The 113,375-nt window shown below is 72.7% G+C and carries 103 protein-coding genes, 2 pseudogenes and 1 riboswitch (1 of these 106 cut by a window edge); of the genes and pseudogenes, 57 read left to right on the top strand and 48 right to left on the bottom strand.

Going from position 1 to position 113,375, the window contains the following annotated elements:
* From AB0B58_RS01335 to AB0B58_RS01320, 4 genes are all read left to right on the top strand, one after another.
* Positions 1-322, top strand: the end of a protein-coding gene (locus AB0B58_RS01335) for a methyl-accepting chemotaxis protein (RefSeq protein ID WP_360215520.1). The gene continues 1,283 nt to the left of window position 1, outside the view; only the last 322 of its 1,605 coding nucleotides appear in the window; its start codon lies beyond the left edge, outside the window; the stop codon is at positions 320-322.
* An 8-nt stretch (positions 323-330) separates the two neighbouring features.
* A complete protein-coding gene (locus AB0B58_RS01330) occupies positions 331-1,371 on the top strand; it encodes a BMP family ABC transporter substrate-binding protein (RefSeq protein ID WP_360215517.1) in 1,041 nt (346 codons plus the stop codon).
* Between the two features lie 130 nt (positions 1,372-1,501).
* A complete protein-coding gene (locus AB0B58_RS01325) occupies positions 1,502-2,434 on the top strand; it encodes a metallophosphoesterase (protein WP_360215514.1) in 933 nt (310 codons plus the stop codon).
* 232 nt (positions 2,435-2,666) lie between these two features.
* Positions 2,667-4,127 carry an aldehyde dehydrogenase family protein gene (locus tag AB0B58_RS01320; protein ID WP_360215511.1) on the top strand — a complete coding sequence of 487 codons (1,461 nt, stop codon included), beginning with the start codon at positions 2,667-2,669 and terminating at the stop codon, positions 4,125-4,127.
* Here the strand turns inward: AB0B58_RS01320 and AB0B58_RS01315 are convergent.
* The 4 genes from AB0B58_RS01315 to AB0B58_RS01300 are packed head-to-tail and all read right to left on the bottom strand — an operon-like array spanning position 4,072 to position 7,479.
* Positions 4,072-4,950: an ABC transporter ATP-binding protein gene (locus tag AB0B58_RS01315; protein ID WP_360215508.1), complete on the bottom strand. Its 879-nt coding sequence runs from the start codon at positions 4,948-4,950 to the stop codon at positions 4,072-4,074. The genes AB0B58_RS01320 and AB0B58_RS01315 overlap by 56 nt on opposite strands.
* On the bottom strand, positions 4,947-5,714 hold the full coding sequence (locus tag AB0B58_RS01310; protein ID WP_360215505.1) for an ABC transporter permease: 768 nt from the start codon (positions 5,712-5,714) through the stop codon (positions 4,947-4,949). Before AB0B58_RS01310 ends, AB0B58_RS01315 begins: the two co-directional genes overlap by 4 nt.
* A complete protein-coding gene (locus AB0B58_RS01305) occupies positions 5,711-6,517 on the bottom strand; it encodes an ABC transporter permease subunit (RefSeq protein ID WP_360215502.1) in 807 nt (268 codons plus the stop codon). The genes AB0B58_RS01310 and AB0B58_RS01305 overlap by 4 nt, the downstream gene beginning before the upstream one ends.
* On the bottom strand, positions 6,514-7,479 hold the full coding sequence (locus AB0B58_RS01300; protein WP_360215499.1) for an ABC transporter substrate-binding protein: 966 nt from the start codon (positions 7,477-7,479) through the stop codon (positions 6,514-6,516). The genes AB0B58_RS01305 and AB0B58_RS01300 overlap by 4 nt, the downstream gene beginning before the upstream one ends.
* A gap of 139 nt (positions 7,480-7,618) precedes the next feature.
* Here AB0B58_RS01300 and AB0B58_RS01295 point away from each other — a divergent pair, with 139 nt between their 5' ends.
* The 9 genes from AB0B58_RS01295 (at position 7,619) to AB0B58_RS01255 (ending at position 14,907) form a co-directional block, all read left to right on the top strand.
* Positions 7,619-8,758 (top strand): 4-hydroxybenzoate 3-monooxygenase, encoded by a 1,140-nt coding sequence (locus AB0B58_RS01295; protein ID WP_360215496.1) that lies wholly within the window; start codon positions 7,619-7,621, stop codon positions 8,756-8,758.
* On the top strand, positions 8,755-9,558 hold the full coding sequence (locus AB0B58_RS01290; RefSeq protein WP_360215493.1) for a CoA-transferase: 804 nt from the start codon (positions 8,755-8,757) through the stop codon (positions 9,556-9,558). The genes AB0B58_RS01295 and AB0B58_RS01290 overlap by 4 nt, the downstream gene beginning before the upstream one ends.
* The gene (locus AB0B58_RS01285) at positions 9,555-10,313 is read left to right on the top strand and encodes a CoA-transferase (protein WP_360215490.1); all 759 of its coding nucleotides are present in this window, start codon (positions 9,555-9,557) and stop codon (positions 10,311-10,313) included. Before AB0B58_RS01290 ends, AB0B58_RS01285 begins: the two co-directional genes overlap by 4 nt.
* Positions 10,310-10,981, top strand: coding sequence for a protocatechuate 3,4-dioxygenase subunit beta (gene pcaH / locus AB0B58_RS01280; protein WP_360215487.1), 672 nt, complete (start codon positions 10,310-10,312; stop codon positions 10,979-10,981). The genes AB0B58_RS01285 and pcaH overlap by 4 nt, the downstream gene beginning before the upstream one ends.
* A gap of 150 nt (positions 10,982-11,131) precedes the next feature.
* Positions 11,132-11,647, top strand: coding sequence for a protocatechuate 3,4-dioxygenase subunit alpha (gene pcaG, locus AB0B58_RS01275; RefSeq protein WP_360215484.1), 516 nt, complete (start codon positions 11,132-11,134; stop codon positions 11,645-11,647).
* The gene (gene pcaB, locus AB0B58_RS01270) at positions 11,622-12,965 is read left to right on the top strand and encodes a 3-carboxy-cis,cis-muconate cycloisomerase (protein ID WP_360215481.1); all 1,344 of its coding nucleotides are present in this window, start codon (positions 11,622-11,624) and stop codon (positions 12,963-12,965) included. Before pcaG ends, pcaB begins: the two co-directional genes overlap by 26 nt.
* Positions 12,962-13,732: a 3-oxoadipate enol-lactonase gene (pcaD, locus tag AB0B58_RS01265; protein WP_360215478.1), complete on the top strand. Its 771-nt coding sequence runs from the start codon at positions 12,962-12,964 to the stop codon at positions 13,730-13,732. Before pcaB ends, pcaD begins: the two co-directional genes overlap by 4 nt.
* Positions 13,725-14,105: a 4-carboxymuconolactone decarboxylase gene (gene pcaC, locus AB0B58_RS01260; RefSeq protein ID WP_360215475.1), complete on the top strand. Its 381-nt coding sequence runs from the start codon at positions 13,725-13,727 to the stop codon at positions 14,103-14,105. Before pcaD ends, pcaC begins: the two co-directional genes overlap by 8 nt.
* A gap of 16 nt (positions 14,106-14,121) precedes the next feature.
* The gene (locus tag AB0B58_RS01255; protein WP_360215472.1) at positions 14,122-14,907 is read left to right on the top strand and encodes an IclR family transcriptional regulator C-terminal domain-containing protein; all 786 of its coding nucleotides are present in this window, start codon (positions 14,122-14,124) and stop codon (positions 14,905-14,907) included.
* Here AB0B58_RS01255 and AB0B58_RS01250 read toward each other — a convergent pair.
* Both AB0B58_RS01250 and AB0B58_RS01245 read right to left on the bottom strand, forming a co-directional pair.
* Entirely contained in the window at positions 14,888-15,943 is a 1,056-nt protein-coding gene (locus AB0B58_RS01250) for a diguanylate cyclase domain-containing protein (protein WP_360215468.1), read from the bottom strand. The genes AB0B58_RS01255 and AB0B58_RS01250 overlap by 20 nt on opposite strands.
* 215 nt (positions 15,944-16,158) lie before the next feature.
* Positions 16,159-17,592 carry a PLP-dependent aminotransferase family protein gene (locus tag AB0B58_RS01245; RefSeq protein ID WP_360215465.1) on the bottom strand — a complete coding sequence of 478 codons (1,434 nt, stop codon included), beginning with the start codon at positions 17,590-17,592 and terminating at the stop codon, positions 16,159-16,161.
* Positions 17,593-17,642: 50 nt separating this feature from the next.
* Between AB0B58_RS01245 and AB0B58_RS01240 the strand changes: the two are divergent.
* Positions 17,643-18,479, top strand: a pseudogene (locus tag AB0B58_RS01240) (DMT family transporter); the annotation flags it as partial.
* A gap of 46 nt (positions 18,480-18,525) precedes the next feature.
* Here the strand turns inward: AB0B58_RS01240 and AB0B58_RS01235 are convergent.
* Together AB0B58_RS01235 and AB0B58_RS01230 are read right to left on the bottom strand one after the other, a co-directional pair.
* Positions 18,526-18,738 carry a flagellar biosynthetic protein FliQ gene (locus AB0B58_RS01235; protein ID WP_360216215.1) on the bottom strand — a complete coding sequence of 71 codons (213 nt, stop codon included), beginning with the start codon at positions 18,736-18,738 and terminating at the stop codon, positions 18,526-18,528.
* Positions 18,739-18,885: 147 nt separating this feature from the next.
* Complete coding sequence (locus AB0B58_RS01230) at positions 18,886-19,029, bottom strand: hypothetical protein (RefSeq protein ID WP_360215462.1); 144 nt, start codon at positions 19,027-19,029, stop codon at positions 18,886-18,888.
* 295 nt (positions 19,030-19,324) lie between these two features.
* On the opposite strand from AB0B58_RS01230, the gene AB0B58_RS01225 reads away from it, so the two are divergent.
* Together AB0B58_RS01225 and AB0B58_RS01220 are read left to right on the top strand one after the other, a co-directional pair.
* On the top strand, positions 19,325-20,140 hold the full coding sequence (locus tag AB0B58_RS01225) for a SemiSWEET transporter (protein ID WP_360215459.1): 816 nt from the start codon (positions 19,325-19,327) through the stop codon (positions 20,138-20,140).
* A gap of 128 nt (positions 20,141-20,268) precedes the next feature.
* Positions 20,269-22,503, top strand: coding sequence for an EAL domain-containing protein (locus AB0B58_RS01220; protein ID WP_360215456.1), 2,235 nt, complete (start codon positions 20,269-20,271; stop codon positions 22,501-22,503).
* Here the strand turns inward: AB0B58_RS01220 and AB0B58_RS01215 are convergent.
* Genes AB0B58_RS01215 through AB0B58_RS01205 form a run of 3 tightly spaced genes read right to left on the bottom strand, consistent with a single transcriptional unit; the run spans position 22,484 to position 25,129 of the window.
* Positions 22,484-23,086, bottom strand: coding sequence for a DUF305 domain-containing protein (locus AB0B58_RS01215; RefSeq protein WP_360215453.1), 603 nt, complete (start codon positions 23,084-23,086; stop codon positions 22,484-22,486). The genes AB0B58_RS01220 and AB0B58_RS01215 overlap by 20 nt on opposite strands.
* Before the next feature lie 18 nt (positions 23,087-23,104).
* Positions 23,105-24,370: a primary-amine oxidase gene (locus tag AB0B58_RS01210; RefSeq protein WP_360215450.1), complete on the bottom strand. Its 1,266-nt coding sequence runs from the start codon at positions 24,368-24,370 to the stop codon at positions 23,105-23,107.
* A gap of 12 nt (positions 24,371-24,382) precedes the next feature.
* A complete protein-coding gene (locus AB0B58_RS01205; protein ID WP_360215447.1) occupies positions 24,383-25,129 on the bottom strand; it encodes a hypothetical protein in 747 nt (248 codons plus the stop codon).
* A 143-nt stretch (positions 25,130-25,272) separates the two neighbouring features.
* Here AB0B58_RS01205 and AB0B58_RS01200 point away from each other — a divergent pair, with 143 nt between their 5' ends.
* Positions 25,273-26,325, top strand: coding sequence for an LLM class flavin-dependent oxidoreductase (locus tag AB0B58_RS01200; protein WP_360215444.1), 1,053 nt, complete (start codon positions 25,273-25,275; stop codon positions 26,323-26,325).
* A 1-nt stretch (position 26,326) separates the two neighbouring features.
* Here the strand turns inward: AB0B58_RS01200 and AB0B58_RS01195 are convergent, their stop codons facing one another.
* From AB0B58_RS01195 to AB0B58_RS01180, 4 genes are all read right to left on the bottom strand, one after another.
* Positions 26,327-27,118, bottom strand: coding sequence for an SAM-dependent methyltransferase (locus tag AB0B58_RS01195; protein WP_360215441.1), 792 nt, complete (start codon positions 27,116-27,118; stop codon positions 26,327-26,329).
* Positions 27,119-27,147: 29 nt separating this feature from the next.
* Positions 27,148-29,247 carry a GGDEF domain-containing protein gene (locus AB0B58_RS01190; protein ID WP_360215438.1) on the bottom strand — a complete coding sequence of 700 codons (2,100 nt, stop codon included), beginning with the start codon at positions 29,245-29,247 and terminating at the stop codon, positions 27,148-27,150.
* Positions 29,247-29,864 carry a sigma-70 family RNA polymerase sigma factor gene (locus AB0B58_RS01185; protein ID WP_360215435.1) on the bottom strand — a complete coding sequence of 206 codons (618 nt, stop codon included), beginning with the start codon at positions 29,862-29,864 and terminating at the stop codon, positions 29,247-29,249. The genes AB0B58_RS01190 and AB0B58_RS01185 overlap by 1 nt, the downstream gene beginning before the upstream one ends.
* 137 nt (positions 29,865-30,001) lie before the next feature.
* Entirely contained in the window at positions 30,002-30,310 is a 309-nt protein-coding gene (locus tag AB0B58_RS01180) for a hypothetical protein (RefSeq protein WP_360215432.1), read from the bottom strand.
* A 105-nt stretch (positions 30,311-30,415) separates the two neighbouring features.
* Here AB0B58_RS01180 and AB0B58_RS01175 point away from each other — a divergent pair, with 105 nt between their 5' ends.
* Positions 30,416-31,237 carry a metallophosphoesterase gene (locus tag AB0B58_RS01175; protein ID WP_360215429.1) on the top strand — a complete coding sequence of 274 codons (822 nt, stop codon included), beginning with the start codon at positions 30,416-30,418 and terminating at the stop codon, positions 31,235-31,237.
* Position 31,238: 1 nt separating this feature from the next.
* Here the strand turns inward: AB0B58_RS01175 and AB0B58_RS01170 are convergent, their stop codons facing one another.
* The gene (locus tag AB0B58_RS01170; RefSeq protein WP_360215426.1) at positions 31,239-32,195 is read right to left on the bottom strand and encodes a helix-turn-helix domain-containing protein; all 957 of its coding nucleotides are present in this window, start codon (positions 32,193-32,195) and stop codon (positions 31,239-31,241) included.
* Between the two features lie 146 nt (positions 32,196-32,341).
* Here AB0B58_RS01170 and AB0B58_RS01165 point away from each other — a divergent pair, with 146 nt between their 5' ends.
* Positions 32,342-32,473 (top strand): hypothetical protein, encoded by a 132-nt coding sequence (locus AB0B58_RS01165; RefSeq protein WP_360215423.1) that lies wholly within the window; start codon positions 32,342-32,344, stop codon positions 32,471-32,473.
* A 55-nt stretch (positions 32,474-32,528) separates the two neighbouring features.
* Here the strand turns inward: AB0B58_RS01165 and AB0B58_RS01160 are convergent, their stop codons facing one another.
* Complete coding sequence (locus tag AB0B58_RS01160) at positions 32,529-33,350, bottom strand: hypothetical protein (RefSeq protein WP_360215420.1); 822 nt, start codon at positions 33,348-33,350, stop codon at positions 32,529-32,531.
* 460 nt (positions 33,351-33,810) lie between these two features.
* On the opposite strand from AB0B58_RS01160, the gene AB0B58_RS01155 reads away from it, so the two are divergent.
* Complete coding sequence (locus tag AB0B58_RS01155) at positions 33,811-35,148, top strand: UDP-glucose/GDP-mannose dehydrogenase family protein (RefSeq protein WP_360215417.1); 1,338 nt, start codon at positions 33,811-33,813, stop codon at positions 35,146-35,148.
* 23 nt (positions 35,149-35,171) lie between these two features.
* Here AB0B58_RS01155 and AB0B58_RS01150 read toward each other — a convergent pair whose 3' ends face one another.
* Positions 35,172-35,663: a hypothetical protein gene (locus AB0B58_RS01150; protein WP_360215414.1), complete on the bottom strand. Its 492-nt coding sequence runs from the start codon at positions 35,661-35,663 to the stop codon at positions 35,172-35,174.
* Positions 35,664-35,875: 212 nt separating this feature from the next.
* Between AB0B58_RS01150 and AB0B58_RS01145 the strand changes: the two genes are divergently transcribed.
* The 5 genes from AB0B58_RS01145 to AB0B58_RS01125 all read left to right on the top strand — a co-directional run bounded on the left by AB0B58_RS01145 (position 35,876) and on the right by AB0B58_RS01125 (position 40,305).
* Positions 35,876-37,027, top strand: a complete 1,152-nt coding sequence (locus AB0B58_RS01145; RefSeq protein ID WP_360215411.1) for a molybdopterin molybdotransferase MoeA — start codon at positions 35,876-35,878, stop codon at positions 37,025-37,027.
* Between the two features lie 69 nt (positions 37,028-37,096).
* Positions 37,097-38,092: a cation diffusion facilitator family transporter gene (locus AB0B58_RS01140; RefSeq protein WP_360215408.1), complete on the top strand. Its 996-nt coding sequence runs from the start codon at positions 37,097-37,099 to the stop codon at positions 38,090-38,092.
* Positions 38,092-38,334 (top strand): alpha/beta fold hydrolase, encoded by a 243-nt coding sequence (locus tag AB0B58_RS01135; protein WP_360215405.1) that lies wholly within the window; start codon positions 38,092-38,094, stop codon positions 38,332-38,334. The genes AB0B58_RS01140 and AB0B58_RS01135 overlap by 1 nt, the downstream gene beginning before the upstream one ends.
* The gene (locus tag AB0B58_RS01130) at positions 38,331-39,542 is read left to right on the top strand and encodes an APC family permease (protein WP_360215402.1); all 1,212 of its coding nucleotides are present in this window, start codon (positions 38,331-38,333) and stop codon (positions 39,540-39,542) included. The genes AB0B58_RS01135 and AB0B58_RS01130 overlap by 4 nt, the downstream gene beginning before the upstream one ends.
* A 97-nt stretch (positions 39,543-39,639) precedes the next feature.
* Positions 39,640-40,305 carry a response regulator transcription factor gene (locus AB0B58_RS01125; protein WP_360215399.1) on the top strand — a complete coding sequence of 222 codons (666 nt, stop codon included), beginning with the start codon at positions 39,640-39,642 and terminating at the stop codon, positions 40,303-40,305.
* 16 nt (positions 40,306-40,321) lie between these two features.
* Here the strand turns inward: AB0B58_RS01125 and AB0B58_RS01120 are convergent, their stop codons facing one another.
* The gene (locus AB0B58_RS01120; RefSeq protein WP_360215396.1) at positions 40,322-42,148 is read right to left on the bottom strand and encodes a sensor domain-containing diguanylate cyclase; all 1,827 of its coding nucleotides are present in this window, start codon (positions 42,146-42,148) and stop codon (positions 40,322-40,324) included.
* A 296-nt stretch (positions 42,149-42,444) separates the two neighbouring features.
* On the opposite strand from AB0B58_RS01120, the gene AB0B58_RS01115 reads away from it, so the two are divergent.
* From AB0B58_RS01115 to AB0B58_RS01105, 3 genes are all read left to right on the top strand, one after another.
* A complete protein-coding gene (locus tag AB0B58_RS01115; RefSeq protein ID WP_360215393.1) occupies positions 42,445-43,806 on the top strand; it encodes an ABC transporter substrate-binding protein in 1,362 nt (453 codons plus the stop codon).
* A gap of 117 nt (positions 43,807-43,923) precedes the next feature.
* On the top strand, positions 43,924-44,865 hold the full coding sequence (locus AB0B58_RS01110) for a sugar ABC transporter permease (protein WP_360216212.1): 942 nt from the start codon (positions 43,924-43,926) through the stop codon (positions 44,863-44,865).
* Complete coding sequence (locus AB0B58_RS01105; protein ID WP_360215390.1) at positions 44,862-45,776, top strand: carbohydrate ABC transporter permease; 915 nt, start codon at positions 44,862-44,864, stop codon at positions 45,774-45,776. The genes AB0B58_RS01110 and AB0B58_RS01105 overlap by 4 nt, the downstream gene beginning before the upstream one ends.
* Before the next feature lie 54 nt (positions 45,777-45,830).
* Here the strand turns inward: AB0B58_RS01105 and AB0B58_RS01100 are convergent, their stop codons facing one another.
* The 4 genes from AB0B58_RS01100 to AB0B58_RS01085 form a co-directional block, all read right to left on the bottom strand.
* Positions 45,831-48,257, bottom strand: coding sequence for a glycogen/starch/alpha-glucan phosphorylase (locus AB0B58_RS01100; RefSeq protein WP_360215387.1), 2,427 nt, complete (start codon positions 48,255-48,257; stop codon positions 45,831-45,833).
* 232 nt (positions 48,258-48,489) lie between these two features.
* Positions 48,490-49,743 (bottom strand): HAMP domain-containing sensor histidine kinase, encoded by a 1,254-nt coding sequence (locus AB0B58_RS01095; RefSeq protein ID WP_360215384.1) that lies wholly within the window; start codon positions 49,741-49,743, stop codon positions 48,490-48,492.
* A gap of 1 nt (position 49,744) precedes the next feature.
* Positions 49,745-51,358: an ATP-binding protein gene (locus tag AB0B58_RS01090; protein WP_360215381.1), complete on the bottom strand. Its 1,614-nt coding sequence runs from the start codon at positions 51,356-51,358 to the stop codon at positions 49,745-49,747.
* Positions 51,359-51,550: 192 nt separating this feature from the next.
* Positions 51,551-52,186: a hypothetical protein gene (locus tag AB0B58_RS01085; RefSeq protein WP_360215378.1), complete on the bottom strand. Its 636-nt coding sequence runs from the start codon at positions 52,184-52,186 to the stop codon at positions 51,551-51,553.
* Positions 52,187-52,666: 480 nt separating this feature from the next.
* Here AB0B58_RS01085 and AB0B58_RS01080 point away from each other — a divergent pair, with 480 nt between their 5' ends.
* The 3 genes from AB0B58_RS01080 (at position 52,667) to AB0B58_RS01070 (ending at position 56,426) form a co-directional block, all read left to right on the top strand.
* Positions 52,667-53,296, top strand: coding sequence for a DUF6230 family protein (locus tag AB0B58_RS01080; protein ID WP_360215375.1), 630 nt, complete (start codon positions 52,667-52,669; stop codon positions 53,294-53,296).
* 84 nt (positions 53,297-53,380) lie between these two features.
* On the top strand, positions 53,381-54,973 hold the full coding sequence (locus tag AB0B58_RS01075; protein WP_360215372.1) for a DUF6114 domain-containing protein: 1,593 nt from the start codon (positions 53,381-53,383) through the stop codon (positions 54,971-54,973).
* 16 nt (positions 54,974-54,989) lie between these two features.
* Complete coding sequence (locus AB0B58_RS01070; protein WP_360215369.1) at positions 54,990-56,426, top strand: SagB/ThcOx family dehydrogenase; 1,437 nt, start codon at positions 54,990-54,992, stop codon at positions 56,424-56,426.
* Between the two features lie 47 nt (positions 56,427-56,473).
* Here the strand turns inward: AB0B58_RS01070 and AB0B58_RS01065 are convergent, their stop codons facing one another.
* Positions 56,474-57,586 (bottom strand): DUF3068 domain-containing protein, encoded by a 1,113-nt coding sequence (locus AB0B58_RS01065; protein WP_360215366.1) that lies wholly within the window; start codon positions 57,584-57,586, stop codon positions 56,474-56,476.
* Positions 57,587-57,696: 110 nt separating this feature from the next.
* Here AB0B58_RS01065 and AB0B58_RS01060 point away from each other — a divergent pair, with 110 nt between their 5' ends.
* The gene (locus AB0B58_RS01060) at positions 57,697-58,896 is read left to right on the top strand and encodes an acyltransferase (RefSeq protein ID WP_360215363.1); all 1,200 of its coding nucleotides are present in this window, start codon (positions 57,697-57,699) and stop codon (positions 58,894-58,896) included.
* Here AB0B58_RS01060 and AB0B58_RS01055 read toward each other — a convergent pair.
* Entirely contained in the window at positions 58,785-63,047 is a 4,263-nt protein-coding gene (locus AB0B58_RS01055) for an alpha-(1->3)-arabinofuranosyltransferase (RefSeq protein WP_360215360.1), read from the bottom strand. The two genes, AB0B58_RS01060 and AB0B58_RS01055, sit on opposite strands and share 112 nt — an antisense overlap.
* A gap of 86 nt (positions 63,048-63,133) precedes the next feature.
* On the opposite strand from AB0B58_RS01055, the gene AB0B58_RS01050 reads away from it, so the two are divergent.
* The gene (locus tag AB0B58_RS01050; RefSeq protein ID WP_360215357.1) at positions 63,134-64,339 is read left to right on the top strand and encodes a glycosyltransferase family 4 protein; all 1,206 of its coding nucleotides are present in this window, start codon (positions 63,134-63,136) and stop codon (positions 64,337-64,339) included.
* On the opposite strand, the gene AB0B58_RS01045 is transcribed toward AB0B58_RS01050, so the two are convergent.
* Together AB0B58_RS01045 and AB0B58_RS01040 are read right to left on the bottom strand one after the other, a co-directional pair.
* Positions 64,324-64,485 (bottom strand): hypothetical protein, encoded by a 162-nt coding sequence (locus tag AB0B58_RS01045; protein WP_360215354.1) that lies wholly within the window; start codon positions 64,483-64,485, stop codon positions 64,324-64,326. The two genes, AB0B58_RS01050 and AB0B58_RS01045, sit on opposite strands and share 16 nt — an antisense overlap.
* A 62-nt stretch (positions 64,486-64,547) precedes the next feature.
* A pseudogene (locus AB0B58_RS01040) lies at positions 64,548-66,098 on the bottom strand (hypothetical protein); the annotation flags it as partial.
* Positions 66,099-66,277: 179 nt separating this feature from the next.
* Here AB0B58_RS01040 and AB0B58_RS01035 point away from each other — a divergent pair.
* Positions 66,278-67,492: a polysaccharide biosynthesis protein gene (locus AB0B58_RS01035; protein WP_360215351.1), complete on the top strand. Its 1,215-nt coding sequence runs from the start codon at positions 66,278-66,280 to the stop codon at positions 67,490-67,492.
* A 21-nt stretch (positions 67,493-67,513) separates the two neighbouring features.
* A complete protein-coding gene (locus AB0B58_RS01030) occupies positions 67,514-69,988 on the top strand; it encodes a DUF5005 domain-containing protein (RefSeq protein ID WP_360215348.1) in 2,475 nt (824 codons plus the stop codon).
* 34 nt (positions 69,989-70,022) lie between these two features.
* Here the strand turns inward: AB0B58_RS01030 and AB0B58_RS01025 are convergent, their stop codons facing one another.
* The gene (locus AB0B58_RS01025) at positions 70,023-70,412 is read right to left on the bottom strand and encodes a DUF1992 domain-containing protein (protein ID WP_360215345.1); all 390 of its coding nucleotides are present in this window, start codon (positions 70,410-70,412) and stop codon (positions 70,023-70,025) included.
* Positions 70,413-70,417: 5 nt separating this feature from the next.
* Complete coding sequence (locus tag AB0B58_RS01020; RefSeq protein WP_360215342.1) at positions 70,418-71,194, bottom strand: isocitrate lyase/phosphoenolpyruvate mutase family protein; 777 nt, start codon at positions 71,192-71,194, stop codon at positions 70,418-70,420.
* A 118-nt stretch (positions 71,195-71,312) separates the two neighbouring features.
* Here AB0B58_RS01020 and AB0B58_RS01015 point away from each other — a divergent pair, with 118 nt between their 5' ends.
* From AB0B58_RS01015 to AB0B58_RS01000, 4 genes are all read left to right on the top strand, one after another.
* On the top strand, positions 71,313-73,529 hold the full coding sequence (locus tag AB0B58_RS01015) for a carbohydrate-binding protein (RefSeq protein ID WP_360215339.1): 2,217 nt from the start codon (positions 71,313-71,315) through the stop codon (positions 73,527-73,529).
* Positions 73,530-73,609: 80 nt separating this feature from the next.
* Positions 73,610-74,119, top strand: coding sequence for a SigE family RNA polymerase sigma factor (locus AB0B58_RS01010; RefSeq protein WP_360215336.1), 510 nt, complete (start codon positions 73,610-73,612; stop codon positions 74,117-74,119).
* Between the two features lie 14 nt (positions 74,120-74,133).
* Positions 74,134-75,243 carry a hypothetical protein gene (locus AB0B58_RS01005; RefSeq protein ID WP_360215333.1) on the top strand — a complete coding sequence of 370 codons (1,110 nt, stop codon included), beginning with the start codon at positions 74,134-74,136 and terminating at the stop codon, positions 75,241-75,243.
* A 222-nt stretch (positions 75,244-75,465) separates the two neighbouring features.
* Positions 75,466-78,564 (top strand): amidohydrolase family protein, encoded by a 3,099-nt coding sequence (locus AB0B58_RS01000; RefSeq protein ID WP_360215330.1) that lies wholly within the window; start codon positions 75,466-75,468, stop codon positions 78,562-78,564.
* Positions 78,565-78,584: 20 nt separating this feature from the next.
* Here AB0B58_RS01000 and AB0B58_RS00995 read toward each other — a convergent pair whose 3' ends face one another.
* The 3 genes from AB0B58_RS00995 to AB0B58_RS00985 form a co-directional block, all read right to left on the bottom strand.
* On the bottom strand, positions 78,585-79,463 hold the full coding sequence (locus tag AB0B58_RS00995) for a helix-turn-helix transcriptional regulator (RefSeq protein ID WP_360215327.1): 879 nt from the start codon (positions 79,461-79,463) through the stop codon (positions 78,585-78,587).
* A 17-nt stretch (positions 79,464-79,480) separates the two neighbouring features.
* Positions 79,481-80,257 (bottom strand): SAM-dependent methyltransferase, encoded by a 777-nt coding sequence (locus AB0B58_RS00990; RefSeq protein ID WP_360216209.1) that lies wholly within the window; start codon positions 80,255-80,257, stop codon positions 79,481-79,483.
* A gap of 122 nt (positions 80,258-80,379) precedes the next feature.
* Entirely contained in the window at positions 80,380-81,135 is a 756-nt protein-coding gene (locus AB0B58_RS00985) for a DeoR/GlpR family DNA-binding transcription regulator (RefSeq protein ID WP_360215324.1), read from the bottom strand.
* Positions 81,136-81,192: 57 nt separating this feature from the next.
* On the opposite strand from AB0B58_RS00985, the gene AB0B58_RS00980 reads away from it, so the two are divergent.
* Positions 81,193-81,561 carry a DUF4406 domain-containing protein gene (locus AB0B58_RS00980; RefSeq protein ID WP_360215321.1) on the top strand — a complete coding sequence of 123 codons (369 nt, stop codon included), beginning with the start codon at positions 81,193-81,195 and terminating at the stop codon, positions 81,559-81,561.
* A 22-nt stretch (positions 81,562-81,583) separates the two neighbouring features.
* On the opposite strand, the gene AB0B58_RS00975 is transcribed toward AB0B58_RS00980, so the two are convergent.
* Both AB0B58_RS00975 and AB0B58_RS00970 read right to left on the bottom strand, forming a co-directional pair.
* On the bottom strand, positions 81,584-82,006 hold the full coding sequence (locus AB0B58_RS00975) for an L-lactate permease (protein WP_360215318.1): 423 nt from the start codon (positions 82,004-82,006) through the stop codon (positions 81,584-81,586).
* A complete protein-coding gene (locus tag AB0B58_RS00970; protein WP_360215315.1) occupies positions 82,006-82,890 on the bottom strand; it encodes an L-lactate permease in 885 nt (294 codons plus the stop codon). Before AB0B58_RS00970 ends, AB0B58_RS00975 begins: the two co-directional genes overlap by 1 nt.
* On the opposite strand from AB0B58_RS00970, the gene AB0B58_RS00965 reads away from it, so the two are divergent.
* Both AB0B58_RS00965 and AB0B58_RS00960 read left to right on the top strand, forming a co-directional pair.
* Entirely contained in the window at positions 82,880-83,185 is a 306-nt protein-coding gene (locus AB0B58_RS00965) for a hypothetical protein (RefSeq protein WP_360215312.1), read from the top strand. The two genes, AB0B58_RS00970 and AB0B58_RS00965, sit on opposite strands and share 11 nt — an antisense overlap.
* A 245-nt stretch (positions 83,186-83,430) precedes the next feature.
* On the top strand, positions 83,431-83,988 hold the full coding sequence (locus tag AB0B58_RS00960) for a hypothetical protein (protein WP_360215309.1): 558 nt from the start codon (positions 83,431-83,433) through the stop codon (positions 83,986-83,988).
* Between the two features lie 14 nt (positions 83,989-84,002).
* Here AB0B58_RS00960 and AB0B58_RS00955 read toward each other — a convergent pair whose 3' ends face one another.
* The 3 genes from AB0B58_RS00955 to AB0B58_RS00945 all read right to left on the bottom strand — a co-directional run bounded on the left by AB0B58_RS00955 (position 84,003) and on the right by AB0B58_RS00945 (position 86,718).
* Positions 84,003-84,452 carry a hypothetical protein gene (locus AB0B58_RS00955; RefSeq protein WP_360215306.1) on the bottom strand — a complete coding sequence of 150 codons (450 nt, stop codon included), beginning with the start codon at positions 84,450-84,452 and terminating at the stop codon, positions 84,003-84,005.
* 32 nt (positions 84,453-84,484) lie between these two features.
* Complete coding sequence (locus tag AB0B58_RS00950; RefSeq protein WP_360215303.1) at positions 84,485-86,017, bottom strand: APC family permease; 1,533 nt, start codon at positions 86,015-86,017, stop codon at positions 84,485-84,487.
* Between the two features lie 62 nt (positions 86,018-86,079).
* On the bottom strand, positions 86,080-86,718 hold the full coding sequence (locus AB0B58_RS00945) for a GPP34 family phosphoprotein (RefSeq protein ID WP_360215300.1): 639 nt from the start codon (positions 86,716-86,718) through the stop codon (positions 86,080-86,082).
* A 168-nt stretch (positions 86,719-86,886) separates the two neighbouring features.
* On the opposite strand from AB0B58_RS00945, the gene AB0B58_RS00940 reads away from it, so the two are divergent.
* The 3 genes from AB0B58_RS00940 (at position 86,887) to AB0B58_RS00930 (ending at position 89,476) form a co-directional block, all read left to right on the top strand.
* Positions 86,887-87,777 carry a helix-turn-helix transcriptional regulator gene (locus tag AB0B58_RS00940; protein WP_360215297.1) on the top strand — a complete coding sequence of 297 codons (891 nt, stop codon included), beginning with the start codon at positions 86,887-86,889 and terminating at the stop codon, positions 87,775-87,777.
* Positions 87,778-87,836: 59 nt separating this feature from the next.
* Complete coding sequence (locus AB0B58_RS00935) at positions 87,837-88,052, top strand: DUF397 domain-containing protein (protein WP_360215294.1); 216 nt, start codon at positions 87,837-87,839, stop codon at positions 88,050-88,052.
* A 371-nt stretch (positions 88,053-88,423) separates the two neighbouring features.
* The gene (locus AB0B58_RS00930) at positions 88,424-89,476 is read left to right on the top strand and encodes a type III PLP-dependent enzyme (RefSeq protein WP_360215291.1); all 1,053 of its coding nucleotides are present in this window, start codon (positions 88,424-88,426) and stop codon (positions 89,474-89,476) included.
* A 136-nt stretch (positions 89,477-89,612) separates the two neighbouring features.
* Here the strand turns inward: AB0B58_RS00930 and AB0B58_RS00925 are convergent, their stop codons facing one another.
* Complete coding sequence (locus tag AB0B58_RS00925) at positions 89,613-90,335, bottom strand: hypothetical protein (RefSeq protein ID WP_360215288.1); 723 nt, start codon at positions 90,333-90,335, stop codon at positions 89,613-89,615.
* Positions 90,336-90,390: 55 nt separating this feature from the next.
* Here AB0B58_RS00925 and AB0B58_RS00920 point away from each other — a divergent pair, with 55 nt between their 5' ends.
* Positions 90,391-91,005: a maleylpyruvate isomerase N-terminal domain-containing protein gene (locus AB0B58_RS00920; RefSeq protein WP_360215285.1), complete on the top strand. Its 615-nt coding sequence runs from the start codon at positions 90,391-90,393 to the stop codon at positions 91,003-91,005.
* Between the two features lie 23 nt (positions 91,006-91,028).
* On the opposite strand, the gene AB0B58_RS00915 is transcribed toward AB0B58_RS00920, so the two are convergent.
* A complete protein-coding gene (locus tag AB0B58_RS00915; protein WP_360215282.1) occupies positions 91,029-92,123 on the bottom strand; it encodes a substrate-binding domain-containing protein in 1,095 nt (364 codons plus the stop codon).
* Between the two features lie 89 nt (positions 92,124-92,212).
* Positions 92,213-93,019, bottom strand: coding sequence for an SAM-dependent methyltransferase (locus tag AB0B58_RS00910; protein ID WP_360215279.1), 807 nt, complete (start codon positions 93,017-93,019; stop codon positions 92,213-92,215).
* Positions 93,020-93,138: 119 nt separating this feature from the next.
* On the opposite strand from AB0B58_RS00910, the gene AB0B58_RS00905 reads away from it, so the two are divergent.
* From AB0B58_RS00905 to AB0B58_RS00895, 3 genes are all read left to right on the top strand, one after another.
* Positions 93,139-95,433, top strand: coding sequence for a PAS domain S-box protein (locus AB0B58_RS00905; protein ID WP_360215276.1), 2,295 nt, complete (start codon positions 93,139-93,141; stop codon positions 95,431-95,433).
* A 213-nt stretch (positions 95,434-95,646) separates the two neighbouring features.
* Entirely contained in the window at positions 95,647-96,726 is a 1,080-nt protein-coding gene (locus AB0B58_RS00900) for a glutamate-cysteine ligase family protein (protein ID WP_360215273.1), read from the top strand.
* Between the two features lie 55 nt (positions 96,727-96,781).
* Positions 96,782-98,284: an IMP dehydrogenase gene (locus tag AB0B58_RS00895; RefSeq protein ID WP_360215270.1), complete on the top strand. Its 1,503-nt coding sequence runs from the start codon at positions 96,782-96,784 to the stop codon at positions 98,282-98,284.
* 51 nt (positions 98,285-98,335) lie between these two features.
* Here AB0B58_RS00895 and AB0B58_RS00890 read toward each other — a convergent pair whose 3' ends face one another.
* Positions 98,336-99,178, bottom strand: a complete 843-nt coding sequence (locus tag AB0B58_RS00890) for an inositol monophosphatase family protein (RefSeq protein ID WP_360215267.1) — start codon at positions 99,176-99,178, stop codon at positions 98,336-98,338.
* The gene (locus tag AB0B58_RS00885) at positions 99,175-100,044 is read right to left on the bottom strand and encodes a DUF5919 domain-containing protein (RefSeq protein WP_360215264.1); all 870 of its coding nucleotides are present in this window, start codon (positions 100,042-100,044) and stop codon (positions 99,175-99,177) included. The genes AB0B58_RS00890 and AB0B58_RS00885 overlap by 4 nt, the downstream gene beginning before the upstream one ends.
* 92 nt (positions 100,045-100,136) lie before the next feature.
* Here AB0B58_RS00885 and AB0B58_RS00880 point away from each other — a divergent pair, with 92 nt between their 5' ends.
* Positions 100,137-100,493 carry a hypothetical protein gene (locus tag AB0B58_RS00880; RefSeq protein WP_360215261.1) on the top strand — a complete coding sequence of 119 codons (357 nt, stop codon included), beginning with the start codon at positions 100,137-100,139 and terminating at the stop codon, positions 100,491-100,493.
* Positions 100,494-100,511: 18 nt separating this feature from the next.
* On the opposite strand, the gene AB0B58_RS00875 is transcribed toward AB0B58_RS00880, so the two are convergent.
* The 3 genes from AB0B58_RS00875 to AB0B58_RS00865 are packed head-to-tail and all read right to left on the bottom strand — an operon-like array spanning position 100,512 to position 102,905.
* Positions 100,512-101,771 carry an MFS transporter gene (locus AB0B58_RS00875; protein WP_360215258.1) on the bottom strand — a complete coding sequence of 420 codons (1,260 nt, stop codon included), beginning with the start codon at positions 101,769-101,771 and terminating at the stop codon, positions 100,512-100,514.
* Positions 101,768-102,253 carry a MarR family transcriptional regulator gene (locus tag AB0B58_RS00870; RefSeq protein WP_360215255.1) on the bottom strand — a complete coding sequence of 162 codons (486 nt, stop codon included), beginning with the start codon at positions 102,251-102,253 and terminating at the stop codon, positions 101,768-101,770. The genes AB0B58_RS00875 and AB0B58_RS00870 overlap by 4 nt, the downstream gene beginning before the upstream one ends.
* A 19-nt stretch (positions 102,254-102,272) precedes the next feature.
* Entirely contained in the window at positions 102,273-102,905 is a 633-nt protein-coding gene (locus AB0B58_RS00865) for a redoxin domain-containing protein (RefSeq protein WP_360215252.1), read from the bottom strand.
* Between the two features lie 141 nt (positions 102,906-103,046).
* Here AB0B58_RS00865 and AB0B58_RS00860 point away from each other — a divergent pair, with 141 nt between their 5' ends.
* The 3 genes from AB0B58_RS00860 to AB0B58_RS00850 all read left to right on the top strand — a co-directional run bounded on the left by AB0B58_RS00860 (position 103,047) and on the right by AB0B58_RS00850 (position 105,650).
* Positions 103,047-103,538 (top strand): carbonic anhydrase, encoded by a 492-nt coding sequence (locus AB0B58_RS00860; RefSeq protein WP_360215249.1) that lies wholly within the window; start codon positions 103,047-103,049, stop codon positions 103,536-103,538.
* 45 nt (positions 103,539-103,583) lie between these two features.
* A riboswitch (SAM riboswitch) is annotated at positions 103,584-103,700 on the top strand.
* A 33-nt stretch (positions 103,701-103,733) separates the two neighbouring features.
* On the top strand, positions 103,734-105,014 hold the full coding sequence (locus AB0B58_RS00855; protein WP_360215246.1) for an aminotransferase class V-fold PLP-dependent enzyme: 1,281 nt from the start codon (positions 103,734-103,736) through the stop codon (positions 105,012-105,014).
* A gap of 45 nt (positions 105,015-105,059) precedes the next feature.
* Positions 105,060-105,650, top strand: a complete 591-nt coding sequence (locus tag AB0B58_RS00850) for a DinB family protein (protein WP_360215243.1) — start codon at positions 105,060-105,062, stop codon at positions 105,648-105,650.
* Here AB0B58_RS00850 and AB0B58_RS00845 read toward each other — a convergent pair whose 3' ends face one another.
* Positions 105,651-107,606 carry an EAL domain-containing protein gene (locus AB0B58_RS00845; RefSeq protein ID WP_360215240.1) on the bottom strand — a complete coding sequence of 652 codons (1,956 nt, stop codon included), beginning with the start codon at positions 107,604-107,606 and terminating at the stop codon, positions 105,651-105,653.
* Positions 107,607-107,770: 164 nt separating this feature from the next.
* On the opposite strand from AB0B58_RS00845, the gene AB0B58_RS00840 reads away from it, so the two are divergent.
* Entirely contained in the window at positions 107,771-108,895 is a 1,125-nt protein-coding gene (locus AB0B58_RS00840; RefSeq protein ID WP_360215237.1) for a branched-chain amino acid ABC transporter substrate-binding protein, read from the top strand.
* A gap of 13 nt (positions 108,896-108,908) precedes the next feature.
* Here AB0B58_RS00840 and AB0B58_RS00835 read toward each other — a convergent pair whose 3' ends face one another.
* A complete protein-coding gene (locus tag AB0B58_RS00835; protein WP_360215234.1) occupies positions 108,909-110,006 on the bottom strand; it encodes a sugar phosphate isomerase/epimerase in 1,098 nt (365 codons plus the stop codon).
* 94 nt (positions 110,007-110,100) lie between these two features.
* Positions 110,101-111,720 (bottom strand): phospholipid carrier-dependent glycosyltransferase, encoded by a 1,620-nt coding sequence (locus AB0B58_RS00830; protein ID WP_360215231.1) that lies wholly within the window; start codon positions 111,718-111,720, stop codon positions 110,101-110,103.
* 82 nt (positions 111,721-111,802) lie between these two features.
* Between AB0B58_RS00830 and AB0B58_RS00825 the strand changes: the two genes are divergently transcribed.
* The 3 genes from AB0B58_RS00825 to AB0B58_RS00815 are packed head-to-tail and all read left to right on the top strand — an operon-like array spanning position 111,803 to position 113,103.
* Positions 111,803-112,072, top strand: a complete 270-nt coding sequence (locus AB0B58_RS00825; protein WP_360215228.1) for a DUF2277 domain-containing protein — start codon at positions 111,803-111,805, stop codon at positions 112,070-112,072.
* Positions 112,073-112,115: 43 nt separating this feature from the next.
* Positions 112,116-112,478, top strand: a complete 363-nt coding sequence (locus AB0B58_RS00820) for a metalloregulator ArsR/SmtB family transcription factor (protein ID WP_360215225.1) — start codon at positions 112,116-112,118, stop codon at positions 112,476-112,478.
* Complete coding sequence (locus AB0B58_RS00815) at positions 112,471-113,103, top strand: SRPBCC family protein (protein ID WP_360215222.1); 633 nt, start codon at positions 112,471-112,473, stop codon at positions 113,101-113,103. Before AB0B58_RS00820 ends, AB0B58_RS00815 begins: the two co-directional genes overlap by 8 nt.
* Positions 113,104-113,375: the final 272 nt, after the last annotated feature.

Below are 113,375 nucleotides of genomic sequence, written 5' to 3'. Positions count from 1 at the left end.
CGCCCTGGTCCGGGCGATCCAGGGCGACACCGACGCAGCGGTCACCGCCATCGGGCACATCGGCGGGGTCATCGCCCGGATCAGCGACTACCAGACGAGCATCGCCGGCGCCGTGGAGGAGCAGACCGCCACCACCGGCGAGATGAACCGGGGCGCGTTCGCGGCGTCCAGCGGCACCGCCACCATCGCCGAGAACATCCGCTCCGTGGCGGCCGCCACGTCGGCCACCTCCGACGAGATCGCCCGTTCCCGCGAGGCCGCCGCCGAGCTGACCCGCATGTCCACCAAGCTGCGCGACGCCGTCGGCCAGTTCAGGTATTGAGGATGCAGATGCGCAAGAAGATCACCGCCGGCCTGGCCGTCCTCGCGGTCGCCGCCCTGTCGGCGTGCACCGCCGCGCCGGCCGCCGTCTCGACGCAGACGCTGACCGGCCTCGGCAGCGAGAGCATCCGGGTCGGTATCGCCTACGACAGCGCGGGACGCGGCGACAAGAGCTTCAACGACGCCGCCGGGACAGGCCTGGACCGGGCCCGCAAGGAACTGCTGGTCGAGGCGACGGAGGTGACCGCCAAGGCCGAGACCGACGAGGGCCGGGCGGAGAGCCTGCGCGAGCTGGCGCAGGGCGGCAACAACCCGGTGATCGCCGTCGGCTTCCTGTACGCGGGCGCGGTCGGCACCGTCGCCAAGGAGTTCCCCGACACCCTGTTCGCGATCATCGACGACTCGTCGGTGGAGGCGAAGAACGTGGTCTCCCTGCTCTTCTCCGAGGAGCAGGGCTCGTACCTGGTCGGCGTCGCCGCGGCCCTGGCGTCGAAGAACGGCCGCGTCGGCTTCGTCGGCGGCGTCGACGTCCCCCTGATCAACAAGTTCGAGGCGGGCTACGCCGCGGGGGCGCGCAGCGTCGACCCCGGCATCCGCGTCGAGGCGCGCTACCTGAGCTCGCCCCCCGACTTCAGCGGCTTCGGCTCCCCCGACAAGGGCAGGGCGGCCGCCGAGCGCCTGCTGGCCGACGGCGCGGACGTGGTCTACGCCGCGGCGGGCGGCTCCGGCTCGGGCGTGTTCGAGGCGGTTGCGGCCGAACCCGGCGCCTGGGCGATCGGCGTGGACTCGGACCAGTACGCCGGCGCCTCCGGCGCGGTGAAGCCGCGGATCCTGACGTCGATGCTCAAGCGCGTGGACAACGGCGTGTTCCAGGAGATCCAGGCGTTCGTCAAGGGCGACCGGTCCGGCGGCGTGAAGCGCTACGACCTCGAGGTCGACGGCGTCGGGTACGCCACCTCGAACGCGGCGCTCCGGCCGTACCGGGCCCGGCTGGAGGCGGCGCGCTACCGCATCCTCGGCGGCTCGGTCAAGGTGCCGACGACCCCATAGCGCCTGATCAGCGCCGCGGTGCGTCGGCCCAGGAGCGCAGGCGCACCGAATTGTGGGTGAACCGCGAGCGGTACACCGAGCGGTGCGAATCGTCCGGTGGCGCGGGTTGATTGCTACTAGCGTGGGGCACATGGGAGGTCCATCCGGGCTGCCGGCGATCCTGCTGTGCACGGCCCTCGCCGCCTGTTCGGCCGAGCCGCGCCCCGCGACCGCCCCGGCGGACAGTGCGGCGGCCCGCGGTGCGGGTGCCGCCGCCGGCGCGCCCGCGGCGATTCTCATCGGCGCCGGGGACATCGCCGACTGCGCCACCACGGGCGACAGCCGGACCCTCGCCATTCTCCGGCGCAACGCCGGCACCGTGTTCACCCTGGGCGACCACGCGTACCCGAACGGCAGCCGCGCCGACTTCGCCCGGTGCTACGCGCCCACCTGGAGCAAGGTCAAGGCCCGGACCCGCCCGGTCATCGGCAACCACGACTACGGCGGCGGGAATGCGGCACCCTACTTCGACTATTTCGGCGCGGCGGCCGGTCCGCGGGGCAGGGCCTACTACTCGTACGACGTCGGCGCCTGGCATGTGGTCGTGCTCAACACCAACTGCGGGTCCGTGCCGGGCGGCTGCGGCGTGGGCTCCGCCCAGCAGCGATGGCTGCGCGCCGACCTCGCCGCCGCCGGGGACTGCACGGTCGCGATGGTGCATCACCCGCTGTTCTCCTCGGCGACGATCCACCCGCCGACGACGCAGACCCGTCCGCTGGTGCAGACGCTCTACGACGCCGGGACGGAACTGCTGCTGGCCGGGCACGATCACGCCTACGAACGCTTCGCGCCGCAGACGCCGACCGGGCGCCCGGATCCCGATCGCGGCATCCGGCAGATCATCGTCGGCACGGGCGGCGCCCCGCTGCACCCGGTCGGCCCAGCCGCCGCGAACAGCGAACGGCGTAACAACCACACCCTCGGGGTGCTCCGGCTGATCCTGCGGCCGGGCACCTTCCGCTGGGACTTCCTGCCGGTGCCCGGTGGCACCTTCACCGACTCCGGCACCGGCACCTGCCGCTGAGCGGTCTCACCCGGCCTCGATCTCCCGCCCGGGCGCCGCCGCCATCGTCTACACGACTTCGTCGACCCGCTGTACTTCCTGCCCGGCGAGCAGAACGCCACCGTGCAGCTGACGCTCTACAACCCGAACCTCGCACCCGGCTTGCGCGGGTCACTGCGCGGCGTTAGCGTTTCCAGCACATTCGGGTGCGTACATGTGTTCGCACACCGAACACCCCCCGGGAGGTTGCCCCGTGACCGAGACCAGAAGCCTGCTCATCGGTGGCGCGGAGGTAGCCGCGACGGACGGGCGGACCACCGAGGACCTCAGCCCGCACACCGGTGGCGTCGTCGCGCGGGTCGCCGCCGCCTCCCCCGTCGACGTGACGCTCGCCGTGGACGCGGCCGCCGCCGCCCTCGCGGGCTGGGCCGCCGCCGCGCCCACCGAGCGCCGGCGCGTCCTGACCCGCGCCGGCGACCTACTCGAGGAGCGCGGCGCCGACGCCGCGACGCTGATGGCGAACGAGACCGGCGGCACGCTGGGCTGGTCGCTGTTCAACGTGCGCCTCGCCGCCGCCATGTTCCGAGAGGCGGGCGCCCTGGCCACGCTGCCGGTCGGCGAGGTCCTGGCCGGCGCCGACGCGGGCGCGTTGTCGCTGGCCATCCGGCAGCCGGCGGGGGTGGTCGCCGCCTTCGCGCCGTGGAACGCGCCGCTGATCCTCGGCGCCCGCGCGGTCGCCGCGCCGCTCGCCGCCGGAAACACGGTCGTCGTCAAGGCCAGCGAGGAGGCGCCGCTGGCGTGCGCGCTGTTCATCGCCGACGTGCTGCGCGACGCCGGGCTGCCGCCCGGGGTGCTCAACGTGCTGACCAACGACCGTGCGGACGCGGCGGCCGTGGCCGAGGCCCTGATCGGCGACCGGCGGGTGCGCCGGGTCAACTTCACCGGCTCGACCGGCGTCGGCCGGCGCATCGGCGAGATCGCCGGCCGGCACCTGACGCCGGCCGTCCTCGAACTCGGCGGCAAGAACTCGGTGCTGGTCCTCGACGACGCCGACCTGGAGTACGCGGTCAACGCCGTCGCCTTCGGTGCGTACCTGAACTCGGGGCAGATCTGCATGTCCGCCGACCGGGTCCTGGTGCACCGCTCGATCGCCGACGAGTTCGCCGCGCGGCTCGCCGAGAAGGCCAAGTCCCTGCCCGCCGGCGACCCCGCGGATCCGCACACCGTGATCGGGCCGCTGATCAACGCCGAGGCGGCGAGCCGGGTGGCCGGCCTGGTCGACCAGGCCGTGGCCGGCGGCGCCCGGGTGCTCAGCGGCGGCGGCACCCCGGACGGCGCGCACTACCCTGCGACCGTGCTGGCCGGCGTCACACCGGACATGCTCGTGCACACCGAAGAGATTTTCGGCCCGGTGGCCACAGTGCTGACCGTGGAGGACGAGGAAGAGGCGATAGCGATCGCCAACGACAGCCCGTACGGGCTGACCGCCGGGGTGCTGACCCGGGACCTCAACCGCGGCTTCGGCGTCGCCCGGCGGCTACGGACCGGCATCGCGCACGTCAACGACCAGTCCGTCGACGACGACCCGACCGCGCCGTTCGGCGGGGTCGGCGACTCCGGCTACGGCCGGTTCGGCGGCCGCGCCGGAGTCGAGGCCTTCACCGATCTGCGCTGGATAACCCTCCAGCAACGCCCGAAGCAGTTCCCGTTCTAGTCTGTCCCGCCTTCGCCGCCTGGATCTGCGCGTAGACGTGTGCGCGCTGCGCGGTGAAGCGCGGGTCGGCGCGGGTGTGCAGCTGGTCGCGCTCGGCCGGCAGGTCCACGGTCAGCTCGTCCTGCACGACCGTCGGCGAGGCCGACAGCATCAGGACGCGCTGGCCGAGGTAGACAGCCTCGTCGATGTCGTGCGTGACGAACAGGATGGTCACCCCGAGCCGGCGCCACAGCGACCGGACCAGGTCCTCCAGGTCCGCCCGGGTCTGCGCGTCGACCGCCGCGAACGGCTCGTCCATGAGCAGGATCGTGGGCTCGTACGCCACGGCCCGGGCGATCGCGACCCGCTGCTGCATGCCCCCGGACAACTGCCACGGGTACGCGGACTCCGTGCCGTCCAGGCCGACCGCGTCCAGCGCCCCGGCGACCAGTTCGCGCCGGCGGGAGCGAGGTAGCCGCTTGCGCCGCAGCGGCAACTCCACGTTGTCCCGCACGCTCATCCACGGGAACAGGCTGCGGCCGTACTCCTGGAAGACGACCGCCATGCCCGGCGGCGGACCGGCGACCGGGCTGCCGTCCACCCGCACCTCGCCGCCGGTGGGGTCCAGCAGGCCCGCGATGCAGCGCAGCAGCGTGGTCTTGCCGCAGCCGGACGGGCCGACCAGGCAGACCAGCTCGGCGGCCCCGACGGTGAACGTCAGGTCGCGCAGCGCCTCCACCTCGCGGCTGCCGGAACGCTCGCGGCCGCCGGAACGCTCCCGGCCGCCGGAGCGGTAGACCTTACGCAGGCCCTTGACCTCGAGCATGGTGTCGTCCTCCCTCACGACCGGCGCTGTGCGTCGCGCAGGCCGTGATACCAGGCCAGTGTGGAACGCTCGGCGAGCCGGAACAACTCGGACAGTCCGAAGCCCAGGAGCCCGAGCAGGATGATGCCGCTCCACATCTCCGGGATCGCGAAGCTGCGCTGGAACTGCACGATGGTGAAGCCGAGGCCGTTGCTCGCCGCGAACATCTCGCTGATCACCATCAGGATGATCGCGATGGACAGCGCCTGGCGCAGCCCCGCGAAGATCTGCGGCGACGCCGAGGGCAGCACCAGGTACCGCAGCCGCGCCGCGCCGGTGACGCCGTACGCGCGCGTGGTGTCCGACAGCACGCCGTCGACGGCCCGGACGCCCTCGACGGTGTTGAGCAGCACCGGCCAGACGCAGCCGGAGACGATCACGATGACCTTCATGCCGTTGCCGATGCCGGCGAAGAGCATGATCACCGGGACCAGCACCGGCGGCGGGATGGCCCGGAAGAACTCCAGCACGGGCTCGGCGGCGGCGCGCAGCCTCGGGTTCACGCCGATCGCGACGCCCAGCGCGACGCCGAGCACGGCCGCCAGCAGGTAGCCGGCGCCGAGGCGGGCCAGGCTCGGCAGCAAGTCGGCGCGCAGCCGCTCGGGCGTCCAGGTGTCCGCGAACGCGACCAGGATCGCTCGCAGCGGCGGGGCGTAGAAGTTCTCGCTGTTCGCGCTGGCCGCGTACCAGGTGACGAAGAGGACGACCGGCAGGCCGAGGATCAGGAGGAGCCGCTTGATCATGCCGGGGTCTCCCCGCGCACGGACTGGTGCCAGGACAGGAGGTGCCGCTCGGCGGAGCGGGCGCCGAGGTTGATGGCGACGCCGAGCAGGCCGGTGACCACGATCAGGGCGTACATGGTGGGTATCGCGTTGGAGGTCTGCGCGACCGCGATCACCGAGCCGAGGCCGGGCGCGCCGATGACCATCTCGGTGGTGACCGCGAGCACGAGGGCGACCGCGGCGGCGAGGCGCACGCCGGTGAAGACGTACGGCAGCGCGGTCGGCCAGAGCACGTGGCGGACCCGGGCGAACGCGGTGAGGCGGAAGCTGCGTGCGGTCTCGTCGGCGACCGGGTCGACGTCGGCGACGCCGTACAGGACCTGGACCAGGACCTGCCAGAACGCCGCGTAGACGACGAGCAGCAGGGTCGAGCCCAGGTCCGAGCCGTACAGCAGGACGGCGAGCGGGATCAGCGCGACCGACGGGATCGGCCGCAGGAACTCGACCGTCGAGGCGGTGACGGCGCGCAGCACGGGCACCGCGCCGATCAGGATGCCGGCGGCGACCCCGGCGGCGACCGCGATGGCCAGGCCGATCGCCCACGCCGTCAGGGTGTCGCCGACGGCCACCCAGAACGGGCCGGTTGCCGCCTCGCCGGCCAGCGCGGCGAGGATGCGGCTGGTCGGCGGCAGGTACTCGTCGGACACCAGGCCGGTCCGGGGCAGGACCTCGACCAGCACGAGCAGCCCGGCAAGGCCGGAGAGGCCGAGCAGCGCCCGGCCTCCCCTGTTCGTCCGCGGCGCTGCCGCGCCGGGTGCGGTCACGGCAGGATCTTGGAGAGGTCGGGGGTGGCGCTGCCGAAGATGCCGTCCTTGGCGCCGAGCTCGGCGAGGGTCTCGACCGACGGCTTATTGATCTCGGTGGGCCACTTCGGCAGGGTCAGCGACTCGCGGACCTTCGGGTCGATCTTCGTGTACGACCCCAGCACCGCGCGGACCTCGTCGGGGTGCGCGTCGGCGTACGCGAGGGACTCGTTCGTCGCCTCGGTGAAGCGCTTGACCAGGTCGGGGTCGTCGGCGATGAGCTTGGCCGAGGCGAAGTACGCCGCGACGGTCAGGTTCGGCGCGGCGTCGACGTAGTTCCACGCCACGACGCGGCCGCCCGCGGCGGTCACGGCCGACAGCGACGGCTCGACCACCCAGGCGGCGTCGACCTGGTTGTTCTCGACGGCGGCCGGCATGTTGGCGAACGGCATCTCGACGAAGTCGATGCCGCCCGGATCGCCGCCGGCCTTGCGCACCGACTCGCGCACGGTGGTGTCGCCGATGTTCTTCAGGGTGTTGACGGAGATCTTCTTGCCGGCCAGGTCCGCGGCCTTGGTGATCGGACTGTCCTTGCGCACCACCACGCCGCCGAAGTCCTTACCGGCCTCGCCGGTCGACGCGACGCCGTTGGCGACCACCTTGACCGGCACGTTCTTGGTCTGCGCGATGAGCAGCGAGGTCATGTTGCTGAAGCCGAACTGGAACTGCCCGCTGACGACGCCGGGCACGATGGCCGCACCGCCCTGGCCGCTCTCCATGGTCAACTCGATGTTGCGGGTCTTGAAGAAACCCTTCTGCTGCCCGAGGTAGATCGGCGCGACGTCGACGATCGGGATGATCCCGACCTTGACCTGCGCGACCCCGCCCTCGCTGGTGGGGGTGTCGCCCGAGTCGGACGACCCGCAGCCCGCCCCGGCTCCGACGAGCGCGAGCACGGCCATCCCGGCGATGAACCGGCGCATATCAGGACCTCCTAGGGAAGCTGAAAATCGCGGGGGTGTTGTTGTGCGCTCTCCGCACGTAAGTTCTCATGGAGAACGTAGGCGTGTGTCCTGGCTCACGTCAACGATCGAGATCGATCCGCTACCCGGGAGGTCGCAAGTGCGCACCCAAGTCGGCATCGTCGGGGCCGGCCCGGCGGGTCTGGTGTTGGCCCGGCTGCTGGAACGCTCGGGTATCGACTCGGTCGTCCTGGAGCGGCGCTCCCGATCCTATGTGGAGGGCCGGGTCCGCGCGGGCGTGCTCGAGCACGACACCGCCGACCTGCTCGAAGAGCTCGGCGTCGGTGCCCGGATGCGCCGCGAGGGCATGGTGCACCGCGGCATCGAGCTGCGCTTCGACGGCGCCGGCCACCGCATCGACCTGGAGGGGCTGACCGGAAAGACCATCACCGTGTACGGCCAGCAGGAGGTCGTGAAGGACCTGATCGCCGCCCGCACCGGCACCGGGCCGCTGCACTTCGAGGCCGAGGTCACCGGCGTCGAGGGCACCGTGATCAGGTACCGGCACGACGGCGGGCAACGGCTGCTCGAGTGCGACTTCGTGGCCGGCTGCGACGGCTCGCACGGCGTCGCCCGTGCCGCCGCGCCGCCGGGGGCGCTGACCACGGCGGAGCGCGCGCACCCGTACGCCTGGCTGGGCATCCTGGCCCGGGCCCCCGCCGCCGCCGCCGAGCTGGTCTACGCGTACCACGAACGGGGTTTCGCGCTGCACAGCATGCGGACGCCCGGCATAGTGCGGCTGTATCTGCAGGTGGAGCCGGGCACCGACCTGGCCGACTGGCCCGACGCCCGGATCTGGGACGAGCTGCGAACCCGGCTCGGGCTGCCACTGGAGGAGGGCGAGGTGCTGGAACGGGGGGTGACGCCGATGCGCAGCATCGTGGTCGAGCCGATGCGCCACGACCGGCTCTTCCTGGCTGGCGACGCGGCGCACATCGTCCCGCCCACCGGCGCCAAGGGGCTCAACCTGGCCGTCGCCGACGTCCGGGTGCTGGCCGAGGCGCTGACGGCGCACTACCGCGAGGGCGCAGGCGGGCTGCTCGACGCGTACTCGGACACCTGCCTGAGGCGGGTGTGGCAGGTGCAGCGCTTCTCCAACTGGATGACCACGATGCTGCACCGGCACGCCGGCGACGACCGGTTCGGCCACCGGGTGCAGCTCGCCGAGCTGGCGTACGTGACGGGCTCGACGGCCGCGGCGACGACCCTGGCCGAGAACTACGTCGGGCTGCCGCGTTGACCGCCCGCATCGTCGAGCTGGCCGAGGCGGTGGCCGACCTCGTCCACGACGGCGACACCGTCGCCCTCGAGGGCTTCACCCACCTCATCCCGGTCGCCGCCGGGCGAGAGATCATCCGGCAGGGGCGGCGCCGCCTGACCCTGGTGCGGATGACCCCGGACATCGTCTACGACCAGCTCATCGGCGCCGGCTGCGCGGCCAAGCTGGTCTTCTCCTGGGCCGGCAACCCCGGCGTCGGCTCGCTGCACCGCTTCCGCGACGCCGTGCAGCACTCCTGGCCCGCGCCGCTGGAGATCGAGGAGCACAGCCACGCCGGGATGGCCAACCGGTACGTGGCCGGCGCCTCCGGGCTACCCTTCGCCGTGCTGCGCGGCTACCTCGGCACCGACCTGAGCGAACACACCGCCACCATCGCGCCGATCCGGTGCCCGTTCACCGGCGAGACGCTCACCGCCGTGCCGGCGCTCAACCCGGACGTCGGCATCGTGCACGCGCAGCGCGCCGACCGGCACGGCAACGTGCAGTTCTGGGGCATCACCGGGGTGCACAAGGAGGTCGTGCTCGCCTCCGCCCGTTCCCTGGTCACGGTCGAGGAGGTGGTGGACGAGCTGCCCCCGACGCCGGGTGCGGTCGTGCTGCCCGGCTGGGCGGTCACCCGGGTCTCGGTGGTGCCCGGCGGCGCGCACCCGTCGTACGCGATGGGCTTCAGCGACCGCGACAACGACTACTACCAGGCCTGGGACGCCATCAGCCGGGACCGGGAGGCCTTCCAGGGGTGGCTGGCGGAGGTGATGGCGTGACGTGGAGCGCGGACGAGATGATGACGGTCGCCGCCGCGCGGGCCCTGCGCGGGGACAGCCGCTGCTTCGTCGGGATCGGACTGCCCAGCACCGCGGCGAACCTGGCCCGCCGCACCCACGCGCCGGAGCTAATCCTCGTCTACGAGTCCGGCACCATCGGCGCCAAGCCGGACCGGCTGCCGCTCTCCATCGGCGACGGGGTGCTCGCGGAGACCGCCGACGCCGTCGTCAGCGTGCCGGAGATGTTCAACTACTGGCTGCAGCCGGGGCGGATCGGCGTCGGCTTCCTCGGCGCCGCGCAGATCGACCGGTACGCGAACATCAACACCACGGTCATCGGCGCCGACTACGCCGATCCCCGGGTGCGGCTGCCCGGGGCGGGCGGCGCGCCCGAGATCGCCGCGTCCTGCGGCGAGGTCATCGTGGTGGTGCGGCAGAGCCCGCGCACGTTCGTCGACCGGGTCGACTTCGTCACCTCCGTCGGCCACGGCACCGGCCCGGGCGACCGGGAACGGCTCGGCCTGCGCGGCCGCGGACCGGTCCTGGTCATCACCGACCTGGGTGTGCTCGAGCCGGACCCGGACGACCGGGAGCTGACCCTCACCCGGGTGCATCCGGGCGTCACCGCCGAGCAGGCCGTGGCGGCGACGGGCTGGCCGCTGCGGGTCGCCGCCGCGCTGGGCACCACCGAGCCGCCGAGCGAGGAAGAACTGACCGCGCTGCGCGCGCTGACCGGATCGAAGGTGACGACATGAATCCACACCCCCCGCTGCTCTCCCCCGGCTACCGGTCGACGATCCTGCGGGCGCCGCGGCAGGCGCCGATCCTGCTGCCGCGCTCGCCTGCCGACCTGACCGGCCCGGTACTGGGCGAGGGCCCGGTCGCCGCGGCCGACGCGGACCTGACCGCCGCCCCGGACGGCGAGGCGCAGGGCCAGCGGATCGTGGTGCACGGGCGGGTCCGCGACGCGGACGGCAGGCCGGTGCGCGACACGCTGCTCGAGGTGTGGCAGGCCAACGCGGCCGGGCGCTACCGGCACCGGTGGGACCGGCACGACGCGCCGCTGGACCCGCACTTCACGGGGTTCGGCCGGACCATGACCGACGCCGAGGGCCGGTACCGCTTCGTCACGGTCAAGCCGGGCGCGTACCCGTGGGGGAACCACCCCAACGCGTGGCGGCCCGCGCACATCCACTTCTCGGTCTTCGGGCGGGCGTTCACCCAGCGGCTGGTCACCCAGATGTATTTCCCCGACGACCCGCTCTTCGCCCACGACCCGATCTACAACTCGGTGCCCGGGTTCGCCCGGGACCGGCTCGTCGCGGGCTTCGACCTGTCGGCGACGGTCGAGTCGTGGGCGCTGGGCTTCCGCTTCGACATCGTCCTGTCCGGAGCCGCCGCGACCCCGATGGAGACGCCATGAGCGAGCTTGCGAGCGAATCATCAACTCAGTCGGAAACTCATGTCATCGCCGGAGCGCCAGCGGAGGTGAGGACATGAGCGAGCTTGCGAGCGAATCATCAACTCAGTCGGAAACTCATGTCATCGCCGGAGCGCCAGCGGAGGTGAGGACATGAGCGAGCTCGTCACGCCAGCGCAGACCGTCGGGCCGTACCTGTCGATCGGGCTGTCCTGGGACGAGGGTCCGCTGGTGGTGGCGGACGGCGCGCCCGGCGCCGTGTGGTTGCGCGGCGAGGTCCGCGACGGCGGCGGCGACGTGGTACCGGATGCGCTGGTGGAGACGTGGCAGGCCGGCCCGGACGGCGAGTTCCACGCGGCGGGGTTCCGCGGCTTCGGCCGCTGCCCCACCGACGACGACGGCCGGTACGCGATCCGCACGCTCAAGCCGGGCGCCGTCGGCGGCCGCGCGCCGCACATCGACGTGACCGTCTTCGCCCGCGGGCTGCTGCACCGGCTGGTGACCCGCGTCTACTTCGCCGACGAGCCGGCGGCGAACGAGGCCGACCCGGTCCTCGCGGCCGTACCCGCCGGGCGGCGCGCCACCCTCCTCGCGGAGAGGTCCGGGGACGGCTACCGCTTCGACATCACCCTGCAGGGTCCCGATGAGACCGTCTTCTTCGCCGCCTGACCGCGCCGCCGGGCTCTTCGACGGCGTGCTCGCGGCCGGGGACGTGCGCGCCGCGACCGGCGACGCCGCCTGGGTGCGCGCCCTGCTCGACGCCGAGGCGGCCCTGGCCCGGGCGGCCGCGCGGACCGGGCTCGCCGCCGGTGCCGACGCCGACGCCGTGGTCGCGGCCTGCGCGGGGCTCGTCGTGGACCCGGGCGAGCTGGGCGCCGAGGCCGCAGCCACCGGCAACCCCGTCGTCCCGCTGATCCGGCGGCTGCGGGCGGCCGTGCCGGGCGACGCCGCGCGCCTCGTGCACCGCGGCGCGACCAGCCAGGACATCGTGGACACCGCCGCGATGCTGGTCGCCCGGCGCGCGCTGGAGCCGCTGCTGGCCGACCTGGGTGCCGCGGCCGGGTGCGCGGCCGCGCTGGCCCGGGAGCACCGCGGCACCCTCGTCGCGGGCCGCACGCTGCTGCAGCAGGCGGTGCCGACCACGTTCGGCCTGATCGCCGCGGGCTGGCTCACCGGCCTGGACACCGCCCGCCGCCGGCTCGCCGAGGTCCGCGACCACCGGCTGGCCGCCCAGCTCGGCGGCGCGGCCGGGACCCTCGCCGCCTACGCCCCGGATGACGGGACCGGCGACGCCGGTGTCGCGATGCTGGCCGCCTACAGCGCCGAGCTCGGCCTGGCCGAACCCGAGCTGCCCTGGCACACCGAGCGGACCCGCATCGCCGACCTCGCCACGGCCCTGGGCACCGCCGCGGGCGCGGTCGCCAAGGTCGCCCGCGATCTCGTCCTCTTCGCGCAGACCGAGGTCGGCGAGGTGGCCGAGGCCGGCGACGCGGGCGGCTCCTCGACGCTGCCGCACAAGCACAACCCGATCCGCGCGATAAGCGCGGCCGCCGCGGCGGCACAGGCGCCCGGGCTGGTCGCGACCCTGCTCGCCGCCATGGCACACGAACACCAGCGCGCCGCCGGCGGCTGGCACGCCGAGTGGCTGCCGCTGCGCGCGCTGCTCCGCTCGACCGGCTCCGCCGCCTTCCAGCTGCGTGCGGCGCTGGAGTGTCTGCGGGTCGACGCCGCCCGGATGCGCGGCAACCTCGACCTCACCCACGGGGCGCTGCTGGCCGAGCGGGTCGCCGCCGCGCTGGTGCCGGCGCTGGGCGACCGGGCACACCCGGTGGTCCGCGCGGCGGTCGCCCGCGGCGACCTGGCCGGCGACCCGGCGATCACCGCCCGGCTGGACCCGGCCCGGCTGGCCGCGCTGCTCGCTCCGGACACCTACGTGGGCAGCGCCGGCGCCCTGATCGACCGCGCGCTGCGGGCGGCGGCACGATGAGCGCGGTCGTGGCGGTGCACCACCGCGAGGACGGGCCGAGGGACGCGCTTGCGCTACTGCTGATCAATTCGCTCGGCGCCGACCTGTCCATGTGGGAGCCGCAGCTCCCCGCGCTCGCCGGGCGGTTCCGGGTCATCCGGTACGACGCCCGCGGGCACGGGCGCTCGCCCGTACCCCCGGGTCGCTACGCCCTTGCCGATCTCGGGCGCGACGCGCTCGACCTGCTGGACCGCCTCGGCATCGCGCGGGCACACGTCTGCGGGCTGTCGCTCGGCGCCATGACCGCCATGTGGCTCGCCTCCCACGCGGCGGAGCGCGTCGACCGGCTGGTCCTGTTCTGCACCTCCGCCCGGCTCGGGCCGCCCTCGGCCTGGGCCGAGCGTGCCGCGCTGGTCCGGGCCGAGGGCACCGCCGCGGTCGCCGCCGCCGTCGTCGACCGGTGGGTGACCGCCGGCTACGCGGCCGCACACCCCGAGGTGGTCGGCCGGCTGCGGGACATGGTCGCGGCCACCCCGGCGATCGGGTACGCGGGCGCCTGCGCCGCCGTCGAGCAGATGGACCTGCGCCCCGACCTGCCCGGCATCCGGGCACCCACCCTGGTGGTCGCCGGCGCCGACGATCCGGCGACGCCGCCCGCGCACGGTGCGGCCATCGCCGCGGCCGTGCCCGGCGCCCGACTGGAGGTGCTGGCCGACGCCGCGCACCTGGCCAGCTTCGAGCAGGCCGCTACCGCGAACCGACTGATCCTGGAGGCGTTGGATGGATGATCTTCACGAGGGCGGCATGTCGGTGCGGCGCGAGGTGCTCGGCGACGCGCACGTGCGCCGCGCGGCCGCCGGGACCACGGACTTCACCGCCGCGTTCCAGGACTTCATCACCCGGTACGCCTGGGGCGCGGTCTGGGCCCGCGACGGCCTGGACCGGCGCACCCGCAGCTGCGTCACGCTGGCCCTGCTCACCGCCCTGCACTGCCACGAGGAGCTGGGCATGCACGTGCGCGCCGCCCGCCGCATGGGGCTCACGCCCGACGAGATCGGCGAGGTGCTGATGCACACCGCCGTCTACGCGGGGGTGCCCGCCGCCAACGCCGCGTTCAAGATCGCTCAGGGTGCCCTGGCCGACGACGAAGCCCCAGCGTGACGCTATGGTGCAGGCAATGACTGACCAGGTCCGCGAGCCGCACTACGTGCAGTCGCTGGAGCGCGGGCTCGCCGTCATCCGGGCCTTCGACGCCCACCACGCCGAGCTGACGCTCAGCGAGGTCGCGCGCATCTGCGACCTCACCCGGGCCGCCGCCCGGCGCTTCCTGCTCACCCTCACCGACCTCGGCTATGTGCGCACCGACGGGCGGCTGTTCTCGCTGACGCCGCGCGTGCTCGAGCTCGGCTACTCGTTCCTGTCCAGCCTGTCGCTGCCCGAGGTCGCCCAGCCGCACCTGGAGCGGCTCGTCGCGGAGGTGCACGAGTCGTCGTCGGTGTCGGTGCTCGACGGTGACGACATCGTCTACGTTGCCCGGGTGCCGACCCGGCGGATCATGACGGTGGCGATAAACGTGGGCACGCGGTTCCCGGCGTACGCGACGTCGATGGGCCGGGTGCTGATCGCCAATCTGCCCGGCGACCAGGTCGGCGCGTACCTCGAACGGGTGCGGCTCGAGCGGCTCACCGACCGCACCATCACCTCGGTGAAGGCGCTGCGCGCCGAGCTCGAGCGGATCCGCGGTCAGGGTTACGCGATCGTGGACCAGGAGCTCGAGGAGGGGCTGCGGTCGATGGCGGCGCCGCTGCGCGACCGTTCGGGGTCGGTGACCGGAGCCGTCAACGTGTCCGTGCACGCCAGCCGCACGTCCGTCGCCGCGATGCGTGCCGAGCTGCTGCCACCGCTGCTGGCGGCGGCGGAGCGGATCACCGCCGACCTGCGGGTCACGGCACCGGGGCGTTAGTGCGCCGCTTCTCGGTGTACATCTCCGCGTCCGCGGCCGCGACGAGCCGGGAGAAGTCCTCGCCGGCCCGGCCGATCGCGTAGCCGATGCTGGCGCCGACGCGGTGCACGCCGGTGCCGCCGCAGATCGGCTCGGCGATCGCCGCGCGCAGCCGGTGCGCGGTCGCCGGCAGGACGGCGCTGAGGTCGTCGCCGGCCAGCACCGCGACGAACTCGTCCCCGCCGGTGCGGGCGATCACGGCGGCGCCGCGCAGGTGGTGACGCAGGCGCTGCGCCACGATCCGCAGCACCTCGTCGCCCGCCTCGTGCCCGGCCGCGTCGTTGACCTTCTTGAAGCCGTCCAGGTCGACGACGAGCACCCCGGCCTGCCGCGCGCCGAGGCCCGGCAGCGCGTCGATGCGGGACCGCAGCAGGGCGCGGTTGGCCAGGCCGGTGAGGCTGTCGTGGGTGGCCGCGTACTCCGCCGCGGCCTGGCTGCGCTCGAGCCGCGAGTGCAGGCGGGCGTGCTGGATGGCGATGGCCGCGTGCTCGGCGAAGAACTCCAGGATCTCCTGCTGCTGCGGCCCGGGCCGGCGCCCGCCCCGCGGCAGGTCGACGCTGAGCACGCCCAGCCACTCCCCCGACGGCGCCATCAGCGGCGCGAAGAGGCAGTCCAGCGGGTGCCACATCTCCGGGTCGTCGCTGGGCTCGATGTCGGGCACCCAGACGTAGAGCGATTCCGGCACGCCGAAGCGGTGGTCGACGAAGTAGAGCGAGCCCCAGCGCTCGGCCCGGCGGAACAGCTCACGCCAGTTCTCCGCCGAGCCGCTCATGCCGAGCAGCTCCCTGCGCACGTCGTCGCTGCCCGCGACCGCGACGGTGGTGTAGTCGCCGTTCGGCTCGGCGAGGTTGACGGCCGCGAGGCCGAAGCCGGCCGCCTCGACGACGCCGCAGGCGACCGCGTCGAGGGTCTCGGTCAGGTCGAGGCTGGCGTGCACGCGCTTGGTGACCGCGTGCAGTGCCCGCAGGGCCTGCGACTGCGGATCGGAGGGGGTCAACCGGGCTCCCTTCGCCGCTTTGGTGATCAACCGACCGTAGTGCATGCACCTACAGCTTGTGGAGCCTCAGATCGGGGGTGCGCATGCGAGCTGAGCTCATGCGGGACAACACCGCGGCCCGGCCGGGCGTGTCGCGTGTGGCCGGTCGGGCGGCCGGGCCGGCGGCGGCCGCCCGCCCGGACCTGTCGTGTGTGGCCGGTCGGGCGGCGGGGCCGTCATCGCGCGCGGTGCTCCCGCCGGCCCAGGGCGCGGCCGATGCGGCGGGCCGCCTCGAGCAGGCGGTCCGGCGGCAGCGCGGCGTAGCCGATGACCAGGCCCGGCGGCCCGTCGAGCAGCCGGTGCCAGGACAGCGGGTGCACCCGTACGCCGGTGCGCTCGATCCGCCGCGCGAGCTCCGTGTCGTCGCCGGCCCCCGGCAACGTGATCAGCAGGTGCAGCCCGGCGGCGACGCCCTCCACCCGCGCCGACGGCAGGTGCTCTGCCAGGCCGCGCAGCAGCGCGTCGCGGCGGGCCCGCTGCCGGCGGCGGACCGTGCGCAGGTGCCGCTCGTAGTCGCCGCCGGCGAGGAGGTGCGCGAAGACCAGCTGCGGCAGCGCGGGATTGCCGAGGTCGCTGGCGTGTTTCGCGGTGACCAGTTCGGCGTGCAGGCGGCGGGGCGCGATCAGCCAGCCGAGGCGCATGCCCGGAGCCAGGGACTTGGAGACGCTGCCGGCGTACGCGACGAGCTCGGGACCCGAACCCTGCAGCGCGGCGACCGGGGCGCGGTCGTAGCGGTGCTCGGCGTCGTAGTCGTCCTCGATGATCAGGCCGGATCCGTCCTGCAGGGCGGGCCGGTCCAGCAGCGCGCGGCGGCGGGCCGGGCTGAGCACCACGCCGGTCGGGAACTGGTGCGCCGGGGTGAGCAGCACGGTCTGCAGGCCGGCGGCGTCGAGGTCGTCCACGCGTATCCCCTGGTCGTCGACCGGGATCGGCACGGTTTGCAGCCCCCAGTGCGCGAGTTCCTCGCGGGTGCCGCGCGACCCGGGGTCCTCGACCGCGACCGCGGAGACGCCCCTCGCCCGCAGCGACTGCGACAGCAGCGCCAGGGCCTGCGCCACCCCGCCGGTGACGATGAGGTCGTCGGCGGACGCCCGCACCCCGCGGGTGCGGGCGAGCCAGCCGGCGAGTTCCCCGCGCAGCCGGGGACTGCCGCGCGGGTCGCCGTAGCCGAGGTCGGCGTTGCTCGCGCCCGCGAGCACGATCCGCTCGGCACGCAGCCAGGCGGCGCGGGGGAAGGCCGACAGGTCCGGCACGCCCGGGGAGAGGTCCAGCTCGACCCCGGCCGAGGGCGGCAGCGGCAGCCACATGCCCGAGGTGTCCCGGGGGCGGCTCTCCTTCGGGGCGGGCGCGCTCGCGGGCGCGATCACGACGGTGCCGGCGCCGGCCCGCCCGCTGAGCAGCCCCTCGTCGGTGAGCCGCTGGTAGGCCTCGACGACGACGCCGCGGGAGAGGCCGAGCTCGGCGGCGAGCACGCGGGTGGCGGGCAGCCGTGCCCCGGCCGGGAGGCTGCCGCCGGCGATCGCGGCCCGCAGCACGTCCACCAGCCAGGTGGTGACGCCGGTGGCCGGCGCGGCGCCGGCATAAAGCTCCAGGAAGTCGACTTGGTCCACCTCCCCGCCCCTGGATTGGTTCTTCTGGAGGGACCATAACGCCCCGGAGCATGGTCTGCGTGTCCCGATTACTTCCCGTGGCCGCCGGCTCCGCCGGCATGGCCTGCGTCGGCGGCAGCGTCGCCGTCTCCGGCGTCCTCGCCGACGCGCCCCTGTTCACCACCCAGGCGGCGCGATACGCCGTCGCCTGCCTGCTGCTGATCGCCTTCGCCCGGCTCAGCCGGTCCCGGCTCGTGCGGCCCCGCGGCGCCGAATGGCTGTGGCTGACCGGCATCGCCGCGACCGGGCTGGTCGTCTTCAACCTGGCGCTGGTGCAGGGCGCGAAGCACGCCGAGCCGGCCGTCCTCGGCGTGGCGGTCGCCTGCGTGCCGCTGCTGCTGGCGGCGGCCGGACCGGTGAGTGCGGGCCACGGCCCGCGCGGGCCGGTACTGGCCGGCGCGCTCGTGGTGACCGTCGGCGCGGCGCTGGTGCAGGGCCTGGGCCGCACGGACGGGGCCGGAGTGGCGTGGGCGGCGGTGGCGTTCGGGTGCGAGGCCGCGTTCACGCTGCTCGCCGTGCCGGTCCTGGGACGGCACGGCCCGGTCGGGGTGTCCGTGCACACGACCTGGCTGGCGGTGGCGATGCTGGCGGTGCTCGGTCCGCTGCACGAGGGGCCGGCCGCGATGACCCGGCTGACCCGGACGGACCTGCTGGCCGGCGCCTATCTCGCGGTCGCGGTGACGGCGGTGGCGTTCGTGCTCTGGTACGCGTGTGTCTCCCGGATCGGCGCGGGCCGCGCGGGCCTGCTGACCGGGATCGCCCCGATCGCGGCGGCGCTGGCCGGGGTCGCGCTGGGCGGCCCCGCGCCGCGGCCGCCGGTCTGGGCGGGCATCGCGGTGGTGTCGGCGGGGCTGGTGATCGGCCTGCGCACCCGCCCGGCCCCGGCGGCACCGCTCAGGAGAGCAGCGTCGGGATCCGCTCGAACAGCTGCGTCGTGTACGTCACCATCTCATGCAACATCCAGTTACCCGACAACAGAATCGCCGCACCGACACCCACCGCCTTCGGCACGAACGACAGCGTCGCCTCCTGAATCTGCGTCACCGACTGGAACAACGAGATCGCAAAACCGATAAGCAACGCGGTCACCAACACCGGCGCACACATCTTCGCCGCAACCGTCATCGCCTGCAGGCCGAGCTCAACGATCATCGTGTCGGTCATACCAACCCCTTCGGGTCCCCACCACCACCCCGGAGTGCACAACGGGCGCGCCACGGTTGCCGTTCGGTTCGGCCAGGCGAAAACCTCAGGTCAGCGGAACGCCGCGGCCGCGGACCGCCGGGCGAGCGACTCCAGCTCGGGCGAGAGCCCGGCGGCGTACCGGGCCAGGGCGTGCTCCTGCGACAGCGTCACGTCGCTGACCCGCGGGTTGTCGGTGTTGAGGGTGACCGGCACCGCCGGCGACCAGCAGGTCCCGCGGACGCTCCGCCGAGGCGAGCGGGTGGCCGTCCCGGGCCGCCACGTCCAGGAACGTGCTGGACCGGATCGCACCCTCCAGGTGCCGGTGCAGGTCGATCAGCGGATGCGCCGCCATGTCGGCTCCTTCCCGGCGAACTTGGGTGCAAAACGGTGGCTTCCTCCAGTGTCGCCTCTCACGGATGGATCTTGTCAGGCCGCCCGTGTCCAGGGCGATGAGGGTACGTGGCCGTCCGCTGCCGGCCGTTCCCAGACCCTCTACCGGAAACGGATCATGCACTCCACTGTCGTTCTCGGCTGGCTCGGCGCCGCCCTGTCCATGACCCTCCCCTGGCCCCAGGTGTGGCGCTCGGTCGCCAAGGGACGCACGAACGGCCTCTGCGCCGTCGCCTGCTGGCAGGGCGCGGCGATGCCGGTCGGCTGGGTCACCTACGGGCTGCTGACCGGCGAGACCGTCCAGGTGGTCACGAACACGGTGACCGGCCTCGCCGGACTGTCGATCCTGGTGATGTTGCTGGTCAAGCAGGGCGAGCTGCGTACCGGGCGCAAGCTGCTGACCGGCGCGGCGGGTGCGGCCGGCGTGCTCGCCGCCGCGGCCGGCAGCGCGGCGTTCGCCGCGGCGGCGGACTTCGACACCGCGCGGGTCTCGACGTTCCTCGGCGCGGTCCTCGCGGTCGCCGCGACGCTCTCGGCGGTGCCGCAGCCGCTGTCGCTGCTGCGCGACCGCACCCAGGATCTGGCGGGCCTGTCGCCGCTGCGCTGGCGGCTCACGGCCGCCGCGTGCGCCAGCTGGTGCGCGTACGGCCTGACGACCGGCCAGACCGCGGTCTGGCTGTCCTCGTCCGTCGGCCTGACCGCCGCGCTGATCGTGTGCTGGATCCTGATGACCGCCGGCCGCACCCCGGCCCCGCGCCCGGCCGCCGCGCGTGGCGTCGCCCCGGTGATCCGGCCGGCGTACGTGGCCGCCCGCGCCACCGCCCGTGTACCCCGGCCGCTCCCGGCCGGTCACCGCATCGCCCATCCGGCCGCCGCGTTCGTGGGCTACGCCCGGCCCGTGCCGCTGCGGTACGGCGTTCTCGTGCCGGCCTGAGGACCGCGGTCCGGCCTCCCCGGCCGACCCGGCCCTGCGACAACCAGGTGGCAACCGCCCATTCGCTCAGGCCGGGACCCGCTGCGCCGATTCTGGCGACTAACGGCCGAGGAGACGGGAGTTCGACTATGCGCGGTTGGCTTCCGGCCGGTGGCGGCCTGCGCGACGAGGACTGGGCGCGTCGCCATCGGCTGCTGACGCTCCTGCTCGCGGTGGTCGTGATCGCCCTGACCGCCTTCGGCTACGCGGTGAACGGGCTCGACTCGGCCTGGCTGCTGACCGTCTCCCTGATCCTGCCGTGCGTGGTGGGTGCGGTGCTGCTGCGCCCCCGCCGGCTGCCCTCGATCTTCGTCGCCACCGGCCTGACCGTGGCGTGCGCCGGCTTCGTCGCCATGTCCGGCGGGCTGACCGAGTCGCACTTCTCCTTCTTCATCGCCATCGCCGCGCTGTCGCTGTACCGCGACTGGACGCCCTTCTGCGTGTTCCTGGTCGGCACCACCCTGCACCACGCCGTCTTCGGCGCCCTGATCAGCGACCGGACCTACGACCACCACAGCGCGATGGCGCACCCGTGGGTCTGGGCGCTGCTGCACGGCGTCGCCGTGCTGGCGGCGGCGGCGTTCCAGGTGGTGGCGTGGCGGCTGACCGAGGCCGAGGAGCGGCGGGCGCAGGACAGCCTCGCCGCGAGCCAGGCCCAGCTGAGCGTGGCCTTCGACGAGACCCCGGTGCCGATGGCGATGGTCGCGCCCGACGGTCGGCTGCTGCGCGTCAACACGGCGTTCCGGAACTGGCTCGGCCTGCCCGAGCGGCTTCCGCCGGGCTACGCCCTCGGCGACCTTCCGGTCACGCCGGAGGGCCACGAGCGCGGCGCGCTCATGCGGGAGCTGATGAGCGCACCCGGTGCCACCACAATGGTCACCCAGGCGTACCGGCGCCACGACGACGGCTCGCTGATCTGGGTCGAGACCCACAGCAACGGCCTGCGCGACCGCACGGGCCGGGTGCAGTCGGTCTTCGTGCACTGCCTCGACGTCACCCGGCAGCAGGAGCACGAGGCCGCGCTGCGCCGCCAGGTGCGACAGGACTCGCTCACCGGGCTGCTGTCGCGGTCGGCGTTCGAGGTCGACCTGGTCGAGGTCCTCGGCGCGAGCGACGGCCCGGTGTCCGTGCTCTACCTCGACGTCGACCGGTTCAAGGCGATCAACGACGGGTCCGGCCACTCCACCGGCGACAACGTGCTGCGAGCGCTCGCCGAGCGGCTGGAGCTGACCGTGCCGCGCGGATCAGTGATCGCCCGGCTGGGCGGCGACGAGTTCGTGGTCGCGCACCCCGGAAGCCTGGAGACCGGCCTCGACATCGGCCGGGCGGTGCTGGCGTCGCTGGCCGAGCCGCTGCAGGTGGCGGCCGGGAGGCTGCAGCTCGCGGTGAGCATCGGCCTCGCCGTGGCACACCGCCCGGAGCAGGCCGAGCAGGCCGTGCTGGCCGCCGACACCGCCATGTACGCGGCCAAGCGCGCCGGCGGCAACCGCCTGGAGATCTTCAACGACGAGATGCGGGTGGCGGTCCAGCAGCGCATCACCGCGGAGTCGCGGCTGCGCCAGGCGCTGGACGGCGACCGCATGGCGACGCTGCCGGTCTGGTTCCAGCCCATCGTCTCCCCCGCCACCGGCCTCATCGTCGGCGCCGAGGCCCTGGTCCGGATGTGGACCACCGGGGGCGAGCTGCTCGCGCCGGGCCACTTCATCGCGACCGCCGAGGAGACCGGGCTCGTGGTGCCGCTCGGCGAGCACGTGCTCGCGTCGGCGCTGCGCCACCTCTACCGGTGGCGGCACGACCTCGGCTACGTGTCGGTCAACGTCAGCCCGCGCCAGCTGTCCGAGCCGGATTTCGTACCGATGCTCGCCCGGCTGCTGGCCGCGAGCGGCCTGGACGACCCGTCCCGGCTGGTCCTGGAGATCACCGAGACCGCGCTGCTGTCGAACTCCGTCGACCTGCGGGACCGGCTGCACGCCATCAAGACGCTGGGCGTACGCATCGCCCTGGACGACTTCGGCACCGGGTACAGCTCGCTGACCTGGCTGCAGTCCGTGCCCGCGGACATCGTCAAGCTGGACCGCTCCTTCGTCGCCGGCCTGGCGCACGACACGCGCAAGGCATCGATCATCTCCGCCGTGCTCTGGCTGGCCCGCTCGCTGAACATGTCGGTGGTCGCCGAGGGCGTCGAGGACCTGGCGGACTGGGAGTCGCTGCGGGCCGCCGACTGCCCGGCCATCCAGGGGTACTTCTTCAGCCGGCCGCTGGCCGCCGACGACTTCCACGACCTGCTCACCTCGACCCGCCGGGTCAGCGTCGAGGCGGCCTGACCAGGAGCGCCCGCATGGCGTCGTTCTCCGCCGTCTGCTCGTTGACGATGTGGGCCGCCAGGTTGTGGATGTAGCGGTTCCCGCCGTTCTCGAGCACCGAGCGGGCCATGGTGATCGCGCCGGTGTGGTGCGCGATCATCTGCCGCAGGAACAGTTCCGCCGCCCTCGCGGGCGCCGCGGACTCGACCTGGCGCACCTGGGTCTCGGTCAGCATGCCGTGCGCGGCGGCGTCGTCGCCGTGCATCCGCCGCAGGAGCGGGTCCGCCGGGTCGGCGGCCGGGTGCCCCCACGCGACCAGCCAGGCGCCGATCTCGTCGATCTCGCGCTGCTGGTCGTGTGCGATGAAGCCGGCGATGCGGTGGACGCGCTCGGGCACGCCGGGCTTCGCGAGCAGGATCCGGCTCAGCCGGACCGCCTGCGCGTGGTGCACGACCATCATCCGGGCGAACAGCACGTCGACACCGCGCGGTGCCGGCGCGGTCGCGGCGACCGGGACGGCGGCGGCACGGGGTTCCCCGGTGCCGCAGCCCGCCGCGGCCGCCAGGACGACGACCAGGGTCAGGGCCGATCCGGGTACGGACACGGTCCTCCTCGGGTCTGATCAGTTCCGGCCGTTGAATCCGGCGCGGGCTTCCGGGGCGAGACGGTTGACCTCGGTGAAGTCCCGGGGTACGAGGTCGAAACCCTGCCAGTGCAACGGCATCGGGCTCTGGTCCTCGTCGCGCGGCACGTGGTGGAAGCCCACCCGGACCCACATCACCGGGTTGGTCATGATCTCGGCGTTCCGCGCGTAGTCCAGGATGCTGCGGCCGGCGGCGCACTGCGGGTCGGTGTTGTCGGTCGCGTACTTCTCGCAGCCGTGGTGCTGGGTGAAGGTCACGTCCGGCGTGGTCTCCGGGTGTGCCTCGTAGACGTCGCTCGCGGCGGTGACGAGTTCGTACGAGCGGGCGTGCCCGTCGGCGTTCCTCGCGGTCCGGCTCACGACCCGCCACCAGCGGCGGTTGGCCTTCGAGAAGCTGCCCTCCCGGGCGATGACCCGGCGGCTGGTCCTGAGCCGCGCGGCCGTGCTGCCCCGGCCCGCCACCCTGGTGTCGTACTGCTCGACCTGCTCGCCGCCGCGGCCGGCGAGGTCGAAGTCGACCCGCCAGAAGGCACTGTGGTAGTGGCTGGTCGCGAAGCCGCGGGCGCCCTTGCCGACCGGCCAGCCGTTGTCGGCGGAGCCGACGTCCACCGGCGACAGGTCTCCGGTCGCGCCGAGGCGCGCCGAGATCTCCCCGTCGTCGTGCAGCCGGTACTCGGCGATGTACTCGTACGTGCTGACCTTGCTCACCGTGCGCAGCACCAGGTCGTGGCCCTGCCTGGCGTACGGCTTCGTCGGCGCTCCGTCGTTGCGCAGGCGGTAGGCCGGGCCGGACGCCTCCGCGCTCACGCAGAGCACCTTGCGGCGCCGTGGCACGGCGTCGCCGTCGGAGCCGACCCGGGCGGAGCCGCCCCTGCAGTCGTCGCCGGCCAGGGTCTGCAGGTACTCGCCGCCGAAGCCGTAGTCGGTGATGTCGTTGTACTCGGTCTCGCCGGAGTCGTACGGCACGTTGAGCTGGGCCAGGGTCACGGATCTGAGGACCCGCACCGACTCCGGGTACCGCCGGGAGGAGATCCGCACGTCCTCCAGGACCAGCCCACTCCTGGCGTGGATGCGCCAGCAGAGCTGCCAGGTGGTGCCGTTCGGCAGCGTCTCCCTGACCGTGTTGGCGGCCGCGCACCGCGCCGGGGCCTGGGCGACCGCCGGCCTCACCGCCGTGGCGGTGAGGCCGGCGGACAGGATCAGGACGGCCGCCGCGGCCTCGCCCATGGCTCTGGTGCTTCCCATGCCGGGTCCTCGCTACTTCAGCCGGGCGACCCGGCGCCCGGAAAGGTCGACGATGAGGTGGCTTAGGTCGATGAACGGGCCGCCCACGGCCTGCACGACCAGTTGCAGGCAGCGATGCGCGCCGCACCTGCGGGCGCCGGTGTCGGCTGGCCGGGGGTCGTAGACGTGTGCGGTGACGACGATGTCGTCCCTGCCCGCGAACGCGCGGCCGGTCGCCCTGGCGTAGCCGTCGCGCAGGTCGGCGGCGAACGGTCCGGCGAGTAGGAGGCCGAGCGCGGCGCCGACCTCTCGGCGCGCCGGTGGCGGCTGCATCCCGGCGGCCGCGTACGAACCGGTCACCTTGCCGGTGGCGAGGTCGACGACCTGTTTGACGAGCTTGTCGGCCCGGTAGTCGTAGTAGTAGACCTCGGCGTGGCGTCCCGCGCCGTCGGTCACGACCTCGGCCCACAGGTATTCGGGGCCGGCCGCGCCGGTCACGTCCCGCGCCTCGGCCTTCAGTCTCGGCGTCAGCGCGGCCGCGCGCGCCCTGGCGAGTTCGTGGGTGGTGAGCGGGTCGTTGCCCGTACCCACGAGGGGCTCGGGTGACGGGCCCGGGTCGGAGACCCCGGCCGGCTCGGCGGCCACCCGCGGCGACGGGCCGGGCGACGGCGTCGCCGCGTTCGCCTGCCAGGCGGCCACGCCGAACGCGGCCAGTGCCGTGGCCGCCGGGATGCCCAGCACCCACGACAGTCTCCGCACCGTCGCCGATCTCTTCGCCACGACTCCACCCCCTTGCAGCGAGGCCCGCCCTTACTGCCCGATTGCCGACACTTACCATTGAATGTCCGGATTCACGCCGAGACAAGAGGCCACCCGAAAGGGGCAGCCACTCAGACCCCGGCCCCTGGGGCATGATCAACGGCATGCTGCCCGTGGAATTCGGACTGGACACCTTCGGCGACGTCACCGCCGGACCGGACGGCGCGCCGTTGCCGTACGCGCAGGTCATCCGCAACGTCGTCGAGCAGGCCGTGCTCGCCGACGAGGTCGGGGTCGACGTCTTCGGAGTCGGCGAGCACCATCGCGACGACTACGCGGTGTCGGCGCCGGAGATCGTGCTCGCCGCGATCGCGAGCCGCACCCGGCGGATCCGGCTCGGCACCGCGGTGACGGTCCTCAGCTCCGACGACCCGGTCCGCGTCTTCGAGCGCTTCGCCACCCTCGACGCGGTCTCGCAGGGCCGGGCCGAGCTCACCCTGGGCCGCGGCTCCTTCACCGAGTCGTTCCCGCTGTTCGGCTACGACCTCGCCGACTACGACCGGCTCTTCGCGGAGAAGGCCGGCCTGATGGCGGAGTTGCTCACCGAGGACGCGGTGACCTGGCACGGCACCGTCCGGGCGCCGCTGACGGCGCAGCAGGTATATCCGAAGACGGAGTCCGGCCGCATCCCCGCCTGGATCGGCGTCGGCGGCAGCCCGGAGTCGGTGGTCCGCGCGGCCCGCCACGGCTTCCCGCTGGTGCTGGCCGTCATCGGCGGCGACCCGGCCCGCTTCGCGCCCTACGTCGAGCTTTACCACCGGGCGCTGGACCAGTACGAGCGCGAACAGCTGCCGATCGCGGTGCACGCGCCGGGCTTCGTCGCCGCCACCGACTCCGAGGCGGTCGAGACGCTGTGGCCGCACGCGCGGGCGCTGATCACCCGGATCGGCGCGGAGCGCGGCTGGCCGCCGCTGACCCGCGAGGGCTTCGAGGCCGACATCGCGCAGGGCGCCTGGCACGTCGGCTCGCCGGAGACGGTGGCCCGCAAGATCGCACGCACGCTCGGCGTGCTGGACGCGCAGCGCTTCGACCTCAAGTACTCGGCGGGCACGCTGCCGCACGAGGCGATGATGACGGCGATCCACCTGTACGGCACCGAGGTGATCCCCCGGGTCCGCGAGCTGCTCGAGGCCGACCTGCTGGAGCCCGGCGACTGACCTACGCCGTGCGGCCGATGGCGGCCACCACGGCCATGTCGCCGGGTTCGACGTCGCCCTGCGGGCCGTCCGGCCACTCGTTCACCCAGACCAGGCCGGGTGGCACCAGCTCCGCGTCGCCGAAGAAGCGCATGATCTGGTCCCGGCGGCGACCCGTCGCGGTCGACACGTCCGTGCGCTGGTAGAGCTCCGCCACGCCCTGGCCCGCAGCGTCGGCGGCGGTATCGGAGACGCCGTGCGAGACCACGATGTACGACCCGGCCGGCAGCGCCTCCCGCAGCCGGTCGACGGCCGTGAACGCGTCGTCGTCCGGCACGAAGTGCAGCATCGACACCAGCAGCAGCCCGACCGGCTGGTCCAGGTCGATCAGCTTGCGCACGTCCGCGTGCCCGAGGATCGCCTGCGGGAAACGCATGTCGGCCTGCACGGCCGTGGCGAAGGGGTTGTCGCGGAGGATCTCGCCGGAGTGCGCGACCGCGACCGGGTCGATGTCGACGTAGACCACCCGGGCGCCGGGCACCCGGCTCTGGGCGATCTCGTGCACGTTGCCGACCGTCGGGATGCCGCTGCCGATGTCGAGGAACTGGCGCACCCCCGCGTCGAGCAGGAACCGCACGGCCCGGTTGAGGAACGCGCGGTTGGCCCGGGCCATGTCGCCCGCGGCCGGGATCATCGACAGCAGCCGCTTGGCGGCCTCGCGGTCCACCTCAAAGTTGTGGTTGCCGCCGAGCAGGGCGTCGTAGATCCGGGCGCTGCTGGGCCGGCCGGCGTAGTCGGCGTCCGCGTTCCCCATGCCGGGGAACCCTACTCCACTGTGGTTGGTCACGATGCCACCAGCCGGTCCGGGACGGCCACCAGCACGGGCGCCGGCCGCAGCAGCGCCGGCACCTGGTGCGGCGTGCTCGGCGGGCCGAAGCGCAGGCCCTGCGCGCCGTCGCAGCCGGTGCCGGACAGCGCGGCAGCGCTGCGCTCGTCGTCCACGCCGTGCACGGTCAGGGTCAGCCCGAGCGCGTGCGCCACCCGGGCCATGCCGGTGAGCAGCTCGCGGTCGACGTCGGGGCCGCCCGGCGACGCCCGCAGCAGCGATGCCGGGGTGCGCAGGCCGTGCACCGGCAGCTCCCGCAGGTAGGCGAGGCTGCTGCAGCCGGTACCGAAATCGTCCAGGACGAGCCGCACGCCCAGCGCGGCGAGCGCGGCCAGCACGGTGTGGCTGTGTGTTCCGGCGGGCACCGCGTCCAGCCCGGACAGGTGCAGGTGCAGCCGTTTCGCCGGCAGGCCGCTGCCGGTGAGCCCCTCGCGGACCAGCTCGACGATGTCGGGATAGCCGATCTGGTGCACCGGCAGGTCGAGGCCGATGAACGGGCCCTTCTTGCCGCCGTCCCAGTTCATCGCCTGTCGGCAGGCCTGCCGCAGCAGGCTCCCGGCGAGCCGGGTGATGGTGTCGCGGTCCCCGGTGAGCTGCCCGATCCTTCTCAGGTCGAGGGTGCCGAGGTGCGGGTGCCGCCAGGCCATCCTGGTGTGCAGGCCGACGACCCGGCCGGAGCCGACCTTGACGATCGGCTGGTACGACGGCGGCCCGGTCACCAGGCCGGAGACGCTGTTCGCGGCCCGCGCCCGGCCGGGGAGCGCCGGCTGCGGGTCGTAGCTGGCCCAGCCGGTGGTGCCGGTCCGCGCCTGCCGCAGGGCGATCTCCGCGTCCACCAGGACGCGGGCGATGTCGAGGCCGCCGGTCGGCACGTCCACGACGCCGACGGCGGCGTGCAGCGCCGCGGTCAGGCCGGTGCCGGGCAGCGAGGCCGGCTCGGTCAGCCCGGCCGTGATGCGCTCCGCGAGCTCGGCGAGGTGCGCGAGGCCGGCGCTGTCCTGCACCAGCACCACGAACGTGCGGGCACCGTGCCGGGCGAGCAGGTAGTCGGGATGCCGGGCGACCTGCCGCAGCCGCCGGGCCACCTCGGTGAGGACGTGGTCGCCCGCGTCGGCGCCGAACTGCTCGCAGACGGCCGGATGGCCGCCGACGTCGACGAGGCAGAGCCCGACGTGCCGGGCCGGGTCGGCGCCGTTGGCGGCCTGCCGCAGCCGCTGCACCAGGCGGGTCTTGTTGGCCAGGCCGGTGACCGGGTCGTAGTAGGCGAGCCGGCGATAGCGGGCCTCGCTGTCCTGCAGCGCGAGCTGGAACTCGCGGGCGGCGCGCTGGGCGGCCCGGTGCAGCGACTCCTGCTGCGCCAGCGTGCGGGCCTGCAGCGCGGCGGCGAACCCGGCGGCGAAGGCCCCGGCGACCTGCCGGGCCGGGCGGCGGATGACCTCGCCGTCGCCGACGTGGTCGAGGACGACGCCCATCGTCGCGGGCAGGGCCTCGTGGCGGCTGATGCCGAGGGCGACCACCTCCACGCCCACCCGGTAGGCGGCCTCGAGGTCGGGTGGGCTGGCGTGGGCCGCGTCGTAGAGGCAGCCCGCGAACAGGTCGAGGGTCTGCACCGCGACCTGGTCCGCGATCGGCAGGTAGACGCCGGCCGCCTTCGCGGCCGCGAACCAGGCGGCGCCGACGGTGGTGCCGCCGGGTGCGGCGGCGGGCATCGGGGCGAGCTCGACCGGCGCGGCCGCGCCGGCCGAGAGCGTACGGCGGGTGCTGATCACCATCTGGGCCGCCTGGTCGAGGGCCGCGTCGGTGTACTGCACCGCGGTCTCGAGCGCGGCGGCGACGATCCCGTCGGCGCGCTGCCGGGCGTCCTCGATGAGCCGGTCCGCCGCGCCGGTGCCGGCGGGCCACGCGGGCGGCTCCACCTTGTCCTCGGCGACCGGTTCGTAGCCGCACTCCCAGAGAATCTGGTTGAGCGCGGCGATCATCATGGCGTGGGTCAGGGTGGAGTCGTCGCGGTCGGACGGATCTTCGGGTGGCCCGGGTTGCGGTTCGGACTGGGCCATCAGTGCCTGCCCGCCTCGGGATCGGATGCCGGCGTGTGCTGACGCTGCTCGGGCTGGCGCTGCTCGGGTGCCTGTTTCCACATCGCCACCGCCTGCCTGCGGCCGAGCTTGAGCGCCGTGCGGACGGCCTCCGGCGTCTTGCCGACCAGTCCGGCGATCTCCGCCGGGGTCAGCCCCTCAGCGGACAACTCGAGCGCCTCCCGCCGGGCGGGCGGCAGCTGGGCGAGCACCCCGGCGAACCACTCCGCCAGCTCGTAGGCCACCAGGTCGGGGTCGGCCTGCGCCTCGCCGAGCTCGGCGACGTCGGCGACCAGCACCTCGGCGTCGCCGTGCCCGGCGCCGCGCCGGGACTTGAGCCAGTGCGACCGCGCCGCGGTGCGCACCCAGGCGACCGGGTGGGTCAGCTCCGACCAGCGGCGCAGCGCCTCACGGATCGCCTCGGCGACGGCGTCCTGCGCCTCCCAGCGGTTGGCGCCCTCGCGCAGCAGGCTGCGCACGAGGCCCTCCCAGTAGCGCCGGAAGAACTCCTCGATCTGCTCGGCGGGAGGCGGGTTCGCGATGACCGCCGGGGGCGGCGCGGGCGCGGTCATGCTGTCAACGTCGTCCGCGTCGACCACCGGTGTCTCCGTTCGCCGTTGAACTCCCACCTAAGTTAGGTCTCGGGGAGCCCTTCGGCGTGACAGCGGCGAACAAGATTCTTTTCGGCCTGACGCCGGCCCGGCGCCGGGCCGGCGCCGGTCGGGCGCCGCAGCGGTCATTCCGCCATCATCCGGATGATCGCGTTTCCGCCGAGCATCAGCACGTCCGCGCCGGCGACCAGCGCCATCGACAGGTGCATCCGGCGGCTGGTCAGCTCCGGGTCGGGGCCGCCCCGCATGCCGAGCACGGCGATGAAGAGGCCGAGCAGCACGAGCGGGATGCCGAAGATGAGCAGGACCCCGACAGAGCCGGGCGTCCTGCCCTGCGCGACGAGCAGGCTGAGCATCACCGCCGGCACGATGCCGAAGACGAGCACGGCGAACCCACCGAACCACCGCAACGACCGCGTCGGGTCCTCCGTCACTTTTCCCCACCTTTCGACCGGCAGATAGTAACGAGCGGGCCGGCGGGCGCGGCGGCCGCGTGGCGCCTCGAGACCACCGGACGCGGCCTGGCATGCTCGTGATCGATGTCCACTCTGTATGCGGTCAGCGACCTGCACGTCTCATACGCCGAGAACCGCCGGATCGTCGACGACCTGCAACCCTCCTCGCCCGGCGACTGGCTCATCGTCGCCGGTGACGTCGGCGAGCTCCTGGGTTCCGTCGAGGCCACGCTGCGGCTGCTGCGCGAGCGCTTCGCGAAGGTGATCTGGGCGCCGGGCAACCACGAGCTGTGGACGCACGGCGACGATCCCGTCCAGCTGCGGGGGGTGCGGCGCTACGACCGGCTGGTCGAGATGTGCCGGGAGATCGACGTGCTCACCCCCGAGGACGAGTACGCCGTCTGGCGCGGCGAGGGCGGCCCGGCGGCGGTCGCGCCGCTGTTCCTGCTGTACGACTACTCGTTCCGGGCGCCCGGCACCACCACCAAGGAGGAGTCGCTGGCGTACGCGTACCGGACCGGCGTGGTCTGCACCGACGAGCAGCTGCTGCACCCCGACCCGTACCCGGACCGGGAGTCCTGGTGCTGGGACCGCGTCGAGCGGACCGAGCGGCGGCTGTCCGCGATCGATCCGGCGCTGCGCACGGTGCTGGTCTCGCACTGGCCGCTGCACCGCCACCCGACCGAGGTCCTCTGGTACCCGGAGTTCGCGCAGTGGTGCGGCACCGAGCGCACCGCCGACTGGCACCTGCGTTTCCGGGCCACCGCCGCGGTCTACGGCCATCTGCACATCCCCCGGACCACCTGGCAGGACGGCGTGCGCTTCGAGGAGGTCTCGCTGGGCTATCCGCGCGAGTGGCGCGGCCGGCCCGCTGCGCCCGCGCTGCCGAAGCGGATCCTCGGATGAGCTAGGCGTCGATCCGGGTGCGGAACACCGACCGGTAGGCCTGCGGGGTCGTGTGCAGCCGGTGTCCGAAGTGGTGCCGCATGGTGGCGGCGCTGCCGAAGCCGGCCCGCACGGCGATCGCGTCGACGCCCAGGTCCGAGTCCTCGAGCAGGCGCCGGGCGAGCAGCACGCGCTGGCCGGTCAGCCAGTCGTGCGGGGTGGCGCCGGTCTCGGCCCGGAACCTGCGGGCGAAGGTGCGCGGCGCCATGTGCGCCCGCAGGGCCAGGGTGTCCACGGTGTGCGGCTGGTCCAGGCTCTGCAGGACCTGGGCCAGCAGCGGCTGCAGCGTCTCGCACTCGATCGGCGGCACCGGCCGCTCGATGAACTGGGCCTGCCCGCCGTCGCGGTGCGGCGGGACGACCATCCGGCGGGCGATCTGGGTGGCCACGGCGGAGCCCTGCTCCTCGCGGATCAGGTGCAGTCCGCAGTCGACGGCGGCGGAGGTGCCCGCGCTGGTGATGACGTTGCCGTCCGCGACGTAGAGCACGTTCGGGTCGACCTTCGCGGCCGGGAACCGGGCGGCGAGGGCGTCGGTGTGCCGCCAGTGTGTGGTGCAGCGGCGGTCGTCGAGCAGGCCGGCCGCGCCGAGCGCGAACGCGCCGGTGCAGACGCTCATCACCCACGCGCCCCGCGCGTGTGCGCGCCGCAGCACGTCGATGACGGCGGCGGGCGGCTCCAGCTCGGTGTTGCTCGGCACGACGGCGACCAGGTCGGCCTCGTCGGCCGGCCCCAGGTCGTGTGTGGGCGAGATCGAGAAGCCCACATGGGTACGGACGGCGGCGCCGTCCACGCTGCACACGGCGAACTCGTACGCCGGCAGCCCCTCCGCGGTGCGGTCGTAGCCGAACAGCTCGCAGAGCACGCCGAGCTCGAAGACGGCCACGTCGGGCAGGACGATCACGGCGACGCTCCTCAGCATGTCCGCCAGCCTACGACAGACTGGCAGGATTTTGAAGATGTATGGCATCTCTGCCACTGTCCGCTGCCGCGCGGCCGGTTCATGCTGGTAACAGCAACCCGGTGCGCACCGGCAGAGAACCCGCCGGATCAAGGGTGTGAGACGTCATGGGAATCGCCGTACTGCTCTTCTTCATCGCCATCGCCGTCGCCTCGGGCCTCGGCCTGACCGCCGACAGCCGCGACAGCGCCGACTGGAAGCCCACAGTCGACGGCATGCGCGTCCGGGGCGGACATTGACGCCGAGGCGCCGGTTCCGCCCGCGTGAACCGCGGGCGGAACCGGCGCCGCGCGACTACTTCTTGGCGGGAGCCTCCTGCTCCTCGGCGGCACCGGCCTCCTCGGCGGCCTCGTCCTCCGCGCCGGCCTGCTCGTCGGCGCCGGCCTGCTCGTCGGCGCCCGCTTCCTCGCCGGCACCGGCCTCTTCACCGGCGCCCGCGTCGCCCGCGGCCGCGGCGGCGGCGGCCTTCTTGCCGGTCAGGTCCAGGCAGGCGACCAGCAGCGCCGCCCGGGCATCGATCACCGCGGCGTCCAGGTCCTCCTGAGCGGCGCCTTCCTCGGCGGCACCGGCCTCCTCAGCGGCACCTGCCTCCTCGGCGGCACCGGCGCCCTTCTTGGCGCCCTTGCCCATGGCCTTGGCCCACTTCTTGGCCGCAGCCTTCTTGGCCCTCTTAGACATGTGCGCCGCGGCGGCGGCCGCCTCTTCCTCGGCGGCGGCACCCTGCTCCTCGGCGGCGCCCGCCTCCTCGGCGGCACCGGCCGCCTCCTGCGCGGCGGCGGCCTGGTCGATCGCGAACTGGTCGCACGATTCCTCGAGGGCCTGCGCAGATGCGGCGGCGGCCTCGGCCGCGCCGAGCTCCTGTTCCGGAGCCAATGGCTCACCGTCGCAGATAACCGCGCCGGCGTTGATTTCCAATTTCTCGCAACCGGCGATGTCGAAGTTCTGACCGTCGACCACGACGATCTCCGCGGGCTGCGCCTGCTCTCCGGCCGAGGCGAACTGCAGGCCCGTGACACCGCCCACCACCAGCACCCCAGCGATGACTGCGCCGCCGATCGCCTTGCGGTTGACCCCGGTGCTCCTGCCCCCGGTGCGTCGTCGCTGTCGCAGTCTCATCACCACTCCTCGTCGTCGGACGTCAATGTCGTACGAGAGCCAGTACGCGACCGCCCGGCGTGGTGGTTCAGATCTGCGCCGAATTCATCCGGTTCAAAATTCCTTCGACTTTCTTATGCCAATTTCCCGCCGGCGCGGCCGGCGACGTTTACCGGCCGATCGGCGACCGACCGGTCACGCGACGGGCGGCGGCGAATCGTCGGCGGGCCACCCGGCATTTCATCGGCGCCCGCGGGACTCTCAGGCCGCGCGGCGGTCCGCGCATGCCGAAAAACGTGACTGGTCAGGTGAGGTCCGGCCGATACCGGGATGGCAGTATCCCCCCGTACGGCTCGCACCGGGTCGTGGGCGAGGTGTTGATCCGCCGGGCGAGTTGGTCGCCCATGTCCGGCGGGAAGCCAGCGGCGAAACCGGCGTCCTTGGTCCAGCCACCATCGCTGACTTCCGAGGATCTCAACTGATGAGCACCACCCTGCGTCCCCGCCTCACGGTCATCGGGACCGGCTACCTCGGCGCCACCCACGCCATCTGCATGGCCGTGCTCGGCTTCGACGTGCTCGGTGTCGACGTCGACGCGGACAAGGTCGCGCGGCTCAACGCGGGCGAGGTGCCCTTCTTCGAGCCCGGCCTGCCCGAGCTGCTCACCAAGGCCCTCGAGACCGGCCGGCTGCGCTTCAGCACCTCGTTCCGGGAGGCCGGCGAGTTCGGCGACGTGCACTTCATCTGCGTCGGCACGCCGCAGCGCGGCGACTCCGGTGCCGCCGACCTGACCCACGTCGACGCGTCGGTCACCGCGCTGTCACGGCACCTGCACCGCCGCGCCCTCGTGGTCGGCAAGTCGACCGTGCCGGTCGGCACCGCCGCACGCCTCGCCGAGCTGATCCGCGCCACCGCACCCGCCGGCGACCGGGTCGAGCTGGCCTGGAACCCGGAGTTCCTGCGCGAGGGCTTCGCCGTCGACGACACGATGAAGCCCGACCGGCTGGTCTTCGGGGTCACCTCGGCCTGGTCCGAGGAGCGGCTGCGGGCCGCGTTCGCGCCGGTGCTCGCGCAGGGCGTTCCGGTCAAGGTCACCGATCTGCAGACGGCCGAGCTGGTCAAGGTCGCCGCGAACTCGTTCCTGGCCACCAAGATCTCCTACATCAACGCGATGGCCGAGGTCTGCGAGGCCACCGGCGCCGACGTGCGGGACCTGGCCGAGGCCCTGGCGTACGACGAACGGATCGGCGGCAGGTTCCTGCGCCCCGGCCTCGGCTTCGGCGGCGGCTGCCTGCCCAAGGACATCCGGGCGTTCGCGCACCGGGCCGAGGAGCTGGGCGTCGGCCAGGCGGTCGGCTTCCTGCGCGAGATCGACGGCATCAACCGGCGGCGCCGCACGCGGACCGTCGAACTGGTGGTCGAGCTGTGCGACGGAAGCGTGGCCGGCAAGAAGGTCGCGGCGCTGGGCGCGTCGTTCAAGCCCGACTCCGACGACATCCGCGACGCGCCCGCCCTCGAGGTGGCGAGCGCTCTCGCCGGCATGGGCGCGCGGGTGCACGTCTTCGACCCGGCCGCGATGGGCAACGCCCGCCGGGCGCATCCCGAGCTCAGCTACGGCACCGGCGCGCTGGACGTGGCCCGCGACGCCGACGTGGTCGTGCTGCTGACGGAGTGGACCGAGTTCCGCGAGATCGCCCCCGAGGCGATGGCCGCGGTCGTCGGCGCCCGGCGGATCTTCGACGGCCGGCACGCGCTGAACTCGCAGGCCTGGCGCGCGGCGGGCTGGGAGTACCGGGCCCTCGGCCGCCCTGACCGATAACGGTCAAGAAGGGGCCGGCCGGCTCAGTCACCGGCCGGGTGCCGCTGCCGGGGCGGATGCCCGGCGGCCAGGGCCGCCACCACCGCCGCGGCGAAGGCCTCCCGGTCCCTCGGCGGGTAGCCGCGGCAGGTCGCCGCGTCCATCGCCGACGCCCATGCCAGGCGCAGCTGCTCCGCCTCGAAGGCGGGCACCGGCGTGTCCGGCACGTTCGCGAGCGCGTCGGTGCGCGACCGGCGCCAGCGGGTCAGCATCAGCTTCAGCCGGCCGCGGCCGGAGTCGTCCGGCTCCTCGGCGGGTGCGAGCTCGACCACCGTCTCGGCCACGAAACCGAGCACGAAGGCCGACCAGGCGGCGACCTGGTCGGCCGGTACGCCCGCCCGGCGCCCGTCGAGGGTCCACGGATCGATCCGGTACGCCTCCAGCACCGACTCCACGAACGGCAGCTCGCCGGGGGCCAGCGCGGCCAGCACCTCCCGGACGACATCCGCTCCGGTCCGCGGGTACGCGTCGCACACGGCTGCACACCTCTCCTCGCTGTCAGGCTCGACCCTAGGCACGCGTGACCGCGATCAACCATGTGGTCACGCGAACGGATGAGGCCGGCGTGTCTCGGGGACGCTCACATCGGCTGCGGCGCCACGGTGAGGTTCTCGTCGCCGCCCGGAAGCAGTTCCGGTACGCGGATGTGACCGTGTCGCGGTGCAGTGCGGGTGTGACACTGACAGCGATGCGATCCGTCGACAGCAGCCCCGTACCGTGGCGCACCGCCCTGAAGATCGCCGGCGCGGCGGCCACCGCCCTGCCGGCCGAGCGCGTACCGCTCGGCGCGGCCGCCGGCCGGGTCCTGGCGGAACCGGTGCGCGCCGGCGCCGACCTCCCGGGCGCCGACGCCTCCGCCATGGACGGGTACGCGGTGGCCGGCGCCGGGCCCTGGCGGGTCGTCGGCCGGGTACTGGCCGGCGGGCCCCCGTGGGCCGGGGTGCTCGGGCCGGGCCAGGCGGTCGAGATCATGACCGGCGCCGTGGTGCCGCCCGGTGCCGTCGCGGTGCTGCCGTACGAGACGGCCGACCTGACCGGCGCCACGGGCTGGACGAAGGCGCACATCCGCCGCGCCGGCGAGGACGCGCGGGCGGGCGACGAACTGCTGCGCCCCGGGCGGGTCGTGACCCCGGCGGTGGCGGGCCTGCTAGCCCAGGCCGGCGCCGACGACGTGCCGGTGCACCGGCGGCCGGCGGTCCGGCTGGTGGTCACCGGCGACGAGGTGGTGGCGGCCGGGGTGCCGGGCGCCGGGCAGGTCCGTGACGTGTTCGCCCCGATGGTGTCGGCGCTGATCACCGCGGCCGGCGGCGTGGTCGCCGACCGCGTGCTGCTGCGCGACGATGCCGGGCTGCTCGCCCGCTGCCTGGCCGCCACGGACGTCGACGTGGTCGTGGTGACGGGCTCGTCGTCGGCCGGGGCCGCGGACCACCTGCACCGGGTCCTCGACACGGTCGGCGCGCGGCGCCTGGTGGATCAGGTGGCGTGCCGGCCGGGCCGCCCGCAGTCGCTGGCGGCGCTGCCGGGCGGGCGGTGGGTCGTCGGCCTGCCGGGCAACCCGTACGCCGGGCTGGTGGCCTGCGTGACCCTGCTCCAGCCGCTGCTGTACGGCCTGACCGGCGCCGCCCGGCCGCCGGCGCCGCGGCTGAGCGTCGTGGGTGACGTGACCGTCACGCCGCCGGCGACGCTGCTCGTGCCCGTACGCCTCGCGGGCGACCACGCCACGGTCGTGCCCGGCGGCCGCCCGGCGAGCCTGGCCGGCGCCGCGCTCGCCGACGCCCTCGCGGTGCTCGAGGAGGGCTGGTCCAGCGGCGCTCCCGCCGATCTGATGCAGTTGACCTGACCTTGTTGTTGCAGGTCAGAGGCGTTTGCAGCGTTGTCGCACGCCTACCGGCGCGCCTATTCTGCCGCTATGACCGGCCTTCGGCACGCCCTCACCCCGCACTCCCACGACCCGGCCGGCCGGGTCGACGCCGAACTGGAGTCGTCGCGCGCCGGCCTGCGCGCACTGTGGGTCTCGCTGGTCGTGCTCGGCGCGACCGCCGCGGCGCAGGCCGTCGTGGTGGTCGTCTCCGGCTCGGTCGCGCTGCTCGGCGACACGCTGCACAACGCCGCGGACGCGCTCACCGCGGTGCCGCTCGGCGTCGCGTTCCTGCTCGGGACGCGCGCGGCGACCCGGCGGTACACCTACGGCTTCGGCCGGGCCGAGGACCTCGCCGGCGTCGCGATCGTCGCGACGATCGCGGCGTCCGCGGCCTTCGCGGGCTACGAGGCCGTGCGGCGGCTGCTGGAGCCGCAGGAGATGACCCACATCCCGTATGTGGCGGCGGCCGGCCTGCTCGGCTTCGCGGGCAACGAGATCGTCGCGCGGTACCGGATTCTGGTCGGCCGGCGGATCGGGTCGGCGGCGCTGGTCGCGGACGGCCAGCACGCCCGCGCGGACGGATTCACCTCGCTGGCCGTCCTGCTCGGTGCCGGCGGGGCGGCGCTGGGCTGGCGCTGGGCGGACCCGGTCGTGGGCCTGTTGATCACGCTGGCGATCGTGCTGGTGCTCAAGGACGCGGCCCGGGAGATCTACCGCCGGCTCATGGACGCGGTCGATCCGTCCCTGGTGGACCGCGCGGAGACCTGCCTGCGTGCGACGCCGGGCGTGCTCGGGGTGCGCTCGGTCCGGCTGCGCTGGATCGGCCACCGCCTGCACGCGGAAACCGAGATCACGGTGGGCGCGGAGCTGTCGCTGGCGGCGGCGCACGCCATCGCGGTCGACGCCGAGCACCGGCTCGGCCACGCCGTGCCCAGGCTGACCAGCGCGCTCATCCACCCCGACCCGGAGCACGCGCACGGGCCGCACCCCGCACCCACGGCGGCGTCCGGCCGTGGTTCACTGCCCTCATCGACACGCCACTGATGATCTTCGTGCCCGGCCGGCCCGAGCTGGGCCTGGTCTGGCGCGCACAGGTCGAGCACTTCACGGCGGCGGACCGGCGCTGCGTGGCACCGGACCTGCGCGGCTACGGCACGGCGCCGGCGCCCGCGCGGGCCGCCTGCGCCGACCTCTCGGAGGCCACGATCGACGCCGGCCACGAGGTGATGCTCCAGGCCCCGGCGCAGACCAACGCGGCGATCGCCGCGCGGCGGCCGGCACCGTGACCGAACTGGCCCGCCGCCTGGGCACGACGGACGCGGTGGTGGTCGGCCTGAGCGCGATGATCGGCGCGGGCGTCTTCGCCGCCTTCGGCCCGGCGACCGCCGCCGCCGGCGCCTGGCTGCCGCTCGCGCTCGCGCTGGCCGCCCTGGTCGCCTACTGCAACGCGGTCTCCTCCGCCCGGCTCGCGGCCGTGTACCCGGCCTCCGGCGGCACCTATGTGTACGGCCGGGAGCGCCTCGGCGAGCCGTGGGGCTTCCTCGCGGGCTGGGGTTTCGTGGTCGGCAAGACGGCGTCGTGCGCGGCGATGGCGCTGACCTTCGGCGCGTACGTCGCGCCGGGGCACGAGCGCCTGCCGGCCTTCGCCGCGGTGGCCGCGCTGACCGCCCTCAACCTGCTGGGGGTACAGCGGTCCATGCTGGCCGCCCGGATCCTCGTCGCCGCGGTCGTCGCCGTGCTGCTCGCCGTGGTGGTCGCCGGCGCGGCGGGCGGGCTGCACCGGATGGGCGGCGGCCCCGACGTCGCGCCGTGGGACGTGCTGCAGGGCGCCGGGCTGCTCTTCTTCGCGTTCGCCGGTTATGCGCGGATCGCCACGCTCGGCGCGGAGGTCCGCGACCCGGCCCGGACGATCCCCCGGGCCATCCCGGTCGCGCTGACCATCACCCTGGTCCTGTACGCCGCCGTCGCCCTGGTCCTGCTCGGGACGCTCGGCCCGGCCGGGCTCGCCGCCGCGACGGCCCCGCTCGCCGAGGTGGGGCCCGGGTGGCTGGGTCCGGTGGTCCGGGCGGGCGCGGCGGCCGCGGCGCTGGGCTCGCTGCTCGCGCTGATCCTGGGCGTCTCCCGGACGACGTTCGCGATGGCCCGCGACCGCCACCTGCCCGCCGCGCTGGACGCGGTGAGCGAACGGGCCGGGGTGCCGCACCGCGCGGAGGCGGCCGTCGGCCTCACCGTGGCGCTGCTGGTGCTGACGGTGGATCTGCGCGGCGCGATCGGGTTCTCGTCGTTCGGCGTGCTCGTCTACTACGCGATCGCGAACGCCTGCGCGCTGACGCTGCGCCGCGACGAGGGCGCGCCCTGGCGTGCCGTACCGGTCGTCGGCCTGGCGGGCTGCGTGTTGCTGGCGGCGGCCCTGCCGCTGCCGTCGGTGGCGGCCGGGCTGGCGGTCTTCGCGGTCGGCGCGGTGGTGTGGCGGATCCGCCGGAACCGGCGCTGAGCGGGCGCCCGCGTTCCTGCCATGTGGAAGGCCCCTTTTCCGCGGTCGCCGCGGGGAGCACCGTCGGACTGACACGCTGCGTCTGCACGGGGGCGACATGACCGACAATGCCCGCATTCTGGTCGTCGACGACCAGCCCATCGTCGTCGACATGCTGGCGTCGGTGCTCACCCTGCACGGCTTCGCGGTGGACACCGCGGGCACCGCCGAGCAGGCGGTGGAGAAGGCCTCCGAGCGCCATCCCGACCTGGTGCTGCTCGACGCGGTGCTGCCCGACGGCGACGGCATGGACGTGCGCCGGCGGTTGCGCGCGGGCGGTTCCGGCGCCGGCATCGTCTTCCTCGCCTCCCGCGACGTCAGCGACGACCTGGTCGCCGGGATCGCGTACGGCTGCGACGACTGGATCACCAAGCCGTTCGACGTCGAGGTGCTGCTGGCCCAGGTCCGGGTGCTGTTGAGCCGCGGCGCGCCCGCGGGCGTCCGGGTCCTGCGGTACGCGGACGTGGAGCTGGACCAGGACACCCACGAGGTCCGGCGCTCGGGCGAGCCGGTTCCGCTACCCCGTGCCGAGCTCGAGGTGCTGCGGTACCTGCTGCAGAACCCCGGCCGGGTGCTGTCGCGGGCGCAGATCGAGGCGGCGACCGGCGCGGCCGACGCCGATGCCGTGGTCGGTTCGCTGCGTGACGGGCTGGACCGGTTCGGCGCGCCGCTGATCGTCACCCACCGCGGGTTCGGCTACGCGCTGCGCGCCGCCCTGCCGTGATCGGGATCCGGGCGGCTCAGGCCGCGTTCTCGCGGGCGGTGTTCTTGACGCGGTACATCGCCTCGTCGGCCTCGCGCAGCAGCGCATCCGGGTCGACGCCGGCGCCGGCGACCACGCCGACGCTGGCGGAGATGCGCAGGCTGCGCCCGTCCACCTCGATCGGCTGGGCCAGGGCCGCCCGGAACCGGTCCGCGACCAGTTCGGCGGCGGGCCTGCCGACGCCGGGCAGCAGGACCGCGAACTCGTCGCCGCCCAGCCGGGCCGGCACCGCCTCCGCCGGCAGGACCGCGCGCAGCCGCTCGGCGACCCGCACCAGGACGACGTCGCCGGCGTGGTGACCGTACGTGTCGTTGATCGGCTTGAAGCCGTCCAGGTCGACGTGGAGCAGGGCGACGCCGGCGCCGACCTCGGCGGCCAGGCGCTCGCCGAAGAGCACCCGGTTGGCGAGCCCGGTCAGCGCGTCGTGGGTGGCCTGGTGGCGCAGCCGGTCCTGCAGCTCGCGGGACTCGGTGACGTCACGCGCATTGCTGACCACCGCACCGACGCTGGGCATGTGGAACAGGTTGCGGCTGGTGACCTCGAGCCAGCGCCACGAGCCGTCCGCGTGCTGGTAGCGCGCCTGGTAGGTGAAGTTCGATCCCGGCGTGGCCATCAGGCGCTGCAGGTCGGGCAGCAGGCCCGGCAGGTCCTCGGGGTGGATCATGGTCACGACCCGCACGCCGATCAGCTCCGCGGGCTCGTAACCCAGCGCCCGGCTGCCCGGGGTCAGGTAGGCCATGGCACCGGTCGTGTCGATCAGCGTGGTGATGTCGGTGGAGTACTCGAGCATCAGGCGTACCCGCTCCTCCTGGCGGCTGAGCGTCTGCACCAGCGCGGAGTTCTCGCGGAAGGCGACCCACTGGCGCACCACGACCAGCCCGGTGATGACGAACAGGCCGCCGAAGGTCACCAGCGCCGTCCCGCCCAGGCGCCCCGGCAGCGACGCCGGGAGGATCACGAGTACGGCGCCGAGCATGGCGTACGGAAGCGTGCTCCACGATCGCCGGGGCGGGGCCGGACGGCCGGCCGCGAGCCGGTCGGCCAGCTCCTGCACCCGCGGCCCGACGCTGACCAGCGCGACGGACGCCACCTGGAGGGCCAGTTGCACCTCGGGCCCGGCGGTGGCGCGCACGACCGCGTAGCTGAAGCACTCCAGCAGCGCCGCGGCGATCACCGGCGCGGCCGCGACCGCGTTCATCGGGTTGTGCCCGCTGACCGTGAGCCGGGTGACGCCGAACGCGACGGCCAGCGCGATCGCGGTCGCCGGCACCGTTCCCCGGGAACCGGCGCCGAGCGCGGCCGAGCGGTCGACCATGAACCAGATGACCACCGCCGAGGCCGTCATCACGGCGCTCGCGTCCAGCCAGTACCGCACGTGTGCCTGGCGGGTGGACCTCGGGTGCGGGTGGGCGAGCGCGGTGACCACCAGGATCGCGATGCCCACCAGGACGCAGGCGGCCTGGAAGCGTCCGGTCGGCACGGCGCCGGAGTCCGGGTCCCGCAGGGTGATGACGAGCCGGCCGGCGTTGCCGGTCAGCAGCAGGACGCCCATCACGGTCAGCGAGCGCCAGAAGCGACGGATCGCGCGGGCCCGGCCGGGGCGGCGGGCCAGGCGGACCGCGGACGCCACCAGCACCAGGTTGAGGAACACGCCCGCGAACGAGCGGACGACGACGTCCACGGCGATGTCGGCCGGGCCGTAGAGCAGCCAGAGGATCGCCGCGACGGCCACCCCCGCGATCGCGAGGACCCACGCGTCGGAGGCGGCCGTACGCAGGAGCGAGGGGGGCCGGGCGGGCTGCATCGGGACTCCTCGGGGCGCGGGCATCACGGCCGACACGCCGCACGACACCAATACACCGCGTCAACGTTGCCGAAGGGGTGCCGGCCAGGGGCGTCCGAGGATCACCTATGGACACCGACTTAAGGTAAATTCTCTTAAACGTTTAAGCTCTTCGCTGTCCCCGTGCCGAATCGTTACTCGCTTGATCAATCGGAAACATTGCGAAACACCGCTTCCACCTCTTGACTGACACGCGGGGGAACCGGAGACGGTGACGTTGTTGTCACGCCCCGGCGTGATGTGACATAGGGAGAAGGATGTTCGGTCAAACCAAGAGTCCGCGCTTCACCAGCGCGCTCGCGGGCACGCTGGGCGCCGGCCTCGTGCTCGGTCTCGCCGCGTGCGGCGGCGGTGACTCGGACGACGATTCCAACACGGCCACGCCGTCGATCGACTGCGCGCAGTTCAGCTCGTTCGGAGACCTGAAAGGCAAGACCGTCTCGGTCTTCGCGAGCATCGTCACGCCTGAGGACAAGGCGTACAAGGACTCGTACAAGCCTTTCGAGGACTGCACCGGTGTGACCATCAAGTACGAGGGCGACAAGTCCTTCGAGACCCAGATCCTGGTACGCGCCAAGGCGGGCAACCCGCCGGACATCGCCATCGTGCCGCAGCCGGGCATGCTCCAGCAGCTCGTGGCCACCGGCAAGGCCGTCGAGGCGCCGGCCGAGGTGTCGGCCAACGTCGACAAGTTCTGGGGCAAGGACTGGAAGGCGTACGCGACCGTCGACGGCAAGTTCTACGGCGCGCCGTCGGGCGCCAGCGTCAAGTCCCTGGTGTGGTACTCGCCGCAGGAGTTCAAGGACTCCGGCTACACGGTGCCCACGACGCTCGACGAGCTCAAGGCCCTGACCGACAAGATGGTCGCGGACAAGAAGAAGCCGTGGTGCGCGGGCATCGCCAGCGGTGAGGCCACCGGCTGGCCGATCACCGACTGGCAGGAGGACATGATGCTCCGGCTCTACGGGCCGGAGACCTACGACAAGTGGGTGAAGCACGAGATCCCGTTCAACGGCCCCGAGTCGACGGCGGCGCTGGACGCGGTCGGCGGCTACCTGAAGAACGAGGCGTACGTCAACGGCGGCCTCGGCCCCGTCAAGAGCATCGCCACGACCACGTTCCAGGACGGCGGGCTGCCGATCCTCGAGGGCACCTGCTCGCTGCACCGCCAGGCGAGCTTCTACGCGGCGAACTTCCCGCCGGACACCAAGGTGGCCGAGGACGGCGACGTCTTCGCGTTCTACCTGCCGGGCAAGGACGCCACGTCCAAGCCGGTTCTCGGCGGTGGCGAGTTCAACCTGGCGTTCGCGGACCGGCCGGAGGTCAAGGCCTTCCAGACCTACCTGTCCACGGCGGTCTGGGCCAACATCAAGGCAAAGGCGTCGCAGGGCTGGGTCAGCGCCAACAAGGGTCTCGACCCGGCGAACCTGAGCAACCCGATCGACAAGCTCGCCGCGGTGATCCTGCTGGACCCGAAGACCACGTTCCGTTTCGACGGCTCGGACCAGATGCCGGCGGCCGTCGGCTCGAACGCGTACTGGAAGCAGGCGACGAGCTGGATCACCGGTCAGGACACCAAGACCACGGTGGACAACATCGAGAAGGCTTGGCCCAAGTGATCTGAGTCTTCACCTCGGGGCCGGTCGCCGTATGGCGGCCGGCCCTCACCGCTCTCCTGAGGAGGTACGGGTCGAGTGTTCGACACCGCCGACAACACCGCCGAGAAGTTCACGCAGATGTTCGCTGCGATCCTTCTCTTCGCCGCGGTTGTGGGCATCATCCTGTTCATCGCGGGCCGCTTCGGCGGCCGCCGCGGTGACCGGATCGTCGCCTATTCCTATCTCGCCCCGACGCTGCTGATGCTGCTCGTCGGGCTCGTCTATCCCGGCATCCGCACCATCTACGAGTCCTTCTTCGACGCCGCGGGCGACCTGTTCGTCGGCCTGGACAACTACAAGACGATCTTCACGGACAAGGACCAGCTGACGGTGCTGACCAACACCGCGGTGTGGGTCCTGCTGACGCCGTTCGTGGCCACCGCGATCGGCCTGCTCTACGCCATCCTGGTCGACAAGGCCCGGATGGAGTCGTTCGCCAAGGCACTGATCTTCATGCCGATGGCGATCTCGTTCGTCGGCGCCTCGATCATCTGGAAGTTCGTGTACGCGTACCGCCCCGACCAGGCCAACGTGAAGCAGATCGGCCTGCTGAACCAGATCGTGGTCTGGCTGGGTGGCACCCCGCAGACGTGGTTGATCGACTGGCCGGTGAACACGCTCCTGCTGATCGTGGTCATGATCTGGATCCAGGCCGGCTTCGCGATGACCGTGCTGTCGGCGGCCATCAAGGCGATCCCGGAGGACATCATCGAGGCCGCCCGCCTCGACGGCGTCGGCCCGTGGGGCATGTTCCGGTTCGTCACCCTGCCGGCCATCCGCCCGGCCGTTGTCGTCGTGCTGACCACCATCGGCATCGGCACGCTGAAGGTCTTCGACATCGTGCGCACGATGACCGGCGGCCAGTACGACACCAGCGTCATCGCGAACGAGTTCTACAGCCAGAGCTTCCGCAGCGACAACCAGGGACTCGGCTCGGCGCTCGCGGTGCTGCTCTTCGTGCTGGTGATCCCGATCGTCGCCTACAACATCCGGCACATCCGCCAATCGGAGTCGCTATGACCACCGCCGCCCCGCCGAGTGCCTCACTCGCGCTCGAGGCCGAGAAGCCCACCGCCGCGGCCATCGCCAAGAGGAAGCTCACCTCCCCCTGGGCCTCGCTCGCGGCGATCGTCATCGCAGTGCTCTGGACGGTGCCGACGTTCGGGCTGCTGGTGTCGTCGTTCCGCCCCGAGCGGGCCATCAAGACGACGGGCTGGTGGACGTTCTTCACCGACCCGGTGGTCACGATGGACAACTACAAGGCCGTGCTGGACTCGCAGGACGGCGCCGGCCTCGGCGCGTTCTTCGTGAACTCCCTGGTGATCACGATCCCCTCCGTGATCATCCCGATGAGCCTCGCCTGCCTGGCCGCGTACGCGTTCGCCTGGATCAGGTTCCCGGGCCGCAACATCCTGTTCCTGGCGATCTTCGCCCTGCAGATCGTGCCGCTGCAGGTCACCCTGATCCCGCTGCTCACGCTCTACGTGGACGCGGGCCTGGCGAACACCTTCTGGACGATCTGGCTGTCGCACTCGATCTTCGGCCTGCCGCTGGCGATCTACCTGCTGCACAACTTCATGAAGGAGATACCGGCCGGTCTGCTCGAGGCGGCCCGGGTGGACGGCGCCGGGCACGTGTCGATCTTCTTCCGGGTGCTGTTGCCGCTGATGCGGCCGGCCCTGGCGGCGTTCGGCATCTTCCAGTTCCTCTGGGTGTGGAACGACCTGCTGGTCGCGCTCACCTTCGCCGGCGGCGGCGACGCCGTCGCCCCGATCACCGTCGCGCTGGCCAACCTCAGCGGCACGCGCGACACGGCGTGGCACCTGCTGTCCGCGGGCGCCTTCGTCTCGATCATCGTGCCGGTAACGATCTTCGTGCTGCTGCAGCGCTACTTCGTCCGCGGCCTGCTCGCGGGCAGCGTCAAGGGCTGACCGTCACGGCTGGGGGCCCGTGACCGCAACGGCGGTCGCGGGCCCGTCGCCGTGTCAGCGCGGCACGCGCACCGGCGTCACGTGCCAGATGTCGCGGCAGTAGTCGCGCACGGTGCGGTCGGCGGAGAAGAAGCCGCTGCGCGCGGTGTTCAGGATGGACATGCGGGCCCAGTCCTCCGGGTCGCGCCAGGCCCGGGCCACCCGATCCTGGCAGTCCACATAGGCCCGGAAGTCGGCCAGCGTCAGGTACTCGTCGCGGTGCACCAGGTCGTCGGCGAGCTCCCGGTCCCACCCGGCGACGGTGTCCACCACCTCGCGCAGCTCCGCGTCGCGCTCGTAGTACTCCCGCGGCCGGTAGCCCCGCCCGCGGAGGGCGGCCACCTCGGCGGTGTCCAGGCCGAAGAGGAAGAAGTTCTCCGGGCCGACCCGGTCGCGGATCTCGACGTTCGCGCCGTCCAGCGTGCCGATGGTCAGCGCGCCGTTGAGTGCGAGCTTCATGTTGCTGGTGCCCGAGGCCTCCTTGCCGGCGAGGGAGATCTGCTCGGACAGGTCCGCGGCCGGGATGATCAGCTGCGCCCGGGACACGTTGTAGTCCGGCAGGAAGACCATCTTCAGGTACGGCGAGACGGCCGGATCCGCGTTGACCATGTCGGCGACCCAGTTCGCCAGCCTCATGATCCGCTTGGCCACGTAGTAGCCGGGTGCCGCCTTGCCGCCGAAGACGATCGTGCGGGGCACCACGTCCGCGACCTCGCCCCGCCTGATCCGGTGGTAGAGCGTCACCACGTGCAGCACCCGCAGCAACTGTCGCTTGTACTCGTGGAACCGCTTGATCATCACATCGCAGAGCGCGTCCGGATCGAGGACGACAGCGGTCGCGGCCCGGGCGTGCTCGGCCAGGTCCAGCCGGTTGAGCCGCTTGACCTCGCGCCACCGCCGCCGGAACTCCGGATCGCCGGCGGCCGGCTCCAGGCGGCTCAGCCGGTCCAGGTCCGTCAACCAGTGGTCGTCGCCCAGCCGCTCGGTGATCAGCTCGGCGAGCCGCGGATTGGCGAGCCGGACGAACCGGCGCGGCGAGACGCCGTTGGTGACGTTGTGGAAGCGGCCCGGCCACAGGTTGGCGAACCCGTGCAGGGTCGTGGCGGCGAGCAGCCGCGAGTGCAGCTCCGCGACGCCGTTGACCGCCGAACTGCCGACCACGGCCAGGTGCGCCATCCGGATCCGCTGTTCCGCGCCCTCCGCGATGATCGAGAGCTCGCGCAGCTTGGCGTCGTCACCGGGATAACGGTCCGCGACCTCCTGCAGGAAGTGGTGGTTGATCAAGAAGATGATCTCCAGGTGCCGCGGCAGCAGCCGCCGCACCAGCGCCACCGGCCAGGTCTCCAGCGCCTCGGGCAGCAGCGTGTGGCAGGTGTACGCGAACGTGCGCCGGGTGATCGACCAGGCCCGGTCCCAGTCCAGGCCCTCCTCGTCGACCAGCATCCGCATCAGCTCGGCGATCGCCATGACCGGATGGGTGTCGTTGAGCTGGATCACGACCTTGTCGGCGAAGGCGTCCCAGTCGCTGTTGCAGAGCCGGAAACGCCGCACGATGTCGCGCAGCGCGCAGGTGACCAGGAAGTGCTGCTGCTTGAGGCGCAGCTCGCGGCCGAGCTCGGTGCTGTCGTCCGGGTACAGGACCTTGCTGATGTTCTCGCAGCGGACGATCTCCTCGACCGCCTCGCCGTACTGGCCGGCGCCGAAGTGGGACAGGTTGAAGGACTGTGGACTGGCCCGGGCCTTCCACAGCCGGATGATGTTGACCGTGCTGGTCCCGTACCCGGGCACCAGCATGTGGCTCGGCTCGCCCAGGACGATCTCGCCGGGCACCCATCTGCGGCGTACCCCGTCGAGCGCCTCGGTGTGGCCGTAGAAGCCGACGGTCTGCTGGTCGTCGGAGGCGTGGAACTCCCACGGGTTGCCGTAGAAGGTCCAGTCGTCCGGGTGCTCGACCTGTGCGCCGCCCTGGAACTCCTGCTTGAAGATGCCGTAGTCGTACCGGATGCCGTAGCCGACAGCCGGGATGTCCTGCGTCGCCATGGCGTCCAGCAGGCAGGCGGCGAGCCGGCCCAGGCCGCCGTTGCCGAGGCCCGGCTCGACGTCGAGGGCGTCCAGCTCCTCGCTCGACAGGCCGAGGGCGGCGAGCGCGCTGCCGGCGCACTCCCGGGTACCGGAGTAGAGCAGGTTCTGGTCGAGCTGCCGGCCGAGCATGTACTCGGCGGACAGGTAGTAGATGAACCTCGGGTTCGCCTGGTAGTGCGCGGCCGCCGTCCGGATGTACCGGTCGACGAGCCGGTTCCGGACGGTCAGCGCCAGCGAGTGGTACGCGTCCTGCGCGCTGGCCGACTCCAGCGTCGTACCGCGCTGGTAGTAGAGGTTGCTGAGCAGCTCACGCCCGAAGTCTCCGGGCGTCGTGCCGGAGTGCGTCGTTGCGTAGGTCACGGCAGTTGTTCCCTCCCGGGCGGTGGCGGTTGGCCATTCCTCGACGGTCTCACGGGGAACGCCGACGGTGATCGTAAACGCCTCGCTCGGCGGCGCCGAACGAGGCGTTCGCCCGGGTTCCGCCCCGGGGCCCGGTGTGCCTGTCGTCCGGAGTGGAATCGGTGCCCGGGCGGGGCTGGAGGTGACGCTGTTGCGCCGGGGAACGATGGGGCCGGCGCGGAGCTCCGGGCGGTCAGGCCGCCGGGCGGGGCGTGGCGGCGAGGGGCAGCGTGACGGTGAACGTGCTGCCGTGCCCCAGCCGGGACGAGACGGTCACCGTCCCGCCGTGTTCGGTCACGATGCCGCGGACGATCGCCAGCCCCAGGCCCGAGCCCTGCACCGCCTGGTCCATCGCGTTCGCGGCCCGGTGGAACGGCGTGAAGAGCCCGGCCAGGTCGCCCTCCGGGATGCCGATGCCTGTGTCGGCCACCGTCAGCACCGCGCTGGCGCCCTCGGCGCGCAGCCGGTAACGGACCTCGCCGCGATCGGTGAACTTCACCGCGTTGTCCAGCAGGTTGCGCAGCGCCCGCTCCAGTTGCCGGGCGTCGGCGTCGACCCAGACCTGTTCGGCCTCGCCCGTCAGCGCCGTCCCGCGGCCGCGGGCGAGCGGTTCGAACTCCGCGTGCAGTGCCGCGATGACCGCGTACAGGTCGACGCGGACGGCGGGGGCGCCGACCGGGCCGTTCGCGCGGTCCAGCAGCAGCAGGTCCGCCACCGTGTCGTGCAGTCGGCGGGCGTTGCGCAGGATCGCGCCGACGCCACGGCGCTGCACCGGTGACAGCTCGCCCGCGTCGCCGTCGGCGAGCATCTCCGCGTAGCCGAGGATGCTCGTCAGCGGCGTGCGCAGTTCGTGCGTCACGGTCGCCACGAAGGCGCCCTTGCGCTCGTCGAGCGCCCTCAGCTCGCGGATCAGCCGGGACTGACGGCGGTGCAGGCGCTGCCGGCCGACGGCGTGGTCGATCTCGCGGGCCACCTTCGCCAGCAGGCGCCGCTCGTCGGCGGTCCACTCCGGGCGGTCGTGGCGCAGGACGTAGATCAGCCCGGGCGATGAGCCGGCGTCGCCACCGACGGGCACGGCCAGGGCGCCCCGCATGTGCGGGACCTCCCGCGGTGTGCCGGACTCGCCGGCGAGGATGTCGTGGACGGTCCGCGCGGACAGCGACGGCGCGGTCGCGGGCCAGCGGACGCTGATGCCGTCGAGGTCGCCGGAGTCGGCCGGGACCATGCCGTGCACGGCGTCGGCGCCCAGCGCCTCCCCGATCAGCGCGGCCACCCTACGGGCGGTCTCGACCGGGTCCGCGTTGTCACGCAGCGCGGCGGCGACCGCCTGGCGCAGGTCGGCTCCCGCGACCCGGACCTCGCCGGCGGCGGGCGCCGGCGCGGTCTCCGCCCGCGGTTCGGGCCCGCGGCCGAGCACGGCGGACAGGCGGGTCAGCATCTCGAACATGTCAGGCGCCCGGGAGGGTGAAGGAGATGGTGGTGCCCACGCCGCCGGGCGCGGCGCCGGCCCAGATCCGGCCGCCGTGGCGTTCGACGATGCGCTGGCAGGTGGACAGGCCGATGCCGTGCCCGGCATGGCTGCGCGGGCCGACCCGGGCGAACATCTCGAAGACGCGGCGGCGCTGGTCCGCTGGGATGCCGATGCCGTTGTCCGTCACGGTCACGAGCCAGTCGCCCTCGCGGCGCTCGGCCGCGACCTCGATGCGGCACGGCCGGGCCGGGTCGCGGTACTTGATCCCGTTGCCGATGAGGTTCTGCAGCAGCTGGCGCAGCAGGGTCGGATCGCACGCCAGGGCGACCTGCGGCGAGCTGATCCCGATCGTGGCGCCGCTCTCCCGGACCCGGTCGCCGAGGTCCAGCAGCGCCTGGTCGACGGCCGCACCGAGCTCGGCGTTCGCGTGCTCCCGCGGCTCGCCGCCCACCCGGGCGTACGTCAGCAGGGCGTCGATCAGGCCCTGCATGCGGCCGACCGCCCTGGCCGCGCCGTCGATCCACCCGCCGGCCCGCTCGTCGAGCACCTCGGCGTAGTAGTCGGCGAGCAGGTCCAGGTACCCGCCGACGACGCCCAGCGGCGAGGCAAGATCGTGGCTGACCACGGCGGCGAACTGCTCCAGCTCGCCGTTGGAGCGCAGCAGCTCGGCGTGGGCGAGCTCGAGGGAGCGCCGCCGGGCGCGGTCGTCGGTGACGTCGGCCATCGCCACGACGGCGCCGACGACGGTGCCCTCGGAATCGGTAAGCGACCGGCCGCCGGAGACCACGTGCCGGTCCGGGCCGCCGGGCGGCCGGATGATCAGCTCCGCGCCGCTGACGGCGCCGTGGTGCAGGGCCCGGAGCAGCGGCACCTCGTCGCCGGTCAACGGCGTCACGCCGTCGGTGCGGAAGAGCCCGTAGGCCGCCGCGAAGTCGTCCGGCGCGACGGACGGATCGGCGTCGCGGCCGTGCAGGTCCCGGCCGGCCCGGTTGAACAGCGTCGGGCGCCCGGCGGGATCGGCGGCGATGATCGCCACGTCGACGGTCTCCAGGACGGCGTCGGTGAACTGCTTGCGGGCCTCGGCGACGGCGGCGAGCTCGCCGTTGATCCGGGCCTGCCGGCGGCGCTCGAACAGCGCGAGGACGACCCGGGCGAGATCCTCGAGCCGGGCGATCTGCTCGTCGCCGAGCTCGCGCGGCACGGAGTCGAAGACGCAGAGCGCGCCGAGCGCGTGGCCCTCGGGCGTGACCAGCGGGGCGGAGACGTAGAAGCGGACGTTGCCGAGCCGGCCGTCGACCCACGGGTTGTCCTTGTACACCGGATCCGCGGCCGCGTCCGCGACCCAGACGAACCCGCCCTCGCGGAAGTGGACGGCGCACATGGAGTCGGCGCGCGGCGAGTCGGCACCCGCGAAGCCGGTGCTGGTGAGCTGGCACTGGCGGTTCTCATCGATCAGGTTGAGCACCGCGGTGGGCACCCCGGCGACCATCGCGGCGACCCGGACGACCGCCTCGAGCTCGTCGTCGGCGGGGGCGTCGAGCACGCGGTACCCGTGCAGCGCCGCGAGGCGCTGCCGCTCGTCTGTGCCCACCGGCCCCCCTACATCCCTCATGTCCGACTCACCGACGAGAGGTATTTCGGCAGTGGAAACGACGACTTGAAAGATGCGCCCCGCACTCGTTGAGCGCGGAATTCCCGCGGCCGGCCGGATGGCGCAGAGCCGGGCCGGCGGTGCCTGCGCAGGCGGCCCGCCGGCCCGGGTGATCGCGGCCGCTCCCCGTTGTTACAGGTCGTCCGAGCCCTCGCTGGGGCTGACCTCCGGGGTGGGGTCGGCGCTGTCGGTGGGGCTGGGCGTGCCGGTGGGGCTGGGCGTCACGTCGGTGCTCGGCGTGACCTCGGGGCTGGGTGTGACCTCCGGGCTCGGCGTGACCTCGGGGCTCGGGGTCGTCGTCGGGCCCGGCTTCGGCCGGGTCGCGCTGATCCGCGCGGCGGTGTAGACGGCGCCGACCCGGGTGCCGGTCACGGCGATCCGGGAGCCGGCCACGATGCCCTCCACGGTCGTGCGCCGGCCGTTGACCACGACCCGGGCGCCCGCGGGAACGTTCACGGTGATCGTCTTCCGGCGGACGTCCTTGGTGCCGGCCTTGGCCAGCAGCGTCACGGTGCCGGCCTCGGCATCGACCGCGGTGACCTTGCCGTTGGCGGCGAAATGGACCCGGGCGGGCTTGCTCGGCTTGCCCGGCTTACCCGGCTTGCCGGGCTTGCTCGGCCGGTCCGTCTTGGTCGGCTTGGGCCCGGCCTTGGAGGTCGCGGCGCTGTGGGAGGAGGGCGAGGCCAGGGCCACCGCGGCGCCGGAGACGGCCGGGACGACGATCCCGACTGCCAGGACGGCGGCGACAGCGGTACGGGGCAGACGCATGTGGGCGATCTCCTTGCTCGGGGGAAGCCCACAGCCTGCGGACGCCGGGGTGCAGGCCGTGTCGCGTCCGGTTGCCGCACGGTTGCGAAAGCGGCGCCGACCGGAATCCGAGGTGGACGATCGACTCAGGCGACACCTGTGAGCTTCCTGAAAGTTGTTACCGATCCGTAACTTACGTTCGCACGCACGTGTGGTGACCGTCACTGCCCCACCAGTTGGTCCGATTAGACACCTTAGATACGCATCCTTTTGCCGCAGGTCCGAGCCGCCATCACCCTCCGCAATCGGCCGGACGGCCGATCGAGTTACCCGCCGGTAGTGAAGCCCTTGTCTCGACCCTCCGGTGGGGGCAACATTTCCCGCACGTTAAGGACGGTCGCATCGATTGGCCTGGATACTGCCGGCCGGCCCGGCGTTACCCGCGACGCGTGCCGGATGACGGCGCGGCCGCCGCCGCTCCCGCTTTCCACAGGAGGACCCGTGAAGGATGCCCAAGGCGATCCGGCCGACGGCCGCACCAACTGGCGCCGTTTCGCCGTGGCGGTAGCGGTACCCACCGCCGTCGCCGGTGCCCTGGTCTTCGGCATGGCCAACGGCGCGTTCGCCGCCACGTTCGCCGTGTCCGGCCAGTCGTTCAAGATCTCGGCCGACCGGCTCGAAGGCACCGGTTTCGCCCAGTACGGCGGCACCGTCGAGACCGCCGACGGCCGGTCGATCCCGGTCGCGATCTCCGGCATCGCCTCGGCGAGGCTCTACAACCTGTGCCAGTCGGTCAAGGTCCCGAACCTGCCGGTCAGCCTCACCATCCGGGCCGGCCGAGACTCGGACAGCCCGGCGAAGGCGACGAACCTGTTGATCGGGGTCAGCGAGCTCAGCGGCGACGCCGAGTTCACCGACATCAACATCGGCCAGGACGCTTCGACCCTCGGGCTCGGCGGCAAGGACGCACACGGCAAGCGGGGCGACTTCGGCCAGGAGGCCAAGCAGGTCACGATCACCGGCCTCACCCAGTCCGCGCTGTCGACCACGGCGGGCACGTTCACGCTCACCGGCCTGAACATGAAGATCAACCTGCCGGGCAGCAACGGCAAGCCGCCGGAATGCTTCTGATGTAGACGGAAGGCCCGCGGGAGTGCACCGCCCGCGGGCCTTCATCATTCCGGGGGCCAGGCACCACTTTCTCTGGAGGAGTACGTGGCAACAGCAAGTACGTGGTGGAGCACCTTCCGCCGCTGGCGACGAGCCCGGCCGTTCTGGGGCGGTCTCCTACTCCTCATAGCCGGATTGGAACTGTTTCTCAGCGCCAACCTGACCCTCGGCGACCTGCAGGTCCACTTCGGTCCCGAGGGCTTCCTGTCATACCTGCTCCCGCTGCTGCTCATCCTGTGCGGCGTGCTGACCTGGGTAACCCCGGGCCAGCGCCTCTTCTACGGCGTCCTGGGGCTGCTCACCGCGGTCTACTCGCTGATCGGCCTGAACCTCGGCGGCTTCTTCGCCGGAATGCTGACCGGCATCATCGGCGGCGCCCTGGTGCTGGCGTGGGCCCCCCGCCGGCCACGGACGCAGACGCAGACCACCCCGGCGCCGACGGAGCCGCGGGAGCCGCCGGTTACGCAGGTGCCTGGGGAGCCGCTCGAGCGGCGCGACCCGGGCACCACGATGATCGTGCCGGGGTTCAACGCCGAACCGGAGGGGCAGCACCGGGCCGTGCCCCGGCCGCGCACCCGGCGGTATCCCGAGCCGGACCCGCCGCAACCGCCGCCCGACGGCTTCCACCGCCGGGCGCTGGCCATCACGCTTGTACCGCTCACCCTGACGGCGGCCGTCCTGATCGCCGGCAGCCGCACCCCGGCCCGGGCCGAGCCCGACTGCCCCGAGGGCCTGCCGTCGCGCCCGGCCGCCGCCGCGAAGAAGGAATCGACCCGGCCGTCGCCGGCGAAGACGGCCGAGAAGAAGAATTCCCCGGAGAAGAAGGAGTCCCCGGAGAAGGAGTCCCCGGAGAAGGAGTCCCCCAAGCCGAGCGCCGCCACCGGTACGTCCGCACCGGCGTCCCCCGCGCCGGCGGAGACGGACGACAACACGGGCAACCCCATCGTCGACGGGTGGAACGGGTTCGTCGACGGCATCGGCGACCTGTTCGGCGTCGGCGACGAGGACGAGGCGAGCCCCGCACCGAGCCCGTCGGCGGGCCCGTCCGGGAGCCCGCCGGCCGGCGACCCCTCGGAGCCGGCCACCTCACCGTCCGGCACCCCCGGGGGTCCGGGTTCCCCCGCGCCGGGCTCCGCACCGGGCTCCGCGGCTCCCTCGCCGACGCCGAGCCTGCCGGACGTGCCCTGCCTGGGCCCGCGGGTGTTCAAGCAGGCCGGCCCGGACGACGTGCCGGTCATCTCGCTCAAGGGCGGCACGCTCGAGACCGCGTCGCTCACGATGTACGACTCCACATACGACGGAGTGACGCAACTTTCGACGGCGGAGGGCACCGTCGCCGCCCTGAAGTTCAGCATGACCAAGGCGGTGAACAAGCCGTTCAGGCTGACGGTCCCCGAGGCGGGCGGCCGGACCACCCAGATCGACAGCAAGGAGCTGTCGACCGAGGGGAACGTGCGTTTCTACACGCCCTCGTTCAAGGGCAAGCTGTTCGGCGTCATCCCGGTGACCTTCACGCCGGAGTCGCCTCCTCCGCTGACCCTGCCCGTCCTGTGGTTCACCGACGTCGAGATCAAGCTGGCGTTCGTACGCTGCGACAGGCTGAAGGGCCGCCCCCTGGTGCTCCGCGAGAAGGCGTGAGCGGCAGGATGGCCGGATGGACCTCGACACGGGCGCCGGCCTGCTGCACCGCCTGACCTCGTACACGCCGGACCGCGAATGGGACGTGCCGGTCGACGATCCCCGGGTGCGCCACGACCTCGTGCCGAACGACCCGGAGACGGTGCCGCCGCCGGCCAAGGGATATCCGGACGCCCTGCCCCGGCTGGCCCTACCGCGCGAGCTGCCCGAGCCCGGCATCGCCGCGACCGCCGTGCTGGCCGGCGGCGCGGGCCCGGCCCGGCAGCTCGACGCGGCCCAGCTGGGCCGGGTGCTCTTCCTCGGCGCGGGCGTCGTGCGCACCGCGCAGCGCGGCGGACGCCGGATCCTCTACCGCGCCGCCGGCTCGGCCGGGGCGCGCTTCCCGCTGGAGCTCTACGCGAGCACGCGCGGCGTACCGGGCATCCCCGACGGCGTGCACTGGTACGACCCGGAGCACCACGCGCTGATCACCGTCGGCCCCGCCGCCGCCGGAGAGGTCACCACCGTCGTGGTGACCGGAATCCCGTGGCGCACCGGCTGGCGGTACGCCGAACGCGGCTGGCGCCACCTCTACTGGGACGCCGGCACGCTGCTGTCGCAGCTGCAGGCGGCGGCGTCGAGCGCCGGACTCGCACCGCGGCTGCGCACCCTGTTCCCGGACGCGGCGGTCCGCGACCTCGTGGGCGCGGACGGCGTGCACGAGTACCCGCTGGCGCTGCTGTCGCTGGGAGACGGCGATCCGGCGATCACGGCGACCGGCCCGGCGGTCGCCGGCGAGCTGCCGCGGGTGGAGCTGCCGCTGTGCACGCAGGCGCAGCGCGCGGGCGAACGCGATGAGCTGGGCGCGCCGTGGCCCGAGGCGCCCGCGCTGCCGGAATGGCCGGAGTCGTCCGGCATCGACGCGGTCATCCGCAGGCGCGGCTCGCAGCGGCGCATGGACCCGTCCCGCACCCTGCCCCGGCGGCTCCTGGAGTGGCCGATGGCCGCCGCGATGCGCGGCATCACGGTGCCGCACTGGGTCGCCGTGCACGGCGTCGACGACGTGCGGCCGGGCCTGTACCGGTGGCCCGATCTGGCGACGCCGTCACCGGCGGCACCGCTGCGCGCCGAGCTGCTGCGGATCGGCCTGGACCAGTCCCTCGCCGGCGATGCGGCGTACGTCGCGGTCGCCGCCGCGCCACTGTCCGGGCTGGACGACCGCGGCTACCGCGACGCGCAACTCGCGGCCGGCGTGGTCGAGGGCCGGCTGCATCTCGCCGCGTACGCCCTCGGCGCGAGCGCCTCGGGCATGACGTTCCTGGATTCGGAGGTCCCCGCTCTGCTCGGTGAGCCGGAGGACCTCGCGACGCTGATCTTCACGTGCGTCGGCGTCCCGCAGTACGCCTCGCGGGCGGGCGGCGCGCCGGGTGCACCGGTCGAGGTCCGCCCGGTCATGCCCCGGCTCGGCGGCTAGCGACCCGGCGAGGCGGGCCGCGAAGCCCGCCTCGCCACGTCTACCTGTTACGCCTTGACGCCGGGCTCGGCGTCGCTGTTCTCCTCGTCGCCGTTGCTCTCCTCGGAGTCGCCGGGCTCCTCGCCGCCGTCGTTGATCTCCTCGGCGCGGTGCCGGGCCGCGGAGCGACGCCCCGTGGTGACCAGGATCAGGCCGACGATCAGCAGCACGGCGCCGAGCACCGCCAGCCCGATCGGCAGGTACCGGCTGATCAACAGCACCTGGCTCTTCGTGTCACCGGCCGACTGGACGTTGTTGCTGACGGTCTTGTCGGTGTAGACGAAGCTGGCCTCCAGCAGTCCGGTCGGAGCGCCGGTGTTCGGGACCAGGGTCTTCTTCTGCACTTCCTGACCCTTGATGAAGACACCGCTGACCGGCTCCACCCAGATGGTGCGGGTGTTGCTGTAGGTCACCTGGCCCGAGGTGGCGCCCGGCGCGAAGTTGCCGAGCAGACCCGACACCCGCTCCGCGGAGAGGTTCAGCGGGGTCTCGGGGATGACCTGCTGGAAGCGGTAGGTCTCGAGGCCCTTGATGGTCTCCGTGCCCTGGAACTGGATCGGCAGCGCCTTGCGCAGGTCCCGGTCGAAGTACTGGTAGTCCTTCTTCTCGGTACCGAACGGGAACTTGTACAGCTGACCGGCGAAGACGGCCGTCGAGTCGCCGGTCGGGCCGGCGTCCTGAAGGAACTGGTTCTTCCACTCGACCGCGGCGGCGGTGTCGCGGTCGATCGCCAGCTGTGCCTTGTACTGCGTCACCATGAAGTTCTGCTCGACCCAGGTGACCGTGCCGTAGCCATTCCAGACGACGGCCTCACCCTCGAGGTCGCCGGTAATCTCCGATTCAGTGAGGTCGGGCCGGGGCTGTATCTCGGTGACCGATTCCAGCGTTCCGGTCTGAATCGCGACGACCGGGGTGTCGCCGCCCTTGGTCTGCAGGAACCGAGCGTTCTCGGCCCTGGCGACGGTGTTACGCAGGCAGCCGGACTGCGTATCGTTCTTGCACATGGCCAGGTCGTACGGTAGACGCGCAACGGCGGGTGCAACGTAGAACGCACATCCGGCCGCGACCACCACGACGAAGACGCCGATGCCAAACAGCACGGCGCCCAAGCGAGCCTTCACAGATCCTCCCCAATGAGACTGTCGGCCGGTATCCCAGGAGCGGTCCGATCGCCAATAATGGGCGCAGGTTACTCGCCGGTTACATAGTTGCGCGACCCCTAGGACGGTTAATGTCTGCGTCGATTTCCCAACGGTCTCTCCAGCGTCTCCCCGCGCTGGACGCGGTGCGCGTGATCGGCGCCCTGGCGGTGATCGGGCACCACGTGGGTTTCGCGACCGGAGTCAACACCGGCGAGGGCCCGTGGGCCGGGTGGTTCGCCCGGCTGGACGTCGGGGTCGCGATCTTCTTCGTGCTCTCCGGGTTCCTGCTGTACCGGCCGTACGCGCACGCACAGGCCACGGCGGGCGCCCGGCCGGGCGCCCGGCGCTACCTCTGGCGCCGCGCGATGCGGATCCTGCCGGCGTACTGGGTGACCGTCGTGGTGTGCCTGCTGGCGATGCCGCGCGACGACGACGCGTCGCGCGCCGACTGGATCCGGCATTTCACCCTTACCCAGATCTATCAGCCCAACCAGCTGCGTGACGGGCTGAGCCAGACCTGGAGCCTGGCCACCGAGGTCGCGTTCTACGCCCTGCTGCCGGTGGTGGCGCTGATCCTGACCCGCGGGCGCCGCCGGGCCGGGCGGCCGCTGGTGATCCTCGCCGGCGCGGTCGCCATCACCGGCGCCTGGGTGACGCTGATGGGACTCGGCGTGCTGTCCCTGGGCCTGCACACTATGTGGTTGCCTGCTTACGCACTGTGGTTCGGTGCGGGCATCGCACTGTCCACTATCCACGTATCGCTACGGAACGACTACGCACCGCGTTGGCGGTTCATGGACGACCTGGGCCGGGCGCCGCTGGCCTGCTGGGTGGCGGCGCTCGCGGTGCTGGCCATCGCGACGACACCGATCGCCGGCCCGCGCGACCTGGCCGAGCCCACCGCCACCGAGTTCGGCCTCAAGCTGCTGCTGTACACGGTGTTCGCGGTGCTGCTGATGCTCCCGATCGCGTTCGGGCCGCAGACCCGCAGCAAGGCGGTGTTCAGCTCGAGCACCGCCCGCTGGCTGGGCACGGTGTCGTACGGGCTGTTCCTGTGGCACCCCTTCGCGCTGGAGTGGATCCACGTGCTCGGCGACATCCCCGACTTCACCGGCGACACGCTGAACATCTACGTGCTGACCGTCGCAGGCGGCCTGGTGCTGGCCGCCCTCTGCTACTACGTCGTGGAGCGGCCCTTCCAGCGGCTGAGCCAGCGCTGGCCGCGTCCGCCACGGCCGAGGACCACCGAGAGCCAGAGCCCGGTGACGGCGGCCACAGCGGCGAGCTGAGGCAGGGCCGCGGTGTGGCCGGTGGTGTGCACGGCCAGCCACCCGGCCACCGTGAACAGGGCCACCGGCAAGAGGAACCCGACCGCGCGGCCGGCCTGGCGCATGCGCTGCCGGTCGTCCGTGCCGAAGTGTGGTTGCAGCGCCCGCAGGGTCACCACGGCGGCGATGCCGAGCAGCGCCAGGCCCCCGGCCGCGAGGCCGCCGACGGCGAGCAGCGCCGCACCGCCGACCAGCGTGGACAGCAGCCGGCGCCTGCGCCGGACGGGCTGGGGCGCCGGCAGGCCGGAGCGCCGGACCGGCAGCACCGCGGCCGCCGCGACCAGGACGAGCAGCAGGCCGCCGCCGCCGATGGCCGCCGCGTAGGTGCTGTCCGGCGCGAACCGCATCTCCACGTCGCCGCCGACACCCGCGGGCACCAACCAGCCCTGCTGCCAGCCGTCCAGCACCAGCGGCTTGAGCGTGCGGCCCCGCAGCGTGGCCTGCCAGCCCGGGTTCTGGTTCTCCCGCAGGCTGAGCACCCGCTGGTTCGGGTACGCGTCCAGTCGCACCCGCCGCAGCGTGGGCCCCCAGGACTCCACCCGCACCGGGATCTGCTGATCCGTCGACGCGGCCGGCACTCCGGCGCCCTGCCCGCCGCCGGCCGGCTTCAGGGTGAGCCGCACGGGCGTGGCCAGCGCCGAGGCGGCGGCGACGATCCGGGCCGACCCGGCGCTCACCCGCACCGGGGTGGTCGCGTCCCGGCCGCACAGCCGGGCACCGACCTCCCGCAGCTCGACCAGGTCGCGACGGCTGGCCACCAGCGCGGTGGTGCGCTTGACGCCGCCGACGTCGACCGACGGCCCGGTGCCGCAGGGCAGGGCCAGCTTCTCATCCTGCGCGGCCCGGTCCGGCAGGGCGTCCGGCAGCGCGGTGAACTCGGCGACCGCCACCGGCAACGAGCGGGACACGTTGCGGTAGGGGTCGAACGACTGCGCCGGCACGGTGTCCGCGATCAGCAGGGTGATCTCGTTGCTGAGCATCGGGCGGTCGAACAGCAGGGTGCCGCCCTCGTCCAGGAACCCGTTGCGGACGTCGTCGTCGCCGAGCACCGTGACCTGCCAGGGCCGCGCCGCCGCGGTGGTGTCGGGCAGCGAGAGCCGAACCCCGGAGATGGTGCGGGCGGACGGCCAGGTCATCCGGAGCCACGGGTGCTTGTCCTCGTCGGCGGCGTGCCAGGCGGTGCCCGGATCGCCGTCGACCACCGCGCCGGGGCGGGCGGCCGGCTCGGGCACGCCGATGCTGGAGGAGGTCACCACCGGCGTGATGCCGCCGGAGGTCACCGCCGCCGCGCCGCCGGCGTCGAGCAGCGCGTTGACCGCGGCGCCGGGACGCGGCCGGGCGCGGACCGCGACCTGGTAGGAGGTGCTCACCGGCACGGTGGCGGTGCGGTCGATCAGGTTGCCGTCCTCGGAGCCGCGGGCCAGGTCGCCGGAGCAGACCGACCGGCCGGCGACGAAGTAGCACGCCGGCACGGGCGCGGCGGCGGAGAACACCATGCCGGCCGCCCGGCCGGCCACCGGCGACGGCGGCACGAGCAGGGTGCGGCGCGCCTTGACGCCCGGAATGACGAGCTCGGCGATGCCGACGCCGCCGAAGCCGAGCCGCACGTCCAGGACCTCGTCGATGCTGATCCGGATCCGGTCGGTCGGCAGGGTTCCGGTCAGCGGAACGGTGACGGTGGTGGCGTCGACGGCCTGGCCGACCGGTTTGTTGCGCCCGGCCCACACGGTGATCCGCCTCGGCATCGAGTCGGCGCCCAGGTCGAAGGTCATGGTCACCTGCGGGACCACGCGCGGTGACGGCAGCTGCACCTCGAACCACTGCCCGACGGCGACGGTGCCGGGCGCCGACCGCCAGGACGTGCTCAGGTCGCCGTCGAGCGCGGCGTAGGGCTGGAAGGCCGGTCGCGCGCCGGACAGCGGCTGCGCGTCGGCGAACGAGCTGGCGGCGGTCACCGACGCGATGCCGGTGTAGGTCGCGGTGGTCTGCGACTTCTCGCCCCAGGCGGGCAGGTAGTCGCGGGCCGGGGCGCCGAGCTTGGGCTGCTCGGCCGCCGTCATGGTGGCCGAGGCGCTGTCGTGCGCGAGCCCGAACGCGACCTCCTTGCGGCGCATGCCGTCGGTGAGCACGACCGGCCCGGCGGGCAGACCGGCCGGGCGGTCGCCGGACAGCACCGTCGGCCCGGCCGGGAGCATGCCCGCGGAGGCGGCGGCGAGCACCGACTCGGGTCCGCCGACCACGGTGGTCAGGTTGCTCGCGTCGTACGCCGCCACCGGCTGCACCGGGCGGTCGACCTGCCACACCTCGAGCGCCCGCACCGACGGATTGAGCCCGTTGTCGACGAAGATCCCGGGCAGCGAGCCGCCGCCCACCCGCGGGCCGAAGGCGACGACCGGGCTCAGTCCCGGCGAGCGGGCGAGGCCCTGCCGCACGATCATCGGCTGGGTGGCACCGGACCGCCCGTAGTCCAGGTCCGAGCGCAGCAGCAGGTAGCGCACGCCGGAGCGGCTCAGCAGGTCGGCCAGCCCCGGGGCGCCGGAGCCGGTGGACAGCACGCCGTCGATCGCGTCGAGCAGCCGGATGGTGGCGGGCGGGGTGAGCGGGATCGAGCTGCGCACGCCCCAGCGGCTGTCGAGCAGCGGCTGGGTGATCTCGTCGCTCGGGTTGCCCCACAGGTAACGCGGGAACCGCGACGCGGGCACCACAAGCACGTGTTCCTGTTCGAGGTGGCGGTCCAGCCAGGTGGACGCCTGGCGCCAGTAGCCGGGCACGCTGTGGAAGCTGCCCTGTGCGGCCAGCCCGCCGGCCAGGGCCGGCGCGGCCACCGCGGTCATCGCGGTCAGTGCGACGCCGGTGACCACGCCGGCGCGCACCCGGGCGTTGCGCCGGGCCTCGTCGGACCCGCCGGCGGTCGCGGCCGCCCGCAGGGCCAGCCCGAGCAGGTGCGCCAGCCCCAGGATCAGCGGCAGGCGCAGCACGACGTCGAACTTGTGCACGTTGCGCAGCGGGGCGCCGGCCTGGTCGAGGAACGCCTGCTGCGACTCGGCGAGCAGGCCGCCGACCGCGCCGACGTGTCCGAGCCCGACCAGCGCGAGCCCGGCCAGCAGGCCGGTGATCAGGAACCAGCGGTGCGGCATGCCGCGCCGGGCCAGCCCGGCCAGGCCGAGCCCGGCGACCACCAGGGTGGCGACGATCAGCGGCTGCTCGGTGGCCAGCCGCCAGCCGGCCGTCCACGGCGGCCCGAAGGCCCCGCCCAGGTAGGCGTGCCAGTGCGAGGCGCCGCGCAGCACCGAGACCATGTCGGTCGGCCCGGTGGTCACGGCGGCGGTCTCGATGTAGTCCAGGAACGGGGGGCTGTAGCGGCCAAGCACGAGCAGCGGCACCACCCACCAGGCGGTGGCGCAGCCGACCGCGAAGCCCCATGCCAGCAGGGCGCGCAGGCGCAGCCGGGCGGGGTGCAGCCCGAGCAGCCAGATCGCGGCGAGCGGCACGACGGCCAGCACCGCGGTGGCGTTGACCCCGCCGGCGCAGGCGACCACGAGGGCGGACCGGGTCACCGCCCGGCGAATCGGGGCGCCGTCGCGCAGGCCGATCAGCGGCACCAGCACCCAGGGGGCCAGCGCGCTCGGCCAGGCCTCGACCGAGATCGGGCCGAGCTCGGTGAGCAGCCGGGGCGAGAGCGCGAACGCGACGCCGGCGATGATGCGCGCCCACGGCGTGCCGATGCCCAGCTTCTCGGCCAGCTTGACGACGCCGGTGAACGCGACGGTCATCAGCAGCGCCCACCACAGCCGCTGGATCGCCCAGGCGGGAATGGTGAGCAGCTTGCCGGCCAGGAAGATCGAGCCCATCGGCCAGATGTAGCCGTACGCCTGGTTCTGCAACTGTCCGAACGTACCGGTGGGGTCCCACACGTGCAGCGCGCGGCTGAGCCAGCCAGCCGGGTCGACCACCAGGTCGACCTTGGTGTCGATCGCCATCAGACCGGGGTCCTGCAGGAACGCGAGCGCGGTCAGGCCGAGACAGACGGCCACCAGGCGCAGCCGCCAGACCGGTCGCGGCACGCCGTCCGAGGTCTCGGACGTCGCGGGCGAGTTCACAGCCGGGCGCATGTTGCTCCTGTTCCACCATTGCGGAGTCCCCGGGGGACCCCATAGTGTGACGCGACCGCGAATGCTACTCGCGAGTAGGGGTGATTGTGGACACACTTGGTGCCGCCTTCGGGCACGTACTTTTCCTCAACTGGCGCGACACCCGGAACCCCCATGGGGGCGGTTCCGAGGTATACGTTGAGCGGATCGCCGGCGAGCTCGTCCGGCGAGGCCACCGGGTGACGCTGCTCTGTGCGGCGCACTCCGAGGGCCCGGCCGAGGAGGTCACCGAGCACGGGGTCCGGGTGCTCCGCCGCGGCGGAAGGCACACTGTATACCTGCGGGCGGCCCTCGCCTACCTGGCGGGATTCCTCGGTTTCGGGCCGCTGAGCCGGCGCAACGGCGGCCGGCCCGACCTGATCGTCGACGTCGGCAACGGGCTGCCCTTCCTGTCCCCGTTGTGGGCGCGCTGTCCGGTCATCGCCCTCGTGCACCACGTGCACCGGGAGCAGTGGCCGGTGGTGCTCACGCCGCGGCTGGCCCGGATCGGCTGGTGGATCGAGTCGGAGCTGGCGCCCCGGGTCTACCGCCGGTGCCGTTACGTCACGGTCTCCGCGGCCACCCGCGACGAGCTCGCCGTGCTCGGCGTCGACCCGGAACGGGTGAGCATCATCCACAACGGCACCCCCGACATGTCGACCGGCCCGGTGCCCCGCACCGCGGACCCGTCGCTCGTCGTCCTGGGCCGGCTCGTGCCGCACAAGCAGGTCGAGGTGGCTCTGCACGCCGTCGCCGCGCTCTGCGGCGAGCTGCCCGGCCTGTCGCTGGTCGTCGCCGGCCAGGGCTGGTGGGAGTCGGAACTGCGCGAGCACGCCGCCCGGCTGGGAATCGCCGAGCGGGTGCGGTTCGCCGGTTTCGTCACCGACGACGAGAAGCGCACCCTGATGAGCGAGGCGTGGGTTGCGCTGACCCCGTCGCTCAAGGAGGGCTGGGGGCTGACCATCGTGGAGGCCGGCGCGGCCGGCGCTCCGACGGTGGCGTTCCGCGGCGCCGGCGGGGTCGAGGAGTCGCTCGTCGACAACCGGACCGGCCTGCTCGCCGACGATCAGGAGGACTTCACCGCCAAGGTGCGGCTGCTGCTGACCGATGACACTCTCCGGCTGGCGATGGGGGCCGCGGCTCGGGCGCACGCGGCGCAGTTCACCTGGCCCGCGGCGGGTGAAAAGTTCGCGGCCCTCATCGCGAGGGCGAGGGCCGCGAACCGGACGACGGCCCAGGAGCCGCCGGTGAAACAGGATTACCTGGTGCCGTAGACGCCCGGTGCGGCGTCGGTGCCCTTGACGGACTGGGCCGCCTCAGACGGCGTCCCAGTCAGCGTGGACGCCAGCGCCGCCGTGCCAAGAGCACCGAGGGCCAGGGCGACCAACCCGGCAAGTACCAGCGGAAGACCTCTGCGCATCTTTCGACTTCCTTTTCGTGAGCAACGTGCGCGCACGTTACCACCTAGTAACTTGATTGCGAAGACCCGTTCTCGTACAGCTGGAGGTCTTCTCCGGCATGCACCAGATGGAACCCGGTCAACGCCGTCGGCGGAACCCCGGCGCCACCCGCGACCCGCTGTACGACCACCCAGCGCACCCCCAGCCCGGACAGTGACCGGCCGTTCGCGAGGGCCTGCCGCACGGCCTCGGCCCGGCGATCCTCGCCCCGCACCACCCGGTCGCCGACGATCAGGCGGTCGTCGACCAGCACGTCGGCGTCGAGGTACCGCGGCAGCGGGTCGAGCACGGTCCGGCCGGCGTTCCACGGGTAGGTGCGGTAAGCGGCGAACGGCAGCGAGACCACCGGCCCCGGCTCCCGGGCGATCCGGGCGGCGACCGCGGGAAAGTCCGCCGGATAGGGCACCGGCCGCAGCCGGCCGAACGCGCCGCCGGCCAGGTCCGGCAGCAGCACGACCGGCAGCAGCAGCACGCCGATCAGAATCGGACGGCGGCCGAGGCGTTCGGCGCCGAGCGCCACGCAGAGAACGAGCAGCAGCGTGTACGGCATGAGAAACTTCTGGCCGTCACGCAGCACTCCGGCCCCGGGCACGTGCGCCACCAGCCACCCCAGCCCGTCCGCCGCGCCGGGCAGCACCGCGAGGACGGCCAGCAGGAACCCGCCCGCGGCCAGGATCCCCAGCCGGGTCGCCAGGTCGGGGCGGCGCTCGCGCAGCAGCCGCCAGCCGTAGACGGCGAGGGCGAGCAGCAGCAGGGTCCCGATCGCGGCGAGCGGCGACCCGCGGCTGGGCAGGGTGGCCCGGGCGTTCCAGATGCCGCCGGTGCCGGCCAGTGCGCCGACCGGCCCGGTCCAGTCCGCGCCGCGGGCCGCGAACGCCGCGACGCCGGCCGGGTCGCTGCGGCCGTCCGCGCCGGTCAGCATCGCGGCGATCACCCAGGGCGCGTTGAACAGCGCGACTCCCCCGGCCGCCGCGACGGTCGTCCAGGTCGTGGCCGCGCCGCCCGCGCCCGGTCGGGAACGCCGCCAGGGCAGCAGGACCAGCACGGTGGCGAGCGCGATCAGCCCGCCCGTCGGCGTCACCGCGGACAGCGCACCGAAGCCCAGCACGCCGCGCAGCGCGCGGCGGTCACCGTCGCGCAGCCGCAGGGCCGCGGACACCAGCCAGGGCAGCGCCGCGTACGCCAGCAGCAGCCCCCAGTGCCCGATCAGCAGCCGCTCGGCCAGGTACGGCGTCCAGGCGTACCCGACCACGGCGATCAGCCTGGTCAGCAGCCGTCCGGCCGGCACCAGGCGGCCCGCGCCGATCGCGGCCAGCAGCAGGATCGCCACCAGCACCACCCGTTGCACCAGCCACCCGGGCGCGACCGTTGCGGACAGCGAGACCAGCGCGTCCAGCGGGACCGCGCGCGGCAGGGTCGCCGTCGGCCAGATCAGGTCGGCGCGCAGCGGCTGGCGCGGCACGAAGACCATGTCGTACACAAGTACGTAACCAGGCGCGGCCAGCGGCGCCAGCACGGCCAGCAGCACGACTAGCGCGGTGAACGGCAGGGCCAGCCGATCCCGCACGGTCACCTCCTTGATGATCTGGCGGCAACAAGCACGTAACCTTGCGCAGCCGGCGGCGCCGGCCCGGCCGGGACACGGCGAGCACGGTGAACGGCAGGGCCACCCCGGCTCCGCACGGTCACCTCGTCGACGATCCGGCCGCGACGGGCACGTAACCATACGCAACAACTGGACGGGACGGCACCATGACCAGGAGTGACGGCATCGGGGTGGCGGGAATCGCGGTCACCGCCGCGGGTGTGCTGGCGAACCTGCTCGCGTACGTCGTGCCGGTGCTCGGCGCCCGCACCCTGACCGCCGCCGACCTCAGCGCCCTGGCCACGCTGCTCGCGATGACCGCGATCGCCGGGGTGGCCAGCACCGGCCTGCAGATCGCGGTGGCCGTGCACCGGGCCAAGTTCGGCCCGTCGTCGACCACCCGGTCCGCGGTGCTGACCGTGGCCGTGACCACGGGCGCGATGCTCGTGGCGCTGCCCGTCGCGGTCCTGGTGCTGCGGCTCCCGGTGCCGGCGACCGTGCTCGCGGGCGTCTCGACGGTCGGCGTGGTGGCGGCCGGCCGCTGGCTCGGCGAGATGCAGGGCGACCAGCGCTTCCTGCCGCTGGCCGCGGGCCTGGCGATCCTGGCCGGCGGCCGGTACGGCGGGGTGGTCGCGGGCCTGGCCCTCGGTGCCGGGCTGACCGATGCGCTGCTGATCGGCGCGGTCACCGCGATCATGGTGCTGCCCCTGCTGCACGTGCTGGCCCGGCGTCCCGGTGTGGTGCCGGTCGGCTCGCCGGTGGCGGCCCGGGCCGTGCTCACCGCGGGCTGGGCGACCCTGGCGATGCTCGTGGTCTCCTACGCCGATCTGCTCCTGGCCCGCCGGTTCCTGCCGGTCGACACGTCCGGCGCCTACGCGGTGGGCACCGTGCTGACCAAGGGCGCGCTCTGGGCACCCCAGGTGGTCACCATCCTGGCGCTGCCCCGGCTGGCGCAGGGCAACGCCCGCACGCTGCGCCTCGCCCTGACCCTGGTCGGCGCGTGCGGAGTGATGCTGACCACGGCCGCCGCGGCCGGCGGCGGGCTGGCGTTCCGGCTGGCCGGCGGAACGGACTACGCGAACCTGGGCCGGTACGCACCGGTCTTCGCCGCCACCGGCGCCCTGTACGGAGTGGTCTTCGTACTGGTCAATGCCCAGGTCGCGGCCGGTGCGCGGTGGCCATCCGGACCACTGTGGATCGTCACCGCGATGTTCGTGGTGGCCGCCTGGCTGGTGCTGCCGCACACCCTCGCCGGCATCGCGTTCGGCGCGCTAGCCGCCGCCGCGGCGGCATTGACCAGCACCGCTGTCCTGGTTGGGCTGCGTCTGCGTGGGGCGGTTACCGATCGGCAACCTGAGCGTGGCACAGTGTCCGTCGAATAGCCGACGGACGGGGGTCTTGTGGTGCCGGCATTGCCGCGGTGGCTGCTCTGCGGCTGGGCTGCGCTGTTGCTGGTCGCCGTCGCCGCGGCGGGTGGCCCGTCTAAGGCTCCCGCCGCGTCCCCGGGTTTCACCGCCACGGCGTTGACCGACATGTTCCGGGCCTACGGCGACACCTCCGGACAGTGGCTCGGCGCCGACCGCACGGCGTCGGTGCGTCTGCCCGGCGGTGACGTGCTGTGGCTGTTCTCGGACACGTTCCTTGGCAGCCCGGCCGCGGACGGCTCCCGCCCCGCGTCCGCGCCGCTGATCCACAACTCGGCCGTCGTCCAGGACGGGCCGGCGCTGGGCGCCACCCTGCACGGCGGTTCGCCGCAGGCACCGTCCTCGCTGATACCGACCGAAAAGGACAAGGAGTTCTACTGGGTCGGCGACGCGTCGGTGTCCGGCGACGACGTGCAGGTCCTGGTCAACCGGTACGGCCTGACCGGCGACGGCCCGCTCGACCACAAGCTGCTCGGCACCGCGCTGGCCACCCTCGACCTGCCCGGACTGGGCACCGAGGAGGTCGAGGCGCTGCCGCTGGGCGACCGCGTCTCGTGGGGCTCCGAGGTGCTGCCGGACGGTGAACACACCTACGTCTACGGCACCGAGGCCGCGGGCAGCATGAAGTTCGCGCACGTCGCCCGGGTGTCCGGCACCGACCTGGGCGAGCCGTGGGAGTTCTGGACCGGCTCCGGCTGGTCGACGCGCGAGGCCGACTCCACCCGGGTGCTCAGCGGCGTCGGCACCAACTACGGCATGCGCCGGGTCGGCGGCCGCTATGTACTTGTCACCCACGAGAACAACCTGATGTTCAGCGCCGACGTCGTTGCGTACACGGCGGACGCGCCGACCGGGCCGTTCACCGGGCCGCAGTACCTCTTCCAGGCTCCCGAGACCGGCGCCGGGCACATCGTCTACGACGCCGACCTGCACACCGACCTGGCCCGGCCCGGCAAGCTGCTGGTGTCCTACAACGTCAACAACCTGGACGACCGGGTCGCCTACTCGGACGCGAACATCTACCGGCCGCGCTTCGTGGAGGTCGACTGGCCGCCCGGTTCCCGCTCGCGCAAGGCGCCGGAGCCGCCGGGCGGGCTGACCGCCGCCCCACAGGGCGCCGGGAACGCCGGCCTGGCCTGGCAGCCGCCGGACGACGGCGTGACCTACCGGGTCTACCGCCGGGACACCACGGCGGGGCAGACCCACTTCGTCCGGCTGCCCGGCGACGGCCCCGGCGCGGCCACCGCCTTCCAGTGCGACTTCCTGGTCAACGGGCACACGTACGAGTTCGCGGTGACCGCGGTCAACAAGCACGGCGAGAGCGGGCTGTCCAACGTCGCGGCGATGACCGCCACCGTGCCGGCTCCCCCGGCGCCGCAGAGCGTCCGCGCCGAGCCCGGCCCGACCGGCAAGGTGAGCGTGAAGTGGGGCGCGGTCCCGTTCGTCCAGCTCTTCAAGGTCCTGTACCGCAACGTGACCGGCGGTCAGCGGGACGCCTCGCCGGCGGGTGCCTTCCCCGGCACCAGCGCCACCATCGGACCGCTTCGCAACGGCCTGACCTACGACATCACGGTGGTGGCGGTCGGCGGCGGCGGCGAGAGCGGGCCGTCCGCGCCGGCCCGGGTCACCGTCAGGGTGCAGCCGCCCCCCGCTCCCCGGGCGGCACCCACCGCCGCCGCCCGCCCGGACGGCTCGGTCGACCTGGCCTGGCCGCAGGTCGGCAACGGGCTGGCCTACCGGGTGTACAGCCGGGACGTCACGATCGGCGAGACCGCGCTGGGCCGCCCGGCCATCGCCGCCGACAACACCTACCGGGCCCGCCATCTGGTGCACGACCACGAGTACGAATTCGCCGTCTCGGCGGTAAACGACGGCGGCGAGGGGCCGCTGTCCGAGCCCGTGCGGGTGCGCGCCCGGGTCGACGGGCCGCAGTCCACCCCGACCGGCCTGCTCGTCGAGACGAAGCACGGCAAGGTGGAGCTGCGCTGGCAGTCACGGGAGAACTGGCACTGGGTGTTCCGCCGCGACGTGACGGCCCGCGAGCGGGAATTCACGCGCGACGACATCCCGGTCCAGGGCACCCGGACGATCCTGTACGGGCTGCGCGACGGCCACGAGTACGAGTTGCGCGTCGCCGCCTTCACCGGCGGCGGGGTGGGACCGCAGTCCGAGCCGGTGAAGTTCAAGGCGGTGTCCGCCGCGCCGGTGAACGTACGGGCCGAGGCCACCGGCCGCGGCGCCGTCCGTCTCACCTGGACCGAGCCGCAACCCGGGTCCAGCTACCGGATCAGGCTGCGCGACGCGACCGCCGCCGAGGCGTGGCGTCTCGACCCGTACCCCGTGACCGGCACCCGGTTCGAGACGCAGCTGCTGACCGCCGGCCACCGGTACGAATTCCAGGTGCTGACCATCGAGGGCGAGGCCTCCGCGACGGTGGCGGTCACCGCGCGGTGACGTCCGCGCCCGCGAGGCCCGGCGGCACCGGACCTCAGCCGGCGCGACGGGCGCGCCAGCCGCGGACCGCCTCGTCCGCGTCGAGCGGGGGCAGGAGCACCGGCGGGCCGTCCAGCAGCCCGGCCCGGGCCTTGCGGAGCTGCTCGTTCAGCCTCGCCACGTAGGCACGGACCTCGGCCTCCGACGTGCATCGGTCGATGGTCTCACGCAGATCCTGCGCCTCGCGGCGCAGCGCCAGCGTCGGCGGCAGCGCCCCCGCGGCCACGCCCTCGCGGCGCAGCCAGTCCTTGACCCACCAGTCCTCGTCGTATTCCCGGCCGTGGTCGCTGAGCGGCCTGCCCGCGCCCGGCAGGTTGTCGAACTGGCCCTGCTCCTGGGCCTCACGGATCTTGCGGTCGATGTGCGACTCGTAGCGGCTCGCCATGCGGTTCATTCTAGATCGGCGGCGGCGAGCCCGTTGACCTCGGCGTATCCGGGGATCCCGTCGGGTCCGGGCGCGCCGCGGGCCACCGAGCGGGCGGCGGCGACCGCGGCACCGAGCGCGGCCCGGAAGAGCATCGACCCGGTGCTTATCCGGGCGACGCCCAGCGCCGCCAGCCGTGGCACCGTCATACCGGGCAGCAGCAGGACGTTGAGCGGAGCGCCGGCACCGGTGACGACCGCCCGGATGTCGTCGTCCTCCGCGAGACCCGGCACGAAGACGCCGTCCGCGCCCGCGGCCACGTAGGCACGGGTGCGGGCCAGCGTCTCCCCGAGGTCGCCGGCGTCGAGCCAGCGCGTGTCCGTGCGCGCGTTCACGAAGAGGCCCGGCACCCGGGCCTTCACGGCGGCGATGAGCGCGACCTGGTCCGCGACCGGCGTGAGCGTCCCGTCGAGGTGGCCGTCCTCGAGGTTGATACCCACCGCGCCGGCATCGGCGAGGTCGGCGGCGAGCTGCGCGACCTCGGCCGGCCCGCCGCCGAAGCCGCCCTCGGCGTCCACGGTGACCAGCACCGGCAGCCGCCCCAGCCGCCGCATCAGGTCGACGGTCTCCGCGCGGCCGGCGCCCCGGCCGTCGGGCAGGCCGTGCGCCGCGGCGACGCCGAGGCTCGTCGTGCCGATCGCCGCGAAGCCGGCCCGCGCCAGCGCGGCGGCGGAGGCGACGTCCCAGGCGTTCGGCAGCACCAGTGGATCGCCGGGGATGTGCAGGGCTCCAAACTCGCTCATCGACCCACCGTATCGCCGCCCCCGGCACAGACATCGGTCGCGGTGGATGCGCTTCGGGGCATCGAAACAGTAAGGTCACCTATCGATAGAAGTCACCACCACCTTCCCAGGAGGCGTCGTGAGGCGATCCATCACCGCGGCGGTCGTCGCCGCGACGGCCGCCGGCGGGGTGCTGGCCGCCGCCGGGCCGCCCGCGACCGCCGGCGCCCCCGGGCGCGTGGCCGCCGTCACCGGCACCTACTCCGCGGGCGCCGCCCGGGCCTGGCAGCCGCTGCCCACCACCCACATCGGACCGGACCGGGGCGCGGCCGCCGACACGACCGTCGTCATCGATCCGAGCGCGCTGCGGCAGCGTTACGCCGGCATCGGCTTCTCCCTGGACGAGACGAGCGTCTCCAACCTGTGGAAGCTGACCCCGGCCGAGCGCGACCGGGCCGTCCGGCTGCTCGTCGACCCGCGGACCGGGGCCGGGCTCGACCGCTTCCGGCTGACCATCGGCAGCCCCGACCTCATCGAACACCTGCCGTTCTGGTCCTACGACGAGCTTCCCGCGGGAGTCACCGAGGACTTCGGCCTGCGGCACTTCTCCATCCGGCGCGACATCGACGCGCACATCGTCGACACGATCAAGCTGATCCAGCGCCACAACCCGCGGGCCACGTTCTTCGCCTCGGCCTGGAGCGCGCCGGCCTGGATGAAGACCAACAACCGGTTCACCGGCGAGGTCGCGCCACGGCCCGGCACCACCGGTTCGTACTTCCAGGTGGGCAGGCTCCGCGACGACTGCATCGACGTGTTCGCGCGGTACTACGTCAAGTATCTGCGGGCGTACGCGGAGCACGGGGTGCGGATCGACGCCCTGACCCTGCTGAACGAGCCCGGCATCGACGTGGTCTACCCCGCGATGGACCTCAGCATCGCCCAGCAGCAGAGACTCGCGGTGGCCGTCAAGCGCGAGGTGCGGCGCGCGGGGCTCGGCACCGACCTGTACGTGCACGACTTCAACTTCTGGGACTGGCGCGACCCGAACAGCGCCGACACCAAGAACTACCACCGCATCCTGGACGATCCGCGGGCCCGCGAGGCGGCCGACGCGATCGCGTTCCACCCGTACTGGGGTGACCCGGCCGTCATGCGGGACGCGTACGAGCAGACCGGCAAGCCGGTGCACCTCACCGAGACCAGCGACCTCTCCCCCGCCACGATCCTGGACTACCTGCGCCTGGACGCCTCGTCCTACGTGATGTGGGCGCAGACCACCGACCAGGACGGCGGCACGCTGCACTGGACGCCCTCGCGCGACAACGACGTCGACTGGGCGGAGGTCGGCCGCACCACCAGGTGGCCAAACCGCCTGGTCAAGGTCGACACCACCTCCCGCACGTTCACCGTCCGCGACGAGCTGTACGCGATGGGCCAGTTCGCCAGGTACCTCGGCCCGGAGCACGTCCGCGTCGAGTCCAGCGCGGCGGCCGGCGGGATCAGCAACGTGATCTTCAAGGACCGCCACGACCGTTTCGTCGCGATCCTGGGCAACGGCAACCCCGGCGCCACCACCGTGCGGGTCGTGCTGGCCGGCAGGTCGTTCACCGCGACGGTCCCGGCGAACTCGTACGCCACCTACCGCTGGCAGGGCGACGTCCCGTCCCCGCGCCGCAACCACGCACCGGTCCTGCACGCCGTGCCGGACGTCGTCGCCGACCAGTACGCCACGACCGAGGTACGCCTGTCGGCGGAAGACGCCGACCGCGACCGGCTGGCCTACTACGCCACCGACCTGCCGGACGGGGTCGGCGTCGACGCCGCCACCGGGGTGGTGCGGATCCACCCGGCCACGGCCGGCCGGCAGGACCTGAGGTTCCGCGTCACCGACGGCGCCGCACACGACGAGGTGACCGTGCACCTGACGGTCCGGCCGCGCGGCGCGCCGGTCGGCGAGAAGATCGAGGCCGAGTCGTACGTCGCGCAGCACGGCTGGACCGATGGCGGCCCGAACTTCGTCGAGAACAACCCGGCGGCGAGCGGCGGCCGGAACGTCGGCTGGACCGCGGCCGGCAACTGGCTGCGGTACCGGGTTGACGTGGCCCGCGCCGGGACGTACGACCTGGAGCTGCGGGTCGCGAACGGCACGGGCGCGGCCGCGCCGGACGCGGTGTCGCTGCGGGACGCGGCGGGTGCCGTGCTTGCCACGGTCTCGGTGCCGGACACCGGCGGATGGGCGGCGTACCGGTCGGTGCACGCCCGGGTGGCCCTGCCGGCGGGCGACCAGGAGGTCACCCTCTTCTGCGAGACGGGCGGCTTCAACGTCGACTACCTGCGCCTGACCACGGGATGACGCCGGCGACGTACGCTCGGTAGCGAGAAAAAGATCTTCGACGGTGCAACCCTTCTCGCCCCAGCGCACGTTTAAGGCCCATGACGAACTCGGACGCGGACTACGTGGCCTACGTCCAGGGACGGTTACCCACCCTGCGACGCCTGGCATACCACCTCTGCGGTGACGCACACCAGGCCGACGACCTGGTCCAGGAGACCATCGCCAAGCTGTACAAGGCCTGGCGGCGGCTCAGCGTGACCGACGGCCTGGACACGTACACCCGCACGACCCTCGTCCGGGCGTTCCTCGACGAGAAGCGGCGGGGCTGGTGGCGGGTGCGGCTCTTCGACGCCGTACCCGAGCGTGCCGGCCCGCCCCCGCCCGGCGTAGAGGAGCGGGTGCTGCTCAGCGCCGCGCTCAGCAGGGTCCCACCGCGTCAGCAGGCCACCCTGGTCCTGCGGTACCTGCACGACCTGCCCGTCGCCGAGGTCGCCCGGATCCTCGGCTGCTCCGAGGGCACGGTGAAGAGTCAGACCGCGCACGGCCTGGCGGCGCTGCGCCGCACGCTCACCGAGTGGTCATCCGCGTCCGCGAACACGAACCGCTGAGGAGGGGAACACCCATGTCGTACCACGAGAAGAGTGCCACGGAACTCCTCGCGCCCCTGAACGTCGACCCGGACCGGCCCTCGCGGGTCGACATCGCGGCCGCCATGGCGGGCGTACGCCGCAAGCGGCGTTACACCTTCACGGCCGCGGGTGCCGCCGCCGTCGCGCTGGCCGGGGGCACCGCTTTCGGCGGGGCCCTGGCCTTCGACAGGTCGCAGCCGGCGCCGGAGCCGCTGCCGGTCTGCGTCGCCACCGAGCTGCCGATGGGGAAGTACTCCTCGGTCCAGGTCACCGCGGCCGATCCCACCGGCCGATACATCGCGGGCCGGGCCAACCCGATCGCCGGAATGAAGTCCGCGCTGATCGTCTGGCACGACAACACGATCGCCGAGATCGTGAAGAGGGACAAGCTCGTCATCACCGACTTCGACACCCGCGGCGTCGGCGTCGGGTTCGAGATCAACGGATCCCGTGCCTACGTCTACCGCAACGGCGCCCTCACCCCGCTCAAGGGTGACCGGGTGGAGGCCCGGGCGATCAACGAGGCCGGCGTCATCGTCGGCGCCTCCATCTCCAACTCCGCCCGTCGGCCCGTGCGCTGGGCGTCGGCGACCGCCGACCCCGAGCCGCTCCCCATGCCGGCCGGCGTGACCGGGGCCCTGGCCGTGGATCTCGCCGAGGACGGGACGATCGTCGGCCGGACCGACGACCACGGCGGGTACCTGTGGTTGCCGGACGGCACCCACCGGCCCATTGCGCCTCCCGAGATCGGCGGAACGCCGGCCTACGGCTTCGAGCCGCGCAGGTTGCGCGGCGGCTGGGTCTACGGCGAGGCGTCATTCCCCGACGGAGCCGTCAAAGATCAATCCGAGGCCCGGGCCGGCGACGTGCCCTTCCGCTACCAGATCGCCACCGGCAGGTACGAGCGGCTGCCGGTGAACGACGGGCGCCCCGCCGTCCACGTCGGCAACCGGCTGATCCCCCTGCCCGGCGACACCAACGAGTCCAGGGAGTACAACCACGTCGTCAGGACGTTCAGTGCGGACGACCGGGCCTTCGCGGGCGACAATCACGGCCTCACCTCTGATGACCCGTTCCATCCGATGAGCTGGCGCTGCGAATGACGGTGACGGCCCGGGCGCGGCGGTCGCGGCCGCCGCGCCCGGCGGCCCGCGGCCACGCCGGCGCAGCGTACTGACAGGGCGGTTCCGGCGGCCACCCGGTGCGACATGACATTCGTGACTGTCACTGGGTCTGGCGGTACGGGTGCTTTCCCGCGAGGGTGGAGTGATCGCGGCGCCCGCCCTCGCGGTCGCCGGAACGGGGCACCACGGGGAGGACGGGCGATGACGGGAATCAGCCGACGGGATCTGGTGGCGGGGGTCGCGGGCTCCGTGGCGCTCGGCACGACGGGGCTGCCGGCCCCGGCCGCGGCCGCCGCCCCGGTCCGCGCCTCCGCCGTACGGCTGAGCGACGGCACCGACATCGCGGCGCGGATCTCGCCCGACGGCCGCCGGATCGCGATGGACCTCGTGGGCGTGCTGTGGATTCTGCCGTCCTCCGGCGGATCGGCACGGCGCCTCACCGGCGACTTCTTCGACATCGCGCAGCCCGACTGGGCACCGGACGGCTCCGGCCTCGTCTTCCAGTCGTACCGCGACGGGGTGTTCGACCTCTGGACCATCCGCGCCGACGGCTCGCGGCTGCGGCGGCTGACCGAGGGCCCCTTCGACCACCGGGAGCCGCGCTACTCCCCCGACGGTTCCCGGATCGCGTTCTCCACCGACGAGTCCGGCAGCTACGGCATCCGGGTGCTGGATCTGGCGAGCGGCGCCGTGACCACCGTCGCGGACACCGCCGAGCAGGAGTACGAGCCGGCCTGGTCCCCGGACGGGCGGCGGATCGCGTTCGTCGTCACGAGCACCCGCATAGACGTCGTGGACGTGGGCACCGGCGCCCGGGAGACCGTGGTCAGCGTGCCGGCCGGTCAGGTGCTGCGCGCGCCCGAGTGGACGCCCGACGGCGCCGAGATCGTCCACCACCGGCTCGCGAACGGGCGCAGTGAACTGTGGCGCGGCGACTCGGCCGAGATCACCGGCGAGGACGTCTTTCCCTTTCGGGTCTCCTGGCGCACGAACCGCGATTTCGTCTACACCTCCACCGGCGGCATCCGCCGCGGCACGCTCGCCGGCACCGGCACCGGCACCGGCCGCATCGGCTTCGTCGCACCGGTCTCGGTCACCCCCGCCCGGTACCGCAAGCGCCGGCGCGACTTCGACTCGGTGACGCCGCGGCCCGTGCGGGGCATCGGCAGCCCGGTCCTCTCCCCCGACGGCACCCGAATCGCCTTCCGGGCGCTGAACGACGTCTGGACCATGACCATCGGCGGCCGGCCCGAGCCGCTGACCGGGGACCGGTGGTGGAAGTCCGATCCGGCGTGGTCCCCGGACGGGCGCTACCTGTCGTACTCCACCGACCGCGGCGGCAAGCTGGACATCTGGCTGCGCGACCTGCGTACCGGGGCGGACCGGCAACTGACCGACCTGCCCGGCGCCGCCGCGGTCTCCGGAAGCTGGTCGGCCGACGCCACACACCTCGCCTTCCTCGACCAGACCGGCGCGCTGTACACCGTCGAGGTGGCCACCGGCACCGTGCGCCCGGTCTACCCGGCTACGTTCGAGCCCGGGCGGCCCACCTGGTCCGCCGACGGCGCCACCATCGCGCTCGCCGCGATCGTGCCGTACTCCGCGCGCTACCGCGAAGGGCTCAGCAAGATCCTGCTGGTGGACCGGCGCACCGGGGCCGGACGGTACGTCGACGCCCTGCCGCACCGCTCGCTGCAGACCCGCGGCGACGACGGTCCGGTCTGGTCGCCGGACGGCACCCGGATCGCGTTCGTGGTGGCCAGCGTGCTCTGGGTCGTCGACGTGCACCCGGACGGCAGCTTCGCCGCGACACCACGACAGATCACCGACGAGGTGACCGACGCACCGAGCTGGAGCGGCGACTCCCGGCACCTGCTCTACCTCAACAACGGAAGGCTGCGCCTCGTGCCGGCCGCCGGAGGCCCCGCTCGGACCGTTCCGATGACGCTGACCTGGACCAACAGCCGGCCGCGAGGACGCATCGTGATCCACGCCGGCCGGATCTGGGACGGTGCCGGTCCCCGGCTGCGCGACGACGTGGACATCGTCGTGGAGGGCAGGAGGATCGTCGCCGTCGAGCCACACCGCCCGGGACGCGACGGGCGCCGCGTCGACGCCCGCGGCGCGGTGGTGATCCCGGGCCTCATCGACATGCATCACCACCGGGAGATGCAGGGCTTCTCGTACGGGGACCGGCAGGGCCGGCTGTGGCTCTCGCTCGGCATCACCACCACGCGGTCCCCGGGAAGCCCGGCCTACCACATGGTCGAGGAACGCGAGGCGATCCAGTCGGGGGCCCGGACCGGGCCTCGCTACTTCGCCACCGGCGAGGCGATCGACGGCGCCCGCATCTTCTACAACTTCATGCGCCCCACCTACGACGAGAGACAGCTGCGCCGCGAGCTGCAACGCGCGGCGGCGCTGGACTACGACCTGACCAAGTGTTACGTCCGGCTGCGCGCGAGCTGGCAGCGCCGGGTCATCGCCTGGTCGCACCGGCACGGCATCGCCAGCACGTCGCATTACCACTACCCGGCCCTCGCGGTGGGCGGCGACGGCATGGAGCACGTGGGCGCGACCAACAGGCTCGGCTATTCGCGTACCGTCACCGCCCTCGGCGCCGTCTACGGCGACGTCGCCGACATCTTCACCACCGCGAGGGCGGGCCTGACGCCGACGCTGTTCAACGCGGTCACCCTGCTCGCGGACGACGACAGCCTGGTCACCGACGAGCGCGTCCGCACGCTCTACCCGACCTGGGAGTACACCAACTTGCAGAGGACGCTCACCACGGCTCGCACGACGGACCAGAGCGCCGTACGCGAGAACCTGGCCCGGCAGGTCGCCCACGTCCGTACCCTGATCCGCGGCGGCGCCCGGGTGGTGACGGGAACCGACTCCCCCATCGCCCCCAACGCGGTAAGCACCCACCTCAACCTCCGCGCGATGGTCGCGTACGGCCTGACCCCGCACGAGGCGCTGTCGACCGCCACCCGTACGGCGGGCGAGTATCTGGGCGAACCGCTCGGCCGTATCGTGCCGGGCCACTACGCCGACCTGACCTTCCTGGGCGGGGATCCCCTCACCGACATCCGCGAGGCGGCGAACGTCCACCAGGTCATGGCCGACGGCGAACTGAGAACGGTGGCGCAGCTGTTGCAGCCCTTCGCGGGGCGGCGGCCGCGGACGACGTCGTCGCTTCCGGCGGCCGCACCGAGGCATCCCGCCAATGTGGACCACTGGTGGGAGGATCCGCACTACCTGGCGGAGAGCCGGCACGCATGCTGCTCGGACGGCTGAGGGCGACGGCCGGGGCGAGGCTAGCGGTCGTCGTCGAGGTCGCGTAGCGCCGCGCGCAGGAGTTCGGGGGTGCGGGCCGGCGGTTCCGCCTCGATAGTGAGCCGGCCCATCGCCGCGGCGTAGTGGTCCACCTCCTCGGGCTTGTCGAGGTAGAGGCCGCTGGTGAGGTGTTCAAGGTAGACCACGTCCGGCATGTCCGGGTGCGGGAAGCGCAGGATCGTGAAGGCCCCGCCGGCCGCGGCGTGCCCGCCGGACTCGAACGGGATCACCTGGAGCCGCACGCTCGGCCGCTCGCAGATCTGGATCAGCGATTCGATCTGCTCGCGGAGGATGGCCCGGCCGCCGATCGGGCGGCGCAGCACCGCCTCGTCGAGCACCGCCCACAGCCGCGGCTGATCGTCGTGCTCCAGCATCTGCTTGCGGGCCATGCGCAGCTCGGCCCGGCGGTCGATCTCCGCCGCCGTGGCGCTGCCGTGACCGAGCATGATCACGGCCCGGGCGTACGCGTCGGTCTGCAGCAGCCCCGGCACGAACTGGATCTCGTAGGTGCGGATCAGCTCCGCCGCCTGCTCGAGGTCCAGATAGTTCTGGAACCAGCTGCTGAGCACGTCGCCGTACGAGTGCCACCAGCCGGGCGTGTTGGCCTCGCGGGCCAGGGTGAGCAGCCGCTCGTGCTCGCCCTCGTCATCGACGCCGTAGAGCTTGAGCAGGTCGGTGACGTCTCGTTCCTTGAAGCTGACCCGGCCGAGCTCCATCCGGCTGATCTTCGATTCGGAGGCGCGGATCTCGTAGCCGGCCCGGTCGCGGGTGACGCCCTTGGCCAGCCGCAGGCTGCGCAGGCGCGCACCGAGCTGCAGACGACGGACCGTCGGCCCGTCGTTCTGCTGTCCCGTCGCCACTCGTGATCCTGTCGTTGTTACGGCTTACGCCCCACGGCGCCGTACTGGTCGATCTCGGGGGCGTCCTCGGCGCCGGCGTCCGGCCGCCACCGGGTCACCGAGATCACGCCCGGCTCGACCAGCTCCAGGCCGTCGAAGAGGCTCGTCATCCGGGCGGCGCTGCGCAGGTGGTACTTCGGGTTGGCCGAGATGTTCCAGATCCGCACGGCCTCGTTGTTGGCCTCGCTGGTGTCGCTGCCGTCGTACATCGCCAGGTAGCTGCCCGGGGCGAGCCGGCCCATGAGGCGGTCGATGATCGACTTGGCCTCCGCGTCGTCCTCGATGTGACCGAGGATGCCCATCAGGAACAGCGCCACGGGCCGGTCGAGGTCGAGGGTGCGGGCCGCCTCGCCGAGGATGCGCTCCGGGTCGCGCAGGTCGGCGTCGATGTAGTCGGTGGCGCCCTCGGGGCTCGTGGTCAGCAGTGCCCGGGCGTGCGCGAGGACCAGCGGGTCGTTGTCCACGTAGACGACGCGGGACTCCGGGGCCACCTGCTGGGCGACCTCGTGCGTGTTGTCCGCGGTGGGCAGGCCGGTGCCGATGTCGAGGAACTGCCGCACGCCGGCCTCACCCGCCAGATACCGCACGACGCGAGCGAGGTACGCCCGCGAGAGCCGGGCGTTCTCGGCGAGCTGCGGCAGCGACGCGATGATCTGATCACCGACCGCGCGGTCGACGGCGAAGTTGTCCTTACCGCCGAGCAGGTGGTTCCAGATCCTGGCCGTCTGCGGGACGGTGGTGTCCAGTTTTGGCATCTCCTGCTGGCCGTCTGTCACTTGCACATCCCTTGGTCGACGCGTGGCGGGGCGAATGATCGGCGCAAGCATAAACCGCCCATCGATCGCACGGAGGCGCCGAACGGTCAAACTCCGCGCGCCTAAGCGTCGATCATGGACACCCCGGCCGCGGTCAGTCTCCGCACGGTCTCGTCCTGTGACGGGGCGTCGGTGATCACCCCCGCGACGGCGGTCAGCGGGAGCACGGAGAAGCGGGAGGCCGCGCCGATCTTCTCGGTGCTGGCCATGACGTAGGTGTCCGCGGCGCGCCGCGCGAGGGCGCGTTTCATCGCGGCCTCGTCGGCGTCGCCGGTGGTCAGCCCCGCGTCCGGGTGCACCCCGGTGACCCCGAGCAGGAACAGGTCGGCGTTGACCACCCCGGCCGCCTCGACGGCGGCGGCGCCGCAGGCGACCATCGAGTGCCGGAACAGCCGGCCGCCGAGCACGTACACCTCGATCGACGGGTGCTCGGCCAGCGCGGCGGCGACGGTGGGGCTGTGGGTGACGACGGTGGCCCGCAGATCGGCGGGCAGGGCGTGGGCGACGGCCAGCGCGGTCGTGCCGCCGTCCAGGATCGCCGTCTCGCCCGGCCGGATCAGCGCGGCCGCCGCCGCGGCGACCCGGCCCTTGCTCTCCACCTCGACGTCGCGCCGGGTGTCGTGGTCGGCGACCGCCGGAGATGCGGGCAGGGCGCCGCCGTACACCCGGTGGCAGAGGCCGGCCGCGGCCAGCTCCCGCAGATCGCGGCGCACGCTGTCCTCGGAGACCCCGAGCTCGGCGGCGACGTCCTTGGCGACCAGGCGACGGTCGCGCCGCAGCCGGTCCAGCAGAAACTCTCGGCGTTGCGCAGCCAACATGCACGTTTCTCCACACTCTTCTTTGTTTCTGCCGAGTCTAGCGGTACTTTGGCCCGCATGAACCCCATGATTATCCTTATTGCGGGCCCGTACCGGTCCGGCACCGGCGGCGACCCGGACCTGATCGCGGCCAACCTGGCCCGGCTGGAGGAGGCGGCGTGGCCGATCTTCCAGGCCGGGCACGTGCCGATGATCGGCGAATGGGTGGCGCTGCCCGTGCTGCACAACTCGGCGGGCGCGGCCACCGCGGAGGACGTGCTCTACCCCGTCGCGCACCGCCTGCTGCGGCACTGCCACGCGGTGCTGCGCCTGCCCGGCGAGTCGACCGGCGCGGACCAGGACGTCGCGATCGCCCGCGAGCGCGGCCTGCCGGTCTACCACCGGATCGAGGAGATCCCCGGGCACCGGGCGCAGCCCGTCGGTTGACGGGTGCACCACCGGCGGGCGGTCAGGGAACCATCCAGCTGAGCAGCGGGGGGCCCTGCAGGGTGACGAGCACGCACATCACCAGCAGCAGGAGCAGGCTCCAGCCCACCACCCGGCGGAAGATGTCGCCCTCCCGCCCGGCCATGCCGACCGCCGAGGCCGCGATGGCCAGGTTCTGCGGGCTGATCATCTTGCCGAGCACCCCGCCCGAGGAGTTGGCGGCGGCCAGCAGCACCGGGTCGAGGCCGGCCCGGGCCGCGGTCTCCACCTGCAGCGCGCCGAACAGCGCGTTCGACGAGGTGTCCGAGCCGGTCACGGCCACCCCGGTCCAGCCGAGGATCGAGGACAGGAAGATGAACACGCCGCCGGCCGCGGCCAGGAACTCGCCGAGGGTGTTGGTCTGGCCGGATTGGTTGAGCACGTACGCGAGCGCCAGCACCGCCATCACGGTGACGATGGCGTGCCGCAGCTCGACGTAGGTGTCGAGGTAGGCCCGCAGCGCTCTCGGCCGGGACGGATCCGCAGCACCAGGGCCGTCAGGACGCCGGCGAGGATCATCAGGGTGCCGGCGGCGGGCAGCCAGCCGAGGGTGAAGGTGGTCGAGGCGAGCGGCTCGCCGTCGGCGCCCAGGACCTCGCGCCCCGGCCAGGGGAACTTGACCGTCCACGGCTCCTGCGCCAGGGCGTCCTTGATGACGCCGATGTTGGCGATCGAGAAGATGGCGATGATGATCAGGTACGGCGCGTACGCGCGCGCGACCTCCCGGCCACTGTCGCGTCGCTCCAGCGTCCCCACCGCGCCACCGCCGGCGGGCGACGCGGCGGCCTCCGCGTCGCCGAGTCCGGGCGCGGCGGCCTCCGCGTCGCCGGGTCCGGGTGGCGCGGGCTCGCGCAGGTCGGGCGACTCCACCGGCCGCCAGAACCGCAGCAGCAGCACGACGGCGGCCGCGGCCAGCAGCGCCGCGACGATGTCGGTCAGCGGCACCGAGATGTAGTTCGAGGCCACGAACTGCCCGATGGCGAACACCACCCCGGCCACGATCGCGGCCGGCCAGGTCTGCCGGACGCCGCGGCGTCCGTCGATCACGGCGACCAGGACCAGCGGTACGACCACCGCCAGCAGCGGGGTCCGCCGGCCCACCATCGCGCCGAGCGTGTCCGTGTCGAGCCGCGGGTCGTCGACCGCACCCGAGGTGACCGTCGCGAGGGTGACGATCGGGGTGGCGAGCGCCCCGAACACCACCGGCGCGGTGTTGGCGATGAGCGCGACCGCGGCGGCGCGGATCGGCGGGAAGCCCAGGGCCATCAGCATCACCACGGTGACCGCCACCGGGGTGCCGAAGCCCGCGAGCGCCTCGAGCAGCGCGCCGAAGCAGAAGGCGACGATGATCGGCCCGCATGCGCAGGACGCCGAGCAGGACGAAGAGGGTCAGCAGCGGCAGGACCGCGAACACGGCGGAGAGCGCCACGGAGCCGGCGACGGGGTCCGTCACGATCGTGAACTGATCCAACACAACAGCCATCCAGGTTTGTCGATGCTTCGTAACGACAATCTAGCGGCTGGGCAGCTCCGGCGACCTTCGGAGGAAACAATCGGCCCCGGGTCGCCGGCTCTGTCCTACTGAGACTCGCCGGCGGCCCGGCGCCCGGGGGGAACACGTTTTCCGTGCAAGTTGCACCGAGTACATGACCATGGCATGCCAAAATCGTCCAGGACACGCGTGGGCGCCGCCCAAGACCAATAAACCCCTTCTCACGCCCTGTTGTTCTTGAGTCACTCTCCGTACGCTGTTGGTCAATAAGCCATCGATCAACTTCAGTCGCAGAGGCGAATCGGTGGAACGACCAGCAGCATTGCGGGGAGCAGAGCATGGTCATCAAGATTGTCGATCAGATCAATGACGACGAGATCCTCGAAGCGGCGTGGGACCTCTATCTCCACGCCTTCCGCGAACTGAACGCGATGGCGGTGCAACGGCACCTCATGTACCGCCATGAGTTCGACGAGGTCATGAACGATCAGCGCGTCCAGAAGCTCCTGTGCGTGGACGATGACGGGACCCTCTGCGGACTGTCCACGTACACGAACGAACTCGACGCGGTGCCACTGATCGCTCCCGAGTACTTCGAGCGGCACTGGCCCGAGCATTATGCGGCACGCAAGATCTGGTACATCGGTTTCGTCGCGGTGCACCCTCAGGCCCAGGGCCGGCACATGTTCCGCCAACTGGTCGAAGAGATGTACGTCATCGCCGCCACCCAGAACGGACTCGTCGGCATAGACATCTGCAGCTACAACGACGAGGTGCTGAACTTCTCGCACGTCTTCCGGACCATGGTGGAGCGTCTCGACACCAACATGCGCTTCCAGCGGATCGACCAGCAGTCGTACTGGCTCTACGAATTCCCTGGTGAGGAGGCGGCCTGAGTGGTCACCGGAACTCACGCCATAGGCGACCTCCGCATCGACCACCACGGTGGTCTGCCGGGTACCTGGTTGACGGGCCGGCGCGGGTGACCGTGCCGGAGACGGGTATCGCGATTTCGGTGGTCATTCGCCTCCAGATATGCCGGGAGTCCGGCTCGGTCGAGCCGGGCGTGGTGGCGGTCCAGCAGGGCGCTGCCGATACCCCGATTCTGCGGATCGGGGCGCGCCGCGCGGGACGCCAGGTGGTGGTCCGGGTCGAGCGGGTTCTGCGCATCGAGCGCCGCGGTGAGTACACGCGCGCGGTCGGACGCCGGCCCGGCCACCTCCTTCATCCGCCGTCCGGAGCCGGACGGCGGCGGGCTTATCGGTGCCGACGCGATGGCGGCGGCCACGAGGCGGGCGGTCTCGTCCGTGCCGACGGGAGTGTCGTCACGGATCACCGGTTGCCGGGTGGCCTTCGTCATCGGAATCCTCTCTCCGGGTGCGTACGGGCGGATCAGTAGTGGTAGCCGCGGGCTCCGACGGGTTCATGTGACCCTTTGGTCAGCGGTGGGCCCTCCGGTAACGCCACGACCCCGCCGTCGGCGCCGCGGCCGATCGCCGCATAGGCCTCCGGCCGCGCGGCGCGCATGCCCAGCGCCCAGAGGACGCCGATCAGCGCGACACCCATGTAGAGCACCGGGATCAGCCACTGGAACGGCGAGTCCCCGTCGACCTGCAGCAGCTCGCCGAAGCCGATCACGGTGATGCCGAGCACGGCGCTGAGCAGCAGGAACGCGATCATCGGGGCGATCATGGCGCGCCAGATGTTCTCCAGGCCGCGGTTGCGCACGAAGAACACGAGCACCGCGAAGGACGCGCTCCACATCAGGATGAGCACGCCGAGCCCGCCGATGGTGGTCAGGTAGGCGAAGACGTACAGCAGCGGTTCGACGCCGGCCACGGCGTAGGCGATCAGCACCCCGAGCGCGAGCACGCTCTGGGTGATCGAGCCCAGCAGCGGGGCGCCGGTACGCGGATGGGTGTGTCCCCACACCGACGGCAGCACGCCCTCACGGCCCAGCGCGAACTGGTAGCGCGCCACGGCAGCGTGGAACGCGAGCAGCGCCGCGAAGACGCTGGTCAGGAACAGGATGTAGCCGATGTCCACCAGGATCCCGGGCACGTGCGGTCCGACCAGCGCGAACACCAGGTCCGTCCGGTGCTCCTGTGCCGTCGCGACGATCTGGTTCGCCCCGGTGTTCACCGCCATCGCCCAGGCGGAGATTCCACAGAGGAGCCCGGCCAGGATGACCGCGAGGTGGGTGGCGCGCGCGACGGTCCGCTTCGGGTCCTTGGCCTCCTCGGAGAGCACGACCGTCGCCTCGAAGCCGACGAAGCCGGCGACCGCGAGAACCAGCATCGCGCCGACGTCGGCGGTGAAGAGCTGCGCCGGCGCGAGCGTCTCGAAGCTGATGTGCCCGCCGGCCGGGTTCGCGACCATCACCAGGTCGTAGATCAGCACCACGCTGATCTCGGCGATCAGCAGCACGGCGAGGACCTTGCCGCTGAGATCGACCCAGAGCAGGCCGAGCACCGCGACCAGCGCCCACGCGACCAGGGCGCAGGTGAACCAGCCGACCGTGATGCCGAGCGCCGCGAGGATGTCGGAGGCCGCCGAGCCGAAGAGCCCGAACAGACCGATCTGCATCAACGAGTACGCCGGCAGCGCCACGAACGCCGCCCCGACACCCGTCACCCGCCCGAGCCCGTGGCTGATGTAGGCGTAGAAGGCGCCGGAGTTGACGATGTGCCGGCTCATCGCCACGAACCCGACCGTGAAGACGGACAGGATCCCGGCCACCACCAGGTAGATGACCGGCACGGCGGTGTTGCCGATGATCGCGTAGATCGCCGAGATCGAGCCGATGATGACGGTCAGCGGGGCGGCACCGGCCACACCGAAGAAGACCACGGAAGGCACGCCGAGCCGGTTACGAGCCAGTGCGGTGGAGATGATGTCCGGCTCGGCGATTTCCTTACGCGCCATCAACAGCCTCCCGGCCCATTGATCGAAGTTGTCCGGTCGGCGGTGGTGCCGCCCGCGAGAGCTCACCGACGCCCGACGGCCAGCACCGAGCCGACGCTGGACTCGGTGTACTCGATGAGCTGTCGCAGGTCCTCTGGTAGTGACGCCACCGTGTTGGGCAGCACGGTGAGCGCGGAGCGGTGCGCCTCGAAGTCCCACAGCACGTGGCGGGTGAGCCCGGTCGCGGCGACGAGGCCGGCCAGTACCCGGTCACCGAGGGACATGTCCATCCCGCGGACCAGGATGTTCGCGAGCCGCATGGGTGCCCAGGCCGCGGCGTTGCGCTGCAGCTCGTTGTTGGGCATATAGAAGGTCTGTGTGCTCAGCATCCGGCGCCGGGTCACCGATTCGACCGCGCCGCAACGTTCCAACCGCTCGCCCACCCGGACCGCCGCGTCCTGTGACAGATAGGCCAGCCACGTCCGCACGTCGCGATGCTGCGGCTGGGCAATCAACAGGTCGAGAATAGAATGGGTGAGTGCGTCGCGGGGCGGTTGGTTGCTCACGATCTCGAGGTCACCCGCGAAGATACGGAGCCGATTGTCGAGGATAAGCTCGCCCAGCAGCGAGGCAGCCAGGCCGATACCGGTGGCCCGCGGATGCAGCCGCGAACGGCCGGTTCGGTCCTCGTGAGCGATCAAGTAGAACTGGTCAGCCAGCACGCCGCCACTCCCTAGTACACATCGACATGAGATACGTCGACGGGCAACAACTGCCCGTATAGACCGCACTTACTCTTTGTCCGACGCATCATGTACCCAGCTCTAAGGTCAACACAAGAAGTACTAGACTCGTAATCTGTCGTGATGTTCTTGGCGGAGCATGGGACGGTGCTGGACGTGTATCCCTACCCGAGAACCGAGGGGGCCACAGTGGCCACTGACGAGGGCCCTACCCTGCGGCGGCGACGCCTGGGAGCCGAGTTGAAGCGGTGCCGCGAGGCCGCGGGACTGACCCAGGAGATCGTCGGGCGGCACTTCGAATGGCACGCGGCGAAGGTCACCCGGATCGAGACCGCGCGCGTGGCCGTGACCGCGCGCGACGTGAAAGACCTGCTCACGCTGTACGGCGTCGAGGACGAGGCGTACCGCGAGGCGCTCATGGCGCTGGCCCGGCTGTCCCGGGAGCGGACATGGTGGACGGACTACCGCGACATCATGCGCCCCGGCAACTTCGTCGGCCTCGAGGCGGAGGCGTCGGTCCTGCGCGCGTGGGAGCCCCTGGTGGTACCGGGCCTGCTGCAGACCGAGGAATACATGCGTGCGCTGATGCGCACCGGCCGTGCCTCCGACCCCCCGCACCACATCGATCGGCGGGTCGCGCTGCGCCTGAAGCGCCAGGGCCGGCTGACCGCCCGGAACCCGCTCAACCTGGTCGCGATCATCGATGAATCCGTGGTGCGCCGCGTCGTGGGCGGCCCGGAGGTCATGAACGAACAGCTACTGCACCTATTAGAAACCGCTCAACTACCCACAGTAACGGTGCAGATCTTGCCGTTCGACGCCGGCGAACATCCCTTCCTGGGTGGCTCAGCAGCGCTTTTAGAGTTCCGGGAGACCACTCATTTGGATGTAGTTTACCTAGAGGGTCTTGCGGGAGACTACTACGAAGAGCAACATTCAGAGGTCGCCCGCTACCGAGACGAGTTCGAGCGACTGAGCGCCAAGGCCCTCGACAGTCGTCTGACGATCAAGATGATCGAAGGCCTGCTTCACCGCTAGGCCTGCGCGGGAAGCGTGCAGTGAGAACTACAACCGCATATTGAAGGGAGGTGCTTGGCATGCCTGCGCACCATCTCAACGCTGCCGTGTGGAAGAAAAGCAGTCGCAGCAACGGAAACGGCGGCAACAACTGTGTCGAGGTCGCATTCCTCGACACAGCCGTTGCCGTTCGCGACAGCAAGAACCCTACGGGTCCAGCTCTCATCTTCAACCCGTCAAACTGGACTGAGTTTGTCGACTCAGCCAAGGGCGGCGAGTTTGATCTGAACAGGTGAGAGAATACCGATCGGTGCGTGACGATGGGAAGTAGTGAATCAAAATCAACTTCCGCCGATGCATGATCCGTTTCAAGATAGTGAAACGTTTGTCAGCGGCTTTCGGATTGCGTGCCATCGGATCCGTGCGGTAGGGAAGTTCGGGGCGTCCGGCCGGGCGCCCCGAACCTGCTTTCCGGCCCCTGGGCAGGCAATTCTCCGCCTCTCGGGGTATTCACCAGGCCATATACGGGGTGTACGCTCAGGAGTTAATTCATAACCCAGCGTGAAGGGGCCTCCCGTTGCGCACCATATCTCCCCATTCTCCGGAAGCCGATCCGGAGGCCGGAGCACCCGGCGACCCTCCCCATGCCGGGGCGCCGCTGCTCGAGATGAGGGCCGCGCGCATCGTCGCCGCCCTGGATGAATTCCGAAACGCATTCCCGCAGGTGCGACCCTTCTACGCCACGAAATGCAATACCGATGCCGGCGTACTGCGGGTACTGCACCGGGCGGGATCCCGTTTCGAGGTCGCATCCATCGAAGAAATCAAGATTCTTCGGACCCTTGGCGTGCGCGGACAGGATCTGATCTTCAGTAACCCGGTACGCGCACGCGAACAGACCAGACAGGCGGCCCGCGCCGGCGTGTACCGCTTCGCGGTCGACTCCCGGGAGGAATTGCACCGGGTGGCCGAGGAGGCGCCGGGCAGCTGCGTCTACGCCCGGCTCGCCACGGGCGCCGCGGCCAGCGTCGTGCCGAGCGAGGGAAAGTTCGGTGTGGACGCCCGCGGCGCGATCGACCTGCTCGTCCGCGCGCGCGACCTCGGACTGGTCCCGTACGGGATCACCTTCCACATCGGTTCCCAGTCGCTGAGACCGGCGGCCATCGAGGCACCGCTGGCGGAGGTCAACACCGTGCTGTCCAGATTGATCAGCGTGGGCATCCGGCTGCAGATGGTGGACATCGGTGGCGGCTTCCCCGCGTCGTACGACCGGCCGGTGCCCGCGCTCGCGGTGTTCGGGCGCGCCGCGGCGGCGGGCATCGCCCAGCTGCCGTACGCGGTGGAGGTCTTCGCCGAGCCGGGCCGCTGCATCGTCGCCGAGGCCGGCACGTTCCGGTGCCGGGTGATCGGCGTCGCGCAACGGCCCTCGGGACACTGGGTCCACACCGACCTCGGCGTCTTCAACGGCCTGATGGAGGTCCTCGAGTCGGGCGGCGGCCTGCGCTATCCGATCTGGGACAACCGCGGCTCGTCCAGCCGGCGCCGCTTCCACGTGACCGGCCCGACCTGCGACGGCCAGGACACGTACGCCCGGGACGTGCCGCTCTCCGCGGACCTGCGCGAGGGCGACGAGGTGCTCATCGGCTCGGCCGGCGCGTACACGACGGTGTACGCGTCCCGCTTCAACGGCTTCGCACCGCCCACCGTGCTGGTGATCTGAGGCGGTGAGGTCAGGCGCGGTGCTCGAGGTGGGCGCGACGCCGTCGCACCGACGCGAGGTCCCGCCGGCGAGGGCTCCCCCGAGCCGATCAGCTCCCCTGTAGCGGAAGACCACCGTCGCCGGATCCGCGCCGAGGTCACTGGGAGAAGCCGTCGGCGATGAGCCGGAGGGTGGAGCGGCGCAGGCCTCTCGGCATGCGCCGGGCGTGCCGGCGCGCGGGGTCGGCCTCGGACAGCCGGGCGCGCAGGGACTCGGGCACCCACGGCCCGCCCGTGTAGAGCAGGCCGCCCGCGACCCGCTCCCCCGCGAGGCGCCGCCCGGCGAGCCGGGCGTAGGCGGCACCGAACCAGCACCAGTCCGGCGGCTCCGGCGGCAGCCCCGACCAGTCGCCCATCGGGGCGAGGTAGGGCTCCTCGGGACGCTCGGCCGGGCCGTAGAGGGTGCGGCCCTCGCGCTGCATGCCGCCGGCGACGGAGGCGGAGACGTACACGGTGCCGGGGTGGGTCAGCGCGAGGGCGAAGCGGCGCACCCGGTCGTCGCCGGGTGGCAGCTGCGCGTGCAGGGAGTGCACGGCGACCGGGCCGCGGGGCCGCGCCTCCGCGGCGGCGAGCGTCGCGTGGTACACCGGCGGGGTCCCGGACAGCAGCAGGAGCGAGTCCGCGTTCGCGTGTGCCCGCGCGAACGCCTCCGGCCCGTCCCGGTCGAGCCTGCCGCGCAGGGGTTCGGTGTCGCCGAACCGGCGCGGCATCGCCTCGGGAAGCAGCTCCCGGGCGGCGTCGAGCCAGCGCGCGACGATGTCCGGGGAGCGGTCGCGCCGCTCGTACCACCGCAACACCAGCACGTCGAGACCGTTTGACACCGGACCATCATCCAGGAGCGGTGCCCGGCCCCCGCGGGGACCGTAGCCTCATCGCATGTACTTCCCCTGGGACGAATCGCGGCCGGCGTTCGCCGACGCCGCGCAGTGGTTCGTGCGCACGACCGCCCTCGTCGGTGACCGCTGGGACGCGCCGGGCCTCGGCGAGTGGGACGTGCGCGCGCTCGTCGGACACACCAGCCGCTCCCTGCTCACGGTCGAGGCATACCTCGCCCGTCCCGCCGCGGCCGCCGAGCTCGCCTCGCCGGGCGACTACTACCGCGCTACGAGGGCGGCCGCCGCCGGTGCGGCCGTCGCGGCGCGCGGGCGCGACGCGGGGGTCGCGCTGGGCGCCGATCCCCCGGCCGCGGTGGCGGAGCTCGCCGCCCGCGTGGTGGCGCTTGTCGGCGCCCGGGACGGCACCGAGCTCGTGACGACGATCGCGGGCGGCATGCGGCTCGGGGACTATCTGCCGACGCGCACGTTCGAGCTGGCCGTGCACACCGCGGACCTCGCCGCCGCGATCGGCGCACCGGCCGAGGTGCCCGCGACGGCCGGGGCGCAGGCGCTCCGGGTGGTCACCGACCTCGCCGTCGCGGACGGGCTCGCCGCACCGCTCCTGCTCGCCGCCACCGGCCGGCCGGGCCTTCCCGCGGGCTTCTCCGTGCTCTGATCCGGCGGTCCGGGCCGCCGTTGCTACTGGATGCCGTTGGTGCGGCAGTACTTGGCGTAGGTACCGGTGCAGACGATCCGCTTGTCGACGAAGCCGTCGGCGATCACCTTGGCGACGTCCTTCTTGAAGACCTGCGTCGGGTTCAGCAGCACCGAGTCCACGTACCCGCCCGACTCCGGATCCTTGACCCGGCGGTCGGCGCCCGCGGGCTTCTCGCCCTTGTACAGGCTGATCGCGAGCCGGGCCGCCGCCTCGGCCTCCTTCTTGATCGGCTTGTAGACCGTCATGCACTGGTCGCCGGCGAGGATGTTCTGCAGGCCCTGCGTCTCGGCGTCCTGGCCGGTGACCGGGATCGTGCCGTTCACGCCCTCGCGCTTGAGCACGGTGATGGCGGCGTTGCCGAGGCCGTCGTTGGCGGCGAGCACGCCGTCGATCTTGCCCTCGGTCTGTGCCCACATCTGTTCGAAGATGAACCGGCCGTCGTCGTTGTTCCAGCGGGGCACCGACTGGTCCGGCCCCTTGAGGAACGTGCCCTCGTCGTACTTCGCCTGCAGGATCTCGTCGTAGCCCTCCCTGAAGAGGGTCGCGTTGTTGTCCGTCGGCGCGCCGTTGAGGTAGACGATGCGCGGGTTCTCGACGCCCTTCGCATCCAGGCACTTGACCAGGCCCCGGCCCTGCATCCGGCCGACCTCGACGTTGTCGAAGCTGACGTAGTAGTCCGCGTTGCCGTTGAGGGTGAGCCGGTCGTAGTCGATCGTCTTGACGCCGGCGGCCTTCGCCTTGTCGAGCACGGCCTTGCCGCTGGCCGCGTCCAGGCTGACGATCATCAGGACCTTGGCGCCACCGGAGATCATGTCGTTGGCGATCTTGGCGAAGTTCCCCGCGTCGCCCTGGGCGTTGCGGATGTCGACGGGCACGCCGGCCGCCTCGAAGGCGGCCCTGAGCAGCTTCGGGTCGTCACTGCCCCACCGCTGCGAGGTCGTGGTGTCCGGCAGGATCACGCCGACTTTGCCCGCGCCGCCGCCGGAGGCGGTGCTGGCGTCGTCGTCGTCGCAACCGGCCAGGCCACTCAGGGTCAGCAGACCTGCCGTGGCGACCGCCACCAGCTTCCTACGCATAGCGTTTTCTCCTCCCGGGACAAAGCCGGGCCAGGGTAACAGAGCGTAAGCATGCCGGGGATCGGGTCGTGATTAAAGTCCCATCGGCCTCATGTTCTGACGGCCATCCCGGCGAGCATGACGGAGGGCGCGGCGTCGGCGTCGGCGGGCGCCTTGGCGCCGGGGTGCCACCGGTTACCGGCCACGATCCCCGGCTCGATCGGACTCCAGCCCTCGAACAGCGCCGTTACCTGCTCCTCGTCCCGTAACACCAGCGGCGTGCCGGTGCGGCTGAGCAGATCGACCACGCGATCGATCTGCTCCATGAAGGCGCTGGCGGTGACGTGCGAGATGACGAGGAGACTGCCCGGTGCGGCCAGGTCGTGGTAGCGCCGCAGGGCGACGGCCAGCGCGGGGCTGTCGGGCATGAACTGCAGCACCGAGATGAGCTGGATGCAGACCGGCTCGGAGAAGTCGAGCACGGAGCGCAGCCCGGCATCGCCGAGGAAGGACTCCGGCAGCTGGATGTCGCCCTGGACCGCCACGGTGTCCGGGTCGTCGCGCAAGAGCTCCCGGGCGTGCAGGACCGCGGTGGGGTCCAGGTCGACGTAGCACACCCGGGCGCCGGGGCACACGGCGCGCGCGACCTCGTGCACGCTGCCCGCGGACGGAATGCCGGACCCCAGCTCCAGGAACTGCCGCACGCCGCGCTCGGTGGCGTACCGGACGGACCGGTGCTGGAAGGCCCGGTCGGCGGCCATGATCTCCGGAATCTGGGGCATCAGCTCGACCGCGCGGGCCGCGACCGCCCGGTCGACGGCGAAGTTGTGGCTTCCGCCCCGCAGGAGGTCGTAGATCCGGGCCAGGCTCGGCCGGTTCGGATCGACCGTCGCGGGCAGGCGCACCGGTGCTGCCATGTCGCCCGCCCCCCGCCGCACGGATTCGCACAACCGCGACCCTTCCGATGCGGATGACTTTACGGTGGGCATGGTGCGTATCGGCAGAAACCGGGGGGATGGTGCAGTCCCTAGAATCCATGACCGGCCTCTTGGTGGAGGAGGCACCGGACGCCGTGATCATCAGCGGGGCGGACGGCACCATCGCGCTGGCCAACCGCCGGGCGCACGGCATGTTCGGCTACCCGCCCGGCACCCTGCCCGGCCACAACGTCGACGACCTGGTGCCCGACGAGACCCGGCCGATCCACCCCGGCTACCGGGCCGGATACCTGGCCAGCGAGCACCCGCCGCTGCGCCGCCTGCCGCTGCGCGGCCGGCGGCAGGACGGCAGCGTCTTTCCCGTAGAGGTCTCCCTGGCCGCGGTCTCGGCGCCGGACGGCGACACCTATGTGACCGCGGTGCTGCGTGATGACAGCGCGCACCGTGAGGCGGAGGAGACCCGGGCGCTGCTGGCCTCGATCGTGCAGTCGTCGCACGACGCCATCGTCACCACCGACCTGGCCGGCGTCGTGCTGACCTGGAACCCGGGCGCCGAGCACCTGTACGGCCACACCGCGGCCGAGATGCTGGGACACCCGATCGACCCGATCATCCCGCCGGAGCGGAGCATCGACGAGGAGGAGGTCCGCGACCTGGTACGGATCGGCGGCCGGATGGACCGGTACCGCACGCACCGGCTGCACGCCGACGGCAGCACGATCGCGGTCTCGCTGCTCGTCTCCCCGCTGCAGGACCGGGACGGCACCATCGTCGGCATGACCACGACGGCCCGCGACGTCAGCGACCGGGAGCGCGCCGAGGCCCGGGTGCAGGCCGTGCTCGACGCGGCGCCGGACGCACTGCTCGGCGTCGACGACGCCGGGTACATCGTGCTGGTCAACGCGGAGGCGGAGCGGATGTTCGACCTGCCACGCCACGACCTCACGCACATGGCCGTGCACCGGTTGCTGCCCGACGGCCTGCCCGCCGCCTCGGCCGTGCTGCGGACCGGCGGCGACTCGACCCCGCTGAACACCGAGCGGCTGACCGACCACACCGCGACGCCGGGCTGGGCCACCCGTACGGCCCGGCGCCGGGACGGCAGCCAGCTGCCGGTCGACATCTCCTGCAGCGCGCTGGACACCGACAGCGGGCTCATCGTGGTGGCCGCCGTACGCGACGTCTCCGAGCGCCTCGCCGCCCAGATCGAGCAGGAGTCGCTGCGCGAGGAGGCCGAGCAGCAGAAGACGGAGGCGCGCAACCAGCGCACGCAGCGGCTGGAGAGCCTCGGCCAGCTCGCCGGCGGCATCGCGCACGACTTCAACAACCTGCTGGCCGTCATCCTCAACTACGCCTCCTTCATCATCGAGGACGGCCGGCACACCACCTTCGCCAAGGACGCCGAGCAGATCGCCCGGGCCGCACGCCGGGGCAGCGAACTCACCCACCAGCTGCTCTCGTTCGCCCGCCGGGAGGTGATCCGGCCGCGCGCGCTGGACGTCAACACCGTGGTGTCCGAGGTGCACCAGATGCTGCAGCGCTCCATCGGCGAGCACATCGCGCTGAGCACGAGCACGGCCGCGGACCTGCCGGCCGTGATGGCCGACCCGGGCCAGCTCGAGCAGGTGCTGGTCAACCTCGCGGTCAACGCCCGCGACGCCATGCCCGCGGGCGGGGAGCTGACGATCGACACCGCCGCGGTCGACGTCGACGACGAGCACGCCGCGCGCCGGGCCGGCCTCGCGGCCGGCGGCTACGTCCGGATCCGGGTGTCGGACACCGGCACGGGCATGCCGCGGGACGTCATCGACAAGGCCTTCGACCCGTTCTTCACGACCAAGCCCAGCGGGCAGGGCACCGGGCTCGGCCTGGCCACCGTCTACGGCATCATCACCCAGGCCGGCGGAACCGTGCAGATCTACTCGGAGCCGGGTCTCGGCACCACGATCACCGTCCTGCTGCCGGTGACCGACGCCGTCGTGCGGGAGACCGAGACCCACGAACCCGCGGGTGACTTGCAGGGGCATGGTGCCACGGTGCTGGTGGTGGAGGACGAGACCGCGCTGCGCGAGGTCACCCAGCGGATCCTGCTGCGTGCGGGCTACACCGTGCTGACCGCACCGAACGGCAGCGAGGCGCTGAAGATCGCCGGGGACCACCCGGACCCGATCGACGTCCTGCTCACCGACGTGATCATGCCGGGCATGCTGGGCAAGGACATCGCGGCGGCGATCGTCTCGGCCCGCCCGGAGACCCGCGTGCTGTTCATGTCGGGCTACGCCCAGCCGGTGCTGACCACGCACGGCACGCTGCCGCCGGACGTGCACCTGCTGGAGAAGCCGTTCACCGGCGCGGAACTCGTCACCGCCCTGCACCAGCAACTTCATCGCTAGGGTCGGTCCCGCCTGCGGGCGCCGGCGCAAGCGCGCGGCGCAGGGCCCGGCACCGCCGCGCCTCGGCCGGATCCGCCACCGGTACGGCGGGCGGCAGGCCGGCGCCATCGCGACAAGGCCCCGCAGGAAGTGCCTGTACCGGGCCAGGGGCGGCCGGTCGATGCACAAGATCCGCATTACCCACAATTCCTGTCGGGTGAGTAGGATGGCGCGGTGATATCGCTTACCGAGCCGGCCGCGGAGCGCCTCGTCGCCGACCAAGCCTTCACGCCCGGGATGCCGGGCTTCGTCGGGGTCGCCGTCGACCTGCTGCTCGATCGGCCCGCACTGCCCGGCACCCCGCCCGGGTCGCCGGCGGAACGCCCGCGGCTGCGGCACGGCTTCCTGACCGCCGGGTCCGCGCGGGTCGCGGTGGTCAGCGGGCCGCCGTCGCCCGGCGTCGAGGCGAGCGCCGCACGGATGACCGAGGATCTGCGGACGGCGCTGCCGCTGATCGGCGTGCACCGGGCGGCCGTGCTGGACGAGGCCGCCGACGCGGTCGACCCGCAGACCGCGGGCGACGACGCCTACGCCACCGCGACGGCGGGCATCCGGGTCGGGCTCGAGGCCGGCATCGACGGCGCCGGTCCGTACGGGCTGGGCCGGCGTTGGCATCTCGCGCACGCGATCGCGCCGGTGCTGGCCGCGGCGTTCGCCAACGCCCCGCTGCACCACGGCCGGCCCACCGGCTGGCGCAGCGTCCGCCAGGCCCTGCGCCGCGACCTGCCGTCCGCGCCGCCCGGCGACGACCCGCGGGCCGCCTGGACGGCCCTGGTGCTGGACTCGCCCAGCGGCGGTCGCACGTTCCGGGAGTGGACCCGCTCCGCGCCGGGCGACCGGCCGACCGGCACCGACCTCGCCCGGCACATCGCGACGCTGCGGCCGCCGGTCGCCGCCCGTCGGCACCTCGAGATCGACGTCGCCGACCGCCAGCCCGGCGACGGCTGGCTCGTGCCGCTCGCGGTCACCGCGGCCCTGCTGGACGACGCGTACGCGGCCGCCGAGGCGGAGTGCGCGACCCGGCCGCTGGTGGGTACCCCGCGGCTCTGGGAACGCGCCGCCCGCGACGCGCTGACCGATCCGGACCTGGCAACCGCCGCGCGGGAATGCTTCGTCTCCGCGTACGCGGCGCTGGCCCGCCAGGGCGTCTCCCGGGAGATCCGGGACGCGGTCGCCGCCTTCACCGAGCGGTACGTGCTGCGCGGCCGCTGCCCGGCCGACGACGTGCTGGACCGGGTGACCGCCCGCCCCTGAGCCCGCTGGTAGGTTCGTACCTTTATGTCGGACCGGCCCACAGCTCAGGAGCCTTGTGAAGATCCTCGACGAAGTGTCGCGCACGCTCAACGAATTCCTGCTCGTACCCAGCCTCACCACCGCCGCCTGCACCCCGGACAACATCGACCTGAGCGCGCCCCTGGTGCGCCACCGGGTCGGCGAGACCTCCCCGATCCGCATCGCCACCCCGCTGACCAGCGCGATCATGGGAGCGGTCTCCTCGCCCCGGCTCGCCATCGCCCTGGCGCAGTGCGGCGGGCTCAGCTTCGTGCACCAGAACCAGCCGTACCCGGAACAGGCCGCCATGGTCGAGGCGGTCAAGCGGCACAAGGCCGGCTTCCGCTTCTCCGACATCAACATCAAGCCTTCGGCCACCCTCGGCGAGGTGACCGTGCTGCTGGAGTCCGCCGAACGTGACGTCGCCGTGGTCACCGACGACGGCAGCCCGCACGGCCTGTTCGTCGGTCTGATCTCGACCGACGACTTCCACCCGCGGCGCCACCGCCTGGACGACCCCGTCTCCTCCCGGATGCGCGCCGCCGCGGACCTGGTGACCGCGCCGCCGACGGTGACCCTGTCCGAGGCGAACACGCTGATCTGGGACCACCGGCTGGACGTGCTGCCCGTCGTCGACGCCGACGGCCTGCTGCACTCCATCGTGCTGCGCCGCGACTACGAACTGCACAAGCGCTTCCGCGACGAGTCGATCGACGCGGACAAGCGCTTCCGGGTCGGCGCGGGGGTGAACACCCACGACTACAAGGAACGGATCCCCGCGCTCGTCGAGGCCGGCGCGGACCTGCTCTGCATCGACTCGTCCGACGGATACTCGGTGTGGCAGGCGGAAACGCTCGGCTACGTCCGCGACACCTACGGCGACGACGTGCGCATCGGCGGCGGCAACGTCGTCGACGGCCGCGGGTTCCGCTACCTCGCCGAGGCCGGCGCCGACTTCGTCAAGGTGGGCATCGGCGGCGGTTCGATCTGCACCACCCGCGACCAAAAGGGCATCGGGCGCGGGCAGGCCTCCGCGCTGATCGACGTGGTGCGCGAGCGCGACGCGTACGCCCGGGAGACCGGGGTCTACGTGCCGCTGTGCTGTGACGGCGGCCTGCTCACCGACTCGCACATGGCGATAGCGTTCGCCTTCGGCGCCGACTTCGTCATGCTGGGCCGCTACTTCGCCCGCTTCGACGAAAGCCCGTCACCGCTGGTACGCGTCGGCGGCCAGTTCTTCAAAGAGTATTGGGGCGAGGGCTCGAGCCGGGCGCGCAACGTCTCGCGGTACGAGCACGGCGGCGGCAGCCGACTCACCTTCGAGGAGGGCGTCGACGGCTACGTCCCGTACGCGGGCAGCCTCTACGACAACGTCGACCTCACCATCGCCAAGCTCAAGGCGACGATGATCAGCTGCGGCGCGACGGACCTGCGCGGCTTCCACGACGGCGCGGTCCTGGTGCCGGTGTCGCAGCAGAGCTTCCTGCAGAACAGCGCCGAGATCCGCCTGCGCGACCGCCCAAGCGACGCGGGCCGCTGACGGCCGGGGGCGCGGCGAGCACTGCCGCGCCCCAACCGGGCGCGACAGCGCTCAGGGCCGAGTCGGTCGACGCCCGGCGCTGCCGGGTCGCGGCCCGCGCTCGGCCGAGCCTTCGCCGGCCACGAGGGCGAGGATCGATGGCAGCAGGTGAGGGTTGGCGGCGATTGTCGCTTCGGCGTCGAAGCTGTGCGGAGCCCCGTCGCGATCGACGGTCAAGGCGCCGGCCTCCCGCGCGATGACCACGCCGGCCGAGGTGTCCCATGGCTTGTTGGCCAGGATGATCACTGAATCGATCTTTCCAGCGGCAAGCCACGCCAGATCGACGGCCGCCGACCCGTGCATCCGGATGCGCTGGGCCCGCGCGGCAAGCCGATGCGTCAGCGCGAACCGGAGCCGGTTCTTCTCCTCGGCACCGGGACCGACTGCATAGTCACCGATCGCCACGACCGCCTCGCTGACCTCGGTGACGCCGCTGACACCAAGGCGCCGGCCGTCGGCCTCTGCACCGTGGCCCTCGGCCGCGCTGTACCGGCCGCCCAGGAAGGGCAGGTCGATGACGCCGAGGACGGCTCGCTTCCCGGCGATCAGGCCGAGTGAGACAGCGCAGAGCGGCGACCCGTGCACGAAGTTGACCGTGCCGTCGACCGGGTCCAGCGTCCAGAGCAGCCCGCCTGTGTCGCCGCTGGATCCGTTCTCCTCACCGAGGAAACCGATCTCCGGGGTCTGCTCGGTGAGGAAGGCCCGGACCCGGTCCTCGACCGCGAAGTCGACCTCGGAGGCCATGTCCCGGTCGCCTTTGGACGTCAGGACGCCCGGTCGCATGCTGCGCATGATGCCGCTCGCGAGGTCGACCGCCCGGTGCGCGACGGGCAGAAGGCCGGCGTGGTCGGTCATCGGGGTTGTCCCCCGGCCCAGAGCTCTTCGAACGTGCGCTCGAAGACGGGGTAGAGCCCCGCAGAGGACCAACGCTTTCTGATCAACATCGTGGGGGACTCGACGCCTCGCGCATGAGGAAGATAAGGCTGGGAGATGCACAGCTCATCGTCGATGAGAGTGATGTTGATGCGAATCGTCTGGTCATATGTGGCCACCTCGATGCGATCACGGACGTCGATCGGTAGCCGTTCTCGTACCCGGAGCACTCCTTGCAGGTTCAGTGCTGTCAGAGCCCCCAGTTGGCCGGCAACCTGACCCTCCTCGATCTCCCGTTGCCGGATGGCAGCGCCCGCGGGATCTCCGAAGAGCAGGCGCAGACGAGCACCATTCTCGACCAATTGGGCAAGGCGCGTGTCGGCGTACTGCTGGCAGATGAGGTTGAGGGACAGCCCGACGGCCCGGATGTCGGTCGCGCGGTCGAACAGTGCGTGCGGCGGCATCCTGGAGGTGAACTCCGAGCGGCTCGGGTACACCGCTTCGACATCAGAGAATTCGCCGGTCGAGGAGACCATGCCGGCATCGACTCCATGAGCGCGGTCACCCAGGAGGAGGACCATCCTGGCCTCGGCGGGTATGCGCAGCCCCGTGCAGATCCGGGTGAGTACGTCGATGCTGCTCACCCGTCGGGTGCCACCGATGATCTCACTGACCTGCGCCTGACTGAGCCCGGTGGCGACCCCGAGATGGGTCTGGCTGACCCGCGTCGCCCGCTGAATCAGCCGGAACACCTGCGCGATGTCGCGTGCCGCCAAGGCGTCGAGCATGTCGTTCGTCTTCCATACCTGCGTCGGCACGGTGAAGGCGGCCGCTGAGCGAAGGCTCACGAGCAGCCCTCCCCTGGTCGATTCATCAATGGCGCGGCGCCTGTTATCCGGCCGCCGGATAGAACCTACTCCCCGATGGACCATGGCTTGTAATGGATCGGCGGCGACGCACCCACAACGATCTACGTATGGCGATTTCCAATGCTGTCCGCGCAGTGGCGGTGGGAAAGACGGCCGGATTCCGCGTCTCACCCGGCGCACAGGAATGGGTGACCGAACCGGTACGCGAACAACGTCAGCCCCGTCCTGGTGACGTTGTCAGGCTGACCGCGGAGGCCAGCGTGCAGTTTGCCGGGGACCGTTCGATCCTGCTCCGGGTCATCAGCGTCGACCGGCGGGCCACCTATGCCGGCTGGGTCTGGTTGACCGGATACACCGTCGGCAAGCACGGCGACGCGACCGAACGCCGCGAAGTGTTCGTCCGGCGCGCCGGCCTCACCATGGCCTGATGCCGTTGCGACTCGCGATCATCGCGCCGGGATCGTCGCATTCTCGGCGGCAGGGTCGGACACCGTGAAGCGGCGTAGCGCCGGGGTCGTCGCGGCGATCAGGCCGATGGCCGCGACGCTCAGCAGGCCACCGGCGGCCAGCGACGCCGCCCCGGACGTCGCGGCCGCGACCAGGCCCGCGCGCAGGTTGCCCAGTTGGGGGCCCGCCGACCCGACGATGTGTTCCAGCGACGCGACCCGGCCCCGGTAGCCGGGCGGCGTCGAGGACTGCACGACCGTGCCACGGGAGACGACCGCCCAGGTGTCGGCGGCGCCGGCCACCGCCAGCAGGGCGAGCACGATCGGCAGGTGGCCGCTGAGCCCGACCGCACCCAGCGACACCGCCCAGACCGCGCCGCAGGCGAGCAGCACCGTGCCCGGGTGGCGGCGGTGGGTGGCGAGTCCGGACAGCAGCGAGGCCAGCACGCCGCCGACCGCGACGGCGGTGGAGAACAGGCCGAGGATCTCCGGCCGGCCGCCGAACCTCTCCTCGTTGATCAGCGGGAACAACGCGAACGGCATGGCCAGCGTGGTCGCCGCCAGGTCGGCGAGGAACGCGCCGCGCACCTCCGGCGTACGCGCGGTGAAGCGCAAGCCGTCGGCGACCGCCGCCGCGCCGGGGCGGCCGCCGGCGCCCGGCACGCCGCGGGGCAGCCCGGCGATGCCGATCAGGGCGAAGCCGAAGGTCGCCGCGTCGATGGCGAAGCACCAGGCCGTACCCCAGCGGGCGGTGACCAGGCCGGCCGCCGCCGGGCCGAGCAGCATCGCCAGCTGGAACGACAGGTGGTTGAGGGCGAGGCCGGCGGCGAGCCGCTCGCCGGCGAGCAGCGCCGGGACGAACGTGTGCCGGGCGGGCGCGCCGAGCGCCGCGAGCGCCGAGCCGAGGCCGGCGAGCGCCAGCATGAGCGGCACGCCTCCGGCGTCCGTCGCGGCTACCCCGGCCATGGCCAGGCTGACCGCGACCTGCCCGTACGCGCATCCGAGCGCCAGCCGGCGCCGGTCGACGTGGTCCGCGAACGCGCTGCCGGCGAGGGCGAGCACGATCAGCGGTACGGCGGTGACCAGGCCGGCCAGGCCGACCATGGCGGGATTGTGGGTGCGTTCCCAGACGTAGTAGACGACGGCGAACGCGCCCAGCTGACCGCCGAGCCCGGACGCGGTCGTGCCGAGCCAGAGCCGGCGGAAGACGGGGTTCTCCCGCAGTGGCCGCAGGTCGACCAGGGTGCCGGCGGCGCTCACGGCAGTTGCTCGGCGAGGTGGTCACGCAGGCGTTCCGCGAACGGGCGGGCGGCGAGCGCGCCGCGCAGGTCGGCGACCACCCGCATGAGCGGATACTCCAGTTCGGCGTCGAGCGCGCGGACGGTCGCCTCGGTGGCGCGCCACTCGGCACTCAGGAACGGCACCAGTTCCCGGGCCCGCCCGGTGAGCCGCACCCGGCGGGTGCGCCCGTCGGTGTCGTCGGCGCGCTCCACCAGCCCGGCCTTGCGCATCGCGGCCGCGGTCTGGCTCATCGCCGAATGGGTCACCTTGCGGGCGTCGGCGAGCTCCTGGATGGTCAGCGGCCCGCGCCGGCCGAGGTCGATGAGCGGCCCGACGAAACGGGTCCGGACGCCCTCGATGCCGGCCTCGGCGTAGAGGCCGGCGATGTCGGAGTCCATCTCGGCGAGCAGCCGGAACAGGTCGCCGTAGTAGCTGCTGTCGAGCAGGTCCGGTTCGGTCACCCCGCCAATATAACAGTGCTTATATAAATTCCGGCGGGCCCTTAGGATGCGGCGCGGCCGGGCGGCGGGACCGCGGCGGCCTCAGTCGATCGAGGGCCGCGATGACCCGTGCGGCCGGGGTCGGCGGCGCAGCCTCCGGACGGATGCTGACGTAGCAGACCGTTCCCGTGCGGTCCGCCACCACCACCGCCGGGTACGGCAGTACCGACCGGCCGGTGCCCAGCGTCGCGCCCGCCTCCGGGCTCTGGTAGCCGATCCGGAAGGCGTCGATGAGGGCGTGCCGGGGGTCCGAGGCCACCAGGTAGCCGAGGTCGTGCCGGTGTTTGGCCGGGGCAAGCAGCCCCACCCGCTGCGGGCTCACCGCGACCAGGTGGGCGCCCGCGTCGGTGCAGGCCGGCAGCAGGGTGCGCTGGTAGCCGGCGAGCACGGCGTCGACGGACGCCGATTCCGCACAGGAGAAGAAGACCAGCACGAGCGGCCCGGTCTGCAGCAACCGGTCCAGGTGGATCGGGCCGAGGTCCACCTCGATCAGGGGCATGGCCGGGACGCGGCCGCCGGGAGCGACCATCCGGCTCCAGACGGCGTCCTTGGCGAGCTGGCGCCGGAAGGCGGTCTCCTCCGCGCTCCGCAGGCGCACCGGTGCTGTCGTCATGTGCGCCACCATACCTATCAAATTGATAGGCATTGTGGCGCCCGGGTAAACAATGATCAGGGAATGGTTCGATATCCTATTCGGCAGACGGGGATAGTATGCGTTTCTGCGCACGTCCGCCTGCCACAGGAGCTGAGGCCCATGAGTATCACCGACGAGCTGCTGGCCAACGCCGAGCGTTACGCCGCCGACTTCGACAAGGGCTCGCTGCCCCTGCCGCCCGCCCGGCACGTCGCCGTCGTCGCCTGCATGGACGCCCGGCTCAACCCGTACGGGCTGCTCGGGCTCTCCGAGGGTGACGCGCACGTGATCCGCAACGCGGGCGGCGTCATCACCGCCGACCAGCTGCGCAGCCTGGCGATCAGCCAGCGCCTGCTCGGCACCACCGAGATCGTCCTGATCCACCACACCGACTGCGGGATGCTGACCTTCACCGACGACGACTTCAAGGAGAGCATCCGCCACGAGGTCGGCATCAAGCCGCCGTGGGCCGTCGAGGCCTTCGCGGACCTCGACGACGACGTGCGGCAGTCGCTGCGCCGGGTGCTCGAGGACCCGTTCATCCCGGTGAAGGACTCGGTGCGGGGCTTCGTCTACGAGGTCGAGACCGGCAAGCTGCGCGAGGTCCACTGAGCCCTCCCCGAGCCCGGCCCGGCCGATGCTGATACGGTGCCGACTGGTCATGAGTGCCAGCGCGAAGCCCCGGCTTGCTGGCCGGCAACCCTTGTGTTCGCGATGGGGTGCTCCGGGTGAGGACCGGGCCGGCGTCGACAACGACGCGGGCAAGCGCGGGCCCCGGCGGGGTCCCCGACCTCGCGGAGGCTCACCATGTCCCTGTTGCCGCAGCGCACCGACCTCGATGTCGTCGGCGCCGGACTCACCGTACGGCTGCCGGGCGGGGACACCGTCCCGTTCGCCCACCTCGACTACGCCGCGTCGGCCCCGTGCGTCCGCGCCGCGGCCGAGGCGGTCGAGGGCCTGCTGCCCTGGTACGGCAGCGTCCACCGCGGCGCCGGCATCCGCTCCCGGAGGTCGACGCAGGAGTACGAGCGCGCCCGCGACGTCATCGCCGGCTTCGTCGGTGCGCGACCGGGCGACACGGTGGTGTTCACCCGGAACACCACCGACGCGCTGAACCTGCTCGCCCGCTGCCTGCCGGCGGACGTCACCACGATCGTCTTCGACGGCGAGCACCACGCGAACCTGCTGCCCTGGCCGGCGCCGCTGCGGCTGGCGACGCCGTCGAGCCCGGACGCCGCCGTCGAGACCCTGGAGCGGGCGTTGCGTTCGCTGCGCGGTCCGGCCCTGCTCGCCGTCACCGGCGCGAGCAACGTGACGGGCGAGATCTGGCCGGTCCGGCGCCTGGCCGACCTCGCACACCGGTACGGCGCCCGCGTCGTCGTCGATGCCGCGCAGCTCGCGCCGCACTCCCCCGTCGACCTAGCCGAGCTCGGCGCCGACTACCTGGCGCTGTCCGGGCACAAGCTCTACGCGCCCTTCGGCGCGGGCGTGCTGGCGGGCCGCGCCGACTGGCTGGACGCGGCGGCGCCCTACCTGCGCGGCGGCGGCGCCAGCGCGTCCGTCGGCGCCGCCGGCGACGTCACCTGGTCCACCGGGCCCGCCCGGCACGAGGGCGGCACGCCGAACCTGCTCGGCGCGGTCTCCCTGGCGGCGGTCTGCGCGGCGCTGACCCGGGCCGACCGGGCCGCGCTGCACGATCGGGAGCAGGACCTGCTGGCCCGGCTGCGCGGCGGCCTGACCGGGGTTCCCGGCGCCGCCGAGGTCAGCCTCTTCGGCCCCGCGCAGCCCCGGGTGGGCATCGTGTCGCTCGCGCTGCCCGGCAACGACGCCGCCGCGGTGGCCGACCGGCTCGCCGACGACCACGGCATCGGGGTCCGGGCCGGTCAGTTCTGCGCGCACCCGCTCACCCGCCGCCTCACCGGCGCCGCCGGCGTGGCCACCTGTGACGCCTCGACCGCGGCGCTGCTGCGGGTGAGCTTCGGGCTGGGCACCACCGGCGCGGACATCGACCGGTTCGTCGGCGCCCTCGGCGCGTTGACCTCCGTCGGCGCGGGCCGGCAGCTGGTCGGCGCGCGCACCGGCCGGTGAGTACCGGGCCCGCCCACCCGGGAGACTGCTGGCATGCTGGCTCGCATGACTGACATTGATCAGAAGGCGGATCTCCACCACTACCTGCGGGCCACCCGCGAGGCTCTACTGTGGAAGCTGGACGGGCTCTCCGAGTACGACGTGCGGCGGCCGCTCGTGCCGACGGCCACCAACCTGCTCGGCGTGGTCAAGCACGTGGCCAGCATCGAGGCCGGCTACCTGGGCGACACGTTCGGCCGCCCGTTCCCGCAGCCGCTGCCCTGGCTGGACGACGACGCCGAGCCGAACGCCGACATGTGGGCCACCGCGGACGAGTCCCGCGCCGACGTCATCGACCTCTACAAGCGGGTCTGGGCGCACTCGGACGCCACCATCGAGGCGCTGACGCTGGACACGACGGGGCGCGTCCCGTGGTGGCCGGAGGAGCGCGCCACGGCCACCCTGCACAAGATCATGGTTCACATGATCGTCGAGACGTCCCGGCACGCCGGGCACGCCGACGTGGTCCGCGAACTGATCGACGGCGAGGCCGGCATGCGGCCCGGATCGAGCAACCTCGCGCCCGGCGACGAGGCCTGGTGGCGCGCGTACCACGACCGGGTCGAGCAGGCCGCGAAGGAGGCCGGCGAGCGCTGATCAGGCGACGGAGCCGAGCGGGGCGATCGCCGCCGTGACGACCTCCTGTGCCTGCCGGCAGGCCTGCGGGAGCCGGTCCGCGGGCACCGGGTGGCTCAGCGCGTAGCCCTGCGCGAACTCGCAGTTCATCTCGCGCAGGCGCAGCAGCGCCTCCACCTCCTCGACACCCTCCGCGACCACGGACAGGCCGAGGTTGTGGCCCAGGTCGACGGCGCTGCGGACCATGACCGCGTCCGGGGTGCCCGCCGTCAGGTCGCGGACGAAGGTGCGGTCGATCTTCAGCTCGTCCGCCGGGACCCGGCGCAGCTGGGCCAGCGAGCTGAAGCCCGTGCCGAAGTCGTCCACGGAGACGCTGATGCCGTGCTCGCGGACCTCGTGCAGCGCGCGCACCGCCCGCTCCGGGTCGGCCATGATGCTGGTCTCGGTGAGCTCCAGGCGCAGCAGCTCCGGCGGCAGCCCGGCCTCGTCGACGGTGCTCAGCACCCGGGCCACGAAGCCCGGGTCGATCAGGCAGCCCGGCGACACGTTCACCGACACGCTGTACTGCCGTCCGTCGCGCAGCCAGCCGGCCGCCTGGCGCACGGCCACCCCGAGCAGGTGGTACGTGAGGCGGACCTCCAGCCCGCTGCTCTCCGCGATCGGCAGGAATGTGCCCGGCATCAGCAGGCCCCGTACCGGGTGCTGCCAGCGGACCAGCGCCTCCACCGAGGTGACGGCGCCGTCGCTCAGGCGTACCTGGGGCTGGTAGTAGAGCCGCAGCTGACCGCCCGGGTCCGCGGTGTCGAGCAGGGCCCGAAGGTCCGCGAAGAGCTGCATCCGGTCCGGCATCTCCGCGTCCGAGGCGGCGTCGTAGACGGCGACGCCGCCGCCGTTGCCCTTCGCCCGGTACATCGCCGCGTCCGCGTGCCGGAACAGCTCGTCGCCGGCGCCGTGCATCGGGCCGAGCGCGATGCCGAGGCTGCCGCTGATCGCCGCCGGGCCCTCGTCCAGCGCGAAGTCGCGGCGCAGCGCGGCGACCAGCGACTCGGCGAGCTCGGTGGCCGCGGCGACCCCCGTCACCCGGGGCAGCAGGACCGCGAACTCGTCGCCGCCGAGCCGGGCCACGACGCCGTCGGTGCCGACACCGGCGGCCAGCCGCCGCCCGGACTCGATCAGGACCAGGTCGCCGGCGTGGTGGCCCATGGTGTCGTTGACGGCCTTGAAGCCGTTCAGGTCGACGACCATGAGGGCGACGTGCCGGTCACCCGCCGATTCGGCGTCGTCCAGCGCCTCCTGCATCCGCTGGGTGAACAGCGTGCGGTTCGGCAGACCGGTCAGCGGGTCGTGCAGTGCCAGGTGCCGGCTCGTCGCGGCCTGCTCGACCAGCCGGCGCTGGTAGCCCAGGACCAGCCGCAGGATCATGCCGACCAGGAAGAGCCCGAGGCCGAAGCCCAGGCAGGTGCCGACCAGCAGCCGCACCTGGGTCCGCCGCAGCGCCGCGACCTCCCGTTGCGCGGCATCGTGGTACGCGCGCGCCACCATGTCGACGTCGTCCTGCAGGGTGTAGAAGGCCGGGGTCACCTCGAGCCGGTCGAGCTGGATATGGGCGGGGTCGCTGTCGGCGATCAGCAGGATCAGCCGCTCGGCGAGCGCCTGGTAGGCGAGCTGCTCCGCGTGCAGGCGCAGCGCGTCCTGCCGGGCCTGCCCGTCGTCGCCGGCGGCGATCTGCGCGAGGGTGTCGTTGGCCGTGCGAACGACCTGGTCGAAGCGCTGCTTGACGGCGACCGACGGCTCCACCTGGTAGTGCCGCAGGTTCACCTCCTGCATCGCGATCGCGATGCGGGCCTCGGCGAAGAGCGAGTCCACGACGAGAGCATGGCTCTGCTGCTCGGTCGCGCGGGTGGTGTGCACGGTCCCCTGGATCACGTACGCCGCCAGCGCCAGCAGCACACCGGCAAGCGCAGCGGTCGTCGCCACGCTGCGTCCCCGAATGCGCCTGATCACGGCCCTCTAGTTCGGCAGCGAACGGCAAGGGTGAAGGCGAATGGGCTCAAGTGGGTGTGCCCGGAACCGATGAGTGCACCGAGCGAGAAGGACGGGGTGTTCCCATGCGCAGCCGACAGTTGCTTTCCACTGCCGCGGTGGCAGTCGTATTGGCCGCCCTGACCGGGTGCGGCGGCGCGGAGAAGGCCGGTGACAAGGCCGCGGCCGCGCCGGAGGTCATCCGCCTCGGCACGCTCGTGCCCCTCACCGGTCGCAACAGCCCCTCGGGCCAGGCGATGGTCGACGCGGCGCAGCTCGCGGTCGACGAGGCCAACGCGGCCGGCGGCGTGCTGGGCCGGAAGATCGAGCTGGTCGTCGAGGACGACGCCTGCGACCCGGGCACGGCGGTCACCGCCGCCCGCACGCTTATCGACAAGGGCATCTCGGTCTCGGTCGGCGGCTACTGCAGCAGCGCGACCGTGCCGACGCTGAAGTCCTTCCGGGCGGCGCGGGTACCGATGATCGTGGCGCAGTCCAACTCGACGGATCTGCTCGGGCCGAAGTACGACAGCGTCTTCCTGGTCTGCGGCACGGTCGGTGCCGAGGCCGACTTCGCCGTCGACTGGATGAAGCGGTCCGGCGCCAAGCGGCTGGCGGTCGTGCACGACGGCACCAGCTTCCCGATCACCCTGGCCCAGTCGACGGTCGCCGCGGCGAAGCGCGCCGGCGGCCTCGCCGTGACCGGCGAGCTGACCCTGAGCCAGGGCGCGCCGAGCTACGCCCGGACCGCGAAGACGGTGATCTCCGCCGGGTCCGACACCGTCTACTACACCGGCTACTACGCCGAGGCCAACCAGCTGATCAAGGACCTGCGTACCCAGGGCTTCCAGGGCAAGATCGTCGTCGGTGACGGCGCGACGGACGGCCCGCTGCTGCAGTACCTCACCAAGGCGCAGAGCCGGGACGTGTACGGCACCGCGATGCTCTACCCGGAGTTCATGCCGGAGCTGGCCGACTGGTCGGCCCGCTACCTCGCCGCCGTCGGCACCTCGCCGGGCCCGTCGACGGTCGAGGCGTACGACGCCGTGAACGTGGCGCTGGACGCGATCAAGCGGGCGGGCAGCCTCGACCCCGAGGCGATCCGCAAGGCGATCAGCGCCACCGACCTGGAGACGTTGTCCGGCCGGATGAGCTTCAACCCCGACGGCACCCGCACCTCTGCGCGGTTCCTGCTGCTCAAGGCCGTGGACGAGGGGTTCAAGCTGGTGCCGACCGCCGGCTGAGCGGCGCCGGCTCTCAGCGCCGGTGGACGGTCAGCTCGGACATGTTGCGGTAGGACCGGGCCGCGAACTCCAGGGACTGTGCCGGGTTCGCCGCACCGCCCGGTGCGGTGTCCTGCTCCCAGTTCGGATGCCGGAAGTCCGGGTCGCCGATGGTGGCGAAGAACCGCTGGAAGTCGATGTCCCCCTCGCCGAGCGGCGTCATCACGTGCCCGTCGGCGCGGGTGCTGTCGCGGTCGCCGTCCTTGGCGTGGAAGAGCGGGAACCGCCTGCTGTTCGCGGCCACGTTCAGGATCGGGTCGAACAGGCCGGTGCGCTCGGCGCCGCTGCGGTCGACGTAACGCCGGTACCTGAACCGGGCCACGTACGCCCAGTAGATGTCCAGCTCGAAGAAGACGTAGCGCGGGTCGGCCCGGCCGAAGAAGTACTCGAGCCGCCGCGTACCGGAGGATCGGGTCGGCCTGCCGGCGGCGTCCGGCGGGCCCTCGTCGAGCAGGAACGAGTACGCGGCGGCGTGGTTGTGGGTGTACAGCCGCAGGCCCCGGGCGTGTGCCCGGCGGCCGAGCCCGTTCCAGAGGTCGGCGGCCACGTCCCAGTCCGCCGGGTACGGCGAACCGGACGGGTCCGCGCCGGTGCCGATGTTGGCCATGCCCAGCGTCTGCGCGATGTCCATCTGCCGCTCGAAGGTGTCCGGGTCGATCCGGGTGTGCGCGCCGTTGGCGACCAGCCCGTTGTCGTCCAGGATCCTCCGGATCTCCGCGGGGGTGATCTGCCGGCCGAGGATCTCGGTGCTCTGGTCGTACCCGGCGAACTCGACCTCGGCGTAGCCGAGCTCGGCGACGCGGGCCAGCACCCGCTCGAAGCCGTACGGCACGCCGCTGTCGTCGGGTGCCGCGGTGATCCGGTCGCGCACGCTGTAGAGCATGAGGCCGCGGTTGCGGGCCGGGATGAGCGGCTCCCGGCCGGTGCCCGCGGGGGCGTCGCTGCGCATGATGTTCATGCCGGCCGCGCCGAGGGCGACCGCGGCGGCCGCCGACGCCGCCAGGATGCCGCGCCGGGTGAGCCGGCTACGGGCGGCCGGGCCCGGCGGGGCGCCGCCCGGGTTCCGATCCATGGCGTCCAGCCTGCGGCGCGCGGCCCGGCAGGTCCGTGTGCTTTCCCCTCTTGAAGGAAAGCCCATTCCGGACATGATTCCCCGCCGGGTGGCGTCAGCGGCGGTAGATGGTGATCGAGTGGCCGATCTCGTCGATCGGCTCTCCGCTGGAGGCGATCAGCGCCTTGAGCCGGCTGCCGGCCTTCGCCGCCGAACTGTTCGAGACCACCAGCAGCCCGCGCACGTCGGCGTCGGGCACCCGGTAGGGGTTCGCCGCGTTGATCCCGTACGCGGACGGCAGCCCGGCGCCCCGGTAGACCAGCCAGACCTGCTCGCCGGGGTAGCGCTCGCGCAGCCGGTCGGCGAGCCGCCCCAGGTCCTGCCCCCAGTCGACGTTCGAGTCGTGCAGCCGCAGGTGGGTCGCGGCGGGCCCGCCGAACGCCTCGTTCGAGTACGGCAGGTAGTACGGGAACGTCCGCAGCGAACTCACCGCGACGAACAGCACCAGCGCCGCGGCCGTCACCCGCGCCCAGCGCCACTTCACGGCCACCACGGCCGCCGCGACCACCGCACCGAAGATCGGCATGAAGATCGCGTACCGGGTGCCGAAGTCGCGCGCGCCGGTCATCGCGACCGCGAACAGCAGGCCGGCCGGCAGGATCAGGTAGAGCGCCGCCGTACGCAGCCGGGGCACGGCGAGCATCGCCGCGGCGCCGGCGAGCCAGAGCACCATCATGCCGATCGGCGTCTTCACCAGCAGCGCGGCGGGCAGGTAGTACCAGAGCGAGCCGCGGTAGAGCTCCCCGAACAGGAAGCCGCGGAACGATCGGTCCTCGAACGCGAACTGGATGCGCATGCCGTCGCGGTACGGCTCCGGCACCGGCAGCACGTCGACGAGGAGCCCGCGCAGCCCCGGCACGACGGGCATCCCGGTCGGCTCCACCCACCCCAGCCGCGGGTCGACGATCAGGTAGGCCACCCACACGACGGCGAACGCGATGACCGCCACCCCGGCCGCGGCGGCCAGCCCGCGCAGGCGCTTGAGCGCCAGGAAGGCCAGCAGCATCAGCAGCGGGACCGCGGGCAGCACGCTCATCCGGGTGGCCAGGGCCGCGCCGAGCGCGACCCCGGCGAGCGGGAGATACAGGTACGGGCGCGCCCGCGCCCGCCACGTCAGCCAGACGGCGGTCAGCAGGAAACCGATCGCCGGCACATCGAGCGTGGCGAGCGAACCGTGCGCGATCACGTCGGGCGAGAGGGCGTAGAGCGCCAACGCCAGCAGGCCGCCGACCGGGCCCACGAGGTCACGGGCGAACGCGAACACCACCAGCCCGAAGAGCAGGGTGAGAATGATCATCGGCAGCCGGGCCAGGAACATCAACTCGTACGGGTCGTTGCCGGCCTCGTAGAGCACGTGCCGCCCGAGCGCGGTCTGGTTACCGCGGAACGCCGGATCGAGCTGCGGATCCGCGAACGCCACGCCGACCGCGATGATCATCTTGCCCAGCGGCGGGTGCTCGGGGTTGTAGCGCAGGCTGCGCTGCTCCAGGTAGGTGACCGCGGTGCCGACGTAGACCGGCTCGTCGATGGTCGGGGTCTGCTGCACGGCCGTGACCACCATGGCGCCCGCCATCTGGGCGAGCAGCACGACGACGAGCAGCGGAATCAGCCAGCGGGGGCGCCGGCGCGGGCCCGGCGGCGCGGCGGTCGGCGATTCCTCTAGATCCACGGTCACCCCGAGAACCTATCCGGAGCCCGGCGGGCCCGGCCAAGGTACGGCCATGGCGACCGCGGCCTGCGCGGTTAGGCTCGGTGGCATGTGCCGAAACATTCGTCAGCTGCACAACTTCGAGCCGCCGGCCACGCCGGACGAGGTGCAGGCCGCCGCCCTGCAGTACGTCCGCAAGGTGGCCGGGACGACCAATCCGTCGCAGCGCAACTCCGAGGCCTTCGACGTGGCGGTCGCCGCAGTCGCGGCGGCGACCACCGCGCTGCTCGAGGCGCTGGTGACCACCGCGCCGCCGAAGGACCGCGAGGTCGAGGCCGCCAAGGCGAGGGAGCGCGCCGCCAAGCGGTACGCCTCGTAGTAAGTCGTTGCTTATATAAGACTGCACTGATAACGTACGGGCCGTGCATGCGTTCGACGTGCTCGGCGACCCGGTGCGCCGGCGGATCCTCGAGCTGCTCGCCGACGGCGAGCAGCCCTCCGGCGCCGTCACCGAGGTCATCCGGGCCGAGTTCGGCATCTCCCAGCCCGCCGTCTCCCAGCACCTGAGGGTGCTGCGGGAGAACGGCTTCGCGACCGTACGCCCCGACGGCGCCCGGCGGCTCTACGCGGTCGACGACAGCGCACTGCGCGAGGCCGACGCGTGGCTGGGCCGGTTCCGCCGGTACTGGACACCACACCTCGCCGCCCTGGCGACCGAAGTGGCCCGCGGAAAACGCCAGCGCCGCACCGCCGCCTCAGCTCTTGAAGGAGAAGACGATGCCTGACGTGCAGCAGCAGATAAATTCGGTCCGACGGACGGTCGGCACCCGCCACCTGGAGGCCGGCGAGGCCCGGATCTCGACGATCAGCCAGGTCTACGACACCGGCATCGACGACCTGTGGGACGCGGTCACCAGCGCCGAGCGGATCCCCCGCTGGTTCATGCCCATCTCGGGCGAACTACGCGAGGGCGGCAAATACCAGCTCGAGGGCCACGCCGGCGGCACGATCTCACGCTGCGACGCGCCGCACGGCTACGCCGCGACCTGGGAATACGGCGGCGACGTCAGCTGGATCGAGGTACGCCTGACCCCGGAGGGCGACGGCCGCACCCGCTTCGAGCTCGAACACGTCGCACACGTCGCGCAGGAGTTCTGGGACCAGTTCGGCCCGAGCGCGACCGGCATCGGCTGGGACATGGGCCTGCACGGCCTGGCCATGCACCTGACGGACCCCGGCTCGGCCGTGGATCCGCAGGCCGCGATGGCCTGGATGCTCTCCGACGAGGGCAAGCTGTTCTCGCGGCTGAGCAGCGACGCCTGGGCCGCGGTGGCCATCGCGGACGGCACCGACCCGGTCGTCGCCCGCGACCGCGCCGACCGTTGCTACGCGGCGTACACCGGCGGCTGAGACCGGCCCTGCCAACGCCTCCCGCCGAGCGGGCCGGGCAGGTCGCGCGGATGCTCGGGCGGCCCTGCCAACGCCTTACCGCCCCGCGGGCCGGACAGATCACCGCGGGCACTCAGGCCGGTCCTGGCAACGCCTCCCGGCCCAGCGGGCCGGGCAGGGCGCGCCGTACTCAGGCCAGCCCTGCCAACGCCTTACCGCCCCGCGGGCCGGACAGATCACCGCGGGCACTCAGGCCGGTCCTGGCAACGCCTCCCGGCCCAGCGGGCCGGGCA

The sequence above is a fragment of the Actinoplanes sp. NPDC049118 genome, from assembly GCF_040648555.1.
GTDB lineage: Bacteria > Actinomycetota > Actinomycetes > Mycobacteriales > Micromonosporaceae > Actinoplanes.
Note: the sequence above shows the minus strand (reverse complement) of the source record. Positions and strands in the feature narration are given on the sequence as shown.

Bases quoted from the DNA above. Each gene is read 5' to 3' on its own strand.
- AB0B58_RS00955 (WP_360215306.1), bottom strand. From the start codon at position 84,452: ATGACGAAGGCCACCCGGCAACCGGTGATCCGTGACGACACTCCCGTC.
- AB0B58_RS01330 (WP_360215517.1), top strand. From the start codon at position 331: ATGCGCAAGAAGATCACCGCCGGCCTGGCCGTCCTCGCGGTCGCCGCC.
- AB0B58_RS00825 (WP_360215228.1), top strand. From the start codon at position 111,803: ATGTGCCGAAACATTCGTCAGCTGCACAACTTCGAGCCGCCGGCCACG.
- AB0B58_RS00915 (WP_360215282.1), bottom strand. From the start codon at position 92,123: ATGCGTAGGAAGCTGGTGGCGGTCGCCACGGCAGGTCTGCTGACCCTG.
- AB0B58_RS01160 (WP_360215420.1), bottom strand. From the start codon at position 33,350: ATGAGACTGCGACAGCGACGACGCACCGGGGGCAGGAGCACCGGGGTC.
- AB0B58_RS01235 (WP_360216215.1), bottom strand. From the start codon at position 18,738: ATGTGTGCGCCGGTGTTGGTGACCGCGTTGCTTATCGGTTTTGCGATC.
- AB0B58_RS01310 (WP_360215505.1), bottom strand. From the start codon at position 5,714: ATGATCAAGCGGCTCCTCCTGATCCTCGGCCTGCCGGTCGTCCTCTTC.
- AB0B58_RS01325 (WP_360215514.1), top strand. From the start codon at position 1,502: ATGGGAGGTCCATCCGGGCTGCCGGCGATCCTGCTGTGCACGGCCCTC.
- AB0B58_RS00850 (WP_360215243.1), top strand. From the start codon at position 105,060: ATGACTGACATTGATCAGAAGGCGGATCTCCACCACTACCTGCGGGCC.
- AB0B58_RS01000 (WP_360215330.1), top strand. From the start codon at position 75,466: ATGACGGGAATCAGCCGACGGGATCTGGTGGCGGGGGTCGCGGGCTCC.
- AB0B58_RS00855 (WP_360215246.1), top strand. From the start codon at position 103,734: ATGTCCCTGTTGCCGCAGCGCACCGACCTCGATGTCGTCGGCGCCGGA.
- AB0B58_RS01045 (WP_360215354.1), bottom strand. From the start codon at position 64,485: ATGCGCAGAGGTCTTCCGCTGGTACTTGCCGGGTTGGTCGCCCTGGCC.
- AB0B58_RS01200 (WP_360215444.1), top strand. From the start codon at position 25,273: ATGCTGCCCGTGGAATTCGGACTGGACACCTTCGGCGACGTCACCGCC.
- AB0B58_RS01060 (WP_360215363.1), top strand. From the start codon at position 57,697: ATGTCTGCGTCGATTTCCCAACGGTCTCTCCAGCGTCTCCCCGCGCTG.
- pcaG (WP_360215484.1), top strand. From the start codon at position 11,132: ATGAGCGAGCTCGTCACGCCAGCGCAGACCGTCGGGCCGTACCTGTCG.
- AB0B58_RS01035 (WP_360215351.1), top strand. From the start codon at position 66,278: ATGACCAGGAGTGACGGCATCGGGGTGGCGGGAATCGCGGTCACCGCC.
- pcaH (WP_360215487.1), top strand. From the start codon at position 10,310: ATGAATCCACACCCCCCGCTGCTCTCCCCCGGCTACCGGTCGACGATC.
- AB0B58_RS00960 (WP_360215309.1), top strand. From the start codon at position 83,431: ATGGTCATCAAGATTGTCGATCAGATCAATGACGACGAGATCCTCGAA.
- AB0B58_RS00880 (WP_360215261.1), top strand. From the start codon at position 100,137: ATGGATCGGCGGCGACGCACCCACAACGATCTACGTATGGCGATTTCC.
- AB0B58_RS00835 (WP_360215234.1), bottom strand. From the start codon at position 110,006: ATGGATCGGAACCCGGGCGGCGCCCCGCCGGGCCCGGCCGCCCGTAGC.
- AB0B58_RS01165 (WP_360215423.1), top strand. From the start codon at position 32,342: ATGGGAATCGCCGTACTGCTCTTCTTCATCGCCATCGCCGTCGCCTCG.
- AB0B58_RS01115 (WP_360215393.1), top strand. From the start codon at position 42,445: ATGTTCGGTCAAACCAAGAGTCCGCGCTTCACCAGCGCGCTCGCGGGC.
- pcaC (WP_360215475.1), top strand. From the start codon at position 13,725: ATGGATGATCTTCACGAGGGCGGCATGTCGGTGCGGCGCGAGGTGCTC.
- pcaB (WP_360215481.1), top strand. From the start codon at position 11,622: ATGAGACCGTCTTCTTCGCCGCCTGACCGCGCCGCCGGGCTCTTCGAC.
- AB0B58_RS01225 (WP_360215459.1), top strand. From the start codon at position 19,325: ATGCACTCCACTGTCGTTCTCGGCTGGCTCGGCGCCGCCCTGTCCATG.
- pcaD (WP_360215478.1), top strand. From the start codon at position 12,962: ATGAGCGCGGTCGTGGCGGTGCACCACCGCGAGGACGGGCCGAGGGAC.
- AB0B58_RS01070 (WP_360215369.1), top strand. From the start codon at position 54,990: ATGGACCTCGACACGGGCGCCGGCCTGCTGCACCGCCTGACCTCGTAC.
- AB0B58_RS00990 (WP_360216209.1), bottom strand. From the start codon at position 80,257: ATGCCAAAACTGGACACCACCGTCCCGCAGACGGCCAGGATCTGGAAC.
- AB0B58_RS00975 (WP_360215318.1), bottom strand. From the start codon at position 82,006: ATGGCGGTGCTGGCGCTCGCGTACGTGCTCAACCAATCCGGCCAGACC.
- AB0B58_RS01155 (WP_360215417.1), top strand. From the start codon at position 33,811: ATGAGCACCACCCTGCGTCCCCGCCTCACGGTCATCGGGACCGGCTAC.
- AB0B58_RS00935 (WP_360215294.1), top strand. From the start codon at position 87,837: ATGCCTGCGCACCATCTCAACGCTGCCGTGTGGAAGAAAAGCAGTCGC.
- AB0B58_RS01025 (WP_360215345.1), bottom strand. From the start codon at position 70,412: ATGGCGAGCCGCTACGAGTCGCACATCGACCGCAAGATCCGTGAGGCC.
- AB0B58_RS01120 (WP_360215396.1), bottom strand. From the start codon at position 42,148: ATGCAGCCCGCCCGGCCCCCCTCGCTCCTGCGTACGGCCGCCTCCGAC.
- AB0B58_RS00920 (WP_360215285.1), top strand. From the start codon at position 90,391: ATGTACTTCCCCTGGGACGAATCGCGGCCGGCGTTCGCCGACGCCGCG.
- AB0B58_RS01105 (WP_360215390.1), top strand. From the start codon at position 44,862: ATGACCACCGCCGCCCCGCCGAGTGCCTCACTCGCGCTCGAGGCCGAG.
- AB0B58_RS01010 (WP_360215336.1), top strand. From the start codon at position 73,610: ATGACGAACTCGGACGCGGACTACGTGGCCTACGTCCAGGGACGGTTA.
- AB0B58_RS00890 (WP_360215267.1), bottom strand. From the start codon at position 99,178: ATGACCGACCACGCCGGCCTTCTGCCCGTCGCGCACCGGGCGGTCGAC.
- AB0B58_RS01195 (WP_360215441.1), bottom strand. From the start codon at position 27,118: ATGGGGAACGCGGACGCCGACTACGCCGGCCGGCCCAGCAGCGCCCGG.
- AB0B58_RS00980 (WP_360215321.1), top strand. From the start codon at position 81,193: ATGAACCCCATGATTATCCTTATTGCGGGCCCGTACCGGTCCGGCACC.
- AB0B58_RS01055 (WP_360215360.1), bottom strand. From the start codon at position 63,047: ATGCGCCCGGCTGTGAACTCGCCCGCGACGTCCGAGACCTCGGACGGC.
- AB0B58_RS01190 (WP_360215438.1), bottom strand. From the start codon at position 29,247: ATGGCCCAGTCCGAACCGCAACCCGGGCCACCCGAAGATCCGTCCGAC.
- AB0B58_RS00910 (WP_360215279.1), bottom strand. From the start codon at position 93,019: ATGGCAGCACCGGTGCGCCTGCCCGCGACGGTCGATCCGAACCGGCCG.
- AB0B58_RS01020 (WP_360215342.1), bottom strand. From the start codon at position 71,194: ATGAGCGAGTTTGGAGCCCTGCACATCCCCGGCGATCCACTGGTGCTG.
- AB0B58_RS01125 (WP_360215399.1), top strand. From the start codon at position 39,640: ATGACCGACAATGCCCGCATTCTGGTCGTCGACGACCAGCCCATCGTC.
- AB0B58_RS01220 (WP_360215456.1), top strand. From the start codon at position 20,269: ATGCGCGGTTGGCTTCCGGCCGGTGGCGGCCTGCGCGACGAGGACTGG.
- AB0B58_RS01210 (WP_360215450.1), bottom strand. From the start codon at position 24,370: ATGGGAAGCACCAGAGCCATGGGCGAGGCCGCGGCGGCCGTCCTGATC.
- AB0B58_RS01110 (WP_360216212.1), top strand. From the start codon at position 43,924: ATGTTCGCTGCGATCCTTCTCTTCGCCGCGGTTGTGGGCATCATCCTG.
- AB0B58_RS01095 (WP_360215384.1), bottom strand. From the start codon at position 49,743: ATGTTCGAGATGCTGACCCGCCTGTCCGCCGTGCTCGGCCGCGGGCCC.
- AB0B58_RS00930 (WP_360215291.1), top strand. From the start codon at position 88,424: ATGAGGGCCGCGCGCATCGTCGCCGCCCTGGATGAATTCCGAAACGCA.
- AB0B58_RS00905 (WP_360215276.1), top strand. From the start codon at position 93,139: ATGACCGGCCTCTTGGTGGAGGAGGCACCGGACGCCGTGATCATCAGC.
- AB0B58_RS01085 (WP_360215378.1), bottom strand. From the start codon at position 52,186: ATGCGTCTGCCCCGTACCGCTGTCGCCGCCGTCCTGGCAGTCGGGATC.
- AB0B58_RS01135 (WP_360215405.1), top strand. From the start codon at position 38,092: ATGATCTTCGTGCCCGGCCGGCCCGAGCTGGGCCTGGTCTGGCGCGCA.
- AB0B58_RS01255 (WP_360215472.1), top strand. From the start codon at position 14,122: ATGACTGACCAGGTCCGCGAGCCGCACTACGTGCAGTCGCTGGAGCGC.
- AB0B58_RS01175 (WP_360215429.1), top strand. From the start codon at position 30,416: ATGTCCACTCTGTATGCGGTCAGCGACCTGCACGTCTCATACGCCGAG.
- AB0B58_RS00815 (WP_360215222.1), top strand. From the start codon at position 112,471: ATGCCTGACGTGCAGCAGCAGATAAATTCGGTCCGACGGACGGTCGGC.
- AB0B58_RS01005 (WP_360215333.1), top strand. From the start codon at position 74,134: ATGTCGTACCACGAGAAGAGTGCCACGGAACTCCTCGCGCCCCTGAAC.
- AB0B58_RS01140 (WP_360215408.1), top strand. From the start codon at position 37,097: ATGACCGGCCTTCGGCACGCCCTCACCCCGCACTCCCACGACCCGGCC.
- AB0B58_RS00865 (WP_360215252.1), bottom strand. From the start codon at position 102,905: ATGACGACAGCACCGGTGCGCCTGCGGAGCGCGGAGGAGACCGCCTTC.
- AB0B58_RS01300 (WP_360215499.1), bottom strand. From the start codon at position 7,479: ATGCGCCGGTTCATCGCCGGGATGGCCGTGCTCGCGCTCGTCGGAGCC.
- AB0B58_RS00860 (WP_360215249.1), top strand. From the start codon at position 103,047: ATGAGTATCACCGACGAGCTGCTGGCCAACGCCGAGCGTTACGCCGCC.
- AB0B58_RS00950 (WP_360215303.1), bottom strand. From the start codon at position 86,017: ATGGCGCGTAAGGAAATCGCCGAGCCGGACATCATCTCCACCGCACTG.
- AB0B58_RS01145 (WP_360215411.1), top strand. From the start codon at position 35,876: ATGCGATCCGTCGACAGCAGCCCCGTACCGTGGCGCACCGCCCTGAAG.
- AB0B58_RS01170 (WP_360215426.1), bottom strand. From the start codon at position 32,195: ATGCTGAGGAGCGTCGCCGTGATCGTCCTGCCCGACGTGGCCGTCTTC.
- AB0B58_RS00985 (WP_360215324.1), bottom strand. From the start codon at position 81,135: ATGTTGGCTGCGCAACGCCGAGAGTTTCTGCTGGACCGGCTGCGGCGC.